Here is a 114,889-nt window from a genome sequence, read left to right as displayed (position 1 = left end):
CAGTGTCGGCGGCATGCGCGACGAGGCCGAGATCAAGGGCCACCGGCGCACCTACATCGGCGCCCTGCCCGGCAAGCTGGTGCAGGCGCTGAAAGACGTGGAAGTGATGAACCCGGTGATCATGCTCGACGAGATCGACAAGATGGGCCAGAGCTTCCAGGGCGACCCGGCGTCGGCGCTGCTGGAAACCCTGGACCCGGAGCAGAACGTCGAATTCCTCGACCACTACCTGGACCTGCGCCTGGACCTGTCCAAAGTGCTGTTCGTGTGCACCGCCAACACCCTGGACTCAATCCCGGGCCCGTTGCTGGACCGCATGGAAGTAATTCGCCTGTCGGGCTATATCACCGAAGAAAAAGTCGCCATCGCCAAGCGCCACCTGTGGCCCAAGCAGTTGGAAAAAGCCGGCGTGGCCAAAAACAGCCTGACCATCACCGACGGCGCCCTGCGCGCATTGATCGATGGTTATGCTCGGGAAGCCGGCGTGCGCCAACTGGAGAAGCAACTGGGCAAGCTGGTGCGCAAGGCGGTGGTCAAGCTGCTGGATGAACCGGAGTCGGTGATCAAGATCGGCAACAAGGACCTGGAAAGCTCCCTGGGCATGCCCGTGTTCCGTAATGAGCAAGTGCTGTCCGGCACCGGCGTGATTACCGGCCTGGCCTGGACCAGCATGGGCGGCGCCACCTTGCCGATCGAAGCGACGCGCATCCACACGCTCAATCGCGGCTTCAAGCTCACCGGGCAGTTGGGTGAAGTGATGAAAGAGTCCGCCGAAATCGCCTACAGCTACATCAGTTCCAACCTGAAGTCGTTTGGCGGCGATGCGAAATTCTTCGACGAGGCCTTCGTGCACTTGCACGTGCCGGAAGGCGCCACGCCGAAAGACGGCCCGAGTGCCGGCGTGACCATGGCCAGTGCGTTGCTGTCCCTGGCCCGCAACCAACCGCCGAAAAAAGGTGTGGCGATGACCGGCGAACTGACCTTGACCGGGCATGTACTGCCGATTGGCGGGGTGCGCGAGAAGGTGATTGCGGCGCGGCGCCAGAAGATTCACGAGTTGATCTTGCCGGAGCCCAACCGTGGCAGCTTTGAAGAGTTGCCGGACTATTTGAAGGAAGGGATGACGGTGCACTTTGCCAAGCGGTTTGCGGATGTGGCGAAGGTGCTCTTCTGATAGATCTCTAGCGCCTGGACTGGCCCTATCGCGGGCAAGCCCGGCTCCCACAGGGATCGGTGTTGTTAATGACAACGCGGTCAAGTGTGGGAGCGGGCTTGCCCGCGATGGCGCCAGCCGCCACACCGCATGCCCTCTTGTCACACCTTGTCTCATCTTCGGTTATGCTCCCCCTTCGTCGTGTATTAACGGAGCCTTCATGACCGCTGCCCGCCTGTTTCTCCCCTTGAGCCTTGCCCTGCTGGCCGCATGCGCCAGTGCCCCCCAGCAAAACGTCAGCGTGGACAACCAGAGCGCCTGCCCGCTCCAGCTTAAAAACGGGCAAAACCTGATCCTCACCCTGCCCAGCAACCCCACCACCGGTTACCGCTGGGCCATCCAGGACTCCGCGGGCGGCGTGTTGCGCGCCTTGAGCCCTGAGGTCTACAGCAGCACCGAGTCCGGCGTGATCGGCGGGGGCGGCCAGTCCACCTGGCGCTTCCAGGCGTTTGCCCCAGGGCAAGGGCGTTTGCGCCTGACATCCCAGCAGCCCTGGGAGCCAGAGGCCGAACCTGTCGAAACCTTTGACTGCGCCATTACGGTGAACTGATATGCCCTGGCTGATCCTTGCCTTGATGGGCGCCGGCACCTTTGTCTACGGCCTGGCGACCCATGCAACGCTGCTGTGCCTGCTGGTCAAGCCGCTGCCGGTGCTGGCGCTGCTGGGTTGGCTGCATGACGCGCCGCCCACCGAGTATCGACGCTGGATCAGCCTGGGGTTGATTTTTTCCGTGGTGGGCGACGTGTTACTTGCCTGGCCAGGCGACCTGTTTATCTTTGGCCTGGGCGCGTTTCTGTTCGCGCATTTGGCTTATCTCAAAGCTTATTTCAGTGACTGTCGGCGCTTGGCGCTGCTGCCGCTGGTGCTGGCCCTCGGCGTAGGCGCAATCTTGCTGAGCATCCTGATCTCCCACGGCCTCGGTGAACTGCTGATACCGGTGGTGGTTTACGCGCTGGTGATCAGCGCCATGCTCTGGCGTGCGTTGGCACGACTGGGCAGCGAGGTGCCCAAACGTTCAGCGTGGCTGGCGGCGGTGGGTGCGGTGTCGTTTGTGGTTTCCGACGCGCTGATCGGCATCAACCGGTTTGTGCTGGCGTTCGAGGCAGCGCCGTATTTGCTGATCACCACCTACTGGCTCGGGCAGTGGGGCATCACCGCCTCGGCTTTCCATCAGACAACCCGCGCATCCGAGGAGCAACTTGGCTAAAATGCCGGCCTTTCCCCCATCGTCGCCGGAACAGCCGTGAGCAAAGAACCCGATCGCCTATTCGCCCAGCCCCTGCCCCAGGTGCCGGACTTCGCCTTTAACGAGGATGTGGTGCGGGTGTTCCCGGACATGATCAAGCGCTCGGTGCCGGGCTACCCCACCATCGTCGAAAACCTCGGCGTGCTGGCCGCGCAATTTGCCCAACCGGGTAGCGTGCTGTATGACCTGGGCTCTTCCCTGGGCGCCGTGACCCAAGCCCTGCGTCGCCATGTACGCACCGAGGGTTGCCGGGTGATCGCCGTGGATAACTCCGCCGCGATGGTCGAGCGCTGCCGCGAATACCTCAATGGCCAGGACTCGATGTTCCAGGAGTTGCTGCCGGTGGAGGTGATCGAGGGCGACATCCTCGCCCTGCAATTCAAGCCCGCCTCGGTGGTGGCCCTGAACTTCACCCTGCAATTTATCGCCCCCCAGGAGCGCCTGGCGTTGCTGGGGCGCATTCGCCAGGCGCTGCTGCCGGGCGGGGCGTTGATCCTCTCGGAAAAGCTGCGCTTTAACGATGTTGAAGAGCACGCGCTGCTGACCGACCTGCATATCGCCTTCAAACGCGCCAACGGCTACAGCGAACTGGAAATCGCCCAGAAGCGCAGCGCCATCGAAAACGTCATGAAGCCCGACAGCCTCGAAGAACACCGCGAACGCCTGCTGGCGGCCGGGTTCTCGAAAGTCGTGCCGTGGTTCCAGTGTCTTAACTTTGCCTCGTTAATTGCCTTGCCATGATTGATTTGTCCCCCCTCGCCCGCCATCTGGTCGGCACTCCCCTGGCCGTGTGGGCCCAGGGCCTGCAAGCGCAGCTCGATAGCAAGATGGAAAAAGGCCATGGCGACCTGGAGCGCTGGCAGAGCGCCTTGGATGCACTGCCGAAGATCCAGCCCAACAGCGTAGATTTGCTCAACGGCCTGGTGCTGGACACCGATTGCGACGACGCCACCCGCGAACAGATGCACACGGCGCTGATGGGCCTGAGCCCCTGGCGCAAAGGCCCGTTCCATCTGTTCGGCGTGCATGTGGACACCGAGTGGCGTTCGGACTGGAAGTGGTCGCGGGTCGCGCCGCACCTGAACCTCAAAGGCAAGCGCATCCTCGACGTGGGCTGCGGCAACGGCTACTACATGTGGCGCATGCTCGGCGCCGGGGCCGACAGCGTGATTGGCGTGGACCCCAACTGGCTGTTCTTCTGCCAGTTCCAGGCAGTGCAGCGCTACTTGTCCGAGCCCAAGGCCTGGCACCTGCCGTTCCCGTTCGAAGACTTGCCGGCGAACCTGGAAGGCTTTGACACGGTATTTTCCATGGGCGTGTTCTACCACCGCCGCTCGCCCATCGAACATTTACTGGCGTTGAAGGACACCCTGGTCAAGGGCGGCGAGCTGGTATTGGAAACATTGGTGGTGGAAGGCGACCAACAACAAGTGCTGGTGCCAGAAGACCGTTACGCCCAGATGCGCAACGTGTGGTTCTTGCCGTCGGTGCCGGCGTTGATGCTGTGGCTGCGCCGGGCCGGGTTCAGTGACGTGCGGTGCGTGGATGTGAGCGTGACCACGGTTGAGGAGCAGCGTGGAACGCAGTGGATGAAGTATCAGTCGCTGAGTGATTTCCTGGACCCTGAGGATCACAGCAAGACCATTGAAGGGCTGCCGGCACCGATGCGGGCGGTGATCATCGCGCGCAAATAACACCACGCTCGTCCTGAAAAAATGGAGATCAACGGTGGGAGCTGGCTTGCCTGCGATAGCGGTGGGTCAGTCAATATTGGGCTGACTGACAGATGGCTATCGCAGGCAAGCCAGCTCCCACATTGATATTTCAGTGTTCTTTAGAGTGGTGGCTTGGCCCGGCGAGCCTTGAAGAACTCGCTCAGGACAGCCCCACACTCCTCGGCCAATACCCCGCCCTCAAACAACACCCGATGGTTAAGAAAACCCTGGGTAAAAAACTGCCCCTGGCTTTGCACGATGCCCGCCTTCGGCTCCAACGCGCCATACACCACCCGCGCCACCCGCGAATGCACGATCAGCCCGGCACACATGCTGCACGGTTCCAGCGTCACGTACAGCGTGCTGCCCACCAGCCGATAGTTGCTGATCGCCTGAGCAGCGGCGCGGATCGCGACCATTTCGGCATGGGCGCTGGGGTCGTTGCCACTGATGGGGCAGTTGAAGCCGCGGCCGATGATTTCACCGCCCTGCACCAGCACCGCACCCACCGGCACTTCGCCCAATGCAGCACCTTGGGCGGCGAGCGCCAGGGCTTCGCGCATAAAATCCTGGTCGCGGCTGCGGTCGATAATCGCGGCGGGGCGAATCTGGCGCATCACGCCACCTCGATGGCGGCCATCAGGCCGGTTTCCATGTGGTCGATCACATGGCAATGGAACATCCACACCCCTGGGTTATCCGCCACCAAGGCCACGCGGGCGCGTTCGTTCTTGCCCAGCAGGTAGGTGTCGGTGAAGTACGGGATCACCTTGTGGCGGTTGGACGCAAGCACCTTGAAGCTCATCCCGTGCAAGTGGATCGGGTGCTGGTATTGGGTCATGTTCTTCAATTCGAAAATATAGCTCTTACCCTTCTCCAGCTTGGCAATTGGGCGGTCGGCACAGGTCTTGTCGGTGATGTCCCAGGCCTGGCCGTTGATCTGCCACAGGCTCGGCGGCTTGCCGTTTTCGACATTGACCGACACTGAACCGACCCATTCGAAATTGAAGTTGAGTTTCTCGGCATTGGCCAGGTCTGGCTCGGCAACCGGGTTGGCCGGCAATGCCGGTGGCCACAGGGTAGGCGCGTCGGTATTGGCCACCGAGCGGAAGGTGCCAAGGCGCACCGGGCCGTTGCGCAACGACAGTTCTTCGCCCGCCGGTGGCGCCTTGATCGCCAGGCAAATACGCATGCCCGGGCCCAGCCAATATTCCTTGCCCAACGGGCGCGGCTCGATGGGGTTGCCGTCCAACGCGTAGATCTGCGCTTCGACCCCGGGAATATTGAGGCGATAGGTCACAGTGTTATCGAGGTTGAGCAGGCGCACGCGGGTGATTTGCCCAGCCGGCAGGTCGATGACCGCCTGGGGCACCCCATTGATGGTCGACAGGCGCCCGGCCGTGCCGCCACGCGCCGCTTCACGGGGGATGCTGAACTCGACAAACGCGCCCTCTTCGTCGATGTGCCAGTTCTTCAGGCTCAAAGTGCGTTCGTACTTGAAACCGGTGCGTTCGCGCTCTTCCACGATCAACGGGCCGACCAGGCCACGGCCGAGTTCTTCGCTGCTGCTTACGTGAGGGTGATACCAGTAGCTGCCGGCATCGGGTACGCGGAATTTATAGTCGAAGTATTCGCCAGGCAGCACCGGCAATTGCGAGACGTAGGGCACGCCGTCCATTTCCAGCGGCAGGCGGATGCCGTGCCAGTGGATGGTAGTGGCGACTGGCAGATGGTTGATAAAGCGCACCCGCAGCCATTCGCCTTGGCGCACCCGCAACTCGGTGCCCGGCGCCGATGGGCCGAACGCCCAGGCCTGGGTCTTATGCCCCGGCACCAACTCTACGTCCAGGGGCGCGGCGATCAGCTCGTAATCGTGCCCCGCCTCGGACTCAGCGACTTTCCCCAGCCAGTAGCGGTAGCCACCGCCGGCACCGACGCCTACTACGGCCAGGCCAGCAAGACCACCCAGGATTTGTCGACGGGAAAAGGATCGGGACACAACAACCTCGCGTATCTGCCGCAGGCCAAGGGCCCGCAAAGGGCTGATACGATACACCTGCGTCGGCTAAACAGTAAGGCTTCGCATTGCCGCATGCCAAAAACGCCGACGACTCATCATGTGGGAGCTGGCTTGCCTGCGATTGCAGTGGGCCAGCTACGAATGCGTCAACTGACACTCCGCTATCGCAGGCAAGCCAGCTCCCACAATGATCTTCATTGTTTATCAGTGCTTGGCAGCGGCCAGAATCAGGGCTTTCATCTCGGCCACGGCGCCTTTGAAACCGACGAAAAGCGCGTGCGCGACCAGCGCATGGCCGATGTTCAGTTCGTTGATGCCCTTGATCGCAGCCACGGCTTCGACGTTGTGGTAATGCAAGCCATGGCCGGCATTGACGATCAAGCCTTCGTTGAGCCCGCAGTTCACGCCGTCGATGATGCGTTGCAGTTCGTCGGCCACTTCGGTCGGCGTGGTGGCATCGGCATAACGGCCAGTGTGCAGCTCGATCGCCGGGGCGCCGACGCGGCGGGAGGCTTCGATCTGGCGTTCGTCGGCGTCGATAAACAGCGAGACTTCGCTGCCGATCCGCGACAGGCGCTCCACCGCAGCCTTGATCCGCGCTTCCTGGCCGGCGACGTCGAGGCCGCCTTCGGTGGTCAGCTCCTGGCGAGTTTCCGGTACCAGGCAGATATGCGCCGGGCGAATGCGCTCGGCGAACGCCATCATTTCTTCGGTGACGCCCATTTCGAAGTTCATGCGGGTTTGCAGCACGTCCTTGAGCAGCAGCACATCGCGCTCCTGGATGTGACGGCGGTCTTCGCGCAGGTGCACGGTGATGCCGTCGGCGCCCGCTTCTTCGGCGTCCAGCGCGGCCTTGACCGGGTCAGGGTAACGGGTGCCCCGGGCCTGGCGCAGGGTGGCGACATGGTCGATGTTGACGCCAAGAAGAATGCGATTGCTGGTGGTCACGGAAGCGCTCCTGAAAAGGGAAAGAATCGGTGCACAGCATACACGGGGATGTCAGGGCTTTCGAAACAACTCGCGACTGACCAGCGGCCGCCCGCCCAGGTGCACGGCCAGGGCCTGGCGCATCAGGCGCTTGGCGGCGGACAGCGCACCGGGAGCGTGCCAGTCGGCTTCACTCATGGCCAGCAGTTCGGTGCCCTGAAACAGGCCGGGCTGCAGCAGGTACACGCGCTCAAGCCCCGCATCGACTTGCAGGCGATACATGCCATCGGCGGCGATGGGCTCTCCGTGCAAGTCGTTGGCCAGTTCGAAGCCGTAGCCAAGGTCGTCGAGCAAACGCCATTCGAAAGCGCGCAGCAGCGGTTCCAGCGGACGGCCTTCAGCGAGGGCCAGCAAGGTGGCAGCGTAGTGATCAAAGACTGCCGGGTGCGGGTCTTCGGCGGGCAGCAGGCGGATCAGCAGCTCATTGAGGTAAAGGCCGCTGAATAACGCATCGCCATTCAGCCAGGCCGAGGTGCCAACGCTTTCCAGGCGGCCGACGTTTTTCAGCTCGCCCTTGCCGCGAAACTCCACGTCCAGCGCCACGAACGGCCGCGCCAAGGTGCCCGCCTTGCCCCGCGCGCTGCGCAATACCGCGCGCAGGCGGCCTTGGGGCGTGAGGAAGTCCACCAGCGCACTGGTTTCGCGGTAGGCGCGGCTGTGCAGGACATAGGCAAGTTGGCTGGGGGGGGAGGCGGACATGAGGCTCTCTCGCAGAACGTGAAACAGCGCCGATCCAATGTGGGAGCGGGCTTGCCCGCGATGGCGGCGTCACAGTCAACATCTCTGCCGAATGTTACATCCTCATCGCGGGCAAGCCCGCTCCCACAAAGTTTTGCAGTGTGTTCGAGGCCCGTTACAGGTCGCCGTAGCCCAGGGAGCGCAACGCACGCTCATCATCGGACCAGCCACCCTTCACCTTCACCCACAGGTTGAGCATGATCTTGGAGTCGAACAGCAACTCCATATCCTTGCGCGCTTCGGTGCCGATGCGCTTGATGCGCTCGCCCTTGTCGCCAATGATGATTTTCTTCTGGCCGTCACGTTCGACGAGGATCAACGCATGGATATGCAAGGTCTTGCCCTGCTGCTTGAACTCTTCGATTTCGACGGTGATCTGGTACGGCAGCTCGGCGCCCATCTGGCGCATGATTTTCTCGCGGACCAGTTCGGCGGCAAGGAAGCGGCTGCTGCGGTCGGTGATCTGGTCTTCCGGGAAGAAATGCTCGTTTTCTGGCAGGTAACCGGCGATCACGCGCTCCAGGGCTTCGAGGTTGTGGCCGTGCTGGGCCGAGATCGGCATGATCTGGGCGTTCGGCAGTTGCTCCTGCAACCAGGTCAGGTGCGGCATCAGCTCGGCTTTGTCTTCGATACGGTCGGTCTTGTTCAGCGCGACGATCAACGGGCCGGTCACGTATTGCACACGCTCGAGGACCATCTGGTCTTCGTCGGTCCACTTGGTGCGGTCAACCACGAAGATCACCACGTCGACGTCTTTCAACGCGGCCGAGGCGGTCTTGTTCATGTAGCGGTTCAGGGCTTTCTCGCCGCCTTTGTGCATGCCAGGGGTATCGACATACACCGCTTGCACGTTGCCTTCGGTCTTGATGCCCAGCATGTTGTGGCGGGTGGTCTGGGGCTTGCGCGAGGTGATCGCGAGCTTCTGGCCGAGGATGTGGTTGAGCAGCGTGGACTTGCCCACGTTCGGGCGGCCGACGATGGCAACATAGCCACAGCGTGTTGCGGTTGAATCAGTCATGGCCATTCTCCACGCCCAGGGCAATCAGTGCTGCAGCGGCCGCTACCTGTTCGGCAATACGACGGCTCACACCCTGACCTCGGCTTTTTTCGTTCAATAAAGTGATTTCACATTCCACGAAGAACACCCGGCAATGGGGCTCGCCCTGGATATCCACCACTTCGTAGCGTGGCAGTTCGCAACCGCGGGACTGCAGGTACTCTTGCAGGCGGGTCTTGGGATCCTTGTTGGTGTCTACCAGCGTCAGGCTTTCGATTTCCGAGGCCAGCCAGGCGACAACGCGTTCCTTGGCCGTCTCCATCCCGGCATCGAGGTAGATCGCACCGATCAAGGCTTCCAGGGCATCAGCCAGGATTGACTCGCGACGGAAACCGCCGCTTTTCAACTCACCGGAACCCAGCCGCAGGTACTCGCCCAGGCCAAAGCCTCGGGCCAGCACGGCCAGGGTCTCGCCTTTCACAAGGCGTGCGCGCAGGCGCGACAGCTGGCCTTCTCGCGCTTGGGGGAAGCGCTCGAACAGCGCCTCGCCGGCGGCGAAATTGAGGATAGCGTCACCGAGGAATTCCAGGCGCTCGTTATTGCGCCCTGCAAAGCTGCGGTGTGTGAGGGCAAGGACCATCAATTCCTGGTCCTTGAAGGTGTAGCCGAGCTGACGCTCGAGACGACTTAGAGAAACGGTCACGGTTTATCCATATCTAGTTGATGGCACCGGCGGCCATCGACGATTGACGCAGTGTTCAAATTCAAATCCTGATGGGTACCGGGCATCGGAAAATGTCCAAGCCCCAGAAAAGCATTCGGCGCTGTGTTCACAGCGCCGCTTGTATTACTTGATCAGCCCGACCCGCGAGAAGTTCGGCAGGTGGCTGAGCTTGGGTTCCGGCCAACTCATCCAGACCGCGAAGGCTTTGCCGACAATGTTCTCGTCGGGCACCATGCCCAGCAAGTCCTTGGGAATGTTGGGGTCATCCCAGTAGCGGCTGTCGTTGGAGTTGTCGCGGTTGTCGCCCATCATGAAGTAATGCCCGGCAGGCACTTTCCACTGGCCATCCGGCATCGCGCGGTAGCGGCTCATTTCCTTGCGGATTTGGTGCTCCACCGCGCCGAGTTTTTCCTGGTACAGCTCGGCGCTGCCCAGGGTATTCGGCTCGGCGCCCAGCAGCTTCTCGGCCACCGACTCACCGTTGATGAACAGGCGCTTGTCGCTGGTGTAGCGCACCACGTCGCCCGGCAGGCCGACCACACGTTTGATGTAGTTGACGTTCGGGTCGCTTGGGTAGCGGAACACCATCACATCGCCGCGCTGCGGGTCACCCACGGGGATGACTTTTTTGTCGATCACCGGTAGGCGAATGCCGTAGGAAAACTTGTTCACCAGGATGAAGTCGCCCACATCCAGGGTCGGTTTCATCGACCCCGAAGGGATCTGGAACGGCTCTACCAGAAACGAGCGCAACACCAGCACGATGAACAACACCGGGAAGAACGACTTGCCGTACTCAACCAGCAAGGGCTCTTTGTTCAGCTTCTCGACCACCACCGCATCGGGCTGGCTGACGCTGCCCTGATAGGAAGCAATGGCCGCCCGACGACGCGGGGCGAAGAACACCAGATCGAGCAACGCCAGGAGACCACAGACGGCAACGGCAATGACCAGCAACAGCGGGAAATTTAGTGACATAGGACCTAACTATCCAACCTGAGCACCGCAAGGAAGGCTTCTTGTGGAACTTCCACGTTGCCTACTTGCTTCATGCGTTTTTTACCGGCCTTTTGCTTCTCAAGCAGTTTGCGCTTACGGCTTACGTCACCGCCGTAGCATTTGGCCAGTACGTTCTTTCTGAGAGCCTTGACGGAGGTCCGTGCAATGATCTGCCCGCCGATGGCGGCCTGGATCGCGACGTCGAACATCTGGCGCGGAATCAGTTCTTTCATCTTCTCGGTCAGTTGGCGACCTTTGTAATGCGCGTTGTCCTTGTGCACGATCAGTGCCAGGGCATCTACCTTGTCGCCGTTGATCAGCACATCCAGTTTCACCAGATTAGCCGATTGGTAACGATCGAAATGGTAGTCCAGCGAAGCATAGCCGCGACTGGTGGACTTGAGACGGTCGAAGAAGTCCAGGACCACTTCGTTCATCGGCATATCGTAGGTCACTTGTACCTGAGTACCGAGGAACAGCATGTCGCGCTGCACGCCACGCTTTTCGATACACAGTGTAATGACGTTGCCCAAGTGTTCCTGCGGTACCAGGATATTGGCCCGCACGATCGGCTCGCGCATGTCTTCGATGGCCGACAGGTCCGGAAGCTTGGAGGGGTTGTCGACGTAAATCGTTTCACCGGTTTTGAGCAGCAACTCAAAAATAACGGTTGGCGCGGTGGTGATCAGGTCCAGGTCGTATTCGCGCTCAAGGCGCTCCTGGATGATCTCCATGTGCAGCATGCCCAGGAACCCGCAACGGAAGCCGAAGCCCAGGGCGTCGGAGCTTTCCGGGGTGTACTGCAACGACGAGTCGTTGAGGGTCAGTTTTTGCAGGGCTTCGCGGAAATCTTCGAAGTCATCGGAGCTGACCGGGAACAGGCCGGCGTAGACCTGTGGCTGGATGCGCTTGAAGCCGGGCAGCACGTCGACGTCTGGCGTGGAGCTCAAGGTCAGGGTGTCACCTACTGGCGCACCATGAATGTCCTTGATGCCGGCGATAATGAAGCCTACTTCACCGGCTTTCAGATCAACGGTAGCGGTGTGCTTGGGGTTGAATACACCGACGCTGTCCACCAAGTGGATCTTGCCGGTGGACTTGACCAGGATCTTGTCGCCCTTCTTCACACGGCCATGGCGCACGCGCACCAGGGACACAACGCCCAGGTAGTTGTCGAACCAGGAGTCGATGATCAACGCTTGCAGCGGATCTTCGTAGTTGCCGGTCGGCGCGGGAATGGTGTGCACCAGGCGTTCGAGCACTTCGTCGACACCCAGGCCGGTCTTGGCGCTGCAGGTGACGGCGTCGGTGGCATCGATGCCGATGATCTTCTCGATCTCTTCCTTGACGCGCTCAGGCTCGGCCTGGGGCAGGTCGATCTTGTTGAGCACGGGCATGACTTCCAGGCCCTGCTCGATCGCGGTGTAGCAGTTGGCAACCGACTGCGCCTCGACGCCCTGGCCGGCATCGACCACCAGCAACGCACCTTCACAGGCCGCCAGCGAACGGCTGACTTCGTAGGTGAAGTCAACGTGGCCAGGGGTGTCAATGAAGTTCAGTTGGTAAGTGATGCCGTCTTTGGCCTTGTAGTACAGCGTGACGCTGTGGGCCTTGATGGTGATCCCGCGCTCGCGTTCGAGGTCCATGGAGTCCAGTACCTGGGCTTCCATTTCACGCTCGGCAAGGCCGCCGCACATCTGGATAAATCGATCGGCCAGCGTCGACTTGCCATGGTCAATGTGGGCGATGATGGAGAAATTGCGGATATGACTCAAATCACTCACGGATCAACACTCAAAAAGGCTGCAGGCAGATTGCCCGCTGAAAAATAGCCGGGAATTGTACCTGATGCTCAGGCCAGACGTCATCTTTGCTGACCAATACAAAAAAGCCCCACTTTAATGGGGCTTAAAACTGTAGGAGCGAGCTTGCTCGCGAAAATCGCCAACGATAACGCGCTTATTCTGGATAAACGCGGCGTTTCGCAGACTTTCGCGAGCGCGGCTTCAACCCGCCCGGCGCAGCAGCCAGAACCCAGCCACGGCGCAGATGGCCGTAGGCACCAGCACCGCAAACAGCGGCGAGAAGCCGAATACCAGGCTCGACGGCCCAAGCAAATCCTGGGCGATGCGGAAGGTGAAGCCCACCAGCACGCCGGTAAATACCCGTTGGCCCAGGGTCACGGAGCGTAATGGCCCGAAAATGAAGGAAATCGCCATCAACACCAAGGCGGCGGTAACCACCGGCTGCAAGACTTTCACCCAGAACGCCAGCCAGTAGCGGCCATTGTTCAAACCCTGCTCCTTGAGGTAGTGGATATAGCTCCACAAACCGGAGATCGGCAGGGCTTCCGGCACCATGACCACGGTATTGAGCAATTCCGGCTTGAGGGCGATATCCCACTGTTCGGTCGGCACGTTGACCACTTCGGTGCTGGACTGGGTGCCCTGGCCCACGTTACGGAAGTGCGTGGTGGTGACGTCGCTCAGTTGCCATTGCTCGCCACTGTACTGCGCGCGCTTGGCGAAGCTGGACGACAGCATGTGCCGTTCTTTGTCGAAGGTGTAGCGGGTCACCCCGATCAACAGGCCACCCGGCTGCACGGCATTGATGTGGATGAACTCGTCACCTTGGCGGTGCCACAGGCCATGCTTGGCGCTTTGCGCATCGCCCGAACCCTGGGCCAGGGCGCGATTGGCCTGGGCGGTGGCTTCGGCCGGTGGCGCGACGTACTCACCGATCAGCACGCTGCACGCCATCAGCAGCAGCATCGGCTTCATCACCGCCCAGACGATACGGCCGATAGACACCCCGGCGGCGCGCATGATGGTCAGCTCGCTGTTGCTGGCCAGGGTACCCAGGCCGATCAGGCAACCAATCAGCGCGGCCATTGGCATCATGTCGTAGAGACGACGCGGCGCGGTCAGTGCGACGTAGCTCAGCACGTCCGTGACTGTGTAAGTGTCAGTAACGTTGCCCACTTCATCAATGAAGGCGAACAACAAGGCCAGGCCGAGGATGATGCCCAGTACCGCGAGGATGGCGATCAGTACGCTAATGCCGATGTAGCGATCAAGCTTAGCCACGGGCCAACTCCTTCAGGCCACGACGGCTCTTCATTTTCAAACGGATAGGTTCCCAGTAGAGCAGCCCCAGGCCGATCATCAGGAAAACCCCGTGCACCCACCACAGGCCCAGCGCTGGCGGCAACTTGCCCTTTTCCAGGGAACCACGGGCAGAAATCAGGATGGTCAGGTAGGCCATGTACAGCAGGATCGCCGGCAGCAACTTGAGGAAACGCCCTTGGCGCGGGTTGACGCGCGACAGCGGCACGGCCATCAAGGTCACGATAAACACCAACAGCGGCAGGGACAGGCGCCATTGCAACTCGGCGATGGAGCGCAACTCCGGGCTGCCGAACAGCGATGAGGTGGGCAGTGCGTCGCGGTCGGTGACCTCGTCACTGATCTCGGCCTTGGGCAGCATGACGCCGTAGGTGTCGTACTTGATCGCCCGATAATCCGCCAGGCCAGGGCTGCCGTCGTAGCGGTAGCCGTTTTCCAGGATCAGGTAGCGGTTGCCATCGGGGCGGATTTCCTGGCGACCGCTGTCGGCCACCAGGATGGTAATGCCACGGTCTTTCTGGTTCTGGCCGAGGTTCTTCTGGGAAATGAACACGCCGCCGAGGTTGGAACGGTCGTCGGTCATGGTTTCGGTGTAGGTCACCCGCGAGCCGTCGCTGAGCGCCTGGAAGCGACCGGGCTCGAGGGTGTCGAACTCCGTCATCGCATCCTGCTTGTTCAGCAGCAATTGGAATTGCATGGCCCCCTGGGGCGCCAGGCTCATGCTCAACCAGGCCACCACCAGGGCAACACCGGCGGCAGGCACCATGGTCATGGCCAGCAGGCGCTGCTGGCTCATGCCGGTGGCCGACAGCACGGTCATCTCGCTTTCCAGGTACAGCCGGCCATAGGCCAGCAATATGCCGAGAAACAGGCCAAGCGGCAGGATCAACTGCAGCATGCCGGGCATCCGGTAGCCCATGATCAGGAACAGTGAGCCCGGATCCAGGGCGCCGGCGGCGGCTTGGGCCAGGAACTTGACGAAACGACCACTCATGATGATGACCAGCAACACCGCACTCACGGCACTCAGGGTCAACAGGACTTCGCGGGACAGATAACGGAAGACAATCAAACCAGACACTCCAGGGTTGTCAGGCTAAGGCGGCCAAACAAGCAAGCATACCGAGTCGACCCGTTTACCACGGGCCGGCTAAAAAGATGGCGCATTATCCTGTGATTGACCGCGCCTGTCACGGAGCTTACTCATGCGCACGCACAAAGCGTGCGCCAAGGGTTGTCAGGCTCCGCTGGCGAGGTTCAAACTGCGGCCTTTGTCGCTGGCGGTTTACAACGCTGCCGAGCTTTAAAGCCGGAGTACAAGCTCCCGGCTCACAGACCTTGATAAGGGACCCGAAAATGGAATTGGTTGTAAAAAGCGTTAGCCCCGAAACGTTGAAAACCGCCACCCTCGTGGTCGCTGTCGGCGAAGGCCGCACACTCGGCGTCGCCGCCAAGCAACTGGACGAACTGAGCGGCGGCGCTATCAGCGCAGTGCTCAAGCGCGGTGACCTGGCCGGCAAGGTCGGCCAGAGCCTGCTGCTGCAGAGCCTGCCCAACCTTAAAGCCGAGCGCGTTTTGCTGGTGGGCGTGGGCAAGGATGCCGAACTGGGCGACCGTCCGTTTCGCAAGATCGTCAGCGGTCTCCTCACCACCCTCAAGGGCCTGGGCGGCAGCGATGCGGTGCTGGCACTCGATGAAATCGTGGTCAAGGGCCGCGACAGCTACGGCAAGACCCGACTGCTGGCTGAGTCGCTGGTGGACGGCGGCTATATTTTCGACCAGTTCAAGAGCCAGAAAGCCGAACCCCGCGCCCTGAAGAAAATCACCCTGCTGACCATCAAGGCTGCCCAGGCTGAAGTCCAGCGCGCCGTCACCCACGCCCAGGCCATCGCCAACGGCATGTCGTTCACTCGCGACCTGGGCAACCTGCCGCCGAACATCTGCCACCCGACGTTCCTGGGCGAACAGGCCAAGGCATTGGGCAAAGAGTTCAAGGGCCTGAAGGTTGAAGTGCTGGACGAGAAGAAGATCAAGGACCTGGGCATGGGCTCGTTCTATGCCGTGGGCCAGGGCAGCGACCAGCCGCCACGCCTGATCGTGATGCAATACAACGGCGGCAAGAAGTCCGAGAAGCCTTACGCCCTGGTAGGTAAAGGCATCACCTTCGATACCGGCGGCATCAGCCTCAAGCCGGGCGCCGGCATGGACGAGATGAAGTACGACATGGGCGGCGCCGCCAGCGTGTTCGGCACCCTGCGTGCCGTGCTGGAACTCAAGCTGCCGATCAACCTGGTGTGCATCCTGGCCTGCGCCGAGAACATGCCGAGCGGCGGCGCGGCTCGCCCGGGCGATATCGTCACCACCATGAGCGGCCAGACCGTAGAGATCCTCAACACCGACGCCGAAGGCCGTCTGGTGCTGTGCGACGCCCTGACCTACGCCGAGCGCTTCAAGCCCCAGGCCGTGATCGACATCGCTACCTTGACCGGTGCCTGCGTAGTTGCCCTGGGCGCCCACACTTCGGGCCTGCTGGGCAACAACGACGAACTGATCGAGCAACTGCTCAGCGCCGGCAAGGCCGCCGACGACCGCGCCTGGCAACTGCCGCTGTTCGATGAGTACCAGGAACAGCTCGACAGCCCGTTCGCCGATATCGCCAACATCGGTGGCCCGAAAGCCGGCACCATCACGGCGGCCTGCTTCCTGTCGCGCTTTGCCAAGAACTTCAACTGGGCTCACCTGGACATCGCCGGCACGGCCTGGACCAGCGGCGGCAAGGACAAGGGCGCCACTGGCCGTCCGGTGCCCCTGTTGACCCAATACCTGCTGGATCGCGCCAAGGCTTAAGCGGCCCCTGCGCCCCTCTGTAGGAGCGAGCTTGCTCCTACAGAGGGGCCATCAGGCCAACCCCAGGATTTTCAATGCCCCAAGTCGACTTCTATATATTGCCCAGCGCCGATCCCCTCGCGCGCCTGGACTTTGCCTGCAAACTCACCGAAAAAGCCTGGCGTATGGGCCATCGCATCTACCTGCACTGCAGCGATGCCGCCCAACGTGACGAACTTGATGCCCGTCTGTGGCGCTTCAAGGGCGAAAGCTTCGTGCCCCACGGCCACGCCGAATCCGAACCTGAAAGCCTGGTTGTGCTGGGCTTGGGAGACAACTGCGGCGATCACCATGACTTGCTGGTCAACCTCGACCTGAAAGTACCGGCCTTTGCCCAAGCGTTCGCCCGTGTGGCGGAAGTGGTGGTGGAAGACCCGGCTATTCGTCAGGCCGCGCGGGAGAGTTTCCGTTTCTACCGCGAACAGGGCTATCCTCTGCAAGATCACCGGCTACAACGACTTTGAGTACATGATGGACACTCCAAACCCGCTGAAAAAAGACGACCACCTGCTGGATGACCTGGAGTCGATCCGTCAGTTGCTGGGTGATGACAACCTGCAACCGCCGCTGCTGACCGAGACGGCCGATGGCGAGGTACAGATCCCGCTGCTGTTCGACATGGTCGGCGGCAAGCCTGCCGCGCCGGCACCTGTGGTTGCTGAACCCGCCCCAGCCGCCGAAAAAGCCCCCGATGCCCTGCTGCTGCACCTGGACAACGAACTGCGCGCCGCCGCGCAATTGATCATGCAGGATGTGATCGACGACTTTGCGCCGCATATCGAAGCCGAGATCAAGCGTCGGATGGATGCGCGGATGGAGCGGTTGCTCAGCCAATACCAGAACTGAAAGTCCCCCCCATCCTTGTGGGAGCTGGCTTGCCTGCGATGGCGGCGCATCAGTCGCCGAAGATGCTGACTGAAACACCGCCATCGCAGGCAAGCCAGCTCCCACATTAATTCTGCATCGGTCTTAACCGTCTTCGCCTCGCCCTCGCCCCTATCCCCCGTTATACTTGCCGGCTTTCCTGAATAAATGCCAACTAGGGTCCCGCCGCGCATGGATAAGACCTACCAGCCCCACGCTATCGAAACTTCCTGGTACAACACCTGGGAGTCCGAGAACTATTTCGCCCCACAAGGTGCGGGCGACTCGTACACCATCATGATTCCGCCACCGAACGTCACTGGCAGCCTGCACATGGGCCATGGCTTCAACAATGCGATCATGGATGCGTTGATCCGCTTCCGCCGCATGCAGGGTCGCGACACCCTGTGGCAACCGGGCACCGACCACGCCGGCATCGCCACCCAGATGCTGGTGGAACGCCAACTGGAAGCCACCGGCCAGAACCGTCACGACCTGGGTCGCGAGAAATTCCTGGAGAAAGTCTGGGAATGGAAAGACCAGTCCGGCGGCAATATCAGCCGTCAGATCCGTCGCCTGGGTTCGTCCGTAGACTGGAGCCGCGAGCGCTTCACCATGGACGACGGCCTGTCCGAAGCCGTAAAGGAAGCCTTCGTGCGCCTGCACGAAGACGGCCTGATCTACCGCGGCAAGCGCCTGGTCAACTGGGACACCAAGTTGCACACGGCGATTTCCGACCTTGAAGTGGAAAACCACGACGAGAAAGGCTTCCTGTGGAACCTCAAGTACCCGCTGGCCGACGGCGCCAAGACCGCTGAAGGCAATGATTACCTGATCGTCGCCACTACCCGTCCGGAAACCATGCTCGGCGATGCCGCCGTCGCTGTTAACCCGAACGACGAGCGCTACCAGGCGCTGATCGGCAAGTTTGTCGAACTGCCGCTGGTTGGCCGCCGCATCCCGATCATCGCGGATGACTATTGCGACCCTGAGTTCGGCACCGGCTGCGTGAAAATCACCCCGGCCCACGATTTCAACGACTACGAAGTCGGCAAGCGCCACAACCTGCCGCTGCTGAACATCTTCGACAAAAATGCCGCCGTATTGCCGGCCTGCCAGGTGTTCAACCTGGACGGCTCGCTGAACGACAGCATCGACGGCAAGATCCCCGCCGAATACGCAGGTCTGGACCGTTTTGAAGCGCGCAAGCAGATCGTAGCTGCCTTCGACGCCGCCGGTTTGCTGGTCAGCGTCGACGACCACGGCCTGAAAGTGCCGAAGGGCGACCGCTCCGGCACCGTGATCGAGCCGTGGCTGACCGACCAGTGGTACGTGTCCACCAAGCCGCTGGCAGAACCTGCGATTGCCGCCGTGGAAGATGGCCGCATCCAGTTCGTGCCCAAACAGTACGAAAACATGTACTTCTCGTGGATGCGCGACATCCAGGACTGGTGCATCAGCCGTCAGCTGTGGTGGGGCCACCGTATTCCGGCCTGGTATGACGAATCGGGCAAGGTTTATGTAGGCCGCGACGAAGCCGAAGTGCGTGCCAAGCACAACCTCGGCGCCGACATCGCGCTGCAACAGGACAACGACGTACTGGACACCTGGTTCAGTTCGGGCCTGTGGACCTTCTCTACCCTGGGCTGGCCGCAGCAGACCGAGTTCCTGAAGAAATTCCACTCCACCGACGTGCTGGTCACCGGCTTCGACATCATTTTCTTCTGGGTTGCCCGGATGATCATGCTCACCATGCACCTGGTGAAGAACGAAGACGGCACCCCGCAGGTACCGTTCAAGACCGTGTACGTACACGGCCTGGTACGCGACGGCCAGGGCCAGAAGATGTCCAAGTCCAAGGGCAACGTCCTGGACCCGCTGGACATCATCGACGGCATCGACCTGGAAACCCTGGTGCAGAAACGCACCTCGGGCCTGATGCAGCCGAAACTGGCGAAAAAGATCGAGAAGCAGACCCGCGACGAATTCGCCGACGGCATCGCCAGCTACGGCACCGACGCCCTGCGCTTCACCTTCTGCTCGCTGGCCTCCACCGGTCGCGACATCAAGTTCGACATGGGCCGCGTCGAAGGCTATCGCAACTTCTGCAACAAGATCTGGAACGCGGCGCGCTACGTGCTGGACAAAGGCGAAGACTGCGGCCAGAACGGCGAAGCCTATGAGCTGAGCCTGGCGGATCGCTGGATCATCTCGCAGCTGCAGCGCACCGAAGCCGAAGTGACCCGCCAGCTCGACCAGTTCCGTTTCGACCTGGCCGCACAGGCCCTGTACGAGTTCATCTGGAACCAGTATTGCGACTGGTACCTGGAACTGTCCAAGCCGGTACTGTGGGACGAGAACGCCCCGGTCGAACGCCAGCGCGGCACCCGTCGCACCCTGGTGCGCGTGCTCGAAGTGGCGCTGCGCCTGGCGCATCCGTTCATGCCGTTCATCACCGAAGAAATCTGGCAGCGCCTGGCGCCGCTGGCCGGTATCGAAGGCAAGACCATCATGCTGCAACCTTGGCCGGTGGCCAACGAAGCGCGCATCGATGAGGCCGCCGAAAGCGATATCGAATGGCTCAAGACCCTGATGCTCGGCACACGCAACATCCGCGCCGAGATGAACATCGGGCCGGGCAAGCCGCTGGCCGTGTTCGTCAAGAACGCCAGTGCCGAAGACCAGCGTCGCCTCAGCGAGAACGATGCGCTGCTCAAGAAACTGGCCAAGCTGGAGTCGATCACCGTATTGGCTGCCGATGTCGAAGCACCGTTGTCTGCCACCGCGTTGGTCGGTGATATGGAAGTGCTGGTGCCGATGGCCGGCCTGATCGACAAGGGCGCGGAACTTGCCCGCCTCGACAAGGAAATTGCGCGCCTGCAAGGCGAAGTGCAGCGAGTGGGCGGCAAGCTGTCCAACGCGGCGTTCGTTGACAAAGCGCCAGCTGAAGTGATCGAGAAAGAACGCGCCAAGTTGGCCGAGGCTGAACAGGCCTTGGGCAAGCTGGCGGAGCAACACGCGCGGATTTCCAGCCTGTAAGGCTTGCGCCGTGTAAAAAAAGAGGCCTTCGGGTCTCTTTTTTTGTCCAGGCAAACGACACCATTTCCCAATCAAAACCCTATCCCTGTGGGAGCTGGCTTGCCAGCGATAGCATCACCTCAGTCTGCCTGATACACCCAGTCGCCTGCATCGCAGGCAAGCCAGCTCCCACATTTGACCGAGTTGTCCCCGGGAATGTGTGACAATGACCGCCACTTTGAGCCAAACCCAGAATCATCATGACCGCCCCCACTACGCCCAAACCTCCGCGCAAGAAGCCTAAAACCGCCGCCACGGCCAAACCCGTCGCGCCACGCAAAGAGGCCACCCTGCACCCGCGCAACCGCCACACGGGCCGTTACGACTTCCCGGCGCTGATCAAGACCACGCCTGAACTGGCCAAATTCGTGATCATCAACCCCTACGGCAAAGAGAGCATCGACTTCGCCAGCCCGGATGCAGTGCGGGTGTTCAACCGGGCGCTGCTCAAGTCGTTCTATGGCATCCAGCATTGGGATATCCCGGCGGACTACCTGTGCCCGCCGGTGCCGGGGCGTGCTGACTATGTGCATTTCCTCGCCGACCTGCTGGCCAGCGTCAACGACGGCAAGATCCCGCGGGGCTCGATCGTCAAGGTGCTGGACATCGGTATGGGCGCCAACTGCGTGTACCCGCTGATTGGCTATATGGAGTACCGCTGGAACTTCCTGGGCTCGGAGGTCGACCCGACCGCCGTGGCCGCCGCCAAGGCCATCGTGCAGTCCAACGACCTGAGCAAGGTCATCCAGCTGCGCCAGCAACCCAACCCCAAGCAGATCCTGTTGGGCCTGCTGGAGCCGGGTGAGCGCTTTGACCTTACGATGTGCAATCCGCCCTTCCATGCATCCATGGACGAAGCCACCAAAGGCAGCGAGCGTAAATGGCGCGCCTTGGGCAAGGCCGACCCGAAACGCAAGTTGCCGGTGCTTAACTTCGGTGGTCAATCGGCCGAACTGTGGTGTGAAGGTGGCGAAGCGCGGTTTGTGACGCAGTTGATCGCCGAAAGCGCGCACTTTGCGCATAAAGTGCTGTGGTTCAGCACCCTGGTGTCCAAAGCCTCCAACTTGCCGGCGATCGAAACGGCGCTGAAAAAAGCTGGCGTGCTGGAAAGCCAGGTAGTGGAGATGTCCCAGGGGCAGAAGCAGAGCCGCTTTGTGGCCTGGACGTTCCAGACCAAGAACGAGCAGCAGATCTGGCGCCAGCGCTGGGTTCGATAAGAATCATTGTGGCGAGGGAGCTTGCTCCCGCTGGGCAGCGCAGCGGCCCCAAAATCCTGGGAGCGCTGCGCACTCCAGCGGGAGCAAGCTCCCTCGCCACAATAACCGCGCTCTACAATAAAATCGCAGGCAATAAAAAACCGTGCCCGGATCACTCCGAAGCACGGTTTTTTTGCTGCGTCTTACTTGTTAACAGCGTCGGTCAGGCCTTTAGCCACAACCAGCTTGATAACTTTCTTGGCAGCGATTTCGATGGCAGCGCCAGTCGAAGGGTTACGGCCAGTACGGGCAGGACGCTCGGTCACTTTCAGTTTGCCAACGCCTGGCAGAGTGATTTCGCCGCCATTTTCCAGCTGATCAGCAACAACTTGGCTCAGTTGGTCCAGCAGAGCACGCACGGTAGTTTTCGGTGCGTCTACTGCTTCAGCCAGGTCAGCGATCAGTTGGTCTTTAGTAATAGCCATTGTGGTGTTCCTTCCCTATCAAATTCATATGGATTGCAGAGTGCAGTGTCAGCCGTCGAGCCCGACCGTCATGGCCTGGCATCCCCGGCCATAACCACGGAGATCGGGGTTATAGATGCTTGAAACGGGGATTGGTTCGACCTGACAAATGCTGAATGCACGCTTAACGCCGAGACTTGGCGTAAGACGGGGCAAAACTAGCACAGAGACGGGGAAATATCCGCCTCAACATACCCATTTGGTCAGCTTTATCGCTCTAAACCGTGAAAAAAAGGCATATGGCCAGTCACAGGGCGTGCAAAATGCCGTTCGGGGCACGTCTTGACCAATGGGTGCGGTACACTGGACGACTTTTTGGGGAGGCCAACCGCTCCCCCTTCAACCAGCCGAGAAGCCTATGCCGATCCGTCATTGCATCGTCCACCTGATCGACAAAAAACCCGACGGCACACCCGCAGTTCTTCACGCCCGCGACACGGAACTGGCCGAGTCCGCCGCCATCGAGAACATGCTTGCCGACCTCAACGAGAGCTACAACGCCAAACAAGGCAAGGCCTGGGGTTTCTTCCATGCCGAGTCCGGCGCGCACCCGTTCAGCGGTTGGTTGAAGGAGTACTTTGACGGTGGCCAGGACTTCACCAGCTTCAGCCGCACGGCGGTAGAGCACCTGCAGAAGCTGATGGAGGAATCCAACCTCTCCACCGGCGGCCATGTGCTGTTTGCCCATTACCAGCAAGGCATGACCGACTACCTGGCCATCGCCCTGCTGCACCACAGCGAAGGCGTGGCGGTGACCGATGAGCTGGACGTGACGCCCTCGCGCCACCTGGACCTGGGCCAGTTGCACCTGGCGGCGCGTATCAACGTCTCCGAGTGGCAGAACAACAAGCAGTCCAAGCAGTACATCTCCTTCATCAAAGGCAAGAACGGCAAGAAGGTCTCGGAGTACTTTCGCGACTTTATCGGCTGCCAGGAAGGCGTGGATGGCCCGGGCGAAACCCGCACCCTGCTCAAGGCGTTCAGTGACTTCGTCGAAAGCGAAGACTTGCCCGACGAGTCCGCCCGCGAGAAAACCAAGACCCTGGTGGACTACGCCAGCAGCCAGGCGAAGCTCGGCGAACCCATGGGCCTGGAAGAGCTCTCGGGCCTGATCGATGAAGACCGGCCAAAAGCCTTCTACGACCACATCCGCAACAAGGATTACGGCCTGTCGCCGGAAATTCCGGCCGACAAACGCACCCTCAACCAGTTCCGCCGCTTCACCGGGCGCGCCGAGGGCCTGTCCATCAGCTTTGAAGCGCACCTGCTGGGCGACAAGATCGAGTACGACGAAGCCGCCGGCACCTTGATCATCAAGGGCCTGCCGACCCAACTGACCGACCAGCTCAAGCGCCGTAACTGATGCTGGGCGGGGTACTCAAGAAAGTCCTGCTGGTGCTGCTGGTGGTGGTTGCGATCCAGAACTGGGGCAAGGTGGAGCGGCTGTTCAACCCGTCCCAGGTGGCGCCCGAGCACGTACGCGCCTCGGCGCGGGTGGTGCTCTATGCCACCGAGTGGTGTGGGTACTGCAAGCAGATCCGGCGTTTTCTGGACCAGAAGGGTATCCCGTACCAGGCCGTCGATATAGAGAAGGATGCCGAGGCGCGCAAGGCGTACGAGGCACTGGGCGGTGGCGGGATTCCGTTTGTGGATGTAAACGGGACCTTGATTCGCGACTACAACCCTGAAGCGATCATGGCCGCCCTGAAGTAACACCCAATCAAATGTGGGAGCTGGCTTGCCTGCGATGGCGGTGTAATAGGTTCAATACCTGTGACTGACACACCGCTATCGCAGGCAAGCCAGCTCCCACACAAGTCAGCTCTGCACATTGGGCTTGCGGGTGGGCTTAGAAGTTGGCTTCCAGCGACACCATCGCCGTGCGCTCCTCACCCACGTTGTAATACGCCGTGCTCGCCCCCAACCCGTTCACCGGCGCCGAGTTGAACGCCACCGTACGCGCCGAGCTCAAGTACTCCTTGTCGAACACGTTGAGCATCGAAAACCGCAGTGCCGCCGACTTGATGACCTTCTTATCCACCGGCAAATAAATACCCGCGTTCAGGTCAAACACCGTACGGCCTTCGATCTTCTCCTTGTTGGTCAAATCGCCATAGAAACTGCCGACATATTTGCCTGCAATGTTGCCGTAGAACCGCGAATCGTCATACCCGAACACCAGGTTGAACATGTTTTCCGGCACGTTGGCCAATTGCTTGCCCGAGGTTGGTAGCAGCACGTTCTTGCTGAGCAGATCGTCCTTCTGCTCAGACTGGGTGTAGGTATAGGACGCGTAGTAATTGAAGTTGTGCGGCAACAGGCCGCTCCATTCCAGCTCCAAGCCTTTGTTATCGACAGTGCCGACGTTGAGCACCATGTAGTCACCGCTGGCGTCGGTGGTCGAGACCTGGCGATCCTTGAAGCTGATGTAGAACAGGGTCGCACTCAAGGCCATGTCGTCTTCGGTGTAGCGCCAGCCCAGTTCCTGGTTCCAGCTCAATTCGGACTTGAGGCTGACGGAGTCGCCCTTGTTGTACAGCACGTAGTTGGGCGGCGTGCGCATATTGCGGGTGACGTTGTAGAACGCCTGGTTGCTTTCATCGACCTGGTACTTGGCGCTGAAGTTGGGCAGGAACTGGTGGTAGCGGGTGTTACGCTTCTCCGGTGTGTCGTACAGGCTGCCGAGGTTGTTGCCGTCACGCTCGACATATTGGTAGGCCACGCCGCCAACAAAACTCAGGTCCGGTGTGGCTTGCCAGTTGTCCTGTACCCAGAGCTTCTGCGCGGGAGTGACGGTGTAGTAGTGACGGCCCTGGACCGTAGCGCCGTTTTTGTCGACCACCTGGCCGCCGCTGTTGTAGTCGCCCCACACATCGTCGGGGGCACCTTCGTTGTTAATGCCGATAAAGGGCTGGGTCTGGCGCTGGCGTGCGCGTTCGTACCAGTAGCCATAGTCCAGGCTGTGTTCTTCGTTGATGTCCCACTTCATTTTCGCCGTGAAGCCAGGGCGCCAGGTTTCGGTCCACGAAGGGCGGTAATAGTTGGCCGATTGCAGGTTACTCAGGTCGTAGTTGCCGGCCTTGTCGGACTTTGGCCCCAGGTTGGAAGCCGTCTGGCCGCTGAAGCTGCCACCGTTGGCCCAGTAGTAATACGGCGTGAGCGTCAGCGACAAATTGTCCTGCAGTTGCCAGCGCTGGGTCAGCGTAGCGTTGACGCTTTCGAACGGGTTGCGGTTGAGCTTGTAGGACGCCGACAGCAAACCAGCCTTGTACACCGGGCTTTGCGCGTAATCCTTACGCCGTCCTTCGGTGTCGAACTGCGCCTTGCTAAGGCTGTTGTAGTTGTAGTTTTCCTGCTTGTTGTACTTGATCGTGGCCAATGTGGAGTTGCCGTTATCCCCTTCGAACAGGCTGCTCCACTCGATCTTGTCGCTGCGCAGAGTGCCCTTGCCGCGCCATTTGTCACCTTCCAGGTGGGATGCCGACACCCAGGTTTTCAGGCCCCCCACATCCCCGGTGTTCGCTCGCACGAAGGTCTTGCGCAGGGCGTTGGCACCGACGATCTGTTTGGCGAAAACCCCGGCGTCCTTGGTCGGGCGAATGGTGATCATGCCAATGTTGCCGCCGCTGGAGCCGATGTGCGGGCCGTCGGCCTCGGAGGAACCTTGGGTGGCGAACACTTCGGCCAGGTTTTCCGGGTCGCCTAACTGATTGGAGTACACACTGTAGTTGCCCGAATCGTTGATCGGCACGCCGTCCACCGAGACGCCGACCTGGTCGGAACTCATGCCCCGCATGGTAAAACTGGTGCCACTGGTGCCGCTGGCGTCATCACTGGAAACGTTGATGCCCGGCGTGTACTTGAGCTTGTCGATGGCGTTGGCGGTGGCCGACATTTCGTCCATGGCTTGCTTGGTCACCGTCGAGCGTGCCTTGGCACTTTCTTCGAGAATCATGTGGCCGCTGCCAAGGGTTTGCTTGCCGGCGATGTTCACCGAGCCTACATCCTGGGCATCATCGGCCAAAACCAGCGGCGCAAAGCCGCCCAGGCCCGATGCGAGGAGCAGGGCATAAAGAGTGTTGTGGTTCACGTGTAGATCCCTTACTGACATTGTTGTGTTGTATGGGGCAGATGCGAGCTTCCTGACCACTTGTTCAGGAACCCAGGGATGATCCACGGCACGTGTAACCGTTTGGTGACAGGTTTTGGCGATTGCGATGAAGGTTCGATGAAGGCGCTGCGGGCCTAGCGCAACACAATCATTCGGCCCAACAAGGTGTGCTGTTCAAAGCCCAACACCGCTTGCAAGGCGTTCAAGACCGCTACAGGGTCCTGGCTCGGAAAGCTGCCGCTGACGCGTTTGGCGGCCATGTTTTCGTTAAGCAGAAGAATTCGGCCGGGGTAATAACGCCTCAGGTCCTGGACCACATCGGCCAGGGGTGCCCTGTAGTAGTTGAGCCAACCTTCGCGCCAAGCCAGGCGTGAGGCGCTGTCGACCCCATGCAAAGGGTCGGCAATACCGTCGGCATAGGCCACTTGCTGGCCCGCTGTCAGCACCTGTTGCTGGCCCTGTTTGGAGGGCGTCACGCCCACACGGCCGGACAGCACAGTGACCTCGGCGCCGTCAGGTTGCAGGCGCACTTCAAACTGCGTTCCCATTACCCGCGTTTCACCGCCGCTCGCCTCCACCACGAAGGGTTGGCCGGTGTGGGTCACACTGAAAAAACCTGCACCACGGCGCAATTGGATGTGCCGTTCGCCCTGGCTGAAATCTACAGAGATGGCGCTGTCGGCGTCGAGGGTGACCTTGGATTGATCGGCCAGGGTGAAGGTCTTTACCTCACCCGGCGCCGTCACATAATCGGCGCCCCACTCATCGACCCAGCGTGACGGCTGCCAACCGGCGCCCATCGACACCATCAGCAGCAGGCAGGCGGCGACGGCCAAGGCACCAGACCAACGCGCTACCCGGGAGCGTTTGGAGGCGTTGATCGTATTGAGGTAGCGCTGCAAGGCGAGCGCGTCCTCATCGGCCAGTTGGCGCGCCGGTACTTCGCTTAATTCCCAGAGCACCTGGGCTTGGGAGTACGCCTCAACGTGTGCGGGATCTGCACGTAACCAGCGGCTGAACGTGGCCTGGTCGCCGCTGCTAGGCTGGTCATGCAGCAGGCACAACCAATCGAGTGCGGCCTGTTCCTGGGCGGGCGTGGGCGTGAGGTTCACGGGGCTTTCCCTGGCATGCGTGGAGGCGGTGGTTCGCGAAGGCTGGCCTTGCAGGCTTCGAGGGCGCGCATCATATGTTTTTCCACGGCGCTTTGGGACAGGCCCATGGCCTTGGCGATTTCGGCGTACTTGCGGCCGTGGATGCGGTTAAGCAGGAAAATCTGGCGGGTGCGCTCGGGCAAGCTGCGCAAGGCGGCTTCCACATGGCGCAGATCATTGCCCGCCTCCAACGCTGCCTGGGGTTCGCAGCCTTGGTGGTCAGATTGTTCCGGCAGCCAGCCTTCGCTGCTGCGTGCTCGCGCGCCTTCGCTGCGCAGGTGGTCGATGGCGATGTTGCCGGCGCAGCGCAGCAGGTAGGTGCTCAATTCTTCGACCTGCACCAGCGGGCGACGCCAGAAGCGCAGGAACAAATCCTGCACCAGGTCGGCTGCCGTGGCGCGGCAACCCACACGGCGGCTGACCAACGCCTCCATTTGCGAGCGCTGGGACAAAAACACCTGCAGGAAATGCGCGCGTCCCCCCGCTGCATCCGCGTGCGGAGTGTCCTGAGGAGATTGCGGTCGATGGCTCCTCATGGCCGGCTCAAGAGAGGGCGAACGCCGCAACAGGGCTGGCCAACAGGGCGAGCCCCGCCAGGATCAAGGCCAGCCTTGGCCGATACGGCAACAGCAACACCAGCAGCAAGGCGCTGAGCATCAACACCGCGCACCACTCCACCAGGCCCTGGCTCCAACCGGCGCCCAGCACCGACGGCCAGATCGACACGCCCAGCAACAACCAACCGCCCACCCGCAACCCCAGGCGCCGAATGGCTGTGGGTTTGCTGTGCAGCAATTCGCCGTGGTGACGGTCGGTGGACAAGCACAGTGCCATGAACCCGGCGTAGCACATCAAAAGCGCCAGAAGCATCAGTTGGTTTGCTGCTTGAGTGTTAACCCGCGGGCACGCTCAGCCTTGGGTAGCGGCGCGCTGCGGTGATGCATCTTCCAGGCTGCCCAGGCGAGGAACGCGCCACTGGCCAGGCAGGTGAGGTCGAAGCCGGCCATCGCCCAGTCGCCGCTTGGCACAGAGACACCCAAGTGATGCGAGGTGGTGATGGCGTTGAGCAATGGAATGGCGGCAAACAACAGCGCGCCGAAGCTCAGTTGCTCGACCCAGCCCTGGCGACCGCGCCGCAGCAAGGCGTGCAACAGGCTCAGGGCCCAGGCGATAAAGAACGCCTGCACTTCCCAGTCGGAACGCGCGGTGAAGCTCACCGGCAGCAGGCGGTTAGCCCAGAAAAACGCCGCGATGGCGATCATCAAGCCAGACATGCTGGCAATATTCAGCACTTCCACCAACCGCAGTTCAAAGGGCATCACCGAGGCCTTGGCATGCTTGAGCTGGCGCTTGCCCAGCCAGATCACCAAGCCTGTGCCGATCATCGCCGTACCCGCCAAGCCGCAGATAAAGTAAAGCCAGCGCAGCACCGGGCCGGCGAAATGGCCCATGTGCAAACCGTAGAAACTGCCACCGATGGCCGTCGCCAATGACGGCTCGGCACTGCCTCGCAACAGCTCGCCGGTGGTGCCGTTGAACGACAACGTACTGCCGGAGGCATGCACCACGCTGTCGGAGCCAGCGCGCGACACGTTGATCGACGCGTTGACATCGCCGGGGTTGTTGACCGCCACACGCCCCACATGCCCGCCCGCCCACTGTTCCCGCGCCTGCTGGTACATCGGCATCAACGGCAGCAGTTTGCCCGGCTGGCCGAGGGCCGGCGCATTGTCAGTAGCGGGGAACAGCTCACTGAAAAACGCCCGGCTGTCGTCGCCATAGGACGCCACGATGGGCGCAGGCATGACCATGCTCATGAAAATCACCAGGCTGCTGTAGGTGATCATCAGGTGAAACGGCAGCACCAGCACACCCACCGCGTTGTGCCCGTCGAGCCAGGAGCGCTGGCCTTTGCCCGGGCGGAAGGTGAAGAAGTCCTTGAAGATTTTTTTATGGGTGATGATGCCGGTGATCAGTGCGACCAACATCACCATGGCGGCGATGGTCGACAGCCAGCGGCCCCACGGGTAAGGCATTTGCAGTTGGAAGTGGAAACGATAGAAGAACTCGCCGCCCTTGCTTTCGCGGGCCTGCACCGGTTGGCCGGTGACGGGGTCGAGGACTTTCTGGATGAAGGTACCGCGCTTGCCGGGTTCGAGCTTGTCTTGCCACATCACCGACAAACCGGGGTCGCGGCGGTTCGGCAAGGTAATGAACCAGCGTGCGGCGGTAGGCGCCTGCTGTTGCAGGTAGTTTTGCGCGACGGCGAGGCTGCGCCCATCGTCCAGGGGATGGGCCTGCACTTCGGGCTGCATCCAGTGGGTTATTTCATCTTTGAAATAGGCCAGGGTGCCGGTCAGGAAAATCGCGAACAGCAGCCAGCCGAAGATCAAGCCTGCCCAGGTGTGCAGCCAGGCCATGGCCTGGCGAAAGCCCTCTTTCATGTGCGAGCCATCCAGAAACCGATGCCGGCCAGGGTGGCCAAGAGTGCGCTCGGCACCATCACCCCTGCCCAGGCGCGCCATGCCGTGCGGCAGGCAAAACACCAGAGCACCGCCAGCAGGTAGAACACAAAGGAACTCATCATGCCGGTGACCACCGCATCGGCACGGGAGGTGGGCAGCCAGAGCGCCAGGCAGATGGCGGCCAGGGAGGCCATCAGATAACCGCCAATCACCGCCGCCAGCACGCGCGAGGTGACGGCGAGGCGGTAGGAAACGGGCAATGAGGTTTTGCTTTTCATGCGGCAGGCGCCTGGTTCATCAGCGCGCAATATTAATGATAAATATTCTCATAAGCAAAAGAGAACGGATGAATCACCTGCCTTGGCCGATTGCCGAACCTTGTCATGCGCCCTACAATGCGAACAATTCTTGTTCTCTAAAGCATGTCGAATGCTTGCGGAGTGATCGCGTTGCAGCCGTCCAACCCCGTCGAAGTGTTGTACAACGACCATCACCACTGGCTCACCGGCTGGTTGCGACGCAAGCTCGGCTGCCCGGAAAACGCCGCCGACCTGGCTCAGGACACCTTTATCCGCGTGCTCAGTGCCCGGGAAGCGCCAACGCTGATCGAGCCGCGCGCCTTCCTCACCACTGTGGCCAAGCGCGTGCTGTTCAACTTCTACCGCCGCCAGGATCTGGAGCGCGCCTACCTCGAGGCCTTGGCTCAGATGCCCGAACACGTGGCACCGTCGGAAGAAGACCGCGCAATCATCCTGCAAACCCTGCTGGAACTGGACCAACTGCTCGACGGCTTGCCCAAGCAGGTCAAATGCGCTTTCCTGCTGGCCCAACTCGACGGCCTGACCTACGCGCAAATCGGCGCGCAACTGGGCATCTCCATCGCCACCGTCAAACGCCACCTGACCAAAGCGGCCATGCGCTGCTACTTCGCCCTATGAACGTCTCCAGCCAAGTCGCCGAACAAGCCGTGCACTGGTTGCTGGAAATGCAGCAAGGCACGCTCAACCCACGCCAGCAGGCGGCCTGGCAGCAATGGTTGAATGCCCACAGCGAACACCAACGCGCGTGGGAGCAGATCCAGAGCGTCAACCAACGCCTGCGCGGCGTGCCCTCCCCCCTGGCCCACGCGGCGTTGAACGCGCCTACCTCCCGCAGCCGGCGTCAGGCGCTTAAATTACTGTTGATTGTGGGTGCCGGTTCGGCCGCCGCCTGGAGCCTGCGCCAGCAACATATCCTGCCGCCGCTGACGGCTGACTATCGCAGCCCGGTGGGCCAGCGCCGCACAGTACAACTGGCCGACGGCAGCCAGTTGCAGCTCAACACCGGCAGCGCGGTGGATGTGCATTTCGACGGCCAACAGCGCCTGGTGCGCTTGCTTGAAGGTGAAATCCTGCTCACCGCCCGTGCAGGCCAGACGCCGTTGCACGTGCTGACCGGCCAGGGCCTGCTCAGCAGCCAGGCGGCGCGCTTGACTGTGCGCCAGTTCAACGACCACACCCAACTGGCGGTACTGGCCGGCCAGGTCGAGGTGATGCCCAACCGCTACAACGGCTTGGCGCTGAGGGTCGATGCCGCGCACCAGGTCAATTTCACCCGCAAAGGCTGGGACACCCCACGCCCCACCGACGCCAACAGCGGCGCCTGGGCCGACGGCATGCTGGTGGCCGCACACATGCGCCTCGAAGACTTCCTCAATGAACTGGGACGCTACCGTCGCGGCCAGCTCCAGTGCGATCCACACGTCGCCAACCTGCTGCTGTCCGGCAGCTACCCGCTGGACGACAGCGAACGCATCCTCGACCTACTGGAAATCAGCCTGCCGGTGAAAGTGCGGCGCTTTACGCGTTATTGGGTGACCGTGCAGGCACGGGTCTGAATTTATTTTACTTTTGTGTGAGCCGTTTTCCGCACCTGGCGTGACAGAGAAGGAAAGCCACCTTGATCCTTCCTTCTCAGGACCGCCCTTCATGCCCCAGCACCCGACGCTTCTCGCCCGTACACTGCGCCAACTCCTGCTCGGTGCCAGCCTCAGCCTGACCACACTGCCGGCGGTGATGGCAGCCGACGCCAAGGCGTACCACATCGCACCTACTACCTTGGAAGCGGCCCTGAATCAATTCGGTCGCGAAGCCGGCGTGTTGGTTTCCTTCGGTTCCGCCGTGACGGCCGGGATGCAAAGCCCTGGGTTGTCGGGCAGCTACAGCGCTGCCGAGGGCTTGCAAAAACTACTGGAAGGCACCGGCCTGCAAGCCCGCGCCGAGGGTGACAACGCTTACAGCCTGCAACCGGCTGGCGCCCCTGCGACCCTGGAGCTGCAGACCTCCAACGTGGTCGGCGACTGGCTCGGTGACGCGGCGCAAACCAATGTGTTCGAGCACCCCGGCGCCCGTGATGTGATCCGCCGCGAAGAATTCGAACGCCAGGGCGCCACTCAGGCTCGCGATGTGCTCAACCGTATCCCTGGCGTCAACGCCCCGGACAACAACGGCACCGGTAGCCACGACATGGCGCTGAACTTCGGCATTCGCGGGCTCAACCCGCGCCTGGCGTCGCGCTCCACCGTGCTGATGGATGGCATCCCGGTGCCCTTCGCGCCTTACGGCCAGCCGCAACTCTCCTTTGCGCCGATCAGCATGGGCAATATGGACGCGGTGGATGTGGTACGCGGCGGCGGTGCGGTGCGCTATGGCCCGCAAAACGTCGGTGGCATCGTCAACTTCGTCACCCGTGCCATCCCGGATGCGCCGACGGTCAAGGGCGGTTTGCAGACCGAGACCAGCCCCTCCTCCAGCCACGACGGCTTCAAGACCACCGGCAACCTGCTGGCCGGCGGCACTGCCGACAACGGCTTGGGCGGCGCGATTTTGTACTCCGGCACCCGCGGCGGCGACTGGCGCGAAAACAGCAACACGCGCATCGATGACCTGATCCTCAAGGGCAAATACCAACTGGACGATGCCAACAGCTTCAACGCCATGGCACAGTACTACGAAGGCCAGGCCGATATGCCGGGCGGTTTGAACGTCAAGGACTACAAGGCCGACCCGTATCAGTCCACTCGGCCCTACGACAAGTTCTGGGGCCGCCGCACGATGTTCAACGTCGGCTACCGCTACGAGCAGGACCGCCGCGAATTCACGGTCAACAGCTTCTTCACCAAGACCCTGCGCAGCGGTTACCTGGACCAGGGCAGTTTCCTGTCGCTGTCGCCACGGGAATATTGGGTGCGCGGCCTGGAGACGCGCTTCGCCCAGGGCTTCGACCTCGGCCCCACCAGCCATGAAGTGGGTGTGGGCTACCGCTACATCAATGAAGCCGGCCACGAACTGCGCTACCGCACTCCGATTGCCGCCAACCAGCAAATCCCCACCACCAACAGCCGCAACGACCGCGATACGCGCGGCGGCACCGAAGCCAATGCGTTCTTCATCGACGACCGCATCGACATCGGCAAGTGGACCCTCACCCCTGGTATTCGCTACGAGATGATCGAGTCCCAGCAGACCAACAACCTGAGCAACGTCAAATACAAGGGCGACTACAACACTGCCCTGCCGGCGCTGAATGTGCTTTACCACCTCACCGACGACTGGAACCTGTACGCCAACACCGAAGGCTCGTTCGGCAGCGTGCAGTACAGCCAGATGCCAAACCGTGTGAACAGTGGCGAAGTGAAACCGGAAAAAGCCCGCACCTGGGAACTCGGCACGCGCTATGACAACGGCAACCTGCGCGCAGAAATCGGCGCGTTCCTGATTAACTTCGACAACCAGTACGACAGCAACCAGACCAACGACACCGTGATCGCCCGCGGTGAAACCCGTCACCAGGGCATCGAGTCGAGCATCAACTATGCGCTCGACGGCCTTAGCCCGGCGCTGGCCGGTTTCGATGTGTACGCCACTTACGCCTATGTGGACGCGACCATCCGCGAAGACGGGCCGAACAAAGGCAACCGCGTGCCCTTCTCGTCCAAGCACAAAGGCACCCTGGGCGTGGGTTACACCGAAGGCCCGTGGAAGCTGAATGTGGACAGCAGCTACCAGAGCAGCCAGTTCGCCGACAACGCCAACACCCAGGCCGAAAGCGCCGACGGTGCCAATGGACGCATCCCCGGCTACATGCTGTTCAGCAGCCGCGCAGCCTATGACTTCGGCCCGCAGTTGTCGGATCTGAATGTGGCGGTGGGGGTGAAGAACATCTTCAACAAGCAGTACTACACCCGCTCGTTCGACGACAACAACAAGGGCAAGTACGTGGGTGAGCCGCGCACGGTGTATGTGCAAACCTCTATCGCGTTCTGACTGCAATCTGCAGACTGCAACACCTCCCACAGTTGATTGTCGGTGTGTTTAGGATTGAATGGGGCTAGCTACCCGCCAGGCAACTCGGGGTGGCGGCCACCAACGCGTCAATGGCACACCGCGTCTTGGCCGGCATATGCGCCGCCGTCGGCCAGATCACATGGATCGGCGCAGGTTGCTCACGGTAGCTGGGCAGCACGGCCTGCAACTGCCCGCGCAGCGCATAGTGGGCAATCAACCAACTCGGCAACCAGGCCAGGCCCACGCCCGCGATAGCGGCATCGGCTACCGCCTGGAGGTCGTCCACGATCAAGGGCGAAGCCAGGCGCGAGCGCTGCGCGGTGTTGCTGCGGTAGGCAATGCCACGATGAGCGGCCAGGTCTTCGATACTGCCAATAGCACCCTTGCGCTGCAAATACGCCGGTGACGCCGCCAGCCCCATGGCCTGCTGACCCAAGCGGCGGGCACTCAGGCGATCGGTGTCCGGCAACGGGCCGATGCGCACGGCCATATCGAAGCCTTCCTGCACCAAGTCGATCATGCGGTCGGAAAAACAAATGTCGATTTCCAGTTCCGGATAACGATCCAGCAAAGCCCATAACGCCGGCGCGGCATAGTGATGACCAAACGCCAGGGGCACGCTCACTCGCAAACGCCCGCGGGGTTGCTGACGGCCGCTTTCCAGCACGGACTCGGCGGCCTCCAGCTCTGCCAATGCGCGCAGGCAATGCTCGTAGTACGCCTGCCCGTCCTCGGTCAACCGCTGGCGCCGGGTGGAACGCTGTAACAGGCAAGTGCCCAGGCGTGCTTCCAGGCGCGCCAGGCCCTTGCCCACCGCAGAACGCGTGAGGTTCAGGCGTTCGGCGGCTTCGGTGAGGTTGCCGCTTTCAACAATCTGCAGAAAGAGTTCGACACCATCAAAACGTGGGGTAGCCATGCTTAATTGTCGCCTTGTATTCCCTTGTCTAAGGAAAAGTTATCGCCAATAAAGAACCTTATTCCCGAGAGAATAGCCCCTCCCGCTTTCGAAAGGAATGTCGTATGTCCCGCGCCGCCGCACTCTCGGCCCTCACTCCCCCGCGCACCGCCAGGAACGGCCTGGCCCTCACCGCCGTCTGCCTGGTGGCCCTGATGTTCGGCCTGGAAATCTCCAGCGTGCCGGTCATCCTGCCGACGCTGGAACAGGAACTGGGCACGGGCTTTCAAGACGCCCAATGGATCATGAATGCCTACACCCTGGCCTGCACCAGCGTGCTGATGGCGGCGGGGACCCTGGCGGATCGCTTCGGTCGTCGGCGTGTGCTGGTGGTGTGTCTGTGGGTATTCGCCCTGGCCTCACTGGCCTGTGGCTTGGCCAACGATGCGCCGACACTGATCGCGGCGCGGTTCGTCCAGGGCATTGGGGCCGGGGCCATGATGATTTGCCAGTTCGCGATCTTGTCCCATCAGTTCCGCGAACCGGCAACGCGTGCGCGGGCCTTTGCGATATGGGGCGTGATCGCTGGCGTGGGCCTGGGTTTCGGACCGATGGTGGGAGCCTTGATCCTGGCCGTGGCGGACTGGCGCTGGGTGTTCCTGGTGCATGTACCGCTGACCCTGTTCACCTTGGCGTTGTTGCACATCAGCGTGCAGGAATCCCGCGACCCGGCCAACCATCGCCTCGACATCGCCGGCATGCTGACCATGACACTCACGGTGTTTGCGCTGGTTTATTTCATCACCCAGGGCAGCGAAATCGGCTTTGGCGCGCCGGCGATGCTCGGCTGGGCCGGCCTGGCGGTCTTCGGGCTGCTGCTGTTTATCTTGATTGAGCGGCGCAGCGCCCATCCGATGTTCGACTTCTCGGTGTTCCGCATCCAACGCTTCAATGGCGCGTTGATGGGCTCGATCGGCATGAACTTCAGCTTCTGGCCGTTCATGATTTACCTGCCGTTGTACTTCCAGGCAGGCCTGGGTTACGACACGCTGACCACCGGCGCCGCCTTGCTCGCCTACACCTTGCCGACTTTGCTGGTGCCGCCGCTGGCCGAACGCCTGGCCCTGCGCTTTGGCGCCGAACGCATCATTCCCCTGGGCCTGGGGACAATGGGCGCAGGGTTCATGGGGATGGCCGCCGTTAATTACGCCGGACAACCCAGCACCGCGCTGGTGCTGCTCAGTTGCGTGATCGCCGGTATCGGGCTGGCGTTGACCAATTCGCCGACCACCAACACCACCACCGGCTCCGTCTCGAATGACCGCGCAGGCATGGCCTCGGGCATCGACTTCAGCGCACGGCTGATCACCCTCGCGCTCAATATCGCGCTGATGGGCCTGGTGCTGTTATTGGGGATCAGCCACAACCTGGCCCACGTGCTGCCTGACAGCACAACACTGGAGTGGACAAGACTCAGCCAGCATATTGCCGCCGGCAAGCTGGATGCGCCGGGGCTGACCGTTCAGGATGCGCAAACAGCGCTGCGCAGCGGCGCCGGCTGGGCCATGTTGTTTGCGGGGTTGGGCGCCTGCGGGCTGGCGATGCTGAGCCGGCATTTCTTCCGGCGTGAGCGCTGAACGAAAAACGGGCCTGCATGTGCAGGCCCGTTTTCAGTGGGGGGAATAAAAAAACAATCAGCCGTTAATAGCAGCGTTTTCGTTTTCCAGGAATTCCTCTTCCAAAGCGTCTTCGTTCACTTTGTTGATTGGCTGGTTTTTACCGGCAGCGCGCGGCTTGCCTTGCAGTTTGCCAAACAGATGTTCCAGTGCGTGGTCGAGCTTGACTGCGGCGCCATCGATCGCTTGCTCCAGCGTATCGGCTTTATGGCACACGGAAACTGGTTGATGGCCCTTTGGCCGTGCTTCCAGACGGCAACTCAAATCGTGAGGGCCGGGCTTGTCGCCGTTCTCGTCTCGCAGGTAGACCTCTACACGGGTCAGGTCTTCTTCGTAGCGTTCGAGCGTGCTCTCAATGGTAGTACGTACCCACTCCTCCAGTCGGATGCTGCTTTCAATATGGTTATCGCTATTGACTTGGATTTGCATAGTTCTTCCCTTATTTCAGCTAGCTCGCCAGAGGTCACAAACTGCAACACCGGGGTGGTGAAACCATGACCTCTTGATTACACAATTGAGCACCTGCTGAAACATTTCAACCCCTTTGCAAAGATAAATCCCACATTACAAATTAACCCTGACGACGAGCAAAAACGCTGGTAGGGTGGGGAGTTAGTTACAACTTCTTACGTCCTGTTTTCCTCACAATTGCTCCTCTCCCAACGGGTGCAAGCTGCGAAAAATCCCCGCTTCCTCCACCAGCCAATCATGCACCGCACGCACGCCCGGATGGTTCAACGCGCCCGGCGCATACAGCAGTACATAGCGTTTATGGTTGGGCACGGCCAGGCCGAACGGCACGATCAGGGTGCCGCGCTCCAGCTCATCGTTCAGCAAGGTGCGCCGCGCAATCGCTACGCCCATGCCGGCAATGGCGGCTTCGATGGTCAGGTGGTTGCGGTTGAAGGTGTGCCCGCGCCGTACGTCGGCACCGTGGTAGCCGATGGCATTGAGGTAAAACTCCCACTCGGCATATTCATAACTCCCACGCCAGGCCGTGATGTCGTGCAGCAGCGGGAAATGCGCCAAATCCGCCGGGCCATGCAAGGGCGGGCGGCCACGCAACAGGCTGGGGGCGCACACCGGGAATATCTGTTCATCCAACAGGGCTGTGGATAACAACCCAGGGTAGCTGCCGTCGTTCAGGTCGATGGCCAGGTCGAAGTCGCCTTCATGCAGGGCGATGCTGCTGTCTTCGGCGACCATGCGCAGTTGAATGTCCGGAAAACGCTGCTGAAAACGTGGCAGACGCGGGGTCAGCCACTTGCCCAGAAACGAGGGGATCGAACGCAGGCGCAAGGTGCCGCTGATCATCCCGGCGTCCAGGCGCTGCAGTTCGGCATCAATGCTGCCATAAGCCTCCCCCACCACGGCCGCCAGGCGCTGCCCCTCGGCGCTGAGTTCAACGCCTCGCGCACGCCGATGAAACAGTCGAAAGCCCAGGCGCTCCTCCAGTTGGCGAATTTGCTGGCTCACCGCTCCGGGCGTGATGTGCAGTTCTTCGGCGCAGCGGGTGAACGACAGATGCCGTGCGGCGCAGGAAAACACATGCAACCAGACATAGGTCTGGCCGTGGAGGGGGCGAGTCATAGCGTTTAGTCCTGCTAAAGGGTGTCTTAGGATAATTCGTTGGTCAGTGCCGAGCCAGAGGCTCAGTATCGCGCCAATTCCGCCTGCTCTACAAAACATGGCAGCGATTTCTACTCCATTGCTTGTAAGGCTTTAGCATGGCTATCAGTGTTTTCGATCTATTCAAGGTGGGCATCGGCCCTTCCAGTTCCCACACCGTCGGCCCGATGCGCGCTGCCGCAACGTTCGCCCAAGCCCTGACCGACCAGCATGTGCTCAGCCAAACCCGTCGCGTCGAAGTGCGCCTGTATGGCTCGCTGTCCGCCACCGGCGTCGGCCATGCCACCGACCGCGCCTGTGTCATGGGCTTGATGGGTGAATGGCCAGACCGCGTCGACCCCACCTCGATCAATGCGCGTATCCAGCAACTGCGCGAGTCCGGCCAATTGCTGCTGGCGGGCTCTCAGGCAATTGCTTTCAACTGGCACACCGACTTGCTGCTGCTGGACGAAAGCCTGCCGTACCACCCCAACGCCATGTCCTTGCACGCCTATGGCGACAGCGGCCTGCTGAGCGAACAAACCTATTACTCGGTGGGCGGTGGTTTCATCATCGAAGCCGCCGAAGCTGCATCAGGCATTGCGCCCACCAGCGATGTGCAATTGCCCTATGATTTTTCCAGTGCGGTGGAACTGCTGGCCTTGTGCAACAAGCACGGCCTGCGGGTATCCGAACTGATGATGGCCAACGAACGGGCGTGGCGCAGCGACGAAGAAATCCGCAGCGGCCTGCTGCATATCTGGTCGGTGATGCGCGAGTGCGTGGAACAGGGCCTGCGCGATGAAGGCATCCTGCCCGGTGGCCTGGATGTGCCCCGTCGCGCCGCGAAGCTGCACCGCAGCCTGTTGGAAATCGGCAAGCCCAACGTGATCACCTCGACCTTGTCGGCGATGGAATGGGTTAACCTGTTCGCCCTCGCCGTCAACGAAGAAAACGCCGCCGGCGGACGCATGGTCACCGCCCCGACCAATGGCGCGGCCGGAATTATCCCGGCAGTGCTGCATTACTACATGAAATTCAACGCCGACGCGTCTGACGACGACGTGGTCAATTTCTTCCTGGCCGCCGCTGCCGTCGGCATCCTCTGCAAGAAAAACGCTTCCATCTCCGGCGCCGAAGTCGGCTGCCAGGGCGAAGTGGGTTCGGCCTGTGCCATGGCCGCTGCCGGCCTGGCCGATATCCTCGGTGCCACCCCGGAGCAACTGGAAAACGCCGCCGAAATCGGCCTGGAACACAACCTCGGCCTGACCTGCGACCCGGTCGGTGGCCTGGTACAGGTGCCCTGCATCGAGCGCAATGCCATTGCGGCGGTCAAGGCGATCAACGCCACGCAGATGGCCCTGCGCGGCGACGGCAAACACTTCATCTCCCTCGACCGGGTCATCCGCACCATGCGCGATACCGGCGCCGATATGCATGACAAATACAAAGAAACTTCACGGGGCGGCCTGGCGGTCAGCTGGGTGGAGTGCTGATCGGAGCACTGCTACCCGCCCCAACGTGAGCCCGCGCAAAAATAATAACGAGGCAATACCGATGACTGATGTACGTACACCTGCTGCCGAAAATCCCGATGTCAGAGAAAGCACAGTAACCACCGGCTGGACCAAACACGACACCACCTGGATGCTCGGCCTCTATGGCACCGCCATCGGCGCGGGCACCCTGTTCCTGCCAATCAATGCCGGCGTCGGCGGCTTCTGGCCGCTGATCGTGCTGGCGCTGCTGGCATTTCCGATGACCTTCTTCGCCCACCGTGGGCTGACGCGCTTTGTGCTGTCGGGCAAATCCGGCGACATCACCGAAGTGGTCGAGGAACACTTTGGTGTCGGCGCCGGCAAGCTGATCACCCTGCTGTATTTCTTTGCGATCTTCCCGATCCTGCTGGTGTACAGCGTGGCGCTGACCAACACCCTCGGCAGTTTCATGGAGCACCAATTGCACATGGCGCCGCCGCCCCGGGCGATTCTGTCGCTGGTGCTGATCCTCGGCCTGATGGCCATCGTGCGTTGCGGCCAGGGCGTGATCGTCAAGGCCATGAGCGTGCTGGTGTACCCCTTCGTGGCCGCCTTGCTGCTGCTGGCGTTCAGCCTGATTCCCAACTGGAACGGCGCGTTCTTCGCCTCCGCCAGCGAAGGCATGCCGTTGCCGCTGTTCTTCAAGACGTTGTGGCTGGCGATCCCGGTAATGGTGTTCTCGTTCAACCATTCGCCGATCATCTCCGCCTTTGCCGTGGACCAGAAACGCGTCTATGGCGCCCAGGCCGAGCGCAAAAGCAGCGGCATCCTGGCCACCGCCCACGGCATGATGGTGCTGACCGTGATGTTCTTCTGCTTCAGCTGCGTGCTGGCGCTGTCACCGGCTGACCTGGCCGCTGCCAAGGCGCAGAACATTTCGATCCTGTCGTACCTCGCCAACCACTTCCAGACGCCGGTAATCGCCTACGCCGCACCGTTGATCGCGCTGGTGGCGATCACCAAATCCTTCCTGGGCCACTACATTGGTGCCAGCGAAGGCTTCCAAGGCTTGATCGTCAAATCCCTGCGCGGGCGCAACCGTTCGATGTCGGCGAAATGGCTGGAACGCTGCACCGCGTTGTTCATGGTGCTGACGTGCTGGGCCGTGGCCACCTTCAACCCGAGCATCCTGGGCATGATCGAAACCATGGGCGGGCCGATCATCGCGTGCCTGCTGTTCCTGATGCCGATGTACGCGATCCGCCGAGTGCCATCTTTGCGCCAGTATTCAGGTCAGGTATCGAATGTATTTGTGGTGGTCATCGGCCTGATTGCGCTGTCTGCGATCGTTTTTTCCGTAATGCCCTGAATTAGCTCACGACATACATCCAATGTGGGAGCGGGCTTGCCCGCGATAGCGATCATTCAGCCAACTATTGATTGGCTGATACACCGCAATCGCGGGCAAGCCCGCTCCCACATTTGGATTTCTGTGCCGGGTAAATCGCTGTACGGCACGGCCTTTGCTGTAGAGCTTTTGAGGAAAACGGAATTTGGCCAGTGGTCAGGCAATGCGAACTAATCCCGACACCGGCCGTCAATGACTGCATGTTCTTATCAGGCGGTAACGCACCATGGACAATCCTTTTCAGATCATCACCGACACGTTCAGCCCCCAATACCGCGTCAACCTGAGCATTCAACGGCTGGACGGCAGCATCATGCTCACCCTCTCGAACGAGACCGGCGTAGTGGCCAAGCGCATGATCAGCGCCGAACAACGCAACGACCCGCAACGCCTCAAGCGCCTGGTGCAAAGCATCCAGTTCGGCATCGCCATCGAACAAGGCCACAGCGCCGTGCAAATCCTGGAGCTGATGACGGACGGCGACAGCCACAAACTCCTGCAGCGACCGCCCGCCCGTACCCTGCCCTTCAGCGTCGGGCTTTAAAGCTCGCCCTTCTCGGTCTCCAGGCTCGCCTCGCCCTTGCGACGCGGGCTTTCGACCTTCACCGAAGGGAAGGCCGACGACGCGTAGCGCACCACCAGGATCGCAAACGCCAACAGCAGAATCCCGCCGCACAGGTAGATGATGCCCAGATCCGGCGGGTTGTGATGAGACACGTTGGAGATCAGCAAACGCGTGAGCGCGGTAATCGCCACGTAGATCAGGAAGCGCACCGGCATGTGGTTGGTCTTGAAGTAAATCCCGACCATGGCGCCCAATTCCAGGTAGATGAACAGCAGCAAGATGTCATCGATCTTGATGTGCCCGTTCTCCAGCATCCCCAGAAATTCCATCACCGCCGCCCATGCGGTCACCGCACCAATGGCGAACAGCGCCAGGTAATGGAACGACTCGACGAACAGATTGCCCAGGGACTCGGCTAGCCCGTGCACTTGCTGGCGCAGCCTTTCGGCCCAGTTGATTTTCACGATGATGCTTCCTTAGGTCGATTCGACCGGATAATGCCGGTTGGACGTGACGGTTGTTCTGTATGCAGAAACAAGGCCAGAGGGCAGGCATGAGATGATGACTGGCTAGCATGAGGCACGCAGGAGGATGAGCAGAGTAGATCTTTTGCTCATCCGAAAAACGAAAACTTCAAGGATATCGCTGGCGTGCGTGTAAAACCGAGAGAATCCGAATATTGTCTGTCACTTTGTATACAACCAGATAATTCGGATGTACCACCATCTCTCGTGTTCCGCCGATTCTGCCGGGGCGGTAAAGATGGGGTCTGCGCGAGAGGGCAAGCACTGAAGCTTCGATTGATCGCTTAAGCTCAAGCGCTGCTACAGGATTACGATGACTGAGGTACTCAATAATTTGCCGGAGTTCTACCCGCGCTGCGGGCAGCCATTCAATCAGCATCGCCTTTCTTGAGTTTAGATTCGATCAGCGCTTGCATCTCGGCCATAACCTCGTCGTGAGGAATGCCAGGGCTTGGGTCATCAAGAGCGGCCTGCACTCTCGCGCGAAACCAGCGGTCGTAGCTGTCAGCCTGCTCTTCGATATCTGCTTGGATACCTGAGGAAAAGGAAGTGTCCATAAAAGCCTCCGTTGTTGATGTAAAAGGAGTCTAGTCGCTAGCGTTTTCGCTGTCGTGCTCCCGGCGATGAAGTGAGTAACAGAAAAAATCCGTGTTCACCAATCACTTTTTAGACCGTCCCCACAGGCGTGGGAACGATCAGATCATGGCATCAAGCTGGTGCAATTTGCTCCAGCGCTCGATCGACCAGCAGACCGCCCATTTCAATCAGTTGATGAATCGCCAGGACCAAGCTTCGCTGTGGACCATCAAGGTCGAATGCCAGGGTACTGGCCATCTCACGGGCGCTGTTCAAGGTTTCGCTGGCGTTTGCCAGCAAGGTTTCTGTATCAGCTTCAGGAGTGACACTGAAAAGCACTGACTCGGTAGACGGGGGGGTGGGTGTGTGTTTCTTCATCGACTAGTTCCTTAGTTAAGAAACCATCACCGTCTGCCGCCAAGCAGATTGGGTGACGGATTGCACAAGGTTGGCGGACCGGTAAGGAACAACCCGGCACCCCGAAGGGTCCATGCGCAACCCGCCATAAAAACAAGAGTGCCGTGTAAAAACCCAGCAATCTCATAGGGGGTCGTTGCGCTTCCTTGGTGGGCCGCCAAGCCCGCTCGCTGCAAATGCAGCGCCCGAAGAAGGTAAGCCACCGGACAATTCCAGCGCAACCCCGGCAAGTTGTCAGAAATTTCCGGTGTAGCAAACCCCAATTTCCCAACTACATTAAAAACCTACTACCCAAACCCCAGCGTTTGGCTTATCCTTTTCGCTGTATATAAATACAGTAGTCGCAAAAGACAACTATCGTGAAGGCATGTGAGGTGGTGAATGGCCGTCGAAGTGGTATACCGCAGCAGCCGAGATCTGGAGCGTTTGTTCATGGATAAAGCCGAAGCTGACCGTCATGACAAGATGCTTGAACTCGCTGAGTTGCTGGCAGAGGTGTTGCAAAAAGCCGTGCCGTCGTTGAGCGAGCAGCAGGTGGAGGAAGCCGGGATTTACATGGCGAAGAACCGTGATGTATTTGCCAAGGCGTTCAAGAGCCAACCGGACGCGCTGTCCGAGTTGCTGAACCCGGCAGCAGAGTAAAGCCCGAATTGAACAGGCCCTGAATCATGGATTCAGGGCCTTTTTAATGCCTGGCCTATTTGTACAGCAAGCGTTCGGCCAGTTCATCGGCCACCCGCGCGGGGGAGCGTTTTTCGGCTTGGGCGTGGGCAAAGATTTCGGTCAGGCGGCTGCCGATGTTCGACAGGTGTGCGGTGATGCCAGGCAGGTCGGTGCCGGCGTGTTTGAGGGCGACGTAGATCAGCCCGCCAGAGTTGATCACGTAGTCTGGCGCGTAGAGGATGCCGCGGCCTTCCAATTGGTCGGCGATGTCCAGGTTGGTCAGTTGTGCGCTGGCCGCACCCGCCACGGCGGCGCAACGCAACTGGCCGACGCTGTTACGGTTGAACACGGCGCCGACGCCGCACGGTGCGAGGATATCGCAGGGGGTGCTGAGCAAGGCGTCGTTGGCAATCGGGTGGGCGCCCAGTTGCTCCATGGCCAGTTGCACCTTGCCGTGGTCGATATCGCTGACCAGCAGTTCGGCACCGGCGGCGTGCAATTGTTCGGCCAGGGCATAACCGACATTCCCCAGGCCTTGCACCGCGACGCGCAGGCCCTCGAGGTTGTCGCTGCCCAGGCGCGCCATGGCGGTAGTGCGGATACCGGCAAACACCCCCATGGCAGCATGAGGGGCAGGGTCTCCGGCGGCGGTGGTGCTGGTGACAAAGCGAGTGTTCTGGGCGATGCAGTCCATGTCGGCAACCGAGGTACCGCTGTCGATCGAGGTGATGAAGCGGCCGTCGAGTTTTTCCACACAACGGCCAAACGCCTCGAACAGCGCCGCACGGCTTTCCACGTGCACGGGGCGGATGATCACCGCCGTGCCGCCGCCCACCGGCAGCCCGGCCAGTGCCGCTTTGTAGCTCATGCCTTGCGCCAGGCGCGCGGCATCGGCCACGGCGGTTTCATCATTAGGGTAAGCCAGGTAACGACAGCCACCCAACGCTGGGCCCAGGCGACTGTTGTGGATGGCGATGATCGCCTTCAAGCCGGTCACCGGATCAACGCTCAGGTGCAGCGATTCAAGGCGGGTGCTGTGCATGAGCGCAAACATCAATGAGCTCCCGAATCACTTCTGGTAGTGGGCCAAGTATAGGCTTGCGGCAGAAAACTGCTGGATTGCGCTGGAATAAGCCGCGCGTTTTCGTGGGATCTACGACATAAGAGTTTGGGATATCTCTCAAGATGCTGGACGAAAATTCGCAGCAAGGCTAAAACGGGGGCATACGCCGGAGAACTCAATGAATCCCCGCACAGCCTTTTTCGCCTGCCTGGACCGTTCACCCCCCGCGCTGTTTGAAGCCGCGTTGTGGATTGCTGCCGAGCATGACGCCAGCGTGCAGCCCGCGTTGATCCTGCACGACCTTGGTGCGCTACAACAACAGGTGAGCCTGGGCATGCCCTTGCTACCGGCGGATGAACTCGGCCAGCCGCTACTGCGGCGCATGAATGACCTGGGGTTTGCCCAGGATGACCATACGCCGTTGCGCCCCGCCGCCGCGCTGCTGGACAAAGTGCTGCAACGCAAACGCGGGCAACCCTTGGCCATGGGCCTGATCGCACTGGAGATGGCACGGCGCCTGGATATCCCCATGGTCGGCGTGAACTTCCCTGGGCACTTCCTGCTGCGGGTACCGGGAGCCGATCACCTGTTGGACCCTTGCGGCGGCCGGCGCCTGTACCCCAACGACTGTCGCGAGTTGCTGGCGCGCCAATATGGGTCGAAGCTGAAATTGCAGGCCGACCACCTGCTGACCGCCGAGCCACGGGCCATCCTGCAACGGCTGTCGCGCAACCTGCGCCAACTCTACCTTGCCAACGACGAACCGTTGGCCGCCCTGGTGGACGCCGAGCGCGTACTGGAACTGGGCAACGCCAGCGCCTCCGACTACCTGGCGCGGGCCAGCCTGTATCAACGCCTGGACTGCCCCAGCGCCGAACGCTTCGACCTGGAACACGCGCTGCTGCTCAGCGACGACCCGATCCAGCGCTTGCGCCTGACCGAGCGGCTGGGGCATCTGCCGCCCAACTCAGTGGTGCACTGACCCCACTGTAGGAGCCCGCACTTGAATAATCAGCAACGCTGCAATCACCGCCGGAATCGCGCAAAAAAAGAAAATCTGCTCGACCGGTATATGCATCGCCAACAACAGGCTGCCAAACAGTGGCCCTAGAATCGACCCGAATCGCCCCACACCCAACGCCCAGCCTGTGCCGGTGGCGCGCACGTGCGCCGGGTAGAAGTTGCTCGCGAAGGCATTGAGGGTCAGTTGCCCGCCGATGATGCAGAACCCGGCAGCGAACACGCAGGCCACCAGGTAGCGTGGGTTGTCATGGTTCAAGCCCAGCAGGACGGTGCACAACGCTGCCGCCGCCAGCACGCCGGACAGCAACCTTACTTTGCTTTTCAGGCGGTCGGCAAACCAGGCCATGAGAATGGCGCCCAAGGTGCCGGCGAACAGGAACATGGAGGTGACCAGGTTGGCTTCGTTCAACGCCAGGCCGCTTTCGAGCAATAGCGACGGCAACCAACTGATCATGAAATACAGCAGGATCAGGCTGACAAAAAAGGTCGCCCAGATCAGCAGCGTCGGGCGCGCGTAGCCGTTGCGAAACAGCTCCACCACCGTCAGTTTGCTGCCCTGCTCCTGCAAGTTTTCCGCTTCGGTCGCGGGCGGTGGTTGCCAGTCGGGCAGCATCCGCGCCGTGACTCTGCGCAAACGCAGATAGGGCGGCGCATCGCGCAACAGGCGCGGCAAGGATTCGGGCAACAGCCACACCAGAAACGGGAACAGCAGCAACGGCGTCACACCACCCGCCAGGAACACCGCCTGCCAGCCAAAGCTGTCGATAAACCCGGCCGCCACGAAGCCACCCGCCGCGCCGCCGAACGAAAAGCCGCACGCAGCCAGGGTCACCATCAAGGTACGCAGGCGTGGCGGCGAATATTCGGACATCAACGCCATGGCACTGGGCATCGCACCGCCCATGCCGATGCCGCAGATAAACCGCGCCGCCATCAACGTGGTCAGGGAGTTGGCAAACACCATCAACACCGTGAGGCTGGCGTAGATCAGCACACACGCCAGCAGAATGCGTCGCACACCAAACCGATCCGCCAGCGGCGTCACCAGCAGCGAACCCAGGGTGAGGCCCAGCAGGTTGGCACTGAACACGGGCCCGAACGCGGATTTTTCCAGGCCCCAGTCCTGAGCCAGCGCCGGCACTACATAGCCCAACACCTGGGCGTCGTAGCCATCGGTGACCAGTAGCAGTGCCAGCAGCAGGAGAATCAACCATTGGTAGCGCGACACCGGACGGGCGTCGAGTGCCGCACGAAAGCTGGCAATCTGATTGTGCATCGCAAGGTACCTTTATTTTTTATTAGGTTGGTGCGATCAAATGTGGGAGGGGTTTACCCCAATGCCAGTCAGTTAAGCGCGAATCCCCTGTGGGAGCGGGCTTGCCCGCGAAGGCGGTGTGACAGTCACCGCATCTGCCACTGCACTAACGCTTTCGCAGGCAAGCCAGCTCCCACATTTGATCTTCATGGCTGTGAGCATTGCGCTCGCTTAACTGAACGGCATTGGGGCTTCCCCCCCTCCCACAGGGGGCCTAGGGTGTGTCAGGCTGACTGGCGGGGTGGGCCTGCACGAAGGCCGGATGTTGGGCCGCCAATGCCGCCACCCGCCCAATGCGTGGGTACGCCGCCAAGGGCACCTTGAAACGCTCGGCCGCGTACAGCTGTGGAATTAGAAACGCATCGGCCAAGCCCGGCTGCTCGCCAAAGCAAAACCCGGTGTCGCCAATCAACTGCTCCACCGCGCCCAGGCCCTGGCTGATCCAGTGTCCGATCCACTCCAGCAATTGCGCCTCATCGTGCCCCCACTTGCGCAGCAAGTTCTGGGTACTGGAGTTATGCAACGGGTGGATATCACAGGCGATGATCGACGCCACCGCCCGCTCATGAGCGCGCGCTACCAGGTCTTTGGAGAGCAACGGCACCTGGGGATAACGCTCCTCCAGGTACTCAATGATCGCCTGTGACTGGATCAGCAACGCCCCTTCATCAGTACGCAATGCCGGCACGCGCCCTTGAGGGTTGATCGCCAGGTATTCAGGCTGGCGGTTGGCGCCGCCGGCCGGCACCAGCAGGTTGACCGGCAGCGCGGTGAAATCCAGGCCTTTGAGGGCCAGGGCAATACGTACTCGATACGACGCGGTAGAACGGTAGTAAGTGTAGAGTTCCATGGCCCTGCCCTCTCAGCGCGCCGCGACCACGGTACCGCGGCATTCGCCGAAGCCGATGGAGGCAAAACCCTCGCGGCTGCAACGGGCACGCAGAATGATTTCGTCGCCATCCTCGAGGAATTTGCGCACCTCGCCGGAAGCCAGCTCAATCGGCTTTTTACCGCCTTCGGTAATCTCCAACAGGCTGCCAAATTGCCCCGGCTGCGGGCCAGACAACGTGCCCGAACCAAACAGGTCGCCGGCCTGCAACTGGCAGCCATTGACGCTGTGGTGCGCCACCATTTGCGCCACGGTCCAGTACATATGCTCGGTGTTGCTCAGGGTCAGGCGATGGGCGGGCAGGTTTTGCTCACGCATCGAGGCCGTGGTGAGCAGCACTTCCAGTTCGATATCAAAGGCGCCCGCGTTCTGATCACGCTTATCCAACAGGTAAGGCAGCGGTTGCGGATCACCTTCAGGGCGCGGCGGCTGGGCTTTGCGGAAGGGCTCCAGGGCTTCGGCAGTCACCACCCACGGCGAGATGCTGGTGATAAAGCTTTTCGACAAGAACGGCCCCAGCGGCTGGTACTCCCAGGCCTGGATATCCCGCGCCGACCAGTCGTTGAGCAGGCAGAAACCGGCGATATGCTCGGCGGCATCGCCAATGGCAATCGCATCGCCCATGGCATTGCCCTGGCCGATCCAGATGCCCAGCTCCAACTCATAGTCCAGGCGCGCGCAGGGGCCAAAGGTCGGTTCGGACTGGCCGGCCGGCAGGGTCTGGCCTTTAGGGCGTCGCACCTCTGTACCCGAGGGACGAATGGTCGAGGCACGGCCATGGTAACCAATCGGCACGTATTTGTAGTTCGGCAACAGCGGGTTATCGGGGCGGAACAACTTGCCGACGTTTTGCGCGTGCTCGATGCCGACGTAGAAGTCGGTGTAGTCATTGATCTTGGCCGGCAGGTGCATCTGGCAATCGGCGGCACGGTGCAGCACGTGCGCTTCGCGGTTTTGCAGCTCGCTGCCTTCGGCCAGTAGTTCCAGCAGGCGCTCGCGCAGGGCAACGCGAGGGCCACGGCCCAGTTCGAAAAACGCGTTCAACTGCCCGCCCGCAGTGGCTTCGACGGCGCGTCGGGCTTCGCCCTCAAACGCGTCCAGTGCGGCATGCAGGTCGAGAATCGCATCGCCAATCGCCACGCCACTGCGCGGTGCCGAGCCGTTGATACTGAACACGCCCAGGGGCAGGTTTTGCAGGGGGAAATCCGCGTGGCCGTTGGCCGAGGATACCCAGCTGCGGGTCTGCGTTGGTTGAGTCATGGGTTATCTCCGGTTCGGGTTGAAGGTGGCGGGCAGCGCGGCCCAGCACGCGTCATACGCAGGTTGCAGTTGTGGGCACTCCAGGGCGAACTGGGTCGGGCGCAGCACTTGGCTGGTCTCGAACATGAACGCCATGGTGTTATCGATCTTGTGCGGCGCAAGGTCCGCGTTGATGGCCTTGGTGCAGGTCTCGCCATCCGGGCCGTGGGCGCTCATGCAACTGTGCAGCGATGCGCCGCCCGGCAGGAAGCCTTCGGCCTTGGCGTCGTAGGCGCCCTGGATCAGGCCCATGTATTCGTTCATCAGGTTGCGATGGAACCACGGCGGCCGGAAGGTGTTCTCGGCCACCATCCAGCGCGGCGGGAAGATCACGAAGTCGAGGTTGGCCAGGCCATGCACGCTGGTGGGCGAGGTCAGCACGGTGAAGATCGACGGGTCCGGATGATCGAAACTCACCGTGCCAATGGTGTTGAAGCGACGCAGGTCGTATTTGTACGGCACATTGTTGCCGTGCCAGGCGACCACGTTGAGCGGTGAATGGTCCAGCTCGCAGGCCCACAGTTCGCCGAGGAACTTCTGTACCAGCGTAGTCGGTTGCTTGAGGTCTTCGTAGCGGGCCACCGGCGTAAGAAAGTCGCGGGGGTTGGCCAGGCCGTTGCTGCCAATCGGCCCCAGGTCAGGCAGACGCAGCGGGGCGCCGTGGTTCTCGGCGACGTAACCGCGTGCTTGCGCATCCAGCAGCTCGATACGGAACTTGAGACCACGGGGCAGCACGACAATTTCCAGCGGCTCGACATCCAGCACGCCCAGTTCGGTGGCGATGCGCAGGCGGCCCTGCTCGGGGACGATCAGCAGTTCGCCGTCGGCATTGAAGAACACGCGCTCCATGGAGCGGTTGGCGCGGTAATTATAGATGCTGATGCCCGCTGGTTTTTCCGCCCCCGAATTGGCGACCATGCCCACTAGGCCGTCGATAAAGTCCGTCGGCTCACTCGGGATATCCAACGGGTTCCAACGCAAGCGATTCGGCGTGACCGCGCCCAACGGGCCACCGGCCAATTGCCGCGCAAGCTTGACGAATGCCGGGTGGTTGGCCGACGGCTGGATGCGGTACAGCCAGGTGCGACGGGCTTCGCTGCGGGCCATGGTGAAGGCGGTGCCGGAAAACAGTTCGGTGTAGAGGCCGTAAGGGGCTTTCTGCGGCGAGTTCTGGCCAACCGGCAGCGCGCCGGGCAAGGCTTCGCTGGCGAATTCATTGCCGAAGCCCGACAGGTATTCGAGGTTCATGGATCGTCCTCTGAGGGTCAGTTGTATTTATCGTAATCCAGTTACGCATAACGTAATTTGATCACTATCGACCGTCAAGCTATAAAGACGCCCATTCATCTCTCGGATTCTCGCCCTTCCATGGAAAAGCCTCGCGACACCGGTAAACAGAAAGTCCGCTCGGCGGAAGTCGGCACCGATATCCTCAAGGCCCTGGCCGAACTGTCCCCGGCCACCTCGTTGTCACGCCTGGCCGAACATGTGCAGATGCCGGCGAGCAAGGTGCACCGCTATTTGCAGGCCCTGATCGCGTCGGGTTTTGCCGAACAGAACGCAGCCACCAACCATTACGGCCTGGGCCGGGAGGCATTGCGAGTGGGGCTGGCGGCGCTGGGCAGCATGGATGTGTTGAAAGTCGGCGCCATGCCCCTGGCAGAGCTGCGCGATGAATTGAATGAAACCTGCTTTCTGGCGGTGTGGGGCAACCAGGGCGCGACCGTGGTGCAGATCGAGCCGGCAGTGCGCGCCGTTACCGTGGTGACGCAACTGGGCTCAGTGTTGCCGCTGCTCAGCTCTTCCACCGGGCTGGTGTTCAGCGCTTATCTGCCGTCACGGGAAACTGTAGAACTGCGCGAACGCGAGGTTCAGGCCGGCACCGCCCACAGCTTGGCGGACGATCAGGCCTATGCCAGCGTGTGCGAGCAAATCCGCCGCCGTGGCCTGCACTTTGTGCATGGCTTGCTGATGCCCGGCGTGGATGCATTGTCGGCGCCGGTGTTCAATGCGGTCGGGCACGTGGCGGCGGTGATGACCGTGGTCGGCCCAACCTCGCTGTTCCATGCCGATGAAGATGGCCCGGCGGCGCAGCACTTACTGGCGGCGACCCGGGCCGTGAGTTGGCGCATGGGCTATCAGCCCTGAATCACTCGTCGCTGCGCGCCAGCGCCACTGCCACGTGATCCTCGAGCGCCTTGACCTGGGCGCCGGCCACCACGTAGTTGTTGGTCAGCAGCGAAAACACCAGCTTGCGCCCGCCGGCGTCGGTGATGTAACCACTCAATGACGACACGCCGCCCATGGAGCCGGTCTTGGCGTGCAGGTTGTTTTGCGCCTGCGTGTCGCGCAGACGATAGCGCAGGCTGCCGCCGGTCATGCGGTCGGTGTTGCCGGCAATCGGCAGCGCGTTGTACCAGGCGTCGAACCACGGCTGTTTGCTGGCGGCCAGCAACAGGTCGGTGAGGGTTTGCGACGACACCAGGTTGCGCCGTGACAGGCCGGAGCCGTCGACCTGGTTGAACGTGGCGGTGTCCAGCCCCTGACGCTTGAGGAACCCGGCCACCGCCACGGCGCCCGCTGCTGCCGTGCCGCTATTGGCGGTGTGGTGCCCCATGGCCTTGAGCAAGGCTTCGGACATGTTGTTGTTCGAAAGCTTGAGCAACGGCGTGATCAAATCCTGTAACGGCGCCGATTGGTGCTCGGCCAGCACCGTTACCGCCGTCGGGCTTGCCCCGCCCATCACCCGACGCCCCAGTACGGTGATGCCCTGTTGCGCCAAGGCTTGTTCAAACAGATTCGCGACCAGTTGCGTTGGCTCCCAGACGCTGACCAATTGCTGGCTCTGCTTTCCCGGCGCCACTGCGCCACTGAGTTGCAACAGGTTGGTGCCATGGCGACGGTTGATCCCATAACTGTTGCCCGGACCGCTCATGGCACGGTTGCTCAGTTGCAGGTAATCAGTAGGCGGGAAAATATCGACACTCACCGGGGTGCCGGCCCGTAACGGCGCCTTGGCCGTGACCAGCACACTGCCTGCATCAAAGTCCGCATTGGGTGCCACAGTCAGCGCCGAAATCTGCGCGCCGTAGTAGGTGGTTTCATCGTCATGGGACCAATCCACCCCCAATCGCTCAGCATCGAACCAGGTGTCGTCGAACACCAGATCGCCCTGTACCTGGCGTACGCCCTGGCTGGCCAACTGCGCGGCCAGCGCCTGGTAGTCGGCAAACTGAATGCTCGGGTCGCCCAGGCCACGCAGGTAGAGGTTGCCGGTCAGGCGGTCGCCCTGGCGTATGCCGTTGCTCAGCAGTTGGGTGGCGAAGCGGTATTGCGGCCCCAGCACATCCATGGCCGCCGCCGTGGTCAACAACTTGAGGTTGGACGCGGGCACCAACCGGGTGCGTGGGTTGTGCTGATACAGCGTGGAGCCCGTGCGGGCGTCACGTACCATCAGCGAGACCGTAGCACCTTGCAGCGCCGGATCGCTCAGCAGTTTATCCAGGGTTGCCGGCGTGGAAGTTTGGGAGACGCTGGCGCAGCCGCCCAGTAAAAAACTCAAACCGACCAGCAGGGTGCCGGTGCGTAACCATTTTCCAAAGTACATCAGTCGCGTTTTCCATAAGCATGCAATGGCGGCAACGCTAACAGCTCGCTATCAATGTGGCGACCGCTTTCCTGTGGGAGCTGGCTTGCCTGCGATGTAGACAACTCGGTGTATCAGGCAAACCCGGTCGATGCCATCGCAGGCAAGCCAGCTCCCACAGATAAATGAATCAGAAGGTCAAGGTGCTGGACACCGACACCTGCCGCGCATCGCCCATGGACACAAACTGCGTATTCACCGAGGACGTGTAGTAGGTACGGTCGAACAGGTTTTTCACGTTGAGCTGGAACTTGACCTTCTGCCCCTCAAGCTTGGTGTCGTAGCTGGCGAACACATCAGCCACGGTGTAGCTGGGCAGTTCGAAACTGTTGGCTGCGTCCCCTGCCCGCTCGCCGACATAACGCGCCCCGGCGCCGACGCGCAGTTGATCACCGCCCAGGATGCTGCCGAAGTCATACACCGCCGACAACGAGCCGGTGCTTTTTGCCACATTCTGCAGGCGATTGCCTTTGAGCTTGGGGTCTTCGGTGACCTCGGCATCGGTGTAGGCATAGCTGCCGATCAGGCTCCACTTATCCGTCAGCTGGCCGCTGGCATCCAGCTCCAGGCCGCGAGAGCGCACCTTGCCGGCCACGCTGTACTCCGAGGTCAGGCCCTCGCCCACCTGCACCAACACGTTGCGTTTATCGATGGTGAACAGCGCCGCACTGGCAGTGATGCGCCCCGGCAGGTCGAACTTGGTACCCAACTCCCAGGCCTTGGATTCTTCCGGCTGCAAACTGCCGTTCAACACGGTTTTATTGGCCAGTGGCGCGATGGTGGAGTTGGGCTTGAACGACTCGGTATAGCTGCCATAAAACGACAGTTCATCGCTATAGCGATACACCAGCCCAGCCCGCGGCACCCACTTCTGGCCATTGCCGTCGGTGTTGGCGGTGAACGGCACGCCTTTGCCGGCGTATTGGTCGTACATCTGGTAACGCGCACCGCCGACCAGAATCCATTGCTCGTTGAGGTGGATGGCATCCTGGAAGAACAACGAATCGCTGCGCAGCAGATCGGTCTGGTTGCTGTCCGGCGCGCTGACTTTGGAACCGGCGACTTCGTTGCCGTACACCGGGTTGTTGTAATCGAAGCTGCCTCGCGGTGCCTGGCGGATCAGGTCGGCGCGGTAGATCTTGCGGTATTCATCGTCCAGGCCAAATACCAGATCGTGCTGCATACCCGCAACATCGACCTTGCCTTCGAGGCTGGCGGTGGCGAAGCGGTCGGTGGTCAGTGCGCCCTGAGTGCCGTCCATGCTGCGGGTCAGGGTGCCGTTGGGGTTGACCTTGACCACGCGCACCTGGCTGGCGTCGTAGGTTTCGCGGTTCCAGCTGTAGCCGAAGTGGGCTTTCCAGTCGTCGTTGAGATCATGATCGACAGTCAAGCGGTACAGATCGGAGCGGCCTTCCATGTTGTTGAAAGGCTCATCCAGACGGCGGGTGGCGGGGATGTTCAACGGATGGTTGGTCTTGGGATCGATGGCGGTGCCACGGTCAAACGGCGCGAGAAATTCGCGATGCTCATAGGCTAGCACCACTTGGGTGGTGTCGCCGTACCAGGCCAGGGACGGCGCCACCAGGGTCTCGCGGTGGGTGCCGTAGTTGCGCCAGTAGTCTTCGTCTTCATGGTCGACGATCAGGCGATAGGCCAAGCCACTGTCACCGAAGGGGCCGGTGGTATCGAGGTTGCCGCCGCTGCCATTCTTGCCGCTGCCGAAGGTAGAGCCGCGCGCTGTCAGGGAGGTGGACTGCACCCGTTCAGGCTTTTTGCTGACGATATTGACCACACCGCCCGGGTCCTGGATGCCATACAACAGCGATGACGGGCCCTTGAGCACTTCGACACGCTCGGCGGTAGCGTTCAACGCCCGGCCCTGCACCACTGGCATACCGTCCTTCATGATCGAGCCATTACGGTTGTCGCCGAAGCCGCGCAACATCACCGCATCCTGAGTGCTGCCCAGGGTATTGGACTGAGTGATGCCGCTGATATTGCCCAGCGCATCATCCAGGTTGCGCGGTTGTTGGTCGCGCAGCACTTGAGCCGGGACTACGTTGACGGTCTGCGGGGCTTCCAGCAGCAACCCATGGGAGCGCATCACCGAACTGGTCGGCGGCGGTTGGTAGCTGGTGCTGTCCTGAGCGAGGTTGGTGCCGCTGATGGTAGTAGCGCCGAGGTTGACCGCGCCATCGGTAGGCACCGGCTCCAGCGCCAGGGTTCGGGCGTCGATCTGGCGGAAGGTGAAGCCGGACTGGCTCAACAGACGTTGCAGCGCCTGGCTTGCAGTCATCGGCCCGCTGACCGCCGGGGCATTGAGGCCGTAGGGCGCTTCATCGGTGTAGATCACGCTGATACCGGTGATCCGGCTGAACTCGCTCAGCGCCTGAGGCAATGGCTTGGCCGCCAGGGCAAACTTGAATTGAGTGCTTTGCTGCTCCTGCGCCTGGGCAATGCCAAGCGGCAACAACGCCAGCCCCGATACCGCTAATGCCGAGGCTCCCAGCCACTGTTTGATCCAACCGCCCGCCGTCGACTTCATGCTGTGAGAATCCGTGTAAAAAACGCTGTTAATGCGAATTGATCGCAGTTTCAAGCATTACACGGATGGGCCGAGGGTTTACCTCACCTTTTTTATGCAAATAACTTTTTTAGCCGCCCTCGCGTACTCAGGAGGCGTTGGTGGGGGAGCCACTTGCCGCCAGGCACTCCTTGGCGCTCTTTTTCAACTTCTTGATCAAGCGTTCCTGACGCAACGCTTCGCCTTTGCTCGCGCATTGCTCGGTGTACACCAGCGCCACCGCAGGGCTGGAGAGGAAAAAACGCGCCCCCTTACCGCTCTGGTGCTTGGCAAACCGGCGCAAAGGGTCGTTGCTGATGCCGCAATACAACGAACCATTGGCGGCGCGCACCAGATAGACAAACCAGGGTTTTGGTTCAGGAGTATTCACAAGTTGATTCGGTTAACGCAAGGGAGCGCCCAGTCTATCAACGCCCGCTCTGAAATACCTTCAGGCCTTTATTGGCCTGCGCGCGCACGGCGTTTTTCACCAGCGGCGTCCACCCCAGCAACAGGCCCTTGGCACCCAAGGCCTGGCGCGACCAACGCCACAGGTCAAAATGGTCGTGATGCTCGCAGATCTTGCCGTCGCGAAACACGAACCGCGCCTGGATATCGTTGACCACCGTATTGCCCGTCGCACTGAACAGATACGTCGCCACCCAGTGGGCACTGCCACCCGTGTCATCGCTGCGCACTTGATCGAATACCAGGGAAAAGTCCTTGGCTCGCGTGGTGAGCATGCGCCACATGTCGCCGGCATCCCGACCGCGCAATTCGCCAAATGCCGGGTCGCTGAACAGCACATCGTCGGTGTAGCAGGCCGCCATGGCTTCGGCATCCAGCCGCTGGAAAGCGCTATAGAACTGGGTGATCAGGGCGTTGTGGGCATCACTCATGGGCAGGTTCCGCACAATGAACAGGGGGCTGAACAATAGTCCGCGTTACAGCAGAAAGCTATGGCTTTACCCGTAAGGAATGCGTGATGCCCCACAGCGTTAAAGGTAGACGACGTCGAGCGTAGCGCTACCGTCTATGTAAACTTCCTCGGCAATCGGCAAATCCCTCTTGCCCGTCAGGGTCGTGGCAACGCCCACTTGCGCACTGAATCTGGTCATTGGAAAAGGCGCACTACTGCTGTCGTGGGCGGTACGCATCCAGCCTGGCTGCCACGTCGAACGGTCGGGTGCATTCACCCAGGTATTACCAGTCGGGGACTCGATTAAACCAACAGGGTTATCGTCGGCGGTAGCGTTAGACGTTGACAGTTCGTACCAACCGATTTTCTTCCCGGCGCTGGTCAGGCCCAGACCAAAACGTGAAAGGTCTTGCGGCTGAGTTGGATACGTGGGAATTGCAGTGCCCGGGCGATTATCCGTGCTCTTGACGGCCATCAGCACCGGCGCATCACAGGCCACCTCGAGCTGCAGCGTGGCCTTTGGAAGTACTTTATAGCCAAACTCCGGGAAGTCCTGAATCGAGATTTTGCCATGGTCCACTACCCCATCACCGGACAATGTGGGTGTACAGGCGGAGGGCGTGATCACACCGACGACACTGAGGTCCACACTGGAGGCGGCCATTGCATTGGAAACACCGGCCAGCACAAACGCGGCGGTAATAAGTACACGAGAGGGATGCATATAAGCGCTCACTTGCGGTCGTTCAACTACACAGGACAAAAGGCACCTGCACGTGCGCCATCAACCTGCATGTTCGACTCATCTAATAGACTAGGGATTTGGGGACGGCCATCGCACATATTGCAAAGGCACCGTGGCTACTTTAGAGACCGCCTCTTTCAAACCCCATACAACTAATACGAATTGAAAAAAACACCGGTTAGTTTCAGCCTCGTCATAAAACTGTAACTTTCTAAGGCACCATTCCCGCATCTCGGGCGTAAGCAAACAAGTCAACGTCGGTAGAAATACTCAACCGTTGCATGGCGGTGCTTTTCTGCTTGCTGATAGTTGAAATACTGCGATTGACCTGTGCTGCGATCTGGCTGACGGTCATGCCGCTGGCCAGCATCCGCACCACCTCGCGTTCCTTGCCCGACAACTGCGGCTCTTGGGATTGATCGCCCGTTCCCGCCTCAACCAGTTGCACTCGCAGGCATTCGCTGGCAAAGGTCTGCCCGGCGCACACCGCCTTTATGGCCAGGGGCAACTCCCTGGCCGAAGCGCTTTTGGCGACAACCGCCTTGGCACCATGAGCGAAAGACGCGCGCAAGGTGGCGACGTTGGCGAACATGGTCACCAGAATCACCGGCAACTTCGGATACTGGCGATGCAGCAGCCCCAACAAACCATAACCGTCAGCGTGCTGGCCGCCCGGCATGGCGAAGTCCGTGACGAGCACATCGCACGGGGTGGTGCTCAATACCCCAAGCAACTGATCAGGACCGTCGGCCTCACCCACCACTTTGCACTTGCCATTCGCCTCAATCACGACTTTCTGCCCGACTCGGACAATAGGATGATCGTCAGCAATAATTACTCGAAGCATAGATACCCACGCATGATGGCAACTTGGACCCGCGCAAAATACCTCCGCCAGCGCCCATCAACAACTGCTAACAAAGAGCTGCTTGCAGCCGCGCCCAATATTCAGTAGTGGGTATTTTTTGGACTACAACACAATAGGAAAGTACCTACAACCAAAACTAGGCAGTCAGCAGCACTTACAACCCCGGCGGGTTCTTGCCTCAAATGCTGGACAGGTACTCAAGACAGACACACAAGCGTGTCTGGAACACGTCCAAATCCCTGCTGTGTGCTGCAACTCCATCGGTCTGCACTTGCTTGATCAACTGTGTAGCGGTGATTTCAAGGTCGCAACTCCCCAAAAACACCAGGCTGCCAACCAAGCGATGGAGGCGCTCCGCAGCCAGTGACGCATTCAGTGTCGCGCAGGCATGACGCAAGACACGGTGGTCCTCCCATGCTTCGGTCAACAGGCTTTCGAGCAGCGAGTCAACAATCAGGTCGCTGCCAAACGTCGCAACCAGCGTGGCACGTGTTGGCCAAACGGCGCACGGCAATGTGTCCTGCCGGTCGGGTTGGCCAGCATCACCGCCTGGCAACCAGCGCACCAACAGGGCATGCAGTTGTTCCAGGGTCAGCGGTTTGAGCAGCCAGGCATCCATTCCGGCGTCAAGACATCGCTGAGGGCTGTCGTTCTGCAGGTTGGCGGTCAAGGCAATGATCGGTACCCGTTTCAAACCGTGGTCGCGCTCATGCTGGCGAATGGCACGGACCATACTGTAGCCATCCATGAACGGCATCTGGCAATCGCTGATCACCAAGTCAAAGGGCCGGCTGGTGAACGCGACCAGGCCCATGAACCCGTCGGCGACCAGCTCGTGCCCCAGCCCCAGCTTCTGTAACAGCCATCCCAACAACAGGCGGTAGGCGGAGTGATCCTCTACGACCAGGATATTCAACTGTTGCCAATGACGCGGTACGGCAACAGGCGGCTTGAGTGTCTGGCTCGCTCCTGCGGTTGAACCTGAAAGCGAACCCATCAGTACCTCTTCGTGACTATTGATCCGGCGGCAATCCGCAGCACTGGTGCAATAGCCAAAAAGGCCTATTCGGCAGCAACGATCGCCACATCCATTTGAATGTTATCGACCTGAAACAAATAACCTTTTGAGCAATTAAAAGCCGATACAACAACTACGAAAAAATCCACTGGCTCATGGCCGCCGCGCATCAGGCCAATGTCGTATTAGTTGTATTTCCAACGTGCCACCCCCTGGCTAAATTGGGCCCACCCCAAAAGAGGGACGGTTTGCCACTCGGCAGCCGCGAAAAAATCGAGAGCGCCACTCGGCAAACCGCCCGTCCATGTCGGGTCGGACGCTGCCCTGCACGCGCCTCCATCTGCCAGCCTGCAATGGAAAAAATTGAAATGAAGATCCGTATATCTCTGCTGAGCAGCGCCCTGCTGCTGGCAATGACTTCGTCTGCGTTCGCTGCCAGCAGCGTGGACCTGACCGTCAAAGGGGTGATCACCCCCAGCGCCTGCACCCCCAACCTGCCAGGCGACATTGATTACGGAAAAATCGCAGCAAAGGATCTGAGCCCCGACAGCCATACCTGGCTTGAGCATCGGACACTGAAACTGAGCGTGAACTGCGATGCGGCGACGCTGTTCGCCATCCGCACCGTCGACAATCGGGCCGGCTCGTCAACCATCGGCACCTTTGGCCTGGGCTTGACCGACGAAAACGAAAAGCTCGGTGGGTTTGAGCTGTCGCTGCTCAGTCATACCTCTGAGACGCCCTCCACAGCATTGATCCAGTACCCCTGGAGCCCGACATGGACTGTGCTTTACCCGGATGACGGGGTCACCCCCAACACATTGGTAGGTTTTGGCGGTCGCAGTGATAGCGGTTGGGCCCCGCAACCACTTCAGGACGTGGTCATGGACATCTCCGTACGTGGCGCCATTGCACCTACCAATACCCTGACACTGGACAGCGAGGTGGCAATGGACGGTTCCGCGACCTTCGAAGTCAACTATCTGTAAGGGGGCTTCTTCGATGAAGCTCTGCCTAGCCCTACTCGGCAGCGTCCTGTCGCTGGCGGCGAGCGCCCGCCTATTGGCCGCCAGCGCTGTGGATAAGCGTCCAGGCCCGGGCACTGCAGAACGCTTGTATCTGTAACTCCCTCTAGAAGATTCAAACCACCCCCAGGAGATCCATTCGACCATGAAGGTACTCACGTTCAGCCTGACAGGCGTGTTGCTGCTCTGCCCGCCAGCATTCGCCAACAGCAACACCGAGTTGCTGGTCCAAGGCGTCATCACCCCCAGCGCCTGCGCCCCGGTGGTCTCCGGCGGTGGCATTGTCGACTTCGGCAAGGTGTCGGTCAAAGACCTCAATACCCACACCTATACCGATTTGCCCAGGGAAACCATGCTCTTGAGCGTGCGTTGCGACGGGCCGACTTTTTTTACCCTCAACACCATCGATAACCGCCCGGGTACGGCTGCCAGCCACTTCAGCTGGCACGGCCTGGGCACCACGGCCAACGATGAAAAAGTCGGCGACGCCGGGCTTGGCCTCTATAACCCGGTGGCCGACAACGTATCGGTGCGCACCATCACTTCAAGGGATGGCGGCACGACCTGGATGCCCTCCGTGATGCTCAGTCACACCTTGCTGACGGCGGTCGCCAACAACGACGACGTGACCCCCATTGCGATCCAGGAACTGGACGCCGAGATACGCCTGATTACTCACATTGCACCCGCCAACGACCTGACGCTTACCGACGAAGTCCCCATCGACGGTCACGCCACTGTGCAAGTCAATTACCTCTAAGGAGCCCGCACCATGAAAACCCGCTTGACCACCCTGGCCGCCAGCCTGTTGCTGCTCAACTCGGCCGCCACCTTCGCCGCGTCCACCGTTGACCTGACCGTCAAAGGCCTGATCGTGCCCAGTGCCTGTACACCGAGCCTGTCCGGTGGTGGCGTGATCGACCACGGCAAGATTTCCGCCAAGGACCTGAACCCGGACAAAAATACGGTCATCGGCAACAACACACTGAGCATGGCGGTCAATTGCGACGCGCCGATCCAGTTTGCTCTGCACTCGATCGATAACCGCGCAGCGTCCGGCAGCTCGATACGTTACGGTCTTGGATTTATCAATGAGACCCAGGTGCTTGGCGGGTACATCCTGACGTTCGCCAATCCGGTTGCCGAAGGTGGCGTCGTGGTGCAGCCGATTGCGTCGGGCGACCAAGGTAATACCTGGTACAGGGAAAAGTTCTGGGACCCAGGCCTGTACATGTCAGTCGCCGCGATGGATGACGACACCCAGCCACTGGCGGTCAAGGACCTGAGCCTCGACCTGGAAGTGCAAACCATCATTAATCGCGCCGATGGCCTGGACCTGAGCAATGAGGTCACCATCGACGGTTCCGCCACCCTTGAAGTGAAGTACCTTTAACCCATGGCGGCCCATCCCTTGAACATTGACAGGCATGGGCTGCGCCTGCCGATGCCTGTGTTGGCTGCACCCGCCCGTCTCTGTGCCGCCGTACTGTGCCTGCTCATCGCGTTCCAGGCACACGCGGGCTCGTTCGTCGACCTCACGGTAACCGGCCGGGTCACACCGGACGCCTGTCATATCGAGCTGACGGACGAGGGCATTGTCGATCACGGCAAGATCCCGTCCCACAGCCTCAACGTCGACGAGTTCACCGTGCTGCCCAGCCAGATGCTTGATCTGCACGTGCTGTGCGCCCGGCCCATGCTGTTTGCACTGGTGGGCATCGACAATCGTGCCGAGTCGTCACTGGCGCCCGACTACTTCTATGGGCTGGGAAGAAACATACACGCCCCTGAGGAGCGTCTCGGTTCCGTAGCGTTGTCCTATCGCGACGCCCTGGGCGACTCACAGCCGCTGCAGGTACTGGCCTCCATCAACAGCGGCGAGACCTGGTCACAAGACCCCAATGCCTATCCACGCTCCTACATGGCCTTCGCGCCGCCCGGTGACCGTCAGCCCGAGTTCATCAGCCAGTTGCTGGTCAGGCTGCAGGTGGACACGGCCATCAACTTTTCGCAGTACCTCACACTGGACCAGGAAGTCCCTCTGGACGGCTCCATCGTCCTGGATTTGCGCTACCTCTGACCCAACTATCGCCTAATGGAAAACCGTCATGACCATGACACGCTCAAACACCGCCGTCGGCGCCCTGGCCCTGCTACTGGTGCTGGGTAATCCAGTAAAAGCCGATGGCATGGTACCCGACACCTCCGTGGTGATCGTGCACGAAGCCGAGGGCGAAGCCGCCGTGTCGGTGACCAACACCGACAGCCAGCTCGCGCTGCTGCATGTGACCTTGCTGGATATTCCAGAAGACACCGAGCCGCTGCTGGTGGTGACACCGCCGTTGTCACGGGTTGAGGCGTCCAAATCCCAGCTGGTGCGGTTCATCCTGCAGAACCAGCAGCCGCTGCTCACTCAGCGACTCAAACGCGCCGTGTTCGAAGGCATGCCGCAAGGTCGCGCCGCCACTGCCGCCGGGCATGCCCGCGTGGGCGTGACTGTGCGCCAGAACCTGCCGGTAATCGTGCACCCCAAGGGCCTGGCGCCGAACCGCACACCGTGGACCGACCTGACATGGACCCTGCGCGACGGCCAGTTGCAGGTGCGCAATGACACGCCCTATGTGGTGCGCCTGGCGCAGGAGCTGCTGCTGTTGCCAGGTAACGGCAAAGCCATGCTGCCGCGCACCTACGTGCTGCCGGGCGAAGCCATCAGCGTACCGGCCAGCGGTGGCCAGGCCAGCACAGTCAGGCTGCAGCCGGCCACGGTGTATGGCTTTGCGGTCAAGGCCTACGACGCACCGATCACCCTCTGACGGAAAACCACAGGCGTCGCACCATCGACCGACGCCTGGATAACGAAGTGACGGCATATCGACCGTCACCAGAACGCCGGGCGCACACGGCCTGAGTGTTCACTACAAGAGTACCTTGCGTGATAACAGTATTGAGTTACCGTGACGGCGAAGCCGTGCCCGCCATCCTTGCCCGACCGCCGTTGCCGTTGGCGCTGCTGCTGTGCGCAGTGCTGTCGACCAAGGCCTGGGCCGATGATTCGAGCCCGGCCGGCTTCGACACCCAGACCTTGCATCAACGTGGCATTGACCCACAGCTGGCCAGCCTGTTGCTGGCCGCACCGCGCTTCGCCGCCGGGCGACATACCGTCCACCTGCGGGTCAACGGCGAGCGACGCGGCCGGCATGATGTCAGTTTTGATCAGCAGGGCAACCTGTGCTTTGACCGGGCCTTGCTGGACGCCGCCAACCTGCAGTTGCCCAGTGAAACCGAAGGTTGCCAGGACTTCCTTGGGCAATATCCGCAAAGCCTGGTGGAGCCGGATCCGGCGACACTGACGGTATCCCTGGTGGTGCCCACCGAAGCGCTGCGCCCGGTGCGGCAGGATATTTCCGGCTACGAAACCGGCGGATTTGCCGGGCTACTCAATTACGACCTCAGCGGCTTCTACAACCGCTTCGGCGATGACGCCAGCCGGTTCGGCTCGGCCAATACCGAGGTGGGTTTCAATGCCGGCGACTGGATCGTGCGCAGTCGCCAGGTGCAGACCTGGCAGGATGGCCTGTCACGCAGCACCCACTTGGAAGCCTATGCTCAACGCACCTTCGCCAGCCATCAGGCAGTGCTTCAGGCCGGGCAGATCAATCTGTATAACCCGGTGCTGTCCGGCGCACAGATCACCGGGGTGCAAGTGCTCACCGAACACGCCCTTCAGGAGCAGGGCCAGGGTGCGCTGATCCAAGGTATCGCCAACAGTCCCGCACAGGTCGAAGTGCGGCAGAACGGTGCGTTGATTCACTCCACCGTGGTGCCTGCCGGCCCCTTTGCCCTGACCGATGTGCGCCGGTTGAACACGCGCTCGGATGTGGAGGTCACGGTCAAGGAAAGTGTCGGCGGTGAGCGACGCTTCACTGTGCCGGCGGCCATGCTGGGTCTCGGGTTGCCAGCGCCGGGTTACTCCGTGGCGGCGGGCCGGGTACGTAATGTCGGCGACGCCAAAGGGGATGATCCATGGGTGGTCAGTGCCGGCTGGACAGGCGCCCTGCATCCTCAAGTGACCCTGGGCAGCGGCGTGCTGGCGGCCAGCGAATACCGCTCGGTGGGCGCCAGCCTGGGCTGGATGCCCTGGCTGGACAGTCAGGTCCAACTGTCCACGCAAGTGTCCAACACCCAGGCGCGTGAAAAAGTCTCCGGTGTGCAAACCGATCTTTCCTGGTCCCAGCGCCTCAACGAACAGTGGTCATTCAGCGCCGCCAATTCCTGGCGCAGCCCCGGCTACCGCGAACTCGAAGAGAGCACCTACGAGCGCGACGACCGCAATCGCGCTTCACGCTACCGCGACCAGCAAAGCCTCAACCTGGGGTGGTCGCACCCAATACTGGGTGCATTCAGCGCCGGGGTTTCGCGCTCATCCAACTTCGCCGGCGACAGCAGCAGCCGCGCATTGGCATCCTGGGGCACCAGTATTGGCGCGGTGTCTTTGTCAGCCAGCGCCGAATGGCAAATGGGCGGCAGCCAGCAACAAGATAACGCGGTTTACCTCAACATCAGTGTGCCGCTGGGCGAGAGTCGCCGACTGCGCAGTTGGGTACGCAACTCCGGCGGCGAAAACCGCACCGGCATGGGCGTGACCGAACAGATCGACGACCAGCTCAGCTACCGGGTCAGCGCCGAACATGACAGCAGCGATCATCAGGTGGAAACCACCGTCGGCGTCTCGGCGTTGCCACGCTACAGCCAGCTCGACTTCAGCTACAGCCGCTCCGATGCCGAGCGCTCCAGTTATCAAGGGGGGGCCCGCGGCGCAGTGGTGATGCACGGTGGCGGCGTGACCCTTTCCCCCTACCCGGTGCGCGACACCTTTGCCCTGGTGTCCGTCGGCGACATGAGCGGCATCAAGCTCAGTACCCCCAGCGGGCCGGTCTGGACCGATTGGCAAGGCCAGGCCGTGGTGCCGCAAGTGGCCGCGTACGGGCGCAGCCCGGTGGAAGTCCAGACCCGCTCGCTGCCGCGCAATGCCGATATCAACAACGGCCTGGCAATGATCTCGGCCGGACGCGGCGCGGTGGACAGGGTCGAGTTCGGCGTCGGTTTGACCCGCCGTGTGTTGCTCACCGTCAGTCACGACGACGGCTCGCCGCTGCCTGCGGGCGCCTCTGTCAGCAGTGCCAGTGGTGAGTTTGTGACCTTGGTGCAGGACGGCAGCCAGGTCTTTCTGCCCAACGTACTGGATCAAACGACGCTGTGGATAACCACACCCCAGGGAGGCCGTTGCCAGTTGCACTACCAACTGGCAGCCAAAGCCGACCCGTCGGTGTACTTCGAATCGGCTCCCGCACGTTGCCGCGTACCTTGAGGATTTCTGTCATGCCCCTTGCAACCTGTATGCGCTCACTCTGTATGTGGCTACTGCTCGGCATCGCCGGCACGGCCCAAGCCTTGGAAGAATGCCAACTGAACGTCAGCGAAGCTCAGGTTGATTTCGGTCTGATGAACCGTCTTGCGCAACACGACGGCGCGCCGGAACGCTTGCTCGGTGAGCGCCGCCTGAGCGTGAACGTCAACTGCCCCCAGGCCGAAGACCTCAGCCTCTTCTATCGGGCGCTGGCTGCCACCCCGCAGCGCCTGCAATTTACCGAACACGGCAGCTATGCCATCGAGGTCGGCAATGCCGTGCTCGACGGTCGCGCCGTTGAATTGGGCTTGCTGACCGCTGCCGGCCAGCCCCCCGTGATGAGTGCAACGGTACTGGAGTGGCGCCCCGGGCACGGCATCGCACCGATTGAACAAGGTGCCGTGCTCATGGGCAAAACCCTTTCGTTGCAACTGACGCTACGCGCCTGGGCCGGTGTGGCGGCAATACAAGCCAGAGACGCAACTACCTGGGAAGTCTCTGGAATGCTGTACGGCGCAAGCCACGGCCGCTACCGGGAACTGACGCTGCGCGCGCACTTTGCGCCCGTTGCTTGCCTGCCGACACTGTCGGACCACGGCGTGGTCGACTATGGCACGTTGTACGCCAAGGACCTCAGCGCCACCAACGAAACACCCCTGCCCACTCGTACGCTGCGCCTGAACGTGAGCTGCGACGCGCCGATCCGCTTTGGCCTGCGCATGAAAGACAACCGCGACGGTTCGGCCACCGGCGGCACTGATGAAACGGCCTATGGACTGGACTTGGACGCCAGCCGTAACAAAATCGGGCGTTTTTATTTGACCATCGACCCGGGGGAATTCAGCGCCGATAGCTTTCCCACCTTGTACCGCACCGACTCCACCAGCAATGGCGTGGCGTGGAGCAGTTCCACCGCCCGGCAGATCCCCATGGCGGCCAACAGCCTGCTGGGTTTTACCGACAAGACAGGTGTCACCACCGGGCCGGTGTCCATGCAGACACTGACCGGCACGATGCGCATCAAGACGTATCTGGCGCCCATGCAAAGCCTGGATCTGCGTGATGTCGTGCGCATCAATGGGTCCGGCACTCTCGAAATTGTCTACTTGTAGGAGTTCGCATCATGAAAAGACACCTTCTTTGCAGCCTGCTTTTATGCGGCAGCGCCCAGGCACTGGCGGCCTCCACGGTTGACCTGAGCGTCCAGGGCCTGATCATTCCCGCCGCCTGCTTGCCACAACTCTCCAGCGGCGGCCTGATCGACTACGGCAAGATTGCCCAACAAGATCTGAACCTGGAGACCGCCACGCGCCTGCCTGTCAAGAGCCTGCACATCGGCATTGCCTGCAACGGCCCCGTGCGCTATGCCTTGCGCATGGCTGACAACCGCGACGGCTCGGCCATGGTCAACAGCGAGATTTACTACGGGTTGGGGTTCGATAACAGCGGTAACCGCCTGGGAGTCTACTCCATGACCTTCGACCCTCGGCAGACGCAGGCCAGCAACACCCCACAGATCTACGGCACTGAATCCACCACCGGTGGCCTGGCGTGGCGAACCTCCAACCTCAACCCCATCGACATCGGCTCCAGGAGCTACCTGGGCTTCACGGACGTCGAGGGCAGCGTCAGCGGGCCCACGGCGATCGGTATCCTGGGAGGCATGGTGACGGTGCAGACCGTGATCAATGCGCGCAAGAATCTGGACTTGAGCGTAGAAACACCGCTCGATGGCTCGGCCACGCTGGAAGTGGTGTATCTCTAGACTTTCTCGCTGGTGACTTGCACATAGCGCGCACGGCCGGCGCCGAGGCCCGCGACGATAGCGCCCAGGCCGATCACGGCGAAGATCCAGCCGATAGCCGTCCAGCCGCCGGTCCAGTCATGTACCAGGCCGACCGCGAAAGGGCCGAGGGAGGCCAGGGTGTAGCCAATGCCTTGGGCCATGCTCGACAGGTTGGCCGCCACATGGGAATCGCGTGAACGCAACACGATCAGGGTCAGCGCCAGGCTGAACGTCCCGCCCTGCCCCAGGCCCAGCACAATCGCCCAACCCCACAGGCCATCCAGCGGCGCGTACAGGCACCCGAACAAGCCGCCGAGCGTCAGCAGCATCACCACCACGATCGCTAGGCGCTGGTCCTTGCCCCGCGTCGCCAGCCACGGCGCGGCCAGGGAGCTGAGCAGTTGCACGATAATCGAGCCCGACAGCGCCAACCCGGCTTCGGTCGCGCTCAGGCCGCGGCCGATCAGGATCGACGGCAACCAGCCGAACACGATGTAGGCCAGTGACGACTGCAGGCCCATGTACAGGGTGACCTGCCAGGCCAGCGGATCGCGCAATAAACCCTTCACACGATAGGCCACACGATGGGCTCCGTGCTTCTGCCCAACCTGGGGCAACCAGACCAGGGCCGCCACCAGGGCCGGCAGGATCCAGAAGCCCAGGCCGATCTTCCAACTGTCGCCAAAGGCGTGGCTCAGTGGCACCGAGGCACCGGCCGCCATGGCGGCGCCCAAGCACAACGCCATGGTGTAGACACCGGTCATGGCGCCGGCCTGGCTGGCGAAATCGCGCTTGACGATACCCGGCAGCAACACGCCGATGATGCCAATGCTGGCACCTGCAACCAGGCTACCGAGGAACAACCCCACCTCACCGAACGAACTGCGCAGGATGATCCCCGCGGCCAGGGTCAGCAGGATGCCGAGCACCACGCGCTCGGCGCCGAAACGCCGGGCCAGCATCGGCGCGGTAGGTGCAAACAGGCCCAGGCACAGCACCGGCAAGGTGGTCAGTAAACCGGCCGTGGCGGCGGACAAGCCCAAACTGCTCGAAACCTCTGCCAGCAACGGCGACAGGCTCGACAAGGCCGGGCGCAGGTTCAAGGCCACCAACACCAGGCCCAGCAACAGCAGCCATGGCCGAACCACGCTCGGCTGCGCCTGCTGCACGCTGTCGTCGTCAGCTTCGGCGTCGATCAACAGTTCTTCGAGTTCGGTCTTGCGTGGGGCTTCAGGGTTCATTGATCAACTGCCGGCAGAGGGATTTGGCGCGGTCCGGGTCTTGTTGTTCCACCGCATCGAGTAGCGCTCCATGCAGGTCGAACACCGCCTGGCGTCGCGGTGAGCGGTTCAGGGTCTGGCGCAGCTGCGCGCCGACAATGGCGGAGAAGTAATGGTACAGCTCGCTCAAGGCCGGGTTGTGCGCCGCATCCACCAAGTGCTGGTGGAAGATCAGGTCGGCACTGATATAGGCCTCCAGGTCACCGTGATAACGCTCGGCGCTGAGGTCGAGCGCCTTGCGCAATGCCGTAAGGTCCGCTTCGGTACGACGCAATGCAGCCAGGCCGATGGCCTCCACCTCCAGAATCTGGCGCGTCTCCTGCGCCTGCTCCAGCGTGCAATGAGACAGCGCCCGCATTGTGCCCAGCGGGTCGGTCATCGAGCGCAGGTAACTACCATCGCCCTGGCGAATGTCGATCAAGCCAGAGAAGACCAATACCCGCATGGCTTCACGCACGGTGTTACGGCTGATACCGAGCTCGGCGGACAGTTCGGGCTCAGTGGGCAGGCGCTCGCCGATGGCCCATACGCCTTGGGAGATGCGCAGGCGCAGTTGCTCCAGGGCCTGGTCGACCAGGGAGCGTTTGATCAGCGGGGCGATGTCTGTCATGGGTTTAGCGCTTTCGTCCAATCATAGGATGAATTTTCCTACAGGCTATTCGGAGTTGCCTACAAAGGCAACGCACTAGGGTTCTTAGGCAGGAAAAGGAGCAGTATTTTCGATTGGTAAAATTACCCTTAGAGGGTAATTATTGGACTCAGGTGTCTTATGGAAAAGTACACACCTCATTACGATTTGGCCCTGATCAAGGCGGATGTCAGGCGGCTTGGAAAACAAGCTTTTACCAAAACAGCACGCAACTGCGGGGAAAAGCTCGATCTGAGCATCACGCAAATGCAGGAGGTTGTTTACAAGCTAACGGGCAAGATGCTGTTTAAATCCATGACAAGTTATGGCGACCATTGCGTCTGGCAAGACGTTTATCACATTCACTCACATGGCCTGGAGATCTACATCAAGGTGACGTACCGCACGGACGGTAAACCTCCGGTGATCTCCTTCAAGGAGAGTAACCTATGAAAACAGAACAGTGCTTCAGCTGCGGCCAGCATGACGGAATGCGACATTTTTCGGGTCGCAGCGAAACATCGGAAGTCAAAGGCTTGCACCGCCGAATCGACAACCTTTCAGGCTGGGAGTGCCAAAGTTGTGGTGAGGTGATCTTTGACCCTGAAGACGCGGACCGCTATTCAGATCACTGTGATGAGATGGTCTACAGCTTCAGACGAATGATCGGTAACGAGATAAAGCGCATTCGTCGCAAATTGCATCTTTCACAAAAGGACACTGTGCAACTGCTTTCCGGCGGCGGACATAACGCACTTTCACGTTACGAACGCGGTGAGCTGCTGGCGCCAAAATCCCTCGTCGTGCTTATGCGCTTGCTTGATCGCCACCCGCATCTGCTCGTTGATGCAAAAACCTTGTGTGAGGGTGCTGATATGCGTAACACCACGCATACAACCCACAAAGAACACGAGATCGCGACGACGCCCTGACTGAGGGCAAAAAACAAACCCGGCACCAGGCCGGGTTTATTTTTAACACTCCATCAATGCAGTATCTGGCTCAAGAACAACCGGGTCCGCTCATTCTGCGGGTTATCAAAGAAGTCATTCGGTGCCGCCTGTTCCACGATCTCGCCCTTGTCCATGAAGATCACGCGGTTGGCCACGGTGCGGGCGAAGCCCATTTCGTGGGTCACGCACAACATGGTCATGCCGTCTTCAGCCAGGCCGATCATGGTGTCCAGCACCTCTTTCACCATCTCAGGATCCAGCGCCGACGTCGGCTCATCGAACAACATGATTTTGGGCTTCATGCACAGCGCGCGGGCAATCGCCACGCGCTGTTGCTGGCCACCCGAAAGCTGCCCGGGAAACTTGTGGGCCTGCTCCGGAATGCGCACACGCTCCAGGTAGTGCATGGCGATTTCCTCGGCCTTGCGCTTGGGCATCTTGCGCACCCACATCGGCGCCAGCGTGCAGTTTTGCAGGATGGTCAAATGCGGGAACAGGTTGAAGTGCTGGAACACCATGCCGACTTCACGGCGGATCGCTTCGATCTGCTTGAGGTCGTTGGTCAGCTCCACGCCATCGACCACAATGCGGCCCTGCTGGTGCTCTTCCAGGCGGTTGAGGCAGCGGATGGTGGTGGACTTGCCCGACCCCGAAGGGCCGCACAGCACAATACGCTCGCCCTGCTTGACGTTGAGGTTGATGTCTTTCAACACATGGAACTGGCCGTACCATTTGTTGACGCCCTGCATCTGGATAATGCCTTCAGGGCTCACAGGCTGTTTGATTGCTTCGCTCATCAAAAAACTCCTAACGCTTGTGGCCAGTGTCGAGCTTGCGTTCCAGATGCATGGAATAGCGCGACATACCAAAACAGAAAATCCAGAACACCAGGGCGGCGAACACGTAGCCTTCAGTGGCCATGCCCAGCCATTTGGGGTCGGCGGCGGCTTGCTTGACGCTGTTGAGCAGGTCGAACAGGCCGATGATGATCACAAGGCTGGTGTCCTTGAACAGGGCGATGAAGGTGTTGACGATCCCTGGGATCACCATCTTCAAGGCCTGCGGCAAGATCACCAGGCCCATGCTGCGCCAGTAGCCCAGACCCATCGCCGCAGCGGCTTCGTATTGGCCCTTGGGAATCGCCTGCAAACCACCGCGCACCACTTCGGCCACATAGGCCGACTGGAACAGGATCACACCGATCAGCGCCCGCAGCAGCTTGTCGAAGTTCATGCCTTCAGGCAGGAACAGCGGCAGCATCACCGACGACATGAACAGCACGGTGATCAACGGCACGCCGCGCCAGAACTCGATGAAGGTCACGCAGACCACCCGAATGGCGGGCATGTTCGAACGCCGTCCCAGCGCCAGCACAATGCCCAGCGGCAAGGCGCCCGCGATGCCCACGGTGGCGATCACCAGGGTCAGCATCAGGCCACCCCATTGGCTGGTCGCCACATTACTCAGGCCGAACACGCCGCCGTGCAGCAAGCAGTAGGCGATGATCGGGTACAGCACCAGAAAGCCCAGGCCGTAAATCGCCTTGCGTGGGAAACGCGAGATAAACAACGGCGCCACGCCCACGATGGCCAGCCACACCGTCATGTCCACGCGCCAGCGCAGGTCGACGGGGTAGTAGCCATACATGAACTGCCCGAAGCGCTGTTGGATAAACACCCAGCAGGCGCCCTCCTTGGTGCAGTCGGCGCGGGTGGTGCCCACCCAGTTGGCATCGAGGATGGCCCAGTGCAGGATCGGTGGCACCACCAGGTACACCAGGTAGATCGCCAGCAAGGTCAGCAGTGTATTGAGCCAGCTCGAGAACAAGTTGGCGCGCATCCAGGCCACCGGCCCGAAGACTTTGCTCGGCGGTGGCATGTCAGGTTTGAACGTATGCGTAGTCATGGGTGTGTCCTCACCGCTCGATCAGCGCAATGCGCTTGTTGTACCAGTTCATCAGCAGGGAAATGCTGATGCTGATCGCCAGGTACACGCTCATGGTGATGGCAATGACTTCAATGGCCTGGCCGGTCTGGTTGAGCACCGTGCCGGCAAACAGCGAAACCATTTCCGGATAACCGATACCGGCGGCCAACGACGAGTTTTTCGCCAGGTTCAGGTATTGGCTGGTCAGCGGCGGAATGATCACGCGCAGCGCTTGCGGGATGATGACCTTGCGCAGCGTCGGCCCCGGGCGCAGGCCTAGTGAACGTGCCGCTTCGGTCTGGCCATGGCTGACGGACTTGATGCCCGAGCGCACGATCTCCGCAATAAACGCCGCCGTGTACACAGTCAACGCCAGGGTCAACGCCAACAACTCTGGGATCAGCACCCAGCCACCGACGAAGTTGAAGCCCGCAAGCTTGGGCATTTCCCAATGCAGCGGCGTGCCGAAGATCAACACGCACAACGTCGGGATTACCACCAGCAGCGCCAGGCCCGCCCAGAATTTATGGAAGGGAACCCCCGTCGCCTCAAAGCGCTTGTTGGCCCAGCGGGTCATCAGCACGATGGCAACGATGGCGACCACCAGGCTGGCGACAAACGGCCAGAACCCGTCGGAGGCCAGCGCTGCCGGCATGTTCAGGCCACGGCTGCTGACAAAGAAGGTGTCACCGAAGTTATGGCTGTTGCGCGGCCCTGGCATGGTCAGGAACACCGCGAAGTACCAGAACAGGATCTGCAACAGCGGCGGAATATTGCGGAACACCTCCACGTACACCGTCGCCAGCTTGTTGATCATCCAGTTGGGCGACAAGCGCGCCACGCCGATGATGAAGCCGAGCAGGGTTGCCAGCACCACACCGATGACGGTCACCAGCAAAGTGTTGAGCAGGCCGATGACAAACACCCGGGCATAGCTGTCCGATTCGGTGTAGTCGATCAAGTGCTGCGCGATGCCGAAGCCGGCACTGCGCTCGAGAAAGTCGAAACCCGAGGTGATGCCCCGGTGTTGCAGGTTGGTCTGGGTGTTATGGAACAGGTACCAGCCCAGCGAGACCACCGCCACGATCGTGATGATCTGGAACAGCCACGCACGCACTTTGGGGTCGCTGAAGCTGAGCTTCTGCTTGGGTGCGCCGATTTTATTTTGCATGAAGTGCCCCGAAAATAATGGAACAGAACATCACCCGGCAGTTGGCCTACCGGGTGACAGAACCATCAGCGATCAGCGCACAGGGGGTGCGTATTGAATGCCGCCGTTGTTCCACAGGGCGTTCAGGCCACGGTCGATTTCCAGCGGCGTGCTCTTGCCCAGGTTGCGCTCGAACATCTCGCCGTAGTTACCCACTTGCTTGACGATCTGTACCACCCAGTCCTTCTTCACTTTCAGATCTTTGCCGTATTCGCCGTCGGCACCGAGCAGACGCGCAACGTCCGGGTTCTTGGTGGCCTTGGCTTCAGCCTCGACGTTCTTGGAGGTCACACCGGCCTCTTCCGCGTTGAGCATGGCGTAGCCCACCCAGCGCACGATGGCCAGCCACTCGTCATCGCCGTTACGCACGACCGGGCCCAGGGGCTCCTTGGAAATGGTTTCCGGCAGCACCACGTAGTCTTTCGGCGAGGCCAGCTTGCTGCGCTGGGCGAACAGCTGGGACTTGTCGGAAGTCAGTACGTCGCAACGCCCGGATTCCAGCGACTTGGCGCTTTCATCGGAGGTGTCGAAGGTGATCGGGGTGTATTTGAGGTTGTTGGCGCGGAAATAGTCGGAAACGTTCAGCTCGGTGGTGGTACCGGCCTGGATGCAGATGGTTGCACCATCCAGTTCCTTGGCACTTTTCACGCCCAGCTTGTTGTTCACCAGAAAGCCGATGCCGTCGTAGTAGGTAATGAAGCCCGGGAATTTCAGGCCCATGCCCGCGTCGCGCGAGCTGGTCATGGTGGTGTTGCGCGACAGGATGTCGACTTCGCCGGATTGAAGCGCGGTGAAACGCTCCTTGGCGTTCAACTGGCTGAACTTGACCTTGGTGGCATCGCCAAATACGGCAGCCGCCACCGCGCGGCAATAGTCAGCGTCGATCCCGAGGATCTTGCCGCTGGCATCCGGCACCGAGAAACCCGGCAGGCCGTCACTCACACCGCACTGCACAAAGCCTTTCTTCTGCACGGCGTCCAGGGTGGCGCCCGCGTGGGCAAAACCACTGACACCCAGTACAGCCGCCGCAGAGACGATGGCCAGGGTGGATTTCAATACCTTCATTACAAACCTCCAATTGCTCTTGTTGTGTCGGAGCTCCAACCTCAGCGCACCCTTATGAGGCGATATCGACCCGTGTTGGTTTTTTTTGGGGCCAAGCAGCATGAGGTTTTTGCGGTAATTCCAGTTGCTTTCCCACAGGCGGCAGTCACTGATAGTGTTACCGTCCTAGGAGAGTTCTGACATCGAGCTACACATAGCAAGGCGCGTACCAGAGTCTTGGTCGAGTGGCTGCAACTGCGGTTACATGGCAAAAGATTCAGCCTTGCGACATTCTCTTAACAGATCAACCTGTTGCGCACCGTTCCGACGCACCTCATCGGAGCGCCCGCACATCTATGGAGCAGACATGACCGAACCCTTGATTCTTCAGCCCGCCAAGCCCGCAGACGCCTGCGTTATCTGGTTGCATGGCCTGGGCGCCGATCGCTACGACTTCTTGCCGGTGGCCGAAGCCCTGCAGGAAACCCTGCTGACCACCCGCTTCGTTTTGCCCCAGGCACCTACGCGTCCGGTGACCATTAATGGTGGCTACGAGATGCCTAGCTGGTACGACATCAAGGCCATGAGCCCGGCCCGTTCGATCAGCCTGGAAGAACTGGAAGCGTCGGCAAAAATGGTCACCGACCTGATCGAGGCGCAACAGAGAACCGGAATAGACACCTCGCGAATTTTCCTCGCCGGTTTTTCTCAAGGTGGCGCGGTGGTCTTCCACACCGCGTTTAAGAAATGGGAGGGCCCCTTGGGCGGTGTGATCGCCCTCTCCACCTATGCGCCCACCTTCGATAATGAGCTGGAATTATCCGCCAGCCAGCAACGCATCCCCACGCTGTGCCTGCACGGCCAGTACGACGAAGTGGTACAAAACGCCATGGGCCGCAGCGCCTACGAGCATTTGAAGGGCCGTGGTGTCACCGTGACATGGCAGGAATACCCAATGGGCCACGAAGTGTTACCCCAAGAGATACACGATATTGGCACCTGGCTGACTGAACGCCTGCGCTGAACCCCGTGTTTATGTAGCCGTATGACAGACGCACTACGCCGCGCTCGATTCTTGCATTACACTGGCCGGCGTACATTCCTTAACCAATTAATGAGATGACCGTGCTCAAAGCACTCAAGAAGATGTTCGGCAAAAGCGAGGCTGAGCCGCTCGCGCCTGTTCCCAGTGCTCCTGCCCCCAAGCCCGGCAACCGCAATGACGGTCAACAGCCCGGCCGGAACGCACCCGCCGCCTCACCGAGCAAAACCACGGTGACGCCGCCTGAACAGGTAAAGCCTGCCGAGCCCGCCCCGACGCCTGTGGCCAAGCCCCGTCGCGAACGTGCGCCCAAGCCGCCCGTGCCCCCCTGGAAACTCGAAGACTTCGTCGTCGAACCCCAGGAAGGCAAGACCCGCTTCCACGATTTCAAACTGGCCCCGGAACTGATGCACGCCATCCAGGACCTGGGTTTCCCGTACTGCACGCCCATCCAGGCGCAAGTGCTGGGCTTCACCCTCGCGGGCAAAGACGCCATCGGCCGCGCCCAGACCGGCACCGGCAAGACCGCCGCGTTCCTGATCTCGATCATCACCCAACTGCTGCAAACGCCGCCGCCCAAAGAGCGCTACATGGGTGAACCGCGTGCGCTGATCATCGCCCCGACCCGGGAGCTGGTGGTGCAGATCGCCAAGGACGCCGCCGACCTGACCAAGTACACCGGCCTCAACGTCATGACGTTCGTGGGCGGCATGGACTTCGACAAGCAGCTCAAGCACCTTGAAGCCCGTCACTGCGACATCCTCGTCGCCACCCCGGGCCGCCTGCTCGACTTCAACCAGCGTGGCGACGTACACCTGGACATGGTCGAAGTGATGGTGCTGGACGAAGCCGACCGCATGCTCGACATGGGCTTTATCCCGCAAGTACGCCAGATCATCCGTCAGACCCCGCCCAAAACCGAGCGTCAGACTTTGCTGTTCTCCGCGACCTTCACCGAAGACGTGATGAACCTCGCCAAGCAGTGGACCACCGACCCGTCTATCGTCGAGATCGAAGCACTCAACGTCGCCAGCGAAAACGTCGAGCAACATATCTACGCCGTCGCCGGTGCCGACAAGTACAAGCTGCTCTACAACCTGGTCAACGACAACGGTTGGGAACGCGTGATGGTCTTCGCCAACCGCAAGGACGAAGTGCGCCGCATTGAAGAGCGCCTGGTGCGCGACGGCGTCAACGCTGCGCAACTGTCGGGTGATGTGCCGCAGCACAAGCGCATCAAGACCCTGGAAGGCTTCCGTGAAGGCAAGATCCGCGTGCTGGTGGCTACCGATGTAGCCGGTCGCGGTATTCATATCGACGGCATCAGCCACGTGATCAACTTCACCCTGCCGGAAGTGCCGGACGACTACGTGCACCGCATCGGCCGTACCGGGCGTGCTGGGGCTGCGGGTGTGTCGATCAGCTTTGCGGGCGAGGATGACTCGTACCAGTTGCCATCCATCGAGGCGTTGCTGGGGCGCAAGATCAGCTGCGAGACGCCGCCGACGCACTTGCTGCGGGCTGTAGAACGCAAACGCCCCTGATACAGGAATGCGATAAAAAAATGTGGGAGCTGGCTTGCCTGCGATGCAGACACCTCGGTTTTTCAGTCACTCCGAGTGATGCTATCGCAGGCAAGCCAGCTCCCACATTGGTTTCTACGTCTGGCTGGCTACTTCCAGCGATCCGCTGCGGCGTGGTCACTGCTGCGCCCTTCTACCCAACGCGGCCCCTCGCTGGTGTTTTCCTTCTTCCAGAACGGCGCCCGCGTCTTCAAGTAATCCATCACAAATGCGCAGGCATCAAACGCCGCCTGCCGGTGCGCACTGGCCGCGCCGACAAACACAATCGGCTCGCCCGGTTCCAGCGTGCCGATACGGTGCAGCACCTCCAGCTTGAGCAACGGCCAGCGCTGTTCGGCTTCCACGGCGATCTTGGCCAGGGCTTTTTCGGTCATGCCGGGGTAGTGTTCAAGAAACATCCCCGACACCTCGCGCCCGTCATTGAAGTCGCGTACATAGCCGACAAAGCTCACCACCGCGCCCACGCCCACGTTGGCCGCGTGCATGGCGTTGACTTCGGCACCTGGATCAAAGGCTTCGACCTGCACACGAATGGCCATGATCAGCCTCCGGTCACGGGTGGGAAGAAGGCGACTTCATCGCCGGCTTGCACCGGCTCGTCCAGGCTGCACAACTCCTCGTTGCGCGCACACATCAGGCTCGCTTCGTTGAGCACGGCGAATTCCGGGTCAGCAGCCAGCGCGAGGCGCACGGCATCAACGCTGGCAAACTCACCTTCCATCTCCAGCGAGTCGAAGCCCACCGCTTCGGCGTAGCGCGCAAAAAACAGTACGTTGATACTCATTGCTCATCCGCCTTGAAATGCCCGCTCTTACCGCCCAGCTTTTCCAGCAGGCGAATACTCTCAATGGTCATGCCGCGATCCACCGCCTTGCACATGTCGTAGATCGTCAGTGCGGCGACGCTGGCGGCGGTCAGGGCTTCCATCTCAACGCCGGTCTGGCCGGAGAGTTTGCAGCGCGCCACGATACGAACCGCGTCTGTGCCGTCGGCACTCAGCTCCACCTTGACGCCGGTGAGCATCAACGGGTGGCACAGAGGGATCAAGTCACTGGTTTTTTTCGCTGCCTGGATCCCGGCAATGCGGGCCACGGCAAACACGTCGCCTTTGGGGTGGGCGCCGTCGACAATCATTTGCAGGGTGGCGGGCAGCATACGCACCCGCGCTTCGGCCACCGCCTCACGGAACGTCACGGCTTTTTCGGTGACGTCGACCATATGGGCGCGACCTTGGGAATCGAGATGAGTCAGCACAGGGATACTCCTGATCAGGAGTAGCGATTGTAAACCTGTGGGTCAAAATTTGCGCAGGGCTGTTTATCCCATCCTGTAGGAGCGAGCTTGCTCGCTCCTACATTCAAGGTTAGAACCGGAACGTAAACCCGGCATTGATTCCGTTATTGTTCCCTCGGTTGGAGAGCAAGCCGCTGTAGTTCAACGACACCAGGGTGTCCTGGGTCAGGGCCATTTCCGCACTGGCTTTGATCACCGCGCCATCCCTCGCCACAGGCACGCTGTTGACGGCGAAGGCCGTGTCACTACCGGCAAACTTCAGAGAAGCTTCACGATCGGTGTCACCAAACTGGTGCTCCCACCCCAGCTCACCGCGCAGGGTCACCGCCGAGGTGGACGTGAGTGGCAACTGAGTATGGCCACGCACGCCCAGGGTGGAGAGCGTCGCGTCCTGGCTTTGCTGGCTGGCATGCAAGGCTGCAGCACCGCCTTTTTCCTTGAACGAGTCGCTTTGATAGTTCAGATACGTGAGGTTGGCGAAGGGTTCAAGCACGCGCCATTGGGTGTAGCCGATCTCGGCAAACACTTGGTCGGTGCGCGCGTTGTAGTCGGCTTTGGCATGGTCCGACTGATTGGCATAGGCCACCCGACGCGAAGTGTCCAGACGGTGCCAGGTGCTGGCACCGCCCAGGCGCAGGGCAATCGCCTCGAAGCGTTTGCCGCCGTAGACCGACAGGTGATAGTTGTCGCTGTCCGCCGACGCCGACTGGCCGTTGAGGTGGCTTTGGGTATAACCGGTCGCCGCGCCCACGCGCCAGCCGTCGTTCACCTCGGTGTCCAGGCCCAGCAGTACGCCGCTGGTGGACGAGGAGTAACCGCTGGCGTTGTTATCACCACTGACGTTGTTGCGCCCACCAAGTAGCTGTACCCAGCCGCCGTTGTCACGGCTGTCGATCTGCGCGCTGGAGTCCAGTGCCTGCGCCTGTTGCAGGCGAGCGTTGACCGCTTCACGCAGGTAGCGGCTGTCAGCCATTTGCGCTGCGGCCACGTCCGAATGCAATTGCCCTGAAAGTTGCTTGAAGCCCTCCCGCGCCTGGGCGGCGGAATCAGACGCCAACAGGCTTTCGTAGACCGGGCTGCCAGCGCCCAATGTCTCGGCCACCGTCGCCACCGCTCGCTCATTGCGGGTTTGCGCGACACTGGCGAAGGTGGTCTGGTTGCGGGCTATCGCCAGGGTCAACTGGTTCGGTTGATAGTTGAGCGCAGTGCCAATGAACAGGTAGTTGGGGGCAAACGCTGCAAACTGCCCCTGGATACCTTGGCTGGCACTGAGGATATTGAACTGCTGGCCCAGCAAGCTGCGCGCCTCGGTGGCGGTCAACAGGTTGGGGCTGTTCTCCAGGGACACGCTCACCACACCGCCATTGAGGGTCGCCACCCCGCTGCTCTGCAACTGGTCGCTGCGGCCATCGGCCCCGACTTCGACGGCATACACCGAACCCGGGTTGAACGTGACATCGCCGGTGCGCAGTGTGCCAATCGAATGCCCCGGGGCCACTCGCCCACCGTTGTTGACGGTCAAGGCGCCCACCGTGCCGTTGCCGGCCAGGGTGCCGCCCAGTGTGGTCATCACGCCGTTATCGGCATTGCGCGTGCCTACGGCGCTGCTATCTACCGTCACGGCAGAGGTCAATGCGCCGTCCACCGACAATTTGCCTCCGCGCACCCAAGTACTGCCCGAATAGCTGTTCTGGCCTTCCAGCACCAACTCGCCATCCCCGGACTTGACCAGGCTACCGACGTAGGTGCTGCCGGTGAGCACGTCCTGGCCGCGGGTGAGTGTTGCCTGCTCCCGGGCATGACCAATGTCGTATTCAAACTGATCGTCGGCCGAGGCATTGGCGGGCAGGCCATCGAGCCAGCCTTTTTGCTGCTTGGTGGCGGCCCAGGTCGCCTGTTCGGCAGCGTCTTCTACGCGACGGGCGCGAATGGCCTCATCGGAAATCGGGTTGGCCCAGATATCGCGGGTACCGCTGGGCAACGCCACTGCTACCGCACCGAGGAACTGCCCCGGCCCTTGCATAGCTTTTTGCAGGTTGGGCAAGCCCCAGCCACTGACCACACCTGGTACTTGTGGGACACCCGGCGCGGCATCATGCACCGGTTGCAGGTTGTCATAGGTGCGGCCTCCGGTCAGCTCGCCAACCGGCGTGTCCGGGCCATCCGGCGCCTGCAGGCTGGAGGTGGTCAGCAACACGTCCCGCGCCTGGCTGGGCGTCATATAGGGGAAGCGCTGCATCACCAACGCCAGGGCTCCGGAAACGCTCGGCGCGGCGGCCGAGGTGCCGTTGGCATTCGGGATAATTTCGCCCTCGGGGCCGGCGGACGGGATGCCCGACACGCCCATCACGCACCACCACTTGGAGGTACCGCAACGGTTGTAGACCTGGGCGCTGGTCTCGTCGTAGCCGGTGATGGAGAGGAACTTAGCTTCGATATCCGGCTTGAAAAACGGCAGGTTCGCATTGGTGTCCGGGTTGGCACCGTGGCTGTCGTTGCCCGCAGAGATGATCTGGATGAACGTGTTTTGCCGGGCCGCATCGGCCATGGCGTCCATCCAGGTTTTCTGCCCGGCGTGGGCCTTGTCCCAGAACGGGCGATAGGCGGCGGTCATGTCGCGCAGGTTCTGCGCGGCGCTGTCGCCGACGTTGCCGAAGTGGTTCTCCACGTCATTACGCGAACTCTGCCCCCAGCTCTGGTTGACGATCGCCACGTTCTTCGCCGCCAGGGCGTTGTAGCTGGCCATGAATGCGTTGTAGTCGAGGTCGTTGGAGCCTTGGTAGCGGTCGTTGTCGCTGCCGCCGGTGTTGGCGACAAACAGATTGGCGTCGAAGGCAATGCCGTGCATACCGGTGCCGTCGCGGTTGGCGGCCAGCACCCCGGACATTTCTGTGCCATGCCCGTCGTTGAACGCGGGGTCGTATTCCCCTGGGATGCTGAAATGTTCGCCCTGCTTGAACTCGCCGCTGGGCACTTCAAGGCGGTAGCGCGGGTGGGTGGCGTAGTACTCGCCCGTGGAGGTCACCGCCTGCACCCGGTCCTGGCCCTGAGCGTTCTTGCCCTGGAACTCGGAGTGTTCGGTGAGGATGCCCGAGTCCAGCACGCCAACATTGACCCCCTTGCCAGTGATGCCCAGGGCATAGGCGTAATACGCGTTGGTGCGGTCCAGGCCGGAGTTGACCTGGGCTTCCGGGGTCTTCCAGGTTTGCGCGTTGGCGCTCCAGTCACGGGTTGCCCCAGCCCAGGACTGGCCTGCGTTCAACTGCCCGCTGAGGATGCTGCTAACGCCCGGCTCGACGTAAGTGTAAGGCTTGGCGGCCGGCAGGTTGGCGATAATGGCTTTGGAAAAGTCGAGGATATTGGTGGTGTAACGGCCGCTGTTGCTGAACAGCCGGCTGCGGTAGTAATCCAGGCGCGAGGCATAGTCCAGTGGCCGCCGGGTGTCGCCGAGCATGGCGCCGATGGTCAGGTTTTCGGGTTGTAGCTCGTAGTTTTGCTTGAGGGCCGAATCGAACTTGCCGGACTGGGCAGCGAAATCCTTGGCCGCGAGATCGACGATATCCGCGTAGGCAAACCTGAGGTTTTTGTACACGGCAGTCTCAGGGCCGAATGAGGCGACGGCGGTCCTGAACGCCGACTCCAATACCTGCGGGGTGTAAGGGTTATCGTCTGCCCTGGCCATGGAACCGTGGCCCAGCCATAACGCCAGGCCGAGTGCTATGGGTGTGAGGGGGATGGTCTTGAAACGGGGGGTACGATTGCGTTGCGACACAGTGAAGCCATTACCTGCTACGTCCATTTTCCTTTCCCTTTGGATATGTGCGTCATCAATGAGCGGTGTTTCGGGCTGTTGTAATAGGCAGGGTCACGGTGAAAACCCTGGACAGGTTTTCCAAGCGTTCGTCGAATCAAGGAGGTGGCGTTCCGACGGGGTCAAGCAGTCTTCTTATTGTTTTTACCGCAGAAAAAATGTAACAAAATAATTACAGAAACCACAAGCACCCAGGACGCGTTAACGCAGGCAAATGTCGCACATAACAAAAACCCCGGATTTCGTGAAAAATCCAGGGCTTTTCGCAGCGGGTTCAGCGTAGTTACAGATGGGACTCGGCGTATTCAGCCAGGATCGAACGCGGTACCCCTTGCAGCGCAATGTGCACGCCGTTCGGGAAGTCCTTGAAGCGTTCCGTCAGGTAAGTCAGCCCGGAGCTGGTCGCGGACAGGTAAGGGGTGTCGATCTGCGCCAGGTTGCCCAGGCACACCACTTTGGAACCGGCGCCGGCACGGGTGATGATGGTTTTCATCTGGTGCGGTGTGAGGTTCTGGCATTCATCGATCAGAATCAGGCTCTGCTGGAAGCTGCGACCTCGGATGTAGTTGAGAGATTTGAACTGCAACGGCACTTTGCTGAGGATGTAGTCGACGCTGCCATGGGTGTTTTCGTCATCCATGTGCAAGGCTTCGAGGTTGTCGGTAATCGCCCCCAGCCACGGCTCCATTTTTTCCGCCTCGGTACCGGGCAGAAAGCCGATTTCCTGGTCCAGGCCCTGCACGCTGCGGGTGGCGATGATGCGGCGATAGCGTTTGGTGACCATGGTCTGTTCGATGGCGGCGGCCAGGGCCAGGATGGTTTTGCCCGAACCTGCGGCGCCGGTCAGGTTGACCAGGTGAATGTCCGGATCGAGCAGCGCATACAGCGCCAGGCTCTGGTAGATATCACGCGGTTTCAGGCCCCAGGCTTCCTGGTGCAACAGGGGTTCCTGATGCAGGTCGAGGATCAGCAACTTGTCGACCTGGATCTCTTTGATCCAGCCCACGAAGCCCTGTTCATCGACGATAAACTCATTGATATGCACGGCCGGCAGGTTGTCGATCAGCTGTACCTGATGCCAGGTGCGGCCGTGGTCCTGACGGGTTTCGACCTTGCTCACACGGTCCCAGAACGAACCGGTCATCATGTGATAACCACGGGACAACATCGACACATCGTCGACCAGTTGGTCGGTACTGTAGTCCTCGGCAGCGATCCCACACGCTCGTGCCTTGAGGCGCATATTGATGTCTTTGGTCACCAGCACCACGCGCAGGTCCTTGTCGCGGGCGTGCAGGTCGATCAATTGGTTGATGATTTTGTTGTCGTTCAGGTTTTCCGGCAGCAGGCTGTTGGGCTCGCTGCGCTTGCTCATCAGGATCGACAGCAAGCCCTTCGGGCCGCCCTTGCCACGCTGGATCGGTACGCCGACTTCAACGTCCTCGGGCGAGGCTTCACCCAGGGTCTTGTCGATCAGGCGGATGGCCTGGCGGCATTCGGCGGCAACGCTGTGGTGGCCGCTTTTGAGTTTGTCGAGCTCCTCAAGCACGATCATCGGGATGGCGACGTGGTGTTCTTCGAAGTTCAGCAGTGCGTTTGGATCGTGGATCAATACGTTGGTATCAAGCACATAAAGGATTGGCTGGTCGGAAGAAGGGTTACGTCCATGATCATCCATACTCGGTCACCTTTGTGGGAGCCATTCGACGCAATACCTGGGCGGTGCTGCGCCTCGATTCGACCACCGATTGCACCTTGAACAAGGTCAAGTGCAGTGCCCACAGGAGGAGTCTTGGAAGACGCCACCTGTGCTGCAGGTTTCGGCGGTCTGACTTCGTAATACCGCAAAACCCATGACAGGAAAAAGTACTTTGACGCTTTTTTGAAGTTTATTTTTCAGGATGACGAATAGCACTAGCCGAGTGCCATGTACCCCGTTAAAGTCGGAAGTCCGCCTGCATCGAAATGTCGCAGCAAATCGCCCCGAAAACACCCCATCGCCAGCAAAGCCGGGCACTTCATCGAAATGCCTCGCGACACTCCTGCCAACCCAAGCCACTCTGCGCCGTTGCCTGCAATACCATCGGCAATGCCACCCGCGCCTTGTCCTGGGTGTCGTGAAACACGATCACGCCTTTGCGCCATAGCAGCATCAACGTCAGCACCCGTTGCGCCGACTCATCGGCCTTGAGCTTGCCCGGCTCGTCCTGGGAATCGATGTCCCATAACGCCACCTGCAAACCCTGTTGCTGGAAGAAGCCCTGGCTGTCCGCACGGCGCTGCCCATAGGGCGGACGGAACAGCGGCACATAGTTTTCCGGCAGCAGATTCTGCACCAGCGCTGCGCTGCGGGTGATGGAGCTTTGCCAGTCAACCCAATGGCTATGGGAACGGTATTGCCACCCCTGGATACCCACGCACTGCCCCTGATACAGCGCCTGCACATCCGAGACAGAACTGCGCTCCACACGGCTTTGCAAACTGCTGCCAAGGGCGAAGAACGCGGCGTTCATCTTTTGCTTGCGCAGGTAGTCGGTCAGCCAATCGGTATTACCGCCCATCAACGCCGGGCCACCGTCGAAGGTCAGCAGGAACATGCGATCGTTGAGCTCGTCGCCATTGCGCTCATGATCGCCAAAGCGCGCCACTTCACTGCTGATCTGCGGAAACAGCGCGGCCTTGCGCAACAACTCGTCCAGATAGCGTTCGTGAAAGTGCCGACTGGGGGCAGCCCAGCCTATATAGAAAGAGTTGTCACTGACCTCGAACTTGCCGGCCTGCTCGCGCAGATCGTCCATGTTTTCCACCAGGTAGCAGAACGAGGCATCTGCTTCGCAGCTCTGCTGGGCGAATGTGTAGTTCTCCAACAGCCGTTGCCAGAGCTGGCGACGCAGGTCATCGATGGCGGCCAGGTTGATGATCTTCAGCCCCAGCCGTTGCTTGAGCGCGGTTTCGTCCTGGGCTTCGCTGGCGATTAAACCATGGGCAAACATCAGGATTTCCGCCCGCGAAGCCACATCGAACAGCGCCGGACTGGCGAGTTTTTCCGGCCAGGTACCACGGTCCAGGCTGGCGACATCCACCGGCGCGGCCTGGGCATTCAGGCACAGCAGGCAAGCGGACAATAAAAGCGCTAATCGCACACGGGGTCTCCCTCTACAGAGTTACCGCCCATCATAGCGGATCGCATCTATCGCCATCATAGGTGGAGTCAAAACGCCCCAACCCCTAGAATCTCGCCCACGATTCCAGGAGCCAACTTCATGCTGATGGTGATTTCCCCCGCCAAAACCCTCGACTTCGAGTCCAAGCCGGTCACTGCACGCTTCACCCAGCCGCAGTACCTGGACCACTCCCAGGAACTGATCGAGCAACTGCGCGAACTGAGCCCGGCGCAAATCAGTGAGCTGATGCACGTCTCCGACAAGATCGGTGGCCTCAACGCCGCGCGCTTCGGCAGCTGGACGCCGGCCTTCACTCCGGCCAACGCCAAGCAGGCGCTGCTGGCGTTCAAGGGCGATGTGTATACCGGCCTGAATGCCGAGACTTTCAGCGATGCCGATTTCAGCTATGCCCAGGACCATCTGCGTATGCTCTCGGGCCTGTACGGCCTGCTGCGTCCGCTGGACCTGATGATGCCGTATCGCCTGGAGATGGGCACCAAGCTGGCCAACGCCCGCGGCAAGGACCTTTACGCGTTCTGGGGCACACGCATCAGCGAATGGTTGAATGAGGCCCTGGCCGAACAAGGCGACGATGTGCTGCTTAACCTGGCCTCCAATGAGTACTTCTCGGCAGTCAAGCGCACGGCCTTGAACGCGCGGATCATCAACACCGAGTTCAAGGACCTGAAGAACGGTCAGTACAAGATCATCAGCTTCTACGCCAAAAAGGCCCGAGGCATGATGAGCCGTTTTGTGATTGAAGAACGCATCAACGACCCGGCCAGGCTCAAGCAGTTCGATGTGCAGGGTTATCGCTTCAATGCGGAGCAATCCAAGCCGGATAACCTGGTGTTTTTGCGCGATCACGCACCGGAATAAGGCCTGTACAGCCACCAACATCAACTGTGAGAGCTGGCTTGCCTGCGATAGCGGAGGGTCAGCCGACTCACATGTCGCTGATACACCGCTATCGCAGGCAAGCCAGCTCCCACATTTTTTGCCTGCATTCCACCCCATCAATCGTCATTTATTTGGCGCCAGAAAAACATCCAGACACAACCCTAACGATTTCTTCACTCGACACCCGTCGGTTTTTTTCGTAGTGGCACCACTTTTTTTAAACGGTAGTGGCACAAAACTATCCCCTCGCACCAACTCCCCATAACTACTGGCCTAAATAGCAAGTGCTATCAATATAGTACCAGTGCCATCTTTTCTAATATTTCAAAAAATTTCGGGAAAGGGGATGAGTGGCCCGGAACTTCGTCCTGAAGCACCGCTCATACCACCGGTAACGAAATTCTCTGCTTACGTAAGAGATGACTTACATAGCGACCAACGGAAGTAGCCAAGTTGTCATAAAGCACTTTGGCTCTATGGTCATAACATCAACTGATCGAGTTAAGGGTGGCGATAAGTACGCATTGCTATCCCCTGCAGGCCAAGGCAGCGCTGACCTAAATGAGCCCGTGCAAACACACAAGGCATTGATAAAAAAGGCATTTTTCCTGCATCAAAACCTTGCCGCACCGGCGCCGGAGCCTTCCTCCAAGGAAGCACGGCTGCATTTCAGGGCAAGCCCCAATAATAAGGCCTCGTTGCGCACAACTTGAGTGCAATAGTTAGTCACTCGTTATTCAACATGCCTGCACGCGGTAAGTCGGCGTCTATTCGCCTAACTTTCGCGGCATCAGTGACGCTTGCAAACATGAACTCCGGCCATTTAATGGCATGAATTAAACAAAGAGGTAATTGCGATGCGCATCAGCATATTTGGTTTGGGTTACGTTGGCGCAGTGTGTGCCGGTTGCCTGTCTGCCCGTGGCCACGAAGTGGTCGGCGTAGACATTTCCAAGGAAAAGATCGACCTGATCAATGCCGGTAAGTCGCCGATTGTTGAACCGGGTCTGGGCGAGCTGTTGAGCCAGGGTATCCAGACGGGCCGACTGCGTGGCACTACCAACTTCGCCGAGGCGATTCGCGATACCGACCTGTCGATGATTTGCGTCGGCACGCCAAGCAAGAAGAACGGTGACCTGGAACTGAACTACATCGAGTCGGTATGCCGCGAGATCGGTTTTGTGCTGCGTGACAAGACCACCCGCCACACCATCGTGGTGCGCAGCACCGTACTGCCGGGCACTGTCGCCAACGTGGTAATCCCGATCCTGGAAGACTGCTCCGGCAAGAAAGCCGGCGTCGACTTCGGCGTTGCGGTCAACCCCGAATTCCTGCGTGAATCCACTGCCATCGCCGACTACGACCTGCCACCGATGACCGTTATCGGCGAGTTTGATAAAGCCTCCGGCGATGTGCTGCAATCGCTGTACGAAGAACTCGACGCGCCGATCATCCGCAAGGACATCGCCGTTGCCGAAATGATCAAGTACACCTGCAACGTATGGCACGCCACCAAAGTCACCTTCGCCAACGAGATCGGCAACATCGCCAAGGCCGTCGGCGTTGACGGTCGTGAAGTGATGGAAGTGGTCTGCCAGGACAAGACCCTCAACCTGTCCCAGTACTACATGCGCCCAGGTTTCGCTTTCGGCGGTTCGTGCCTGCCCAAAGACGTGCGTGCCCTCACCTACCGCGCCGGCTCGCTGGACGTGGAAGCACCGCTGCTCAACTCGCTGATGCGCAGCAACGAGTCCCAGGTGCAGAACGCCTTCGACATCGTCTCCAGCCACGACAAACGCAAAGTTGCGCTGCTGGGCCTGAGCTTCAAGGCCGGCACCGATGACCTGCGTGAAAGCCCCCTGGTAGAACTGGCGGAAATGCTGATCGGCAAGGGCTACGACCTGAGCATCTACGACAGCAACGTCGAATACGCCCGCGTGCACGGCGCGAACAAGGACTACATCGAAGGCAAGATCCCGCACGTGTCGTCCCTGCTCAACTCGGATTTCGATGATGTGATCAACAACTCCGACGTGATCATCCTCGGTAACCGTGACGAGAAGTTCCGTGCCCTGGCGCATAACGCTCCGGAAGGCAAGCAAGTGGTCGACCTGGTGGGCTTCATGTCCAAGGCCACCAGCGTGAGCGGCCGTACCGAAGGTATTTGCTGGTAACAGCAACGGCAAGTTTCAGGCTGCCAGTGGCTTTATCCCCAGCGCTTGCAGCCTGAAGCCTCCTCACCTTGCGGATGACGCTTATGTCCAAGTTAAAACATGTATTTCTGCAATCGGCCGGCTGGCTGTTCTTTCTCAGCCTGCTGATGGGTCTCGCCCTGCTGTTGCCGGCGAGTACCTTCGATTCGCAATCGAAGAATTTTATTTTCCTGATTGGCGCCGTGGGTATCTGGCGCTACTCGATGGGTGCGACGCATTTCTTTCGCGGCATGCTGTTCCTGTACGTGGTGTACCCGCACCTGCGCCGCAAAGTGCGCAAGCTGGGCAAGGCCGCCGACCCGTCCCATGTGTTCCTGATGGTCACCAGTTTTCGTATCGATGCGCTGACCACCGCACAGGTCTACAGCTCGGTGATTCGTGAAGCCATCGACTGCGGCTTTCCCACCACCGTGGTGTGCTCGCTGGTGGAAATGTCCGATGAGCTGCTGGTGAAAAGCCTTTGGGAAAAGCTCAACCCGCCGGCTCACGTCAAGCTCGACTTCGTGCGCATCGCCGGTACCGGCAAACGCGACGGCCTGGCGTTTGGTTTCCGCGCCATCTCCCGCCACTTGCCGGATGACCGCGCCGTTGTAGCCGTGATCGATGGCGACACCGTGCTCGCCGAAGGCGTCGTGCGCAAGACTGTCCCCTGGTTCCAGCTGTTTGGCAATGTCGGCGGCCTGACCACCAACGAATTCTGCGAAGTGCGCGGCGGCTACATCATGAGCGAGTGGCACAAGCTGCGCTTTGCCCAACGCCACATCAACATGTGCTCCATGGCCCTGTCCAAGCGCGTGCTGACCATGACCGGGCGCATGTCGGTATTCCGCGCCAGCGTAGTGACTGACCCGGGCTTTATCGCCGATGTGGAAAGCGACTCGCTGCAACACTGGCGCCTGGGCCGCTTCAAGTTCCTCACCGGCGATGACAAGTCCAGCTGGTTCAGCCTGATGCGCCTGGGCTACGACACCTTCTACGTGCCGGACGCCGCCATCAACACCGTGGAACACCCGCCGGAAAAGAGCTTTATCAAGGCCAGCCGCAAACTGATGTTCCGCTGGTACGGCAACAACTTGCGCCAGAACTCCCGTGCCCTCGGCCTGGGCGTGCGTCGCCTGGGCCTGTTCACCAGCGTGGTGCTGTTCGACCAGCGCGTGTCGATGTGGACCTCCCTGCTCGGCCTGACCGTAGCGATGATTGCCACTTTCAAGTACGGCGGCGCCTTCATCCTCGCCTACCTGCTGTGGATCGGCATCACCCGCCTGATCCTCACCCTGCTGCTGTCGTGCTCCGGCCACAAGATCGGCCCGGCCTACCCGCTGATTCTCTATTACAACCAGATCATGGGCGCGTTGGTGAAGATCTACGTGTTCTTCCGCCTTGATCAACAGTCCTGGACCCGCCAGGACACCAAACTGACCCGCGATTTGGCCAGCTTTCAACGTTGGTTCAACACCTGGTCGTCTCGGACCATGACCTTCTCCGCCGGCAGCATCTTCGTTGCCGTGTTGCTGATGATGGTCTGACCCTGCCAAGCCTGAATTAACTAGGAAATCGAATACTATGAACAGCCAAGTAAACGCCAACGTTGTCCACGAATCCGAAGCCCAGCGCCAACACGCCCGGGTGAAAATCCCGGCCAAGCTGCGCTTCTTCAACAGTGACCGCACGCCGACCGAAGCAAAGGTTATCGACCTGTCCGCCGGCGGCCTGGCCTTCACCGCCACCCAGCCGCTCACCATCGGCCAAGTGCACAAGGGCCGCCTGCAGTTCGTGATCGACAACCTCGGCCTGGCCATGGACGTGGAGCTGCAGATCCGCTCCTACGACCGCCAGACCGGCCGCACCGGCTGCCAGTTTCAGAACCTCGATGCCCAGGATATTTCTACCCTGCGTCACCTGATCACTTCGCACCTGTCCGGCGACATCGTGACCATGGGCGACGTACTCGCGACCCTGCAACGCGACAACTTCACCAAGGCACGCAAGGTCAAGGACGGCGGCAGCGGCATGACTGCGTTCGGTCGCCTGCGCGCCGTGACATTCAGCCTGGCGATCTTTTTGGTCGGCCTGGCAGCCTTCGGCTTTGTGGTCAAGTCGCTCTACGGCATGTACTTCGTCAGCCACGCCCAGGCCGGCCTCGTCAGCGTACCGGGCATGAACGTGACCATGCCCCGTGACGGCACCGTGCAGAGCCTGCTCAAAGGTGATTCGGTTGCGGCCAAGGGCGCGCCACTGGCGACGTTCAGCACCAGTATGCTCGACGTACTCAAGGGCCACCTGGACGAAGACCAACTGCAACCGGCCAAGGTTGAAGAGCTGTTCGGCAAGCAAATGACCGGCACCCTGACTTCGCCGTGCGACTGCGTGGTCGCCCAGCAACTGGTCGCCGACGGCCAGTACGCCAGCAAGGGCGATGTGATCTTCCAACTGGTGCCACGCGGCAGCCAGGCCAATGTGGAAGCGCGCTTCAGCTATCGCCAGTTCGGTGATGTGCGCCCAGGTACCCCGGTGAGCTTCCAGGTCGCCGACGAAGAACAGGTTCGCACCGGCACCATCGTCAGCAGCACCAGCCTGAACAGCGCCGACCTGTCCTCTGACATCCGTGTGCAGATCAAGCCCGACGCACCGCTGGACAGCACCTACGCCGGCCGCCCGGTGGAAGTCACCAGTGACCGTGGCCCATCGCTGAACTGGCTGATCGACAAAGCCATGGCTCACGGTCTGTAAGCGAGGACATGCCTGTGAACTCTATTCCAACAACACCGCTGACCTCTGTGGGAGCCGGGCTTGCCCGCGATGCAGGCGACTCGGTGCATCAGTGGCACCGCAGCGATGCCATCGCAGGCAAGCCAGCTCCCACACAGAGCAGATTTCACCTGGCCTCTGCGTACTGCGCGCTGGCACTGGCCGTAAGCCTGGCCGGTTGCGCCGGCCTGCCCGACCAACGCCTTGCCAATGAAGCGCTGAAACGCGGCGACACCGTCACCGCCCAGCAGAATTACCAGCAACTGGCGGAACTGGGCTACAGCGAGGCCCAGGTGGGCCTGGCCGATATCCAGGTCGGCACCCGCGACCCAGCGCAAATCAAGCAGGCCGAAGCCACCTACCGTGCGGCGGCAGACACCTCGCCCCGCGCCCAGGCACGCCTGGGTCGCCTGTTGGCGGCCAAGCCGGGCGCCACTGAGGCCGAGCACCATGAAGCCGAAAGCCTGCTGAAAAAAGCCTTTGCCAATGGCGAAGGCAACACCTTGATCCCGCTAGCGATGCTGTACCTGCAATACCCCCACAGCTTCCCCAATGTGAATGCCCAACAGCAGATCAGCCAATGGCAGGCGGCGGGTTACCCGGAGGCCGGCCTGGCCCAGGTGCTGCTGTATCGCACCCAGGGTACCTACGACCAGCATCTGGATGATGTGGAGCGCATCTGCAAAGCCGCGCTGAACACCACCGATATCTGCTACGTCGAACTGGCCACGGTCTATCAGAAAAAACAGCAGCCGGAACAACAGGCCGAATTGCTCAAGCAGATGGAAGCAGGCGTAAGCCGTGGCACCGTCACCGCCCAGCGCGTCGACAGCGTGGCCCGCGTACTCGGCGATGCCACCCTCGGCACCCCGGACGAAAAAACCGCCCAGGCGTTGCTGGAAAAAATCGCCCCTGGCTACCCGGCGTCCTGGGTCAGCCTGGCGCAACTGCTCTACGACTTCCCCGAACTAGGCGATGTCGAGCAGATGATGAAGTACTTGGACAACGGCCGCGCCGCCGACCAGCCACGCGCCGAATTGCTGCTGGGCAAGCTCTACTACGAAGGCAAGTGGGTGCCCGCCGATGCCAAGGCCGCCGAGGCGCATTTCGAAAAAGCCGTGGGCCGTGAAGTGGCCGCCGATTACTACCTCGGCCAGATCTACCGCCGTGGCTACCTGGGCAAGGTTTACCCGCAAAAAGCCCTGGACCACCTGCTGACCGCCGCGCGCAACGGCCAGAACAGCGCCGACTTCGCCATTGCCCAACTGTTTTCCCAAGGCAAGGGCACCAAGCCCGACCCATTGAACGCCTATGTCTTCAGCCAGTTGGCCAAGGCCCAGGACACGCCAGAAGCCAATGACCTGGCCACCCAGCTCGAAGCGCCGCTGACGCCTGCGCAACGCGCCGAAGGCCAACGCCTGGTGCAACAGGAACTGGCCGCCCGCGGCACCCTGGCCCAAAGCACGCTGCAACTGCACGCCCTGCAAGAAGAAGACGGCGAGGAATCCCTATGAAGCTCAACCCATTCGTCAAGGCCGGTATCGGCCTGTCCTTCGCCCTGCTGTGGTCGTGCCCGACCCTGGCCGCGCTCACCGAAGCCAAGAACTTCGGCCTGGAAGTCAAAGCCACCGCGCAGTCTGAAGATGACCGCGACCTCGGCACCCAGAAAGGCGGCGACGTCAACGGCATCGGCCTCGACCTGCGCCCCTGGATCTACGGCGAAAGCGGCGCGTGGAGCGCCTACGCCATGGGCCAGGCAGTGGTGTCCAGCGACATCATCGAGACCGACACCCTGCAACCGTCGGCCGATGACACCACCGAGCAGCAGTCGAGCAACGACGACCGCAAGGCCAAGAAAAACTACCTGGCCCTGCGTGAGTTCTGGGTCGGCTACAGCGGCTTCACGCCCTACCCCGGCGAGATCCTCAAGTTCGGCCGCCAGCGCCTGCGCAATGACGACGGCCAGTGGCGCGACACCAACATCGAAGCGTTGAACTGGACCTTCGACACCACCTTGCTCAAGGCCAATGTCGGCGCCGCCGAACGCTTCAGCGAATACCGCACCGACCTTAAGGAATTGTCGCCGGTCGACAAGGACCGCCAGCACTTCTACGCCGACGCCGCCTACCAGTGGACACCGGGCCAGTGGATCGGCCTGCGCGGCCACCACACCCACGACGACGGCAAGCTCGACTACGCCGAACCGGGTGTGGCCAGCGACCCGCTGGACAAGCGCGAAAACGGCGACCTCACCTGGCTGGGCATCGAAGCCAATAGCGACGCCTACAACTGGCGCAACACCAACACCGTCAACTACTGGGCGAGCATCACCGGCATGAAAGGCGACCGCGACAAGGTCAACGCCTTGAACGCCGACGGCAGCCGCCCCACCTCCGCCAAACGCAGCGATGACGCCAGCGGCTGGGCCACCGATATCGGCGTGCGCCTGCGCCTGGATCCGCAGTGGCAAGTGGGTGCCGCGTACTCGCGCGCCAGTGCCGAATACGAACAGAACGGCCTGCAAAGCAACCGTTCGAACTGGACCGGCACCCAGTCCCGTGTGCATCGCTTCGGCGAAGCGTTTCGCGGCGAAATGAACAACATGCAGTCCATGAGCCTGTTCGGTTCCTGGCAACTGCGCGAGGACTACGACGCCAGCCTGGTGTACCACAAGTTCTGGCGCGTGGACGGCAACAAGCCGGTGGGCAGCAACGGCATCGACGCGGTGCAGAACAACACCGATGACGTCACCGGCGCGATCCTCTCCAGCACCTCCCTGCCGTTGGAAGACGGCAAGAAAGACCTCGGCCAAGAAATGGACCTGGTGGTCACCAAGTACTTCAAGAAAGGCTTGCTGCCAGCGGCGCTGAGCCAGTCGATCGACGAGCCTTCAGCCCTGGTGCGTTTGCGTGCCGGCGTGTTCAAGCCCGGCGATGCCTATGGCAGCCAGGTCGACTCCTACATGCACCGCGCGTTTGTCGACGTGGTCTGGAAATTCTGATGGGAGCCTGCGCCATGAATGCTCAAAGCCTACTCGTCGCGGCAATGCTGATGGCCAGCGCCACAGCGTTTGCCGATACGGCGGCCAAGGCGCCGATCATCGCCAAGGAACTGCAACAGGCCAAAACCTACACCATCTCCAGCCCGCCTACCGCGCCGCTGGAAATGGCCAAGCCGGCGCTGCCCGACCTGTCGGGCTACACCGCGCAGGCGATGGAAAAGAAAATCGTCAAGACCAAGGCGGGCAAAATCAGCATCCGCCGCATGATGCAAGAAGACGCGCTCAAGGACTTTATCGGCGGCGATAACAAGATGGCCGAATGGGTGGTGCGCCAGCATGGCATTCCCCAGGCGATCTTCGTCGATGACGGCTACATGAACCTCAAGGACCTGCTGGGCAAAGTGCCCAAGCAGTACTTCAGCGAAACGTCGCCGGGTGTGTTCCTGGCCAAGTTGCCGATCGTGGTGGGCCGTAAAGGCATCCTCGATATCGACAAGAACACCCAGGAACTGCGCCTGTCCCAACAAGCCGGCGCGTTTTTGATCAACGACGGCCAGCTGTTCGTGCGTGACACCAAGGTCACCGGCTGGGATGAAAAAACCAACGGTCCGGCGCTGTTCAAGTCGGCCAAGGAATTCCGCCCGTTCCTGCTGGCCTGGGGCGGCACCGAGACCTACATCTCAAAAACCAAGATGGCCAGCTTCGGCTACGCCAACAGTAAGTCGTACGGGGTGAGTATTTCCCAGTACACGCCGAACATGGCCAAGGTGCTCAAGCGCCCCGAGCCGACCGGTTGGATCATCGACTCCGAGTTCTCGGACATGTGGTACGGCTTCTACTGCTACGAGACCACGGGCTTTGTGATCAAGGGCAATACCTACAAAGACAACATCGTCTACGGCATTGACCCCCATGACCGTTCTCACGGCCTGATCATCGCGGACAACACCGTGTACGGCACCAAGAAGAAGCACGGCATCATCATTTCCCGGGAAGTGAACGACAGCTTTATCTTCAACAACCGCAGCTATGACAACAAGCTTTCGGGCCTGGTGATCGACCGTAACAGCGTGAACAACCTGATCGCCGACAACGAGATCTACCGCAACCACACCGACGGCATCACCCTCTATGAGAGCGGCGACAACCTGCTGTGGGGCAACAAGGTGATCAGCAACCGTCGCCACGGGATCCGCGTGCGTAACAGCGTGAACATCAAGCTCTACGAAAACACCTCGATGGCCAACGGGCTGACCGGCGTGTACGGCCACATCAAGGACTTGACCGACACCGACCGCGACATCGCCCTCGACCCGTTCGACGCCAAGGTCTCGCTGATCGTGGTCGGCGGTGAACTGGCGGGTAACGGCAGCGGGCCGCTGTCCATCGACTCGCCGTTGAGTATCGAGTTGTATCGCGTGTCGATGCTGGCGCCGACCAAATCCAGCGGCATCAGCTTCTCCGGCATCCTGGGTGACCGCCAGGAAGAAATTCTCGACCTGCTGGTGCGCCAGCAGAAAGCCGTGCTGATCGACCCCGTCGAACGCCAGACCGAATTGCAGGACTGAGGATGACCCTTATGCACCCACACATGATCAAACTGCTGAGCCTCTCGGGTCTGACCCTCGGCCTGCTGGCGGCCAGCCAGGGCGTACGCGCCGATGAAGTCAAAGCTCCTACCTTCACCGCTGAACCCTGCTGCAGCCTGTGCCCGGCCGCCCATGACGCGAAAAACTACACCACGCGCTACCAGCAGAACTTCACCACCCTGGTGCAAGCCCAGGGCGACTGGCTGTTCCGTACCCAGGAAGACCTGCGCACCGAGTTCGACACCACCCCGGCCGGCTACAAGCGCATGCAGCAGCTGCACGATGCGTTCAAGAGCAAGGGCGTGGAACTGGTGGTGGTCTACCAGCCGACCCGTGGCCTGGTGAACCGCAACAAGCTCAACCCGGCGGAGAAAGCCTCGTTCGACTTCGACAAAGCCCTAGGCAACTACAAAACCATGCTCGGCCGCTTCGCCAAGATGGGCTACGTGGTACCAGACCTGTCGCCGCTGACCAACGAACAACTGCCGGATGAATTGCCAGCCCACGATTTCTACTTCCGTGGCGACCAGCATTGGACTCCGTACGGCGCCCAGCGCACCGCGAAAATCGTCGCGGCCAAGGTCAAGCAGATGCCGGAATATGCCGAGATTCCCAAGCGTGAGTTCGAGACCAAGCGCTCGGGCCGCATGGGCAAGACCGGCACCCTGCACAACATGGCCGGGCAACTGTGTGGCACCAGCTATGCGATCCAGTACATGGACCAGTTCACCACCGAGCCCAAGGGCGAAGCCGGTGACGGCGACCTGTTCGGCGATTCGGGCAACCCGCAGATCACGCTGGTGGGCACCAGCCACAGTGGCAAGAACTACAACTTCGCCGGTTTCCTGGAAGAGGAAATCGGGGCCGACATCCTCAACGTCGCCTTCCCCGGCGGTGGCCTGGAAGGCTCGATGCTGCAGTACCTGGGCAGCGATGAATTCCAGAAGAGCCCACCGAAGATCCTGATCTGGGAATTCTCGCCGCTGTACCGTCTCGACCAGGAAACCATCTACCGCCAGATGATGGCGCTGCTGGACAACGGTTGCGAAGGCAAGACCGCGCAGATGTCGGCCAGCACCACGCTCAAACCGGGCAAAAACGAACTGATGGTCAACAGCGCGAACAAAGACCTGCGCAACGCCAACCATCAGGTCGATATCCGCTTCGCCGATCCGTCGGTGAAAACCTTGCAAGCCACCCTCTGGTACATGAACGGGCGCCACGAGGACATCAAGATCGAGAAACCCGAAACATCCGATACAGACGGGCGTTTCGCCTTTGAACTGCGCACCGATGAAGACTGGGCCTCGCAGAACTTGCTGGCCGTGGAAGTGCAGGGCCCCGAAGCGGGCGCTGCGGCGCAGAAGGTTGAAGCGAAAATTTGCACACGCAACGTATTCCCAAGCGGTGGTCAGCAGACCGCCCAACTCGGGAAGTGAGGTTACTTATGCAAAAGTTATTGCTCCCTGGCCTGCTGGGCCTGGCCATGTTCGCAGGTTCCGTCAATGCAGCGGCGCCACTGCGTCCACCCCAGGGCTATTTCGCACCGATCGAAGCGTTCAAGACCGGCGATTTCAAGAATGATTGCGACAGCATGCCAACGCCCTACACCGGGCCGTTGCAGTTTCGCAGCAAGTACGAAGGTTCCGACAAGGCCCGTTCGACCCTGAATGTGCAGTCGGAAAAAGCCTTTCGCGACAGCACCGCCGACATCACCAAGCTGGAAAAAGACACCAGCAAACGGGTGATGCAGTTCATGCGCGACGGCCGTCCACAGCAGCTCGAATGCACCCTGAACTGGCTGGTGTCATGGGCCAAGGCCGATGCGTTGATGTCCAAGGACTTCAATCACACCGGCAAGTCCATGCGCAAATGGGCGCTGGGCAGCATGGCCTCGGCCTATGTGCGCCTGAAGTTCTCCGAGTCGCAGCCACTGGCCAAGCACCCGCAGGAAGCCCAGCAGATCGAAGCCTGGTTCAACAAGCTGGCCGACCAGGTGGTGAGCGACTGGGACAACCTGCCCCTGGAAAAAACTAACAACCACTCGTACTGGGCCGCCTGGTCGGTGATGGCAACGTCCATCGCTACCAACCGCCGCGACCTGTTTGACTGGGCGGTGAAGGAATACAAGGTCGGCGTGAACCAGGTCGATGACCAGGGTTTCCTGCCGAACGAATTGAAGCGCCAGCAACGCGCCCTGTCGTACCACAACTACGCGCTGCCGCCGCTGTCGATGATCGCCAGTTTTGCGCTGGTCAACGGCGTGGACCTGCGCCAGGAAAACAACAGCGCGCTCAAGCGCCTGGGCGACAAGGTGCTGGCCGGGGTGAAAGACCCGGACATCTTCGAGCAGAAGAACGGCAAAGAGCAGGACATGAAGGACCTCAAGGAAGACATGAAATTTGCCTGGCTTGAGCCCTTCTGCACCCTCTACACCTGCGCCCCGGATGTGATCGAACGCAAGCATGGCATGCAACCGTTCAAGACCTTCCGCCTGGGCGGTGACCTGACCAAGGTCTACGACCCGGCGCATGAAAAAGGCAACAAAGGCAGCTAGTCGCTGATCGTTCCCACGCTCTGCGTGGGAATGCAGCACGGGACGCTGTGCGTCCCAAAGCGTGGCGCAGAGCGCCACAAGAGGCATTCCCACGCAGAGCGTGGGAACGATCACAGCCTCCCCCGACATCGTGGGGGGTTTGGGGGGGCTCTGGCCCTTGACTATTGGTTAAACATGGAGAGATCGGGATGGTTTTCTCGTCCAATGTGTTCCTGTTTCTGTTCTTGCCGATCTTTCTCGGCTTGTACTACTTGAGCGGGCAACGCTATCGCAATCTGCTGCTGCTGATTGCCAGCTACGTGTTCTACGCCTGGTGGCGAGTGGACTTCCTGGCGCTGTTCGCCGCAGTGACCCTGTGGAATTACTGGATCGGCCTCAAGGTCGGTGCCGCCGGTGTACGCACCAAGCCGGCGCAGCGCTGGCTGTTGCTCGGGGTGGCGGTCGACCTGTGCATCCTCGGCTACTTCAAGTACGCCAACTTCGGCGTCGACAGCATCAATGTAATGATGAAGTCGGCAGGCCTGGAGCCGTTCATCCTCACTCACGTGCTGTTGCCGATCGGGATCTCGTTCTACATCTTCGAGTCCATCAGCTACATCATCGACGTGTACCGTGGCGACACCCCGGCGACCCGCAACCTCATCGACTTTGCGGCGTTCGTGGCGATTTTCCCGCACCTGATCGCCGGTCCCGTGCTGCGCTTTCGCGACCTGGCCGATCAGTTCAACAACCGCACCCACACCCTGGATAAATTCTCCGAGGGCTGCACGCGGTTCATGCAGGGTTTCATCAAGAAGGTCTTTATTGCTGACACCCTGGCGGTGGTGGCCGACCATTGCTTCGCCCTGCAAAACCCCACTACAGGCGATGCCTGGCTCGGCGCGCTGGCCTATACCGCGCAGCTGTACTTCGACTTCTCCGGCTACAGCGACATGGCCATTGGCTTGGGCTTGATGATGGGTTTTCGCTTCATGGAAAACTTCAAGCAGCCCTACATCAGCCAGTCGATCACCGAGTTCTGGCGGCGCTGGCACATCAGCCTGTCCACCTGGCTGCGTGACTACTTGTACATCACCCTGGGCGGCAACCGCAAAGGCACCCTGACCACTTACCGCAACCTGTTCCTGACCATGCTGCTCGGTGGCCTGTGGCACGGCGCGAACATCACCTACATCGTATGGGGCGCCTGGCACGGCATGTGGCTGGCGATTGAAAAAGCCATCGGCCTGAACACCGCGCCCCGCAGTTTCAATGTGCTGCGCTGGGCCTTTACCTTCCTGCTGGTGGTAATGGGCTGGGTGATCTTCCGCGCCGAAAACCTGCACGTTGCCGGGCGTATGTACGGTGCGATGTTCAGCTTTGGCGAGTGGTCACTGTCGGAACTCAACCGCGCCAACCTTACCGGCCTGCAAGCGGCAACCCTGGTGGTGGCCTATGCAACGCTGGCGTTCTTCGGCCTGCGCGACTTCTACACCAACCGCCCTGCCGAAAAGGCCAAGCCAGCCGACCCGAGCCTGATCAAGGCCGTACCGGGCGACAACCCTGGCAGCATCCACGAGCCCGGTTTCAGCGTGGGCCGTGACGCTGCCGTGCAACCGGCCTACTGGACCGCTGACTGGCCACGCTACGCCATGCGCGCTGCGGTGCTTCTGCTGTTCGTGGCGTCGATCCTGAAACTGTCGGCGCAGAGTTTCTCGCCGTTCCTTTACTTCCAATTCTGAGGGAGCCGACCATGACCCGTTCATTACGCGTCCTCTACATAAGCCTGTTCCTGGTGCTGTTGCTGGCACTTGGCGCCTGGTCGCTGCGCAGCTTCTTTGGCTTCAGCACCAACGCCGATGCCACCGTGCTCAACGGTCGCTGGACCAAAGCCGTCGAGACCCACTACGACGACGAGTTCCCGATCAAGCGCCTGGGCACCAACCTGTGGGCGGCGCTGGACTACAAGCTGTTCAATGAAGGCCGCCCTGGCGTGGTGCTGGGCCGCGATCACTGGCTGTACAGCGACGAGGAATTCAACCCCGCCGTCAACGAAGACCAGAACCTGCAAGGCAACTACGCGCTGGTCGAAGGCGTGCGCCAGAAGCTCAAGGCCCAGGGTATCCAACTGGTGATGGCGATCGTGCCGGCCAAGGTACGCCTGTATCCGGAGCATTTGGGTGAAGTCAAACCGGCCAGCGTGCACGCCAACCTGTACCAGGACTTCCATGCCCGAGTGGCGGCGGACAACATTCCAGCTCCAGATCTGCTCGGCCCGCTGCAACAGGCCAAGCTCGCCGGCAAGCAAGTGTTCCTGCGCACCGATACTCACTGGACACCGGACGGTGCCGAAGTCGCCGCCAAGCAATTGGCCAAGGCGATTGCCGACAAAACCCCACTGAGCGGCGAGCCGCAGCGTTTTGTCACCGAGGCTGAGAAAACCGAGCCACATAAAGGTGACTTGCGTTTGTTCCTGCCCCTGGACCCGCTGTTCGAAAACCTGATGCCACCTAAAGAGCCGCTGGAAAAACGCGTCACCCACCTGGCCGAAGAGAAAGGTGATGACGCGCTGTTCAGCGACAGCGAAACGCCGGTGGCCCTGGTGGGCACCAGCTACAGCGCCAACCCCAACTGGAACTTCGTGGGTGCGCTCAAACAAGCCTTGCACAGCGACGTGGTCAGCTACGCCGAAGATGGCCACGGCCCGATCCTGCCGATGCTCAGCTACCTCAAAAGTGACGACTTCAAGAACAGCCCGCCTCAGGTGCTGATCTGGGAGTTTCCTGAACGTTATCTGCCTATCAACAACGAAATCGGTGATGCCGACCCAGCCTGGGTTGCGCAGCTTAAACAAGCCGGTTCGCGCCAACAGAACATGGCAATCAACACACCTAAATCCGAGACGCCCGACCGGGCGCAAAACTGAAAGAGAGGTAACTCACATGACTTTCACTACTACTCCTCGTCGTCTCGCTAAAACCCTGGCTATCGCAGCAGGCCTGAGCGTCGTATCCCTGTCGGCCTTCGCTGCCGGTGACGCCGCCCTATACGGCCCGACTGCACCAAAAGGCTCCAGCTTTGTGCGTATCTACAACGCCAGCAACCAGGAAGTCAGCGCCACCGTCGGCAGCACCAACCTCAGCGACGTTGCGCCACTGGCCAGCAGCGACTTCAGCTTCATGCCGGGCGGTGACTACAGCGCCAAGGTCGGCAGCCAGACCCTGCCGGTCAAGCTGGCCGCCGACCACTACTACACCCTGGTCAACAGCGGCAGCGGCCAGCCGCAGTTGATCGAAGAGCCACCGTTCAAGAACAAGCAGAAATCCCTGGTGCGCGTGCAGAACCTCAGCGACAAGGCCCTGACCTTGAAGACCGCCGACGGCAAGACCGATGTGGTCAAGTCGGTGGCTGCCAAGGGCCGTGGCGAGCGTGAGATCAACCCGGTGAAGGTAAGCCTGGCGTTGTATGACGGTGACAAGAAAGTCGGCGATGTGAAGCCGGTTGCGTTGGAACGCGGTGAAGCGGCGGTGTTGTACGTCACCGGCTCAGGTTCGAGCCTGTCGCCAGTGTGGGTGAAACGCCCAGTGTCGACCCGCTGATTATTTCCCTGAGTTGACACGCCCCCTTGTGGGAGCTGGCTTGCCTGCGATGGCGGTCTTGTAGGCGCCATCGCAGGCAAGCCAGCTCCCACACTGACCGGGGCTCAACTCAGGACCGAGACAAAAACAAGAGTGAAACGACAAACCTTCGTAGCTCTGACCCATATCGATTCAAGGAGAAACACCATGATCCCAGTAATCCTTTCCGGTGGTAGCGGCTCACGTCTTTGGCCGCTTTCGCGTAAACAATTCCCCAAGCAGTTCCTGGCACTGACCGGCGAGCACACCTTGTTCCAGCAAACCCTGGAGCGCCTGGTGTTCGAAGGCATGGACGCCCCCATCGTGGTCTGCAACAAAGATCACCGTTTCATCGTCAACGAGCAACTGAGCGCACGCAAGCTCGACTGCCAGCGCATCCTGATGGAACCCTTCGGCCGCAACACTGCGCCGGCCGTGGCCCTGACCGCGATGATGCTGGTCAACGAAGGCCGTGACGATTTGATGCTGGTACTGCCCGCCGACCACGTGATCGACGACCAGAAAGCCCTGCAACGCGCACTGGCCCTGGCCACCGTGGCCGCCGAGCGGGGCGAGATGGTACTGTTCGGCGTGCCGGCCACCCGCCCGGAGACCGGCTACGGCTACATCAAGTCCACCAACGATTCGCTGCTGCCTGAAGGCGTGAGCCGCGTGCAACAGTTCGTGGAAAAACCCGATGAAAAACGTGCGGTCGAGTTCGTCAAAAGCGGTGGCTACTTCTGGAACAGCGGCATGTTCCTGTTCCGTGCCAGCCGCTTCCTCGAAGAGCTGAAAAAGCATGACCCGGACATCTACGACACCTGCGTGCTGACCCTGGAGCGCAGCGAGCAGACCGCCGATACCGTGACCTTCGACGACGCCACCTTCGCCTGCTGCCCGGACAATTCCATCGACTACGCCGTGATGGAAAAAACCCAACGCGCCTGCGTCGTGCCCTTGGCCGCTGGCTGGAGCGATGTGGGTTGCTGGGCCTCGCTGTGGGCGGTCAACGATAAAGACGCCAACGGCAACGTGAGCAAAGGCGACGTGGTGATCCAGGACAGCCGCAACTGCATGGTGCATGGCAACGGCAAACTCGTGTCGGTGATCGGCCTGGACAACATCGTGGTGGTGGAAACCAAAGACGCGATGATGATTGCCCACAAGGACAAGGTCCAGGGCGTCAAGCAGATGGTCAACACCCTCAACGAGCAAGGCCGCAGCGAGACCCAGAACCACTGCGAAGTCTATCGTCCGTGGGGTTCCTACGACTCGGTGGACATGGGCGGGCGTTTCCAGGTCAAGCACATCTCGGTCAAGCCGGGCGCGTGCCTGTCGCTGCAGATGCACCACCACCGCGCCGAACACTGGATCGTGGTCAGCGGCACCGCCGAAGTCACCTGTGACGACAACGTGTTCCTGCTCTGCGAAAACCAGTCCACCTACATCCCGATCGCCTCGGTGCACCGCCTGCGCAACCCGGGCAAGATCCCGTTGGAGATCATCGAAGTGCAATCGGGCAGCTATCTGGGTGAAGACGATATCGAGCGCTTCGAAGATATCTATGGTCGCTCGACACCGGTTGAACGTGGTGTATCGGTGAAAACTATCGCGCAGTAAAACAGTCGTACAAGAAGCCCTCGCCCAGCCCATTGCGTCCCCTATCCGCAGTGGGTTGGGTGGGGGCTTTTTCTTGGGGTTTGTGGTGACTGTACAGGCCTCATCGCAGGCAAGCCAGCTCCCACAGTTGACCGCGCGCCCACTTTAGAATGCGGTCGAATGTGGGAGCTGGCTTGCCTGCGATGGCGTCTGCCCGGCCAACACAATGCTCAAGGTAACCAATCCCACCTAAGCTTAAGTTAGGATGCTGGTTCCCTATTCGAGGTGGTCTCCATGTTCTTCGGCGTTCTCCTGATCATCACCTGGCTGATCCTGCTGCTGCGCTACCCGGCCAAGGCGCTGCCGGTATCGTTGGCCGCTGCCGTTGGCCTGGGTTTCGTCGCCGTCTGGGTGGTATGGCTGGACAACCGCGAAGCCGCGCAATTGGCTCGCCTTGAGCTGCGCATTACTTACGCCCCACAGGAATGCCCGGCCGACCGTCCTTTAAAACTGACCCTGAACAACGGCAACGACGTGCCACTGACCGAACTGCGCTGGCGCGTCGCCGCCTATGCACCGGGCGATACGGTCAACCTGGCCGACAATGTCTACGCCGCCCCACGCTATCGCGGCCCCGGCGAGTTGCAGGCGGGCGCCACCTGGGATGACTGCCTGCCCACCCCGCCGCTGCGTCCCGGCTATCGCCCACAAACCCTGGAATTTCGCGCCGAGCACCTGCAAGGCAGTTTCTCGGACTGACAAAGGAATGATGCATGCCCAACGTACTGATCACCGGTTGTTCCAGCGGCATCGGCCGCGCCCTTGCTGATGCGTTCAAAGCTGCAGGCTTCGAGGTATGGGCCAGCGCCCGCCAACCCGATGATGTCGCCGCGCTTACCGCCGCAGGCTTTAATGCCCTACAACTGGACGTCAACGACAGCGCCGCCCTGCAACGCTTGTCCGAGCAGTGGGGCGAGTTGGATGTGCTGATCAACAACGCTGGCTACGGCGCCATGGGCCCATTGCTCGACGGCGGTACCGAGGCGATGCAACGCCAATTCGAAACCAATGTGTTTTCCATCGTCGGCGTGACCCAGGCCTTGTTTCCCGCCCTGCGCCGCAACAAGGGCCTGGTGGTGAATATCGGCAGCGTTTCCGGCGTATTGGTGACGCCGTTTGCCGGCGCCTACTGCGCGTCCAAAGCCGCTGTGCATGCGTTAAGCGACGCCCTGCGCATGGAGCTGGCACCGTTTGGCGTGCAGGTGATGGAAGTGCAGCCTGGTGCGATCAATACAAGCTTTGCAAAGAATGCCGGCGCCCAAGCCGAATTGCTGATCCACGAACAGTCACCATGGTGGCCGTTGCGCGAGGGCATTCGGGCACGCAGCCAAGCGTCCCAGGACAAGCCAACCCCGGCCAGTGAATTTGCTGCAGACGTGCTCAAGGCGGTGCAGCACGTGCGACCGCCACGCCTGTTGCGTTCGGGCAACGGCAGCCGCGCGTTGCCATTGATGGCGGCACTGTTGCCAAAGGGGTTGCTGGAGATGGTGTTGAAGAAGCGCTTTGGTTTGAGTGGCAGCCTCTAGCCCTTCATAAAATCAATAAACGCCCGCACCTTCAGCGGCAGGTGCCGGGTATCCGGGTACATCGCGTAGACCCCTTGGGGGGCGAAGCGATAATCCGCCAGCACACGCACCAGCCGTCCGGCCTCCAAGTCTTCCTGCACCAGCCATTGCGGCAGAATCGCCACACCGTGGCCGCGCACAGCAAATGCCTGGAGCACTGCCGCACTATCAGCCACCAACGCAGCAGGCCCGGCACGGTATTGATGTTGAATGCCCGCCGGGTCGGTGACGCTCAGTTCGGTCAAGCGGCCATGGCCCAACCGGGGGATCTGCTCCAGCTCTTCCAGGGTCTGAAGCCCGGCAAACTGCGGTGCCGCAACAGCAAACACATCGAACGTCGACAACTGCACCGCCCGATGATTGGAGTCCAGCAGGCGCCCCAGGCGAATCGCCACGTCAAAACGCTCGGAGATCAGGTCGGCATGGGTGGAGGATGTGGATAAGTGGATATTCAGGTCCGGGTGCAGGCGGCGAAAGGCTTCTACCGCCGGGGCAACGACGGCCAGGGCATATTCGACAGTGGTGGTGATGCGCAGCGTGCCCTTGAGCTGAGCATGCTCACTGCGGGCTTCTTCTACCGCCAGGCGGGCCTCTTCGAGCATGCGCGTGCAGCGCAGGTAAAAGCGTTCGCCGGCATCGGTGAGCGCCAGTTGGCGGGTGTTGCGGGTCAGCAGGGTGACGCCGAGTTCCGCCTCCAGGCGCTTGAGGTTGAAGCTGACCACGGCGCGAGTCTGGCCCAGCAGGTCCGCGGCAGCAGTGAGCGAGCCGGCCTCGACCACAGCCTTGAAAGTGTCAAAACGGTCCAGGCTGACCATGATGGACGCCCTCCTTTGTCAAAATATTTTTGACAAACTAGCAGGCAAACCGGCGTATCCCAAACCCTGCTTGCGGCCTACCCTGCCGGCTTCACTTGCAGGAACGCGTTCATGACCTACCGCTCGAAAGTCGCCTGGATCTTTTTATTGGGTTTTGCCCTGGACCTGGTGAACATGTTTGTTGCCACCGTCGCCTACCCGGATATCGCCCGCGAGCTGCACGCCTCGGTCACACAGTTGGCGTGGATCAGTAATGCCTACATGCTCGGGCTGACAGTGATCATCCCCTTGAGTGTATGGTTGGCGGCGCTCATGGGCGAGCGCACCCTGATCGCTTCCAGCCTGCTGCTGTTCGCCGGCGCCTCGGTGATGGTGGGCCAGGCCGGCTCCATTGAGGCGTTGATAGGCTGGCGCGCAGTGCAAGGGCTCGGTGGCGGTTTGCTGATTCCCGTGGGCCAGGCCATGGCTTACCGGCACTTCCCCGCCGCCGAGCGCAGCCAACTGACGGCGCGGGTGATGTCGGTGGCGTTGCTGGTGCCGGCACTATCGCCAGCATTGGGTGGGGTGATTGTCGACACTGTGGCATGGCGCTGGATCTTCTACGCCAACTTGCCACTGGCCTTGGTGACCCTGCTGCTGGCCTTGTTGTGGATAAAACCCGACGCGCCCACCCGCGTGCGCCCACCTCTGGACCTGAGCAGCATTTTCAAACAGGTTGCCAGTCCGATGCTGCGCGTGGCGATGCTCGTCTACCTGTGCATACCCGGGGTGTTTATCGGCACCAGTCTGATCGCCATCCTTTATGTGCGCAGCTTGGGCTATGACGCCACCCAAACCGGCGCGCTGATGTTGCCCTGGGCGCTGGCCTCGGCAGTGGCAATCTACCTGAGCAAAAAACTCTTCAATCGCTGCGGCCCCAAACCCTTGTTGCTGGCGGGCATGGCGCTGCAATGCGCTGGCATCCTGTTGCTCAACGAGCCCGCGCTGATTATTGCGGCCTACGTCTTGATGGGCCTGGGCGGCAGCCTGTGCAGCAGCACTGCGCAAACTCTGGCCTTTCTGGATATTCCCGCCGAGCGCATGGGCCACGCCAGTGCGTTGTGGAACATGAACCGTCAAGTAAGCTTCTGCGTCGGCGCCGCCGTGCTCAGTGCAATACTGTCGGCCTTGGATTCCTTCGCCATAACCTTCACGATGGCGGCAGCTCTGACCCTGTTGCCGCTTTTCGCAGTGTTGCGCCTGGATGCTTCCAGAGTACGCACGCTGCTTCACCCTTGCAGCGAGCCCAAGCATGATTGACTACAGCGATTTTTTCGAAGAAGTGATCCAGACCCACGTCGAGATCGAGCAATGGTTTGCCGGGGTTGCGCCTCAGGGCACGCTGGAAAATCTGCTCGCGCGCTTCTCACCCGAGTTCAGCATGATCGCGCCCGCCACCGGTACGCGGGTCAACAGGGCCGGGGTCAATGCGTTGTTTACGCGCCTGGGCGGGATGCGTCCGGGGTTGAAAATCACCTTGAGTGAAATGACCGGCATCGACCGCCATGCGCGCGGCGCCACGGTGACGTATCGCGAGCATCAGATTGACGACAGCGGCACCCAGACCGACCGCCGCGCCACGGTGGTGTTCGAGAAACAGGCCAGTGGCGCGCTGCTGTGGCGACACCTGCATGAAACCTTTATCAAAGCCTGACGCGGTCAACTGTGGGAGCGGGTAAGCCCCCCCACAGTTTAGTTTTGTGTTGGGTTGACGATCACGGTGCAGGTAATCCCTGCCGCCAACAACACGCCTTCCGGCACTTCATCAATGTGAATCCGCACCGGCACGCGCTGAGCCAGGCGCACCCAGTTGAAGGTCGGGTTCACATCGGCGATCAGTTCACGGCTCTCGGGGTTGTCGCGGTCGTAGATGCCACGGGAGATGCTTTCCACATGGCCCTTCAAGGTCTCGCCGCTCATCAGCTGCATATCGGCTTTGTCGCCCACCTTCACGTGGGGCAGTTTGGTTTCTTCGAAGAAGCCATAGACCCAGAACGAGTTCATATCCACCACAGCCATCTTCGCTTCGCCGATACGCGCATAATCGCCACGATGCACGTTGAGGTTGGTGACGTAGCCGTCCACCGCCGCCAGCACACGGGTACGTTTCAAGTTGAGTTCAGCGGCCTCCAGTTGCGCCAGGGCGTGCTGATAATCGGCCAGGGCCGAGTCGGCGATGTTGCTGGCGTCGTCGCGGTTTTCCCTGGAGATCACTAGCGCGTCCAGGTCGGCGCGGCGGTGCGCGTTGACCTTGCGCATTTCCCAAGTGGCCTTGCGGGAGGCCACCAGCGATTGCGCTTGCTTGACGGCAATGCGGTAGTGCTCGGGGTCGATCTGCATCAGCAGGTCGCCTTTTTTCACCAACTGGTTATCGCGTACCGGCACGTCCACCACTTCGCCGGTAACGTCAGCCGCCACATTGATAATGTCGGCGCGCACGCGACCATCGCGGGTCCACGGCGTTTGCATGTAGTGCACCCACAACGTGCGGCCAATCCAGATCGCCAACGCCAGCACCAGCAAGGTGGCGAGCAGGCTGAAAAACTTTTTCATCGGGGCATTCTCAACGGTAGACGCTCAGCGCCAGGGCGCCGAACAGGCAAGCGAACAGGCTCAGGCGCAGCAGCGCCGGGTGCCAGAAGAAACGGTACAGGTCGAACCCGGCCAGGAAGCGGTCAACCGCCCAGGCCAGCCCCGCTGCGATCAAGAACATCAGGGTCATGGTCGGCATATAGATGCCGTGGAATGCAATTTCACGAGGCATTCGGGGCTCCTTTGAGGGCGGCCAGAGGCGATTGCGGGTCGAGCAACGAGGTGCGAATAAAGTGCAGGTAGCTCTTCACCCGGCGCAGGGCCGAGGTGTCGAAGTGCGGGGCGAAGGGCTCGTCGGTGGCCTGCACGCGGCTGATCGCATGGTCGACGGCAATCAACCCGCGCTCCAGGTTGCTGGCGCTGGGTTGCAGGAACAGCCGCACCAGCGAGCGTCCCATCACGCGGATCGCCTGGCGCCACGGCTGCGACTCGGCATACGCCGGGTGCACCGGCAAAATCGCCTGCTCCTTGCGCAGTTCGATGATCGCGTGGCCGACCTCCAGCACCACGAACATCCAGCGCAGCAAATCGCGTTGCACCTGCGGCTGGCCGGCCGCGAGGCCATACGCTTGGTGCAGCAGGTCGCGGGTGCGGCTTTCAAAGCTCGACGCCAGGCCCTTGAGCTTGCCGCTGATGGCATACACCACCTGCTCACGCAGGTCTTGCTCCAGGCGGCGCCACAACCAGCGGCTGTTGGGCGGCAAAATGATCGCCCCCGCCGCCGCGCATACCAGCATGCCGATGACCATGGCGATGTAGTCGTTGATAAAGGTGTAGGGGTTATAGACCGTGAGGTTGTCGGGCACCGAGCCGGTGCTGAAGAAGATCAACAGGCCCACACCCACACCGGCGTATTGCGGGCGGGAGGAGAGGAAGGCACCGAAGATGATCACCGGCGCCAGCATCACGCACAGCAGCGGGAAACCGTCGATCCAGGGGAACACGAAGAACATTTCGACAAAGCCGACCAAGGCGCCGATCAAGGTGCCGCAGGCCATCTGGAACGCCATGCGCTTGGGGTTGGGCGTGGCAGCAGACAGGCCCACCGTGGCCGCCGCGATCAGGGTCATGGTGGCGCCGCTGGGCCAGGCCGTGGCCACCCAGTAACTGCCCAGCACAACCAAGATAAACGAGGCGCGCACACCGGCAGCGGCACAGGCCAGCCAGTTGGTCTTTGGCGTGTAGGCTTCGTGCCAATCCTCCCGCGCATGGCGATGCTCGGCCAGGGACGCGTGGGTTTGCGCGTAGTTGTGCAGGTCGTCGACGAAGCGGTACAGCAGCTCGTAGGCAGTGTGGAAATCCAACTGCTCGGCGTCCGTCGGGTTGTCTTCCTGGAAACTCGCCCGCAGGCTGCGCACCTTGGCGGGCAGGCCGTCCTTGTAGGCGCTCAGTTGGTTGACCAGGCGCGCGGCATCCAAGCTGGTGAGGGCGCGGCCAGAGAAGCCGTCGAGCACTTCGGCCAGGTCTTGCAGGCCGGGCTTGATCGCTGCCACTACATGGTCGGCCTCATCGGCGCGCAAGCGTTCAAGCAATTGGTGCAAGGCGTTGAAGCGCGTGGTGATGCTCATGAATTCGCTGTTAAGGCGACTGAGCCGCCCGTTACGCCGACGCATGTGCGGGTCTTCGAACACGGTGACGCTGCGCAGGCCTTCCAGCCCCACGGCTTCGGCAATAAAGCGCACGTTGCTGGCCTCGAAACCTTCGCGTTGGCTGCGCCCGCGCAGGCCATCGGTCACAAACAGCGCGAACACACCGAAGCGCTGGTACAGCGCGTTGCGCATGGCGGCGCTGGAGGTCTGCGGCAGGATGGCGGCGCTGACCAGTGTCGAGCACAGTATCCCCAGGGAGATTTCCAGCACCCGCCACACCGCCGCCATGAAGGCGCCGTCCGGGTGGGCCAGGGCCGGCAGGCCGACCATCGCCGCGGTGTAGCCGGCGAGCACGAACCCATAGGCGCGAAAGTTACGATTGCGCGTGGCGCCAGCGGTGCAAATGCCCACCCAGATCGCCAGCGCACCGAGGAACAGTTCGGTGTTCTGCGCAAACAAAGCGATCAACAGCACCATTACCGCCGAGCCTGCCAAGGTCCCGAGGAAGCGATAGAAACTCTTGGCGAACACCTGGCCGCTCTGGGGCTGCATCACGATAAATACGGTGATCATCGCCGTGCGCGGTTGCGGCAGTTCCAGGCGCATCGCCAGCCACAGCGTCAGGAACGCAGCGACCAGCACTTTGAAGATATACACCCAGGTCACACCATCGCTGCGTGCCCAGTCGAAAAAACCACGGCGCCACTCAAGGGAATGCAGCCAGCGCAGCGGTGCAGGCAAGGGAGTCATCAAGGCCTACTCAGTGATCAAACACGGCGAGCGCCGCCGGAGTCTTGCTTGGGAGTGTCTTGGCAGCCGTGGGCACATCGTCGCCAGCGCCGAGGCCGCCGCCCAAGGCGGTCACCAGCTCGGCATGGGCGCTGAGGCGTGCCGCCTGCACCTGTTGTGCGATCTGCTGCTGGCGAAACAACAAGGTTTGGGCGTTGAGCACGTTGAGGTAATCAGTGAGGCCACGCTGATAGGCGATCATGGCGATGTCGTAGGTTTTCTGCGCCGAGGCCACCGACTGCGCGGCAAAAACCGATTGCTTGTCCATGGATTCGCGGCGGATCAACTGGTCGCTGATGCCCTTGAGCGCATTGACCAGGGTCTGGTTGTACTGGGCCACCGCGATGTCGTAGCCGGCACTGGCTTCACCCAATTGCGCACGTAGACGGCCGCCGTCGAAGATCGGCAAGGTGATCGCCGGGCCGACGTTGTAGTTGAATTTCTTGCCGGCCAGAAACGCCAGCATACCGCCGCCGGTGGCCATGTAGCCGAGGCTGCCGACCAGGTCGACGTTGGGGTAGAAGCCTGCATGAGCCACATCGATACCCCGTGCCTGGGCCGCTACCTGCCAGCGACTGGCGACCACGTCCGGGCGTTGACCGAGCAATTGCGCCGGCAGGCTGGAGGGCAATTTCAACGGCGCGGCGAGGGCCAGGGTCGGGCGCTGCAACTGCGCGCCCTCCCCCGGGCCTTTGCCGGCCAACGCCGCCAGTTGGTTACGGCTCAGGGCGATTTCCTCGTCCAGGGCATCCAGTTGGCGATGGGTTTCCGGCAGCGGGGTTTCTGCCTGGCTGACGTCAAAGTGAGTACCGATCCCGGCGGCCAGGCGTTTGTTGGCCAGGTCCAGGATCTGCTGTTGCTGGGCCAGGGTGGCGGCCGCGATGTCATGGTTGGCGTACTGCAACGACAGCTGGATATAGGCGCGCACCACGTTGTTTTGCAGTTCGAGCTGGGCCAGGCGCGCTTCGGCGGCGCTCATGTGCGCCAGGTCGACCGCACGTTCGGTCGTGTTGCTTTCCCGGCCCCACAGGTCGAGGGCGTAGCTCAGGCCCAGGGACGAATTGTTGTCCCAGGTGTTGGCGCCGCTCAATTGGCCGGGGCCGTAGAACTGATCCTTCGGCCAGTTGTGACGCTTGAGGGTGGTGTCGCTGTTGACCTGCAGCGACTCGGCCGACTCGGCCACGCCGGCCAGCGCTCGGGCTTGCCGCACACGGGCGGCGGCCACGGCCAGGCTGGGGCTGTTGCGGGTGGCGAGTTCGACCCAACGGTTGAGCTGCGGGTCGCCGTAGGCCTGCCACCATTGGGCGGTGGGCCAGTGGGCGTCGCGGTCGGCGCTCTGGATCGCGGCGTCGGTGGCCAGGGTATTGGCGTTGATCGCCTGGCCTTGCGGGGCGATTCCTCCGGTTCCGATGCAACCGCTGATGACTGACGTTAAAGCCCAAACACTGAGAGTCTTCAGCTCTCTGCTGATGCGACGCGGCACGGCAAGCGAATTCCTGAGAGGGTGTTGCGGGAGAGGTGGCGCAATTCTAGGCGGCGCCAGGGAGGACGATAAGCTGGTATTCCTGTGAATCTTTGTTACCGTTCAGGCGATAATCCGTTGGTAGGGATCACTGAAAGCGTAACTTTCTGTCACAATTTGCTATCTCCCTTGAGAACACTCCATGGACACTTTGCAAAACATGCGCGCCTTCAGTTGTGTGGCCGAAGCCGGCAGCTTCACCGCCGCCGCCGTGCAACTGGACACCACCACGGCCAACGTCTCGCGCGCGGTCTCCAACCTTGAGGCCCACCTGCAAACCCGCTTGCTCAACCGCACCACCCGACGCATCGCGCTGACCGAAGCCGGCAAACGCTATTTGCTGCGCTGCGAGCAGATCCTCGCCTACGTCGAAGAGGCCGAGGCCGAGGCCAGCGACGCTCACGCGCGCCCGGCCGGGCAGTTGAAAGTGCACACCATGACCGGCATCGGCCAGCATTTCGTCATTGACGCCATTGCCCGCTACCGCCGCACGCATCCCGACGTGACCTTCGACCTGACCCTGGCCAACCGCGTGCCGGATTTGCTCGATGAGGGCTATGACGTGTCCATCGTGCTGGCCAGCGAGCTGCCAGACTCAGGTTTCGTGTCCCAGCGCCTGGGCATCACCTACAGCATCGCCTGCGCCTCGCCGGACTACGTCAAGGCCAAGGGCTGCGCACAGCGGCCCCAGGACTTGCTCAACCATGCGTGCCTGCGCCTGGTCAGCCCAGTGGTCCAGTTGGACAAATGGACCTTCAACGGCCCTGAAGGCCAGGAAAGCGTGGCGATCAACAGCTCGCCGTTCCTGGTGAACTCGGCCGACGCGATGAAAACCGCGATCACCAGCGGCATGGGCGTCGGCCTGCTGCCGGTGTATGCCGCCATCGAAGGGCTGCGCAATGGCACGCTGGTGCGGGTGATGCCGACCTACCGTTCCCAGGAGCTGAACCTGTACGCCATCTACCCCTCGCGCCAATACCTGGATGCAAAGATCAAAACCTGGGTGGAATACCTGCGCGGTTCGTTGCCGGAAATTCTGGCGGCGCACCAGGCGGAGTTGGTGGCGTATGAGTTGAGCGGTGGTGTGGGTAGCGTGCGGATGGCGAACTGATTTTGGCATGCTGCTTCCCCGCCCCCTATAAATTCATTGTGGGAGCAGGCAAGCCAGCTCCCACATGTTGAGTGGAGTTCTGCAATGAAAAAGACTGTCCTGGCCTTCAGCCGTGTCACCCCGCCCATGATCGAACGCCTGCAACAGGATTTCGAGGTGATCGTGCCCAACCCCAAGCTGGGTGACATCAACGCACAGTTCAACGAAGCCCTGCCCCATGCCCATGGCTTGATCGGCGTGGGCCGCAAGCTGGGCCGCGAGCAGCTTGAAAGCGCAAGCAAGCTGGAGGTGGTGTCCAGCGTGTCGGTGGGCTACGACAACTACGACGTGCCGTACCTCACCGAGCGCGGGATCCTGCTCACCAACACCCCCGATGTGCTCACCGAGAGCACTGCCGACCTGGCCTTTGCGTTGCTGATGAGCAGCGCCCGCCGCGTGGCCGAATTGGACGCCTGGACCAAGGCCGGCCAATGGAAAGCCAGCGTGGGCGCGCCTTTGTTTGGTTGCGATGTGCACGGCAAGACCCTGGGCATTGTCGGCATGGGCAATATCGGCGCGGCCGTGGCCCGGCGTGGGCGCCTGGGCTTCAACATGCCGATCATTTACAGCGGCAATAGCCGCAAGACCGCGCTGGAGCAGGAACTGGGCGCGCAGTTTCGCAGCCTGGAGCAGTTGCTGGCCGAGGCGGATTTCGTCTGCCTGGTGGTGCCGTTGAGCGACAAGACCCATCACCTGATCAGCACTCGGGAGCTGGGGTTGATGAAGCCCAGCGCGATTCTGATCAATATTTCCCGTGGGCCGGTGGTGGATGAGCCAGCGCTGGTCGAAGCCCTGCAAACCCAACGCATTCGTGGCGCCGGGCTGGATGTGTATGAAAAGGAACCGCTGGCTGAATCGCCGTTGTTCCAGCTGAGCAATGCGGTGACCCT

At 61.0% G+C, this 114,889-nt stretch carries 107 protein-coding genes (2 of these 107 only partly in view); 54 read left to right on the top strand and 53 right to left on the bottom strand.

Annotated elements, in window-relative coordinates; genetic code table 11:
- The 5 genes from lon to cmoB all read left to right on the top strand — a co-directional run.
- Positions 1–1,174 carry the 3' portion of an endopeptidase La gene (lon, locus tag GH769_RS02180; protein WP_014717083.1) on the top strand. The gene continues 1,247 nt to the left of window position 1, outside the view, so only the last 1,174 of its 2,421 coding nucleotides appear in the window; its start codon lies beyond the left edge, outside the window; it ends in the stop codon at positions 1,172–1,174.
- A 199-nt stretch (positions 1,175–1,373) separates the two neighbouring features.
- Entirely contained in the window at positions 1,374–1,763 is a 390-nt protein-coding gene (locus GH769_RS02175; RefSeq protein ID WP_032903312.1) for a protease inhibitor I42 family protein, read from the top strand.
- Between the two features lies 1 nt (position 1,764).
- The gene (locus tag GH769_RS02170; RefSeq protein WP_014717081.1) at positions 1,765–2,421 is read left to right on the top strand and encodes a lysoplasmalogenase; all 657 of its coding nucleotides are present in this window, start codon (positions 1,765–1,767) and stop codon (positions 2,419–2,421) included.
- Positions 2,422–2,457: 36 nt separating this feature from the next.
- Positions 2,458–3,201, top strand: coding sequence for a carboxy-S-adenosyl-L-methionine synthase CmoA (gene cmoA / locus GH769_RS02165; RefSeq protein ID WP_014717080.1), 744 nt, complete (start codon positions 2,458–2,460; stop codon positions 3,199–3,201).
- On the top strand, positions 3,198–4,154 hold the full coding sequence (gene cmoB / locus GH769_RS02160; protein ID WP_020301206.1) for a tRNA 5-methoxyuridine(34)/uridine 5-oxyacetic acid(34) synthase CmoB: 957 nt from the start codon (positions 3,198–3,200) through the stop codon (positions 4,152–4,154). The genes cmoA and cmoB overlap by 4 nt, the downstream gene beginning before the upstream one ends.
- A 140-nt stretch (positions 4,155–4,294) precedes the next feature.
- On the opposite strand, the gene tadA is transcribed toward cmoB, so the two are convergent.
- The 10 genes from tadA to lptF form a co-directional block, all read right to left on the bottom strand.
- Positions 4,295–4,792 carry a tRNA adenosine(34) deaminase TadA gene (tadA, locus tag GH769_RS02155; protein WP_019817664.1) on the bottom strand — a complete coding sequence of 166 codons (498 nt, stop codon included), beginning with the start codon at positions 4,790–4,792 and terminating at the stop codon, positions 4,295–4,297.
- Positions 4,792–6,174: a multicopper oxidase family protein gene (locus tag GH769_RS02150; protein WP_032903393.1), complete on the bottom strand. Its 1,383-nt coding sequence runs from the start codon at positions 6,172–6,174 to the stop codon at positions 4,792–4,794. The genes tadA and GH769_RS02150 overlap by 1 nt, the downstream gene beginning before the upstream one ends.
- Before the next feature lie 225 nt (positions 6,175–6,399).
- Positions 6,400–7,143 carry a pyridoxine 5'-phosphate synthase gene (gene pdxJ, locus GH769_RS02145; protein WP_003188860.1) on the bottom strand — a complete coding sequence of 248 codons (744 nt, stop codon included), beginning with the start codon at positions 7,141–7,143 and terminating at the stop codon, positions 6,400–6,402.
- A gap of 51 nt (positions 7,144–7,194) precedes the next feature.
- Positions 7,195–7,881 carry a DNA repair protein RecO gene (gene recO, locus GH769_RS02140; RefSeq protein ID WP_019817662.1) on the bottom strand — a complete coding sequence of 229 codons (687 nt, stop codon included), beginning with the start codon at positions 7,879–7,881 and terminating at the stop codon, positions 7,195–7,197.
- A gap of 154 nt (positions 7,882–8,035) precedes the next feature.
- Positions 8,036–8,938, bottom strand: coding sequence for a GTPase Era (gene era, locus GH769_RS02135; protein ID WP_005785147.1), 903 nt, complete (start codon positions 8,936–8,938; stop codon positions 8,036–8,038).
- The gene (rnc, locus tag GH769_RS02130) at positions 8,931–9,620 is read right to left on the bottom strand and encodes a ribonuclease III (RefSeq protein ID WP_003188856.1); all 690 of its coding nucleotides are present in this window, start codon (positions 9,618–9,620) and stop codon (positions 8,931–8,933) included. The genes era and rnc overlap by 8 nt, the downstream gene beginning before the upstream one ends.
- Positions 9,621–9,764: 144 nt before the next feature.
- Positions 9,765–10,619, bottom strand: coding sequence for a signal peptidase I (lepB, locus tag GH769_RS02125; protein ID WP_003188855.1), 855 nt, complete (start codon positions 10,617–10,619; stop codon positions 9,765–9,767).
- Positions 10,620–10,624: 5 nt separating this feature from the next.
- Complete coding sequence (gene lepA / locus GH769_RS02120) at positions 10,625–12,424, bottom strand: translation elongation factor 4 (protein ID WP_003188853.1); 1,800 nt, start codon at positions 12,422–12,424, stop codon at positions 10,625–10,627.
- A 222-nt stretch (positions 12,425–12,646) separates the two neighbouring features.
- On the bottom strand, positions 12,647–13,726 hold the full coding sequence (gene lptG / locus GH769_RS02115; protein WP_003188851.1) for an LPS export ABC transporter permease LptG: 1,080 nt from the start codon (positions 13,724–13,726) through the stop codon (positions 12,647–12,649).
- Positions 13,719–14,837 carry an LPS export ABC transporter permease LptF gene (gene lptF, locus GH769_RS02110; protein WP_003188848.1) on the bottom strand — a complete coding sequence of 373 codons (1,119 nt, stop codon included), beginning with the start codon at positions 14,835–14,837 and terminating at the stop codon, positions 13,719–13,721. The genes lptG and lptF overlap by 8 nt, the downstream gene beginning before the upstream one ends.
- 284 nt (positions 14,838–15,121) lie before the next feature.
- On the opposite strand from lptF, the gene GH769_RS02105 reads away from it, so the two are divergent.
- The 5 genes from GH769_RS02105 (at position 15,122) to rlmF (ending at position 21,810) form a co-directional block, all read left to right on the top strand.
- Entirely contained in the window at positions 15,122–16,612 is a 1,491-nt protein-coding gene (locus GH769_RS02105; protein WP_014717073.1) for a leucyl aminopeptidase, read from the top strand.
- A 74-nt stretch (positions 16,613–16,686) separates the two neighbouring features.
- Positions 16,687–17,115, top strand: a complete 429-nt coding sequence (locus GH769_RS02100) for a DNA polymerase III subunit chi (RefSeq protein WP_014717072.1) — start codon at positions 16,687–16,689, stop codon at positions 17,113–17,115.
- Positions 17,116–17,122: 7 nt separating this feature from the next.
- On the top strand, positions 17,123–17,497 hold the full coding sequence (locus GH769_RS02095) for a hypothetical protein (protein ID WP_003188844.1): 375 nt from the start codon (positions 17,123–17,125) through the stop codon (positions 17,495–17,497).
- Between the two features lie 210 nt (positions 17,498–17,707).
- The gene (locus GH769_RS02090) at positions 17,708–20,554 is read left to right on the top strand and encodes a valine--tRNA ligase (RefSeq protein WP_032903313.1); all 2,847 of its coding nucleotides are present in this window, start codon (positions 17,708–17,710) and stop codon (positions 20,552–20,554) included.
- 239 nt (positions 20,555–20,793) lie between these two features.
- Positions 20,794–21,810 (top strand): 23S rRNA (adenine(1618)-N(6))-methyltransferase RlmF, encoded by a 1,017-nt coding sequence (gene rlmF, locus GH769_RS02085; protein WP_014717070.1) that lies wholly within the window; start codon positions 20,794–20,796, stop codon positions 21,808–21,810.
- A 182-nt stretch (positions 21,811–21,992) separates the two neighbouring features.
- On the opposite strand, the gene GH769_RS02080 is transcribed toward rlmF, so the two are convergent.
- Positions 21,993–22,274 carry an HU family DNA-binding protein gene (locus GH769_RS02080; RefSeq protein ID WP_003188840.1) on the bottom strand — a complete coding sequence of 94 codons (282 nt, stop codon included), beginning with the start codon at positions 22,272–22,274 and terminating at the stop codon, positions 21,993–21,995.
- Positions 22,275–22,671: 397 nt separating this feature from the next.
- Between GH769_RS02080 and yejK the strand changes: the two genes are divergently transcribed.
- Positions 22,672–23,676 carry a nucleoid-associated protein YejK gene (gene yejK / locus GH769_RS02075; RefSeq protein ID WP_014717069.1) on the top strand — a complete coding sequence of 335 codons (1,005 nt, stop codon included), beginning with the start codon at positions 22,672–22,674 and terminating at the stop codon, positions 23,674–23,676.
- Positions 23,676–24,026 (top strand): glutaredoxin family protein, encoded by a 351-nt coding sequence (locus GH769_RS02070; protein WP_020301210.1) that lies wholly within the window; start codon positions 23,676–23,678, stop codon positions 24,024–24,026. The genes yejK and GH769_RS02070 overlap by 1 nt, the downstream gene beginning before the upstream one ends.
- A 136-nt stretch (positions 24,027–24,162) precedes the next feature.
- Here the strand turns inward: GH769_RS02070 and GH769_RS02065 are convergent, their stop codons facing one another.
- The 6 genes from GH769_RS02065 to GH769_RS02040 all read right to left on the bottom strand — a co-directional run bounded on the left by GH769_RS02065 (position 24,163) and on the right by GH769_RS02040 (position 30,318).
- Entirely contained in the window at positions 24,163–26,403 is a 2,241-nt protein-coding gene (locus GH769_RS02065; protein ID WP_020301211.1) for a TonB-dependent receptor, read from the bottom strand.
- Between the two features lie 155 nt (positions 26,404–26,558).
- Complete coding sequence (locus GH769_RS02060; RefSeq protein WP_032903315.1) at positions 26,559–27,536, bottom strand: FecR family protein; 978 nt, start codon at positions 27,534–27,536, stop codon at positions 26,559–26,561.
- Positions 27,533–28,111 (bottom strand): RNA polymerase sigma factor, encoded by a 579-nt coding sequence (locus GH769_RS02055; protein ID WP_014717065.1) that lies wholly within the window; start codon positions 28,109–28,111, stop codon positions 27,533–27,535. Before GH769_RS02055 ends, GH769_RS02060 begins: the two co-directional genes overlap by 4 nt.
- A 7-nt stretch (positions 28,112–28,118) precedes the next feature.
- Positions 28,119–28,445: a DUF3325 domain-containing protein gene (locus GH769_RS02050; RefSeq protein WP_019817655.1), complete on the bottom strand. Its 327-nt coding sequence runs from the start codon at positions 28,443–28,445 to the stop codon at positions 28,119–28,121.
- Entirely contained in the window at positions 28,445–30,019 is a 1,575-nt protein-coding gene (locus GH769_RS02045) for a PepSY domain-containing protein (protein WP_032903316.1), read from the bottom strand. Before GH769_RS02045 ends, GH769_RS02050 begins: the two co-directional genes overlap by 1 nt.
- On the bottom strand, positions 30,016–30,318 hold the full coding sequence (locus GH769_RS02040) for a DUF3649 domain-containing protein (RefSeq protein WP_014717062.1): 303 nt from the start codon (positions 30,316–30,318) through the stop codon (positions 30,016–30,018). Before GH769_RS02040 ends, GH769_RS02045 begins: the two co-directional genes overlap by 4 nt.
- A 171-nt stretch (positions 30,319–30,489) precedes the next feature.
- Between GH769_RS02040 and GH769_RS02035 the strand changes: the two genes are divergently transcribed.
- The 3 genes from GH769_RS02035 (at position 30,490) to fecA (ending at position 34,344) form a co-directional block, all read left to right on the top strand.
- The gene (locus GH769_RS02035) at positions 30,490–30,978 is read left to right on the top strand and encodes a sigma-70 family RNA polymerase sigma factor (RefSeq protein WP_032903394.1); all 489 of its coding nucleotides are present in this window, start codon (positions 30,490–30,492) and stop codon (positions 30,976–30,978) included.
- On the top strand, positions 30,975–31,916 hold the full coding sequence (locus GH769_RS02030; RefSeq protein ID WP_032903318.1) for a FecR domain-containing protein: 942 nt from the start codon (positions 30,975–30,977) through the stop codon (positions 31,914–31,916). Before GH769_RS02035 ends, GH769_RS02030 begins: the two co-directional genes overlap by 4 nt.
- Before the next feature lie 91 nt (positions 31,917–32,007).
- Positions 32,008–34,344 carry a TonB-dependent Fe(3+) dicitrate receptor FecA gene (fecA, locus tag GH769_RS02025; RefSeq protein ID WP_032903320.1) on the top strand — a complete coding sequence of 779 codons (2,337 nt, stop codon included), beginning with the start codon at positions 32,008–32,010 and terminating at the stop codon, positions 34,342–34,344.
- Positions 34,345–34,408: 64 nt separating this feature from the next.
- Here fecA and GH769_RS02020 read toward each other — a convergent pair whose 3' ends face one another.
- Positions 34,409–35,281 carry a LysR family transcriptional regulator gene (locus GH769_RS02020; protein WP_019817650.1) on the bottom strand — a complete coding sequence of 291 codons (873 nt, stop codon included), beginning with the start codon at positions 35,279–35,281 and terminating at the stop codon, positions 34,409–34,411.
- Positions 35,282–35,385: 104 nt separating this feature from the next.
- Between GH769_RS02020 and GH769_RS02015 the strand changes: the two genes are divergently transcribed.
- On the top strand, positions 35,386–36,897 hold the full coding sequence (locus GH769_RS02015; protein WP_014717057.1) for an MFS transporter: 1,512 nt from the start codon (positions 35,386–35,388) through the stop codon (positions 36,895–36,897).
- A 57-nt stretch (positions 36,898–36,954) separates the two neighbouring features.
- On the opposite strand, the gene GH769_RS02010 is transcribed toward GH769_RS02015, so the two are convergent.
- Positions 36,955–37,365, bottom strand: a complete 411-nt coding sequence (locus GH769_RS02010; protein ID WP_003188815.1) for an HPF/RaiA family ribosome-associated protein — start codon at positions 37,363–37,365, stop codon at positions 36,955–36,957.
- Between the two features lie 213 nt (positions 37,366–37,578).
- Positions 37,579–38,526, bottom strand: coding sequence for a LysR substrate-binding domain-containing protein (locus GH769_RS02005; RefSeq protein WP_014717056.1), 948 nt, complete (start codon positions 38,524–38,526; stop codon positions 37,579–37,581).
- Between the two features lie 137 nt (positions 38,527–38,663).
- Here GH769_RS02005 and GH769_RS02000 point away from each other — a divergent pair, with 137 nt between their 5' ends.
- The 3 genes from GH769_RS02000 (at position 38,664) to GH769_RS01990 (ending at position 41,974) form a co-directional block, all read left to right on the top strand.
- On the top strand, positions 38,664–40,040 hold the full coding sequence (locus GH769_RS02000) for an L-serine ammonia-lyase (RefSeq protein WP_019817648.1): 1,377 nt from the start codon (positions 38,664–38,666) through the stop codon (positions 40,038–40,040).
- Between the two features lie 61 nt (positions 40,041–40,101).
- Positions 40,102–41,391, top strand: coding sequence for a serine/threonine transporter (locus GH769_RS01995; protein ID WP_014717054.1), 1,290 nt, complete (start codon positions 40,102–40,104; stop codon positions 41,389–41,391).
- Between the two features lie 265 nt (positions 41,392–41,656).
- A complete protein-coding gene (locus GH769_RS01990; protein ID WP_032893434.1) occupies positions 41,657–41,974 on the top strand; it encodes a DUF3509 domain-containing protein in 318 nt (105 codons plus the stop codon).
- Here GH769_RS01990 and GH769_RS01985 read toward each other — a convergent pair.
- The 4 genes from GH769_RS01985 to GH769_RS01970 all read right to left on the bottom strand — a co-directional run bounded on the left by GH769_RS01985 (position 41,971) and on the right by GH769_RS01970 (position 43,473).
- Positions 41,971–42,459 (bottom strand): phosphate-starvation-inducible protein PsiE, encoded by a 489-nt coding sequence (locus GH769_RS01985; RefSeq protein WP_014717052.1) that lies wholly within the window; start codon positions 42,457–42,459, stop codon positions 41,971–41,973. The two genes, GH769_RS01990 and GH769_RS01985, sit on opposite strands and share 4 nt — an antisense overlap.
- A gap of 169 nt (positions 42,460–42,628) precedes the next feature.
- On the bottom strand, positions 42,629–42,898 hold the full coding sequence (locus GH769_RS01980) for a type II toxin-antitoxin system RelE/ParE family toxin (RefSeq protein WP_014717051.1): 270 nt from the start codon (positions 42,896–42,898) through the stop codon (positions 42,629–42,631).
- A complete protein-coding gene (locus GH769_RS01975; protein WP_014717050.1) occupies positions 42,888–43,076 on the bottom strand; it encodes a hypothetical protein in 189 nt (62 codons plus the stop codon). The genes GH769_RS01980 and GH769_RS01975 overlap by 11 nt, the downstream gene beginning before the upstream one ends.
- A 151-nt stretch (positions 43,077–43,227) precedes the next feature.
- Positions 43,228–43,473 carry a DUF6124 family protein gene (locus GH769_RS01970; RefSeq protein ID WP_014717049.1) on the bottom strand — a complete coding sequence of 82 codons (246 nt, stop codon included), beginning with the start codon at positions 43,471–43,473 and terminating at the stop codon, positions 43,228–43,230.
- A 420-nt stretch (positions 43,474–43,893) separates the two neighbouring features.
- On the opposite strand from GH769_RS01970, the gene GH769_RS01965 reads away from it, so the two are divergent.
- Positions 43,894–44,154, top strand: coding sequence for a YebG family protein (locus GH769_RS01965; protein WP_003188807.1), 261 nt, complete (start codon positions 43,894–43,896; stop codon positions 44,152–44,154).
- 55 nt (positions 44,155–44,209) lie between these two features.
- Here the strand turns inward: GH769_RS01965 and GH769_RS01960 are convergent, their stop codons facing one another.
- Positions 44,210–45,229 carry a Glu/Leu/Phe/Val dehydrogenase dimerization domain-containing protein gene (locus GH769_RS01960; protein WP_014717048.1) on the bottom strand — a complete coding sequence of 340 codons (1,020 nt, stop codon included), beginning with the start codon at positions 45,227–45,229 and terminating at the stop codon, positions 44,210–44,212.
- Between the two features lie 187 nt (positions 45,230–45,416).
- Between GH769_RS01960 and GH769_RS01955 the strand changes: the two genes are divergently transcribed.
- The gene (locus tag GH769_RS01955; RefSeq protein ID WP_020301219.1) at positions 45,417–46,220 is read left to right on the top strand and encodes a SirB1 family protein; all 804 of its coding nucleotides are present in this window, start codon (positions 45,417–45,419) and stop codon (positions 46,218–46,220) included.
- Here GH769_RS01955 and GH769_RS01950 read toward each other — a convergent pair.
- The 4 genes from GH769_RS01950 to hmgA form a co-directional block, all read right to left on the bottom strand.
- Positions 46,206–47,537 carry an aromatic acid/H+ symport family MFS transporter gene (locus GH769_RS01950; RefSeq protein WP_032903324.1) on the bottom strand — a complete coding sequence of 444 codons (1,332 nt, stop codon included), beginning with the start codon at positions 47,535–47,537 and terminating at the stop codon, positions 46,206–46,208. The two genes, GH769_RS01955 and GH769_RS01950, sit on opposite strands and share 15 nt — an antisense overlap.
- A gap of 253 nt (positions 47,538–47,790) precedes the next feature.
- Positions 47,791–48,426, bottom strand: a complete 636-nt coding sequence (gene maiA / locus GH769_RS01945; protein ID WP_032903326.1) for a maleylacetoacetate isomerase — start codon at positions 48,424–48,426, stop codon at positions 47,791–47,793.
- 12 nt (positions 48,427–48,438) lie between these two features.
- On the bottom strand, positions 48,439–49,725 hold the full coding sequence (gene fahA / locus GH769_RS01940; protein WP_019817645.1) for a fumarylacetoacetase: 1,287 nt from the start codon (positions 49,723–49,725) through the stop codon (positions 48,439–48,441).
- 3 nt (positions 49,726–49,728) lie between these two features.
- The gene (gene hmgA / locus GH769_RS01935; protein ID WP_020301221.1) at positions 49,729–51,012 is read right to left on the bottom strand and encodes a homogentisate 1,2-dioxygenase; all 1,284 of its coding nucleotides are present in this window, start codon (positions 51,010–51,012) and stop codon (positions 49,729–49,731) included.
- Between the two features lie 120 nt (positions 51,013–51,132).
- Here hmgA and GH769_RS01930 point away from each other — a divergent pair, with 120 nt between their 5' ends.
- The gene (locus GH769_RS01930; protein ID WP_014717042.1) at positions 51,133–51,912 is read left to right on the top strand and encodes an IclR family transcriptional regulator; all 780 of its coding nucleotides are present in this window, start codon (positions 51,133–51,135) and stop codon (positions 51,910–51,912) included.
- A gap of 1 nt (position 51,913) precedes the next feature.
- Here GH769_RS01930 and dacB read toward each other — a convergent pair whose 3' ends face one another.
- From dacB to GH769_RS01895, 7 genes are all read right to left on the bottom strand, one after another.
- On the bottom strand, positions 51,914–53,371 hold the full coding sequence (dacB, locus tag GH769_RS01925; protein WP_032903328.1) for a D-alanyl-D-alanine carboxypeptidase/D-alanyl-D-alanine-endopeptidase: 1,458 nt from the start codon (positions 53,369–53,371) through the stop codon (positions 51,914–51,916).
- Between the two features lie 169 nt (positions 53,372–53,540).
- Positions 53,541–55,955, bottom strand: coding sequence for a TonB-dependent receptor (locus GH769_RS01920; RefSeq protein WP_060766573.1), 2,415 nt, complete (start codon positions 55,953–55,955; stop codon positions 53,541–53,543).
- 127 nt (positions 55,956–56,082) lie between these two features.
- Positions 56,083–56,364 carry a GIY-YIG nuclease family protein gene (locus tag GH769_RS01915; RefSeq protein ID WP_014717039.1) on the bottom strand — a complete coding sequence of 94 codons (282 nt, stop codon included), beginning with the start codon at positions 56,362–56,364 and terminating at the stop codon, positions 56,083–56,085.
- A 37-nt stretch (positions 56,365–56,401) separates the two neighbouring features.
- Positions 56,402–56,872, bottom strand: coding sequence for a nuclear transport factor 2 family protein (locus GH769_RS01910; protein ID WP_020301224.1), 471 nt, complete (start codon positions 56,870–56,872; stop codon positions 56,402–56,404).
- Between the two features lie 99 nt (positions 56,873–56,971).
- On the bottom strand, positions 56,972–57,616 hold the full coding sequence (locus GH769_RS01905) for a DUF1120 domain-containing protein (RefSeq protein WP_014717037.1): 645 nt from the start codon (positions 57,614–57,616) through the stop codon (positions 56,972–56,974).
- 232 nt (positions 57,617–57,848) lie between these two features.
- The gene (locus GH769_RS01900; protein ID WP_014717036.1) at positions 57,849–58,484 is read right to left on the bottom strand and encodes a response regulator transcription factor; all 636 of its coding nucleotides are present in this window, start codon (positions 58,482–58,484) and stop codon (positions 57,849–57,851) included.
- A 199-nt stretch (positions 58,485–58,683) separates the two neighbouring features.
- The gene (locus tag GH769_RS01895; protein ID WP_032903330.1) at positions 58,684–59,502 is read right to left on the bottom strand and encodes a response regulator; all 819 of its coding nucleotides are present in this window, start codon (positions 59,500–59,502) and stop codon (positions 58,684–58,686) included.
- A 389-nt stretch (positions 59,503–59,891) separates the two neighbouring features.
- On the opposite strand from GH769_RS01895, the gene GH769_RS01890 reads away from it, so the two are divergent.
- The 9 genes from GH769_RS01890 to GH769_RS01855 all read left to right on the top strand — a co-directional run bounded on the left by GH769_RS01890 (position 59,892) and on the right by GH769_RS01855 (position 67,720).
- Positions 59,892–60,512 (top strand): DUF1120 domain-containing protein, encoded by a 621-nt coding sequence (locus tag GH769_RS01890; RefSeq protein ID WP_019817638.1) that lies wholly within the window; start codon positions 59,892–59,894, stop codon positions 60,510–60,512.
- Between the two features lie 13 nt (positions 60,513–60,525).
- Positions 60,526–60,648: a hypothetical protein gene (locus GH769_RS28955; RefSeq protein WP_256203223.1), complete on the top strand. Its 123-nt coding sequence runs from the start codon at positions 60,526–60,528 to the stop codon at positions 60,646–60,648.
- A 45-nt stretch (positions 60,649–60,693) separates the two neighbouring features.
- Entirely contained in the window at positions 60,694–61,308 is a 615-nt protein-coding gene (locus tag GH769_RS01885) for a DUF1120 domain-containing protein (protein WP_032903332.1), read from the top strand.
- A gap of 12 nt (positions 61,309–61,320) precedes the next feature.
- Positions 61,321–61,941: a DUF1120 domain-containing protein gene (locus tag GH769_RS01880; protein WP_019817636.1), complete on the top strand. Its 621-nt coding sequence runs from the start codon at positions 61,321–61,323 to the stop codon at positions 61,939–61,941.
- A 3-nt stretch (positions 61,942–61,944) separates the two neighbouring features.
- On the top strand, positions 61,945–62,628 hold the full coding sequence (locus GH769_RS01875; RefSeq protein ID WP_032903334.1) for a DUF1120 domain-containing protein: 684 nt from the start codon (positions 61,945–61,947) through the stop codon (positions 62,626–62,628).
- 28 nt (positions 62,629–62,656) lie between these two features.
- Positions 62,657–63,361, top strand: a complete 705-nt coding sequence (locus GH769_RS01870) for a fimbria/pilus chaperone family protein (RefSeq protein ID WP_014717030.1) — start codon at positions 62,657–62,659, stop codon at positions 63,359–63,361.
- A 119-nt stretch (positions 63,362–63,480) separates the two neighbouring features.
- Complete coding sequence (locus GH769_RS01865) at positions 63,481–65,916, top strand: fimbria/pilus outer membrane usher protein (protein WP_236466067.1); 2,436 nt, start codon at positions 63,481–63,483, stop codon at positions 65,914–65,916.
- Between the two features lie 11 nt (positions 65,917–65,927).
- Entirely contained in the window at positions 65,928–67,067 is a 1,140-nt protein-coding gene (locus tag GH769_RS01860) for a DUF1120 domain-containing protein (protein ID WP_370694789.1), read from the top strand.
- Between the two features lie 11 nt (positions 67,068–67,078).
- A complete protein-coding gene (locus tag GH769_RS01855) occupies positions 67,079–67,720 on the top strand; it encodes a DUF1120 domain-containing protein (RefSeq protein ID WP_032903336.1) in 642 nt (213 codons plus the stop codon).
- On the opposite strand, the gene GH769_RS01850 is transcribed toward GH769_RS01855, so the two are convergent.
- Both GH769_RS01850 and GH769_RS01845 read right to left on the bottom strand, forming a co-directional pair.
- A complete protein-coding gene (locus GH769_RS01850; protein WP_032903337.1) occupies positions 67,717–68,982 on the bottom strand; it encodes a CynX/NimT family MFS transporter in 1,266 nt (421 codons plus the stop codon). The genes GH769_RS01855 and GH769_RS01850 overlap by 4 nt on opposite strands.
- Entirely contained in the window at positions 68,972–69,631 is a 660-nt protein-coding gene (locus tag GH769_RS01845) for a FadR/GntR family transcriptional regulator (RefSeq protein ID WP_032903338.1), read from the bottom strand. Before GH769_RS01845 ends, GH769_RS01850 begins: the two co-directional genes overlap by 11 nt.
- 159 nt (positions 69,632–69,790) lie before the next feature.
- Between GH769_RS01845 and GH769_RS01840 the strand changes: the two genes are divergently transcribed.
- Together GH769_RS01840 and GH769_RS01835 are read left to right on the top strand one after the other, a co-directional pair.
- Complete coding sequence (locus tag GH769_RS01840) at positions 69,791–70,102, top strand: type II toxin-antitoxin system MqsR family toxin (protein WP_019817631.1); 312 nt, start codon at positions 69,791–69,793, stop codon at positions 70,100–70,102.
- Positions 70,099–70,581 (top strand): type II toxin-antitoxin system MqsA family antitoxin, encoded by a 483-nt coding sequence (locus tag GH769_RS01835; protein ID WP_032903339.1) that lies wholly within the window; start codon positions 70,099–70,101, stop codon positions 70,579–70,581. Before GH769_RS01840 ends, GH769_RS01835 begins: the two co-directional genes overlap by 4 nt.
- Positions 70,582–70,634: 53 nt before the next feature.
- Here the strand turns inward: GH769_RS01835 and GH769_RS01830 are convergent, their stop codons facing one another.
- The 4 genes from GH769_RS01830 to GH769_RS01815 all read right to left on the bottom strand — a co-directional run bounded on the left by GH769_RS01830 (position 70,635) and on the right by GH769_RS01815 (position 74,803).
- Positions 70,635–71,399 carry an amino acid ABC transporter ATP-binding protein gene (locus GH769_RS01830; protein WP_003188759.1) on the bottom strand — a complete coding sequence of 255 codons (765 nt, stop codon included), beginning with the start codon at positions 71,397–71,399 and terminating at the stop codon, positions 70,635–70,637.
- A gap of 10 nt (positions 71,400–71,409) precedes the next feature.
- Positions 71,410–72,507: an amino acid ABC transporter permease gene (locus GH769_RS01825; protein ID WP_014717022.1), complete on the bottom strand. Its 1,098-nt coding sequence runs from the start codon at positions 72,505–72,507 to the stop codon at positions 71,410–71,412.
- 10 nt (positions 72,508–72,517) lie between these two features.
- Positions 72,518–73,699, bottom strand: a complete 1,182-nt coding sequence (locus tag GH769_RS01820) for an amino acid ABC transporter permease (RefSeq protein WP_020301232.1) — start codon at positions 73,697–73,699, stop codon at positions 72,518–72,520.
- A gap of 72 nt (positions 73,700–73,771) precedes the next feature.
- Positions 73,772–74,803: an amino acid ABC transporter substrate-binding protein gene (locus tag GH769_RS01815; protein WP_014717020.1), complete on the bottom strand. Its 1,032-nt coding sequence runs from the start codon at positions 74,801–74,803 to the stop codon at positions 73,772–73,774.
- 346 nt (positions 74,804–75,149) lie between these two features.
- On the opposite strand from GH769_RS01815, the gene GH769_RS01810 reads away from it, so the two are divergent.
- Positions 75,150–75,806, top strand: a complete 657-nt coding sequence (locus GH769_RS01810; protein ID WP_014717019.1) for an alpha/beta hydrolase — start codon at positions 75,150–75,152, stop codon at positions 75,804–75,806.
- A gap of 95 nt (positions 75,807–75,901) precedes the next feature.
- Positions 75,902–77,368 carry an ATP-dependent RNA helicase RhlB gene (gene rhlB / locus GH769_RS01805; RefSeq protein ID WP_153649477.1) on the top strand — a complete coding sequence of 489 codons (1,467 nt, stop codon included), beginning with the start codon at positions 75,902–75,904 and terminating at the stop codon, positions 77,366–77,368.
- A 128-nt stretch (positions 77,369–77,496) separates the two neighbouring features.
- Here rhlB and moaE read toward each other — a convergent pair whose 3' ends face one another.
- The 6 genes from moaE to GH769_RS01775 form a co-directional block, all read right to left on the bottom strand.
- Positions 77,497–77,946, bottom strand: a complete 450-nt coding sequence (moaE, locus tag GH769_RS01800; RefSeq protein WP_014717017.1) for a molybdopterin synthase catalytic subunit MoaE — start codon at positions 77,944–77,946, stop codon at positions 77,497–77,499.
- A gap of 2 nt (positions 77,947–77,948) precedes the next feature.
- The gene (gene moaD / locus GH769_RS01795; RefSeq protein ID WP_032903342.1) at positions 77,949–78,191 is read right to left on the bottom strand and encodes a molybdopterin converting factor subunit 1; all 243 of its coding nucleotides are present in this window, start codon (positions 78,189–78,191) and stop codon (positions 77,949–77,951) included.
- The gene (gene moaC / locus GH769_RS01790) at positions 78,188–78,661 is read right to left on the bottom strand and encodes a cyclic pyranopterin monophosphate synthase MoaC (protein ID WP_032903343.1); all 474 of its coding nucleotides are present in this window, start codon (positions 78,659–78,661) and stop codon (positions 78,188–78,190) included. Before moaC ends, moaD begins: the two co-directional genes overlap by 4 nt.
- Positions 78,662–78,770: 109 nt before the next feature.
- Positions 78,771–82,499, bottom strand: coding sequence for an autotransporter domain-containing protein (locus GH769_RS01785; protein WP_032903344.1), 3,729 nt, complete (start codon positions 82,497–82,499; stop codon positions 78,771–78,773).
- 295 nt (positions 82,500–82,794) lie between these two features.
- The gene (locus GH769_RS01780) at positions 82,795–84,189 is read right to left on the bottom strand and encodes a PhoH family protein (protein WP_003188745.1); all 1,395 of its coding nucleotides are present in this window, start codon (positions 84,187–84,189) and stop codon (positions 82,795–82,797) included.
- A gap of 340 nt (positions 84,190–84,529) precedes the next feature.
- Entirely contained in the window at positions 84,530–85,654 is a 1,125-nt protein-coding gene (locus GH769_RS01775) for a polysaccharide deacetylase family protein (RefSeq protein WP_032903345.1), read from the bottom strand.
- 120 nt (positions 85,655–85,774) lie between these two features.
- Between GH769_RS01775 and yaaA the strand changes: the two genes are divergently transcribed.
- From yaaA to GH769_RS01700, 15 genes are all read left to right on the top strand, one after another.
- On the top strand, positions 85,775–86,554 hold the full coding sequence (gene yaaA, locus GH769_RS01770; RefSeq protein WP_032903347.1) for a peroxide stress protein YaaA: 780 nt from the start codon (positions 85,775–85,777) through the stop codon (positions 86,552–86,554).
- 878 nt (positions 86,555–87,432) lie between these two features.
- Positions 87,433–88,749: a nucleotide sugar dehydrogenase gene (locus tag GH769_RS01765; protein ID WP_014717010.1), complete on the top strand. Its 1,317-nt coding sequence runs from the start codon at positions 87,433–87,435 to the stop codon at positions 88,747–88,749.
- A gap of 83 nt (positions 88,750–88,832) precedes the next feature.
- Positions 88,833–90,314 carry a mannuronan synthase gene (gene alg8 / locus GH769_RS01760; protein ID WP_003188740.1) on the top strand — a complete coding sequence of 494 codons (1,482 nt, stop codon included), beginning with the start codon at positions 88,833–88,835 and terminating at the stop codon, positions 90,312–90,314.
- Between the two features lie 37 nt (positions 90,315–90,351).
- Positions 90,352–91,518 carry an alginate biosynthesis protein Alg44 gene (locus tag GH769_RS01755; RefSeq protein WP_014717008.1) on the top strand — a complete coding sequence of 389 codons (1,167 nt, stop codon included), beginning with the start codon at positions 90,352–90,354 and terminating at the stop codon, positions 91,516–91,518.
- Positions 91,519–91,628: 110 nt separating this feature from the next.
- The gene (algK, locus tag GH769_RS01750; RefSeq protein ID WP_050585619.1) at positions 91,629–93,050 is read left to right on the top strand and encodes an alginate biosynthesis TPR repeat lipoprotein AlgK; all 1,422 of its coding nucleotides are present in this window, start codon (positions 91,629–91,631) and stop codon (positions 93,048–93,050) included.
- Complete coding sequence (locus tag GH769_RS01745; RefSeq protein ID WP_020301238.1) at positions 93,047–94,537, top strand: alginate export family protein; 1,491 nt, start codon at positions 93,047–93,049, stop codon at positions 94,535–94,537. Before algK ends, GH769_RS01745 begins: the two co-directional genes overlap by 4 nt.
- Complete coding sequence (gene algG / locus GH769_RS01740) at positions 94,537–96,105, top strand: mannuronan 5-epimerase AlgG (protein WP_014717005.1); 1,569 nt, start codon at positions 94,537–94,539, stop codon at positions 96,103–96,105. The genes GH769_RS01745 and algG overlap by 1 nt, the downstream gene beginning before the upstream one ends.
- An 11-nt stretch (positions 96,106–96,116) precedes the next feature.
- The gene (locus GH769_RS01735; protein WP_020301240.1) at positions 96,117–97,565 is read left to right on the top strand and encodes an alginate O-acetyltransferase; all 1,449 of its coding nucleotides are present in this window, start codon (positions 96,117–96,119) and stop codon (positions 97,563–97,565) included.
- Positions 97,566–97,573: 8 nt separating this feature from the next.
- Positions 97,574–98,683, top strand: a complete 1,110-nt coding sequence (locus tag GH769_RS01730) for a mannuronate-specific alginate lyase (RefSeq protein ID WP_014717003.1) — start codon at positions 97,574–97,576, stop codon at positions 98,681–98,683.
- Between the two features lie 188 nt (positions 98,684–98,871).
- On the top strand, positions 98,872–100,404 hold the full coding sequence (locus GH769_RS01725; protein ID WP_032903348.1) for an MBOAT family protein: 1,533 nt from the start codon (positions 98,872–98,874) through the stop codon (positions 100,402–100,404).
- An 11-nt stretch (positions 100,405–100,415) separates the two neighbouring features.
- The gene (locus GH769_RS01720) at positions 100,416–101,588 is read left to right on the top strand and encodes an alginate O-acetyltransferase (RefSeq protein ID WP_014717001.1); all 1,173 of its coding nucleotides are present in this window, start codon (positions 100,416–100,418) and stop codon (positions 101,586–101,588) included.
- A gap of 16 nt (positions 101,589–101,604) precedes the next feature.
- Positions 101,605–102,261, top strand: coding sequence for an alginate O-acetyltransferase AlgF (locus GH769_RS01715; RefSeq protein ID WP_014717000.1), 657 nt, complete (start codon positions 101,605–101,607; stop codon positions 102,259–102,261).
- A 186-nt stretch (positions 102,262–102,447) separates the two neighbouring features.
- Positions 102,448–103,899, top strand: a complete 1,452-nt coding sequence (locus GH769_RS01710) for a mannose-1-phosphate guanylyltransferase/mannose-6-phosphate isomerase (protein WP_032903349.1) — start codon at positions 102,448–102,450, stop codon at positions 103,897–103,899.
- Positions 103,900–104,172: 273 nt separating this feature from the next.
- Positions 104,173–104,637, top strand: a complete 465-nt coding sequence (locus GH769_RS01705; RefSeq protein WP_014716998.1) for a hypothetical protein — start codon at positions 104,173–104,175, stop codon at positions 104,635–104,637.
- A 14-nt stretch (positions 104,638–104,651) separates the two neighbouring features.
- Positions 104,652–105,464, top strand: coding sequence for an SDR family oxidoreductase (locus tag GH769_RS01700; RefSeq protein ID WP_020301243.1), 813 nt, complete (start codon positions 104,652–104,654; stop codon positions 105,462–105,464).
- Here the strand turns inward: GH769_RS01700 and GH769_RS01695 are convergent.
- Complete coding sequence (locus GH769_RS01695; protein ID WP_020301244.1) at positions 105,461–106,318, bottom strand: LysR family transcriptional regulator; 858 nt, start codon at positions 106,316–106,318, stop codon at positions 105,461–105,463. The genes GH769_RS01700 and GH769_RS01695 overlap by 4 nt on opposite strands.
- A 111-nt stretch (positions 106,319–106,429) precedes the next feature.
- On the opposite strand from GH769_RS01695, the gene GH769_RS01690 reads away from it, so the two are divergent.
- Both GH769_RS01690 and GH769_RS01685 read left to right on the top strand, forming a co-directional pair.
- Positions 106,430–107,617, top strand: a complete 1,188-nt coding sequence (locus GH769_RS01690) for an MFS transporter (protein ID WP_020301245.1) — start codon at positions 106,430–106,432, stop codon at positions 107,615–107,617.
- Complete coding sequence (locus GH769_RS01685) at positions 107,610–108,011, top strand: nuclear transport factor 2 family protein (RefSeq protein ID WP_014716994.1); 402 nt, start codon at positions 107,610–107,612, stop codon at positions 108,009–108,011. The genes GH769_RS01690 and GH769_RS01685 overlap by 8 nt, the downstream gene beginning before the upstream one ends.
- 38 nt (positions 108,012–108,049) lie before the next feature.
- On the opposite strand, the gene GH769_RS01680 is transcribed toward GH769_RS01685, so the two are convergent.
- The 4 genes from GH769_RS01680 to GH769_RS01665 are packed head-to-tail and all read right to left on the bottom strand — an operon-like array spanning position 108,050 to position 112,810.
- Positions 108,050–108,910, bottom strand: a complete 861-nt coding sequence (locus tag GH769_RS01680; RefSeq protein WP_020301246.1) for an HlyD family secretion protein — start codon at positions 108,908–108,910, stop codon at positions 108,050–108,052.
- 10 nt (positions 108,911–108,920) lie between these two features.
- Positions 108,921–109,121 carry a DUF1656 domain-containing protein gene (locus GH769_RS01675; protein ID WP_003188711.1) on the bottom strand — a complete coding sequence of 67 codons (201 nt, stop codon included), beginning with the start codon at positions 109,119–109,121 and terminating at the stop codon, positions 108,921–108,923.
- Entirely contained in the window at positions 109,111–111,288 is a 2,178-nt protein-coding gene (locus tag GH769_RS01670) for an FUSC family protein (protein WP_014716992.1), read from the bottom strand. Before GH769_RS01670 ends, GH769_RS01675 begins: the two co-directional genes overlap by 11 nt.
- Positions 111,289–111,298: 10 nt before the next feature.
- A complete protein-coding gene (locus tag GH769_RS01665; protein WP_014716991.1) occupies positions 111,299–112,810 on the bottom strand; it encodes an efflux transporter outer membrane subunit in 1,512 nt (503 codons plus the stop codon).
- 181 nt (positions 112,811–112,991) lie between these two features.
- On the opposite strand from GH769_RS01665, the gene GH769_RS01660 reads away from it, so the two are divergent.
- Positions 112,992–113,960 carry a LysR family transcriptional regulator gene (locus GH769_RS01660; RefSeq protein ID WP_014716990.1) on the top strand — a complete coding sequence of 323 codons (969 nt, stop codon included), beginning with the start codon at positions 112,992–112,994 and terminating at the stop codon, positions 113,958–113,960.
- A gap of 84 nt (positions 113,961–114,044) precedes the next feature.
- Positions 114,045–114,889, top strand: the 5' portion of a protein-coding gene (locus tag GH769_RS01655) for a D-glycerate dehydrogenase (protein ID WP_032903350.1). The gene runs 130 nt beyond the window's last position; 845 of the gene's 975 nt are visible here — the first part of the coding sequence; its start codon is at positions 114,045–114,047; the stop codon falls past the right edge of the window.

This window comes from Pseudomonas sp. CFSAN084952 (assembly GCF_009648855.1).
GTDB lineage: Bacteria > Pseudomonadota > Gammaproteobacteria > Pseudomonadales > Pseudomonadaceae > Aquipseudomonas > Aquipseudomonas paracarnis.
Note: the sequence above shows the minus strand (reverse complement) of the source record. Positions and strands in the feature narration are given on the sequence as shown.

What these genes read in the sequence shown, in the direction of transcription:
- GH769_RS01895 (WP_032903330.1), bottom strand. Translation starts at nt 59,502, where the DNA reads ATGGGTTCGCTTTCAGGTTCAACCGCAGGAGCGAGCCAGACACTCAAG.
- GH769_RS01905 (WP_014717037.1), bottom strand. Translation starts at nt 57,616, where the DNA reads ATGCATCCCTCTCGTGTACTTATTACCGCCGCGTTTGTGCTGGCCGGT.
- GH769_RS01850 (WP_032903337.1), bottom strand. Translation starts at nt 68,982, where the DNA reads ATGAACCCTGAAGCCCCACGCAAGACCGAACTCGAAGAACTGTTGATC.
- era (WP_005785147.1), bottom strand. Translation starts at nt 8,938, where the DNA reads ATGACTGATTCAACCGCAACACGCTGTGGCTATGTTGCCATCGTCGGC.
- GH769_RS01820 (WP_020301232.1), bottom strand. Translation starts at nt 73,699, where the DNA reads ATGCAAAATAAAATCGGCGCACCCAAGCAGAAGCTCAGCTTCAGCGAC.
- GH769_RS01745 (WP_020301238.1), top strand. Translation starts at nt 93,047, where the DNA reads ATGAAGCTCAACCCATTCGTCAAGGCCGGTATCGGCCTGTCCTTCGCC.
- rlmF (WP_014717070.1), top strand. Translation starts at nt 20,794, where the DNA reads ATGACCGCCCCCACTACGCCCAAACCTCCGCGCAAGAAGCCTAAAACC.
- GH769_RS02095 (WP_003188844.1), top strand. Translation starts at nt 17,123, where the DNA reads ATGGACACTCCAAACCCGCTGAAAAAAGACGACCACCTGCTGGATGAC.
- recO (WP_019817662.1), bottom strand. Translation starts at nt 7,881, where the DNA reads ATGTCCGCCTCCCCCCCCAGCCAACTTGCCTATGTCCTGCACAGCCGC.
- GH769_RS02020 (WP_019817650.1), bottom strand. Translation starts at nt 35,281, where the DNA reads ATGGCTACCCCACGTTTTGATGGTGTCGAACTCTTTCTGCAGATTGTT.
- GH769_RS02105 (WP_014717073.1), top strand. Translation starts at nt 15,122, where the DNA reads ATGGAATTGGTTGTAAAAAGCGTTAGCCCCGAAACGTTGAAAACCGCC.
- GH769_RS01930 (WP_014717042.1), top strand. Translation starts at nt 51,133, where the DNA reads ATGGAAAAGCCTCGCGACACCGGTAAACAGAAAGTCCGCTCGGCGGAA.
- fecA (WP_032903320.1), top strand. Translation starts at nt 32,008, where the DNA reads ATGCCCCAGCACCCGACGCTTCTCGCCCGTACACTGCGCCAACTCCTG.
- GH769_RS01890 (WP_019817638.1), top strand. Translation starts at nt 59,892, where the DNA reads ATGAAGATCCGTATATCTCTGCTGAGCAGCGCCCTGCTGCTGGCAATG.
- GH769_RS01695 (WP_020301244.1), bottom strand. Translation starts at nt 106,318, where the DNA reads ATGGTCAGCCTGGACCGTTTTGACACTTTCAAGGCTGTGGTCGAGGCC.
- GH769_RS01870 (WP_014717030.1), top strand. Translation starts at nt 62,657, where the DNA reads ATGACCATGACACGCTCAAACACCGCCGTCGGCGCCCTGGCCCTGCTA.
- GH769_RS01685 (WP_014716994.1), top strand. Translation starts at nt 107,610, where the DNA reads ATGATTGACTACAGCGATTTTTTCGAAGAAGTGATCCAGACCCACGTC.
- GH769_RS01825 (WP_014717022.1), bottom strand. Translation starts at nt 72,507, where the DNA reads ATGACTACGCATACGTTCAAACCTGACATGCCACCGCCGAGCAAAGTC.
- GH769_RS01995 (WP_014717054.1), top strand. Translation starts at nt 40,102, where the DNA reads ATGACTGATGTACGTACACCTGCTGCCGAAAATCCCGATGTCAGAGAA.
- GH769_RS01810 (WP_014717019.1), top strand. Translation starts at nt 75,150, where the DNA reads ATGACCGAACCCTTGATTCTTCAGCCCGCCAAGCCCGCAGACGCCTGC.
- hmgA (WP_020301221.1), bottom strand. Translation starts at nt 51,012, where the DNA reads ATGAACCTCGAATACCTGTCGGGCTTCGGCAATGAATTCGCCAGCGAA.
- GH769_RS28955 (WP_256203223.1), top strand. Translation starts at nt 60,526, where the DNA reads ATGAAGCTCTGCCTAGCCCTACTCGGCAGCGTCCTGTCGCTGGCGGCG.
- GH769_RS01700 (WP_020301243.1), top strand. Translation starts at nt 104,652, where the DNA reads ATGCCCAACGTACTGATCACCGGTTGTTCCAGCGGCATCGGCCGCGCC.
- maiA (WP_032903326.1), bottom strand. Translation starts at nt 48,426, where the DNA reads ATGGAACTCTACACTTACTACCGTTCTACCGCGTCGTATCGAGTACGT.
- GH769_RS01755 (WP_014717008.1), top strand. Translation starts at nt 90,352, where the DNA reads ATGAACAGCCAAGTAAACGCCAACGTTGTCCACGAATCCGAAGCCCAG.
- GH769_RS01710 (WP_032903349.1), top strand. Translation starts at nt 102,448, where the DNA reads ATGATCCCAGTAATCCTTTCCGGTGGTAGCGGCTCACGTCTTTGGCCG.
- GH769_RS01875 (WP_032903334.1), top strand. Translation starts at nt 61,945, where the DNA reads ATGGCGGCCCATCCCTTGAACATTGACAGGCATGGGCTGCGCCTGCCG.
- GH769_RS01840 (WP_019817631.1), top strand. Translation starts at nt 69,791, where the DNA reads ATGGAAAAGTACACACCTCATTACGATTTGGCCCTGATCAAGGCGGAT.
- GH769_RS01815 (WP_014717020.1), bottom strand. Translation starts at nt 74,803, where the DNA reads ATGAAGGTATTGAAATCCACCCTGGCCATCGTCTCTGCGGCGGCTGTA.
- fahA (WP_019817645.1), bottom strand. Translation starts at nt 49,725, where the DNA reads ATGACTCAACCAACGCAGACCCGCAGCTGGGTATCCTCGGCCAACGGC.
- GH769_RS01885 (WP_032903332.1), top strand. Translation starts at nt 60,694, where the DNA reads ATGAAGGTACTCACGTTCAGCCTGACAGGCGTGTTGCTGCTCTGCCCG.
- GH769_RS01720 (WP_014717001.1), top strand. Translation starts at nt 100,416, where the DNA reads ATGACCCGTTCATTACGCGTCCTCTACATAAGCCTGTTCCTGGTGCTG.
- GH769_RS01975 (WP_014717050.1), bottom strand. Translation starts at nt 43,076, where the DNA reads ATGGACACTTCCTTTTCCTCAGGTATCCAAGCAGATATCGAAGAGCAG.
- lepB (WP_003188855.1), bottom strand. Translation starts at nt 10,619, where the DNA reads ATGTCACTAAATTTCCCGCTGTTGCTGGTCATTGCCGTTGCCGTCTGT.
- GH769_RS02055 (WP_014717065.1), bottom strand. Translation starts at nt 28,111, where the DNA reads ATGAGGAGCCATCGACCGCAATCTCCTCAGGACACTCCGCACGCGGAT.
- GH769_RS01965 (WP_003188807.1), top strand. Translation starts at nt 43,894, where the DNA reads ATGGCCGTCGAAGTGGTATACCGCAGCAGCCGAGATCTGGAGCGTTTG.
- GH769_RS01690 (WP_020301245.1), top strand. Translation starts at nt 106,430, where the DNA reads ATGACCTACCGCTCGAAAGTCGCCTGGATCTTTTTATTGGGTTTTGCC.
- GH769_RS01845 (WP_032903338.1), bottom strand. Translation starts at nt 69,631, where the DNA reads ATGACAGACATCGCCCCGCTGATCAAACGCTCCCTGGTCGACCAGGCC.
- moaE (WP_014717017.1), bottom strand. Translation starts at nt 77,946, where the DNA reads ATGGCCATTCGTGTGCAGGTCGAAGCCTTTGATCCAGGTGCCGAAGTC.
- GH769_RS01920 (WP_060766573.1), bottom strand. Translation starts at nt 55,955, where the DNA reads ATGAAGTCGACGGCGGGCGGTTGGATCAAACAGTGGCTGGGAGCCTCG.
- GH769_RS01970 (WP_014717049.1), bottom strand. Translation starts at nt 43,473, where the DNA reads ATGAAGAAACACACACCCACCCCCCCGTCTACCGAGTCAGTGCTTTTC.
- GH769_RS01860 (WP_370694789.1), top strand. Translation starts at nt 65,928, where the DNA reads ATGCCCCTTGCAACCTGTATGCGCTCACTCTGTATGTGGCTACTGCTC.
- moaD (WP_032903342.1), bottom strand. Translation starts at nt 78,191, where the DNA reads ATGAGTATCAACGTACTGTTTTTTGCGCGCTACGCCGAAGCGGTGGGC.
- GH769_RS01955 (WP_020301219.1), top strand. Translation starts at nt 45,417, where the DNA reads ATGAATCCCCGCACAGCCTTTTTCGCCTGCCTGGACCGTTCACCCCCC.
- algG (WP_014717005.1), top strand. Translation starts at nt 94,537, where the DNA reads ATGGGAGCCTGCGCCATGAATGCTCAAAGCCTACTCGTCGCGGCAATG.
- dacB (WP_032903328.1), bottom strand. Translation starts at nt 53,371, where the DNA reads ATGTACTTTGGAAAATGGTTACGCACCGGCACCCTGCTGGTCGGTTTG.
- GH769_RS01980 (WP_014717051.1), bottom strand. Translation starts at nt 42,898, where the DNA reads ATGCTGATTGAATGGCTGCCCGCAGCGCGGGTAGAACTCCGGCAAATT.
- alg8 (WP_003188740.1), top strand. Translation starts at nt 88,833, where the DNA reads ATGTCCAAGTTAAAACATGTATTTCTGCAATCGGCCGGCTGGCTGTTC.
- GH769_RS02100 (WP_014717072.1), top strand. Translation starts at nt 16,687, where the DNA reads ATGCCCCAAGTCGACTTCTATATATTGCCCAGCGCCGATCCCCTCGCG.
- GH769_RS02170 (WP_014717081.1), top strand. Translation starts at nt 1,765, where the DNA reads ATGCCCTGGCTGATCCTTGCCTTGATGGGCGCCGGCACCTTTGTCTAC.
- GH769_RS01960 (WP_014717048.1), bottom strand. Translation starts at nt 45,229, where the DNA reads ATGTTTGCGCTCATGCACAGCACCCGCCTTGAATCGCTGCACCTGAGC.
- GH769_RS02045 (WP_032903316.1), bottom strand. Translation starts at nt 30,019, where the DNA reads ATGAAAGAGGGCTTTCGCCAGGCCATGGCCTGGCTGCACACCTGGGCA.
- GH769_RS02050 (WP_019817655.1), bottom strand. Translation starts at nt 28,445, where the DNA reads ATGCTTCTGGCGCTTTTGATGTGCTACGCCGGGTTCATGGCACTGTGC.
- GH769_RS02080 (WP_003188840.1), bottom strand. Translation starts at nt 22,274, where the DNA reads ATGGCTATTACTAAAGACCAACTGATCGCTGACCTGGCTGAAGCAGTA.
- GH769_RS02070 (WP_020301210.1), top strand. Translation starts at nt 23,676, where the DNA reads ATGCTGGGCGGGGTACTCAAGAAAGTCCTGCTGGTGCTGCTGGTGGTG.
- GH769_RS01725 (WP_032903348.1), top strand. Translation starts at nt 98,872, where the DNA reads ATGGTTTTCTCGTCCAATGTGTTCCTGTTTCTGTTCTTGCCGATCTTT.
- GH769_RS02005 (WP_014717056.1), bottom strand. Translation starts at nt 38,526, where the DNA reads ATGACTCGCCCCCTCCACGGCCAGACCTATGTCTGGTTGCATGTGTTT.
- GH769_RS01780 (WP_003188745.1), bottom strand. Translation starts at nt 84,189, where the DNA reads ATGGATGATCATGGACGTAACCCTTCTTCCGACCAGCCAATCCTTTAT.
- GH769_RS01680 (WP_020301246.1), bottom strand. Translation starts at nt 108,910, where the DNA reads ATGAAAAAGTTTTTCAGCCTGCTCGCCACCTTGCTGGTGCTGGCGTTG.
- GH769_RS02010 (WP_003188815.1), bottom strand. Translation starts at nt 37,365, where the DNA reads ATGCAAATCCAAGTCAATAGCGATAACCATATTGAAAGCAGCATCCGA.
- GH769_RS01715 (WP_014717000.1), top strand. Translation starts at nt 101,605, where the DNA reads ATGACTTTCACTACTACTCCTCGTCGTCTCGCTAAAACCCTGGCTATC.
- GH769_RS01735 (WP_020301240.1), top strand. Translation starts at nt 96,117, where the DNA reads ATGCACCCACACATGATCAAACTGCTGAGCCTCTCGGGTCTGACCCTC.
- GH769_RS01730 (WP_014717003.1), top strand. Translation starts at nt 97,574, where the DNA reads ATGCAAAAGTTATTGCTCCCTGGCCTGCTGGGCCTGGCCATGTTCGCA.
- tadA (WP_019817664.1), bottom strand. Translation starts at nt 4,792, where the DNA reads ATGCGCCAGATTCGCCCCGCCGCGATTATCGACCGCAGCCGCGACCAG.
- GH769_RS01880 (WP_019817636.1), top strand. Translation starts at nt 61,321, where the DNA reads ATGAAAACCCGCTTGACCACCCTGGCCGCCAGCCTGTTGCTGCTCAAC.
- GH769_RS01900 (WP_014717036.1), bottom strand. Translation starts at nt 58,484, where the DNA reads ATGCTTCGAGTAATTATTGCTGACGATCATCCTATTGTCCGAGTCGGG.
- GH769_RS01785 (WP_032903344.1), bottom strand. Translation starts at nt 82,499, where the DNA reads ATGGACGTAGCAGGTAATGGCTTCACTGTGTCGCAACGCAATCGTACC.
- GH769_RS02090 (WP_032903313.1), top strand. Translation starts at nt 17,708, where the DNA reads ATGGATAAGACCTACCAGCCCCACGCTATCGAAACTTCCTGGTACAAC.
- GH769_RS01705 (WP_014716998.1), top strand. Translation starts at nt 104,173, where the DNA reads ATGTTCTTCGGCGTTCTCCTGATCATCACCTGGCTGATCCTGCTGCTG.
- GH769_RS01675 (WP_003188711.1), bottom strand. Translation starts at nt 109,121, where the DNA reads ATGCCTCGTGAAATTGCATTCCACGGCATCTATATGCCGACCATGACC.
- GH769_RS01950 (WP_032903324.1), bottom strand. Translation starts at nt 47,537, where the DNA reads ATGCACAATCAGATTGCCAGCTTTCGTGCGGCACTCGACGCCCGTCCG.
- GH769_RS01830 (WP_003188759.1), bottom strand. Translation starts at nt 71,399, where the DNA reads ATGAGCGAAGCAATCAAACAGCCTGTGAGCCCTGAAGGCATTATCCAG.
- GH769_RS01990 (WP_032893434.1), top strand. Translation starts at nt 41,657, where the DNA reads ATGGACAATCCTTTTCAGATCATCACCGACACGTTCAGCCCCCAATAC.
- GH769_RS02040 (WP_014717062.1), bottom strand. Translation starts at nt 30,318, where the DNA reads ATGAAAAGCAAAACCTCATTGCCCGTTTCCTACCGCCTCGCCGTCACC.
- GH769_RS01670 (WP_014716992.1), bottom strand. Translation starts at nt 111,288, where the DNA reads ATGACTCCCTTGCCTGCACCGCTGCGCTGGCTGCATTCCCTTGAGTGG.
- yejK (WP_014717069.1), top strand. Translation starts at nt 22,672, where the DNA reads ATGCCGATCCGTCATTGCATCGTCCACCTGATCGACAAAAAACCCGAC.
- GH769_RS01660 (WP_014716990.1), top strand. Translation starts at nt 112,992, where the DNA reads ATGGACACTTTGCAAAACATGCGCGCCTTCAGTTGTGTGGCCGAAGCC.
- GH769_RS01910 (WP_020301224.1), bottom strand. Translation starts at nt 56,872, where the DNA reads ATGAGTGATGCCCACAACGCCCTGATCACCCAGTTCTATAGCGCTTTC.
- GH769_RS02000 (WP_019817648.1), top strand. Translation starts at nt 38,664, where the DNA reads ATGGCTATCAGTGTTTTCGATCTATTCAAGGTGGGCATCGGCCCTTCC.
- GH769_RS01855 (WP_032903336.1), top strand. Translation starts at nt 67,079, where the DNA reads ATGAAAAGACACCTTCTTTGCAGCCTGCTTTTATGCGGCAGCGCCCAG.
- yaaA (WP_032903347.1), top strand. Translation starts at nt 85,775, where the DNA reads ATGCTGATGGTGATTTCCCCCGCCAAAACCCTCGACTTCGAGTCCAAG.
- GH769_RS02175 (WP_032903312.1), top strand. Translation starts at nt 1,374, where the DNA reads ATGACCGCTGCCCGCCTGTTTCTCCCCTTGAGCCTTGCCCTGCTGGCC.
- GH769_RS01835 (WP_032903339.1), top strand. Translation starts at nt 70,099, where the DNA reads ATGAAAACAGAACAGTGCTTCAGCTGCGGCCAGCATGACGGAATGCGA.
- GH769_RS02015 (WP_014717057.1), top strand. Translation starts at nt 35,386, where the DNA reads ATGTCCCGCGCCGCCGCACTCTCGGCCCTCACTCCCCCGCGCACCGCC.
- GH769_RS02030 (WP_032903318.1), top strand. Translation starts at nt 30,975, where the DNA reads ATGAACGTCTCCAGCCAAGTCGCCGAACAAGCCGTGCACTGGTTGCTG.
- rhlB (WP_153649477.1), top strand. Translation starts at nt 75,902, where the DNA reads ATGACCGTGCTCAAAGCACTCAAGAAGATGTTCGGCAAAAGCGAGGCT.
- cmoB (WP_020301206.1), top strand. Translation starts at nt 3,198, where the DNA reads ATGATTGATTTGTCCCCCCTCGCCCGCCATCTGGTCGGCACTCCCCTG.
- GH769_RS01765 (WP_014717010.1), top strand. Translation starts at nt 87,433, where the DNA reads ATGCGCATCAGCATATTTGGTTTGGGTTACGTTGGCGCAGTGTGTGCC.